Consider the following 112319-nt stretch of genomic DNA (forward strand, 5'->3'; position numbering starts at 1 on the left):
GAAAATTAATCGATTCCGCAGTCTGTCGCCACGACACCAAGACGCCTCAAGACTGACTGCGGTCTTTTGCAGTGCTCAAAAGCAGTCGTTAACGCCGAAGACGAGCAGGACCATAGGAAACCGCCTTGGTTGACCAGTTAAATTTCATGCCGTGCCTCTCGTGATAACAGACAGTCTTGGAAGCGCATCAAACTCTTGCGAAAAGAAGATCAGCGCTCCAGTTCCGTGCCTTATCTCCACGTCTTCCACAGTGGCTGCAAAGTGATGCCCTTCGGGGGTGGCCACCACAACATGAGCGCCAGGTTCTGGCAATTCCGATGCAGACACAAAAGTCCCATCAAGCACGAACCATTTACCTGCACGAAGGTCGATCTTCTCCGCCGAAACATTGAAGCTATCGATGATGGTTAGCGGTTTTTGCATGAGTTTTAACGTTGGCGCTCCGCTCGGGTGCTGGGATGGACTGCCAATCCGGATTCTGACGATTGAGCGAGACCCTGAATATCCCCCGTTCGGGTGAATTTACAAGCGTCTGTTTCCGCGGCCAAGCTGAGGCGCCTGTAGACTGATAGCGGTCACTCAGAGCTGTGACGAGTTGCTGCTAACAATGGGTGCGGAATCCACTGTTCATAGCAATTTGCTTGTGCTGCAAGCCTCCCTTTTCTACATAAGCTTTCGCCCCATAGTGAATACCGCAATCGCCACCAAAGCCTATGTCGGTCAAAGTCAAAGTGGCACGCTTGCGCACTTGCATCAACTTTTTGTCTCGAATCCGCTTCAAGGTTTTTGCGTCAAAAAGCGCCTCTACAAGAGCATCTTCGTTATCAATATGAAACTCGCAATAGAGGTCGCAATTTGAAAGGTGCTGCCAATCGTCACGACGCGGAATCTTTGACCACTCAGACTTGGAAAACAAAAGGTGAGCCATTAGCGTCCCACCTTCACCTAACTCATCTCCTTCAAACCAACCGTAGGAGACGGTGGCACGCACCGAAATACTTCCCTGCATTTCTACATATAAGGGAGTCCCGTCATCGGCCGCCTGAATCAGTTTGACCGAAAGGTTTGGCGTCCTCGGGGAAATAACAATGCGTTCAATCCCAGTCAATTCCTGCGATGACGCCGCTCCGACCATAGCTAGAGTTAAAAAAAGCGCTAACCATTTCATAGCAAAACCTCGCTGATTCTTTTTGGAACTACGCACTTCAAGTAGATTAAACAGTCTGACCGCGGTTCATCGGCAGATTACCGAAAAGGGCCGCTTACTTCACCAAGCAGCGACGCCAACAGACTGATAGCCAACCTCCACACCGCCCTATAGCAGTCGTTTACGTTGGCGCTGACCGGCACGCTGTAAGCGCCGCGCAGCGGCGTTGTCCTGCTGCGTGTCCGGGCCGAGCAACCTGTTAGCCGGCATAGGGGACCTGTGCTTCAAAGCCGACGGCTGCGAGAGCAAGAACTAAGGCTCTGGCTTCTGCCACGGAGGGTACAGAGACCACGGTCGATTGGTTGGCGAGACAGGACTCGACAGCGTTCTTTGCTTGTCCAAGACCAACGGTGGAGTGCTGACGAACGGCCTGAATCGCAGAAACAGACAGAGCACCTTTACGCCATCCCGTAAGGCGAACCTCGGGAACCTCTTGAGCGTTAGGGTTGCCGCAGGCTCGATATGCGGTCATCGATTCCGCCAGCGGACGGTGATAGCTGACGAAGAAAGGGAGCCCATCAGAGCGTGAGACGAAGAGCGGCGCATTGCCAACGACAGACTCGCGAAAATCACCTTTCTCTATAAAGCTAGCGGACTGATAGTAGAAGACCCAGCCGACATCGAATTCCTCGGTTTTGTCTGAGAGTAATTGCAGCGCCACACCGTCACAGCTGCAGGACAAAAGCTGGCGGTCGGCAACTTCTATGGCCTGCGAGAGTGTGAAAGGCATTTGACGGCTAACGTCGGCGCTGTCTGGCACGCAACAAGCGCCGCGAAGCGGCAACCATCGGCCGGGTGTCCGCGACGAGCAACCTGTTAGCCCTCACGCTATTGGCCTTTGACCACATCGATTGGTTTCGGGGGAAGGCGATATAGCTTCACCACCGCCATCGCCTCCGAAGGTTTGAGCGCCTTCAGGTTCGCTCTCTTTAGCGATTCCTGGTCATCGAACATTGATCGAAGCAACAGCAACCGATATACATCCATTCTCTCTTCCTGTGCCTTGCAGCGCGAGGCACAGAAGGACTTGTAACCCTTCACCATCTCTTCCCAGAGCACCAAGTTTCCCTCTGGGTCCAAATCTCGTTTGTAGAGATCGACAGCCTTTTCATACGAAATCCCATCAACAACTTCGAAGGTGTCGGTGGTTGCTTTGATGCGCCTGAGCAAACTCGCCGGAAGTTCTTTGTGGCGATACCCACTGATCTGGATGTCTTTTGGATTTACGGTCATCGTTTGCTGTGCATGAGTTGGCAATGTGCCAACGGCGCAAACGATAAACACAAGCACTGCGAAAGGGTTCATGATTTCTGAAGGCTAACGTTATGTATATGGCAAGAACGGTTGATACATCAGGATGCTGCGGGATAAACTGGACATGAAATTACTCTGAGAACGGCTTTCAGCATTGTTTCGCATGGTTTTCCCTGAAATCGATACAGGTATAAAAATTCCAACAAATCCCGCATGTTGTAAGGAACGGAATGAGCCAAAAATTTCACGATTCTCACGCCTCGGAACCAGCTTGAACATCCCCCTAACCGGGTGAATTTTCCAACGGCTGCTTCCGCCGCAGAGCCGGAGCTTCTACAGACTGATAGCGGCTACACATAGTGCTCTGCGGCAAGCACTACCGTCGGGCTAAAGGGGGACCGAGACGACGCGATGCTGCGTTTGGACGCGCCAGTGTGTAGCGCAGAGTCATGTACTTGGGTTACTTGTCAGCGGTTTGGGAATGCGCACAGTCAATGGATCAGCGGGGTTGAATTTAGAGCCTGACATGACTACCGCGCCATTCTTCATCGCCTCTCGCATTTCCCCCCACACTTCACGCATGGTTATGTATCGCCAAACGACAACCGCAATTGCGGTAAACCAAAAAAGACTCGCTAGGGTCTTAATCGCATCATTTTGGGGGAGTTGATCTGCCACTACCCAAAAAACGAGGGCAACAGCTAAAAAATATAGGAAGTAGGGCTTGTAGATGACAACAATTTCTTTGTCCGTTTCAATACGATCGAAAAAAATATTCATAGGTAATCCTTATGATTATGAACAATAGATATAGGTCGGAAAAGCGGTGAATCCATCTGGGCATTGCCAGAAAAACTGGTGATGAAACTCTTTTAAAGGTTTGCAATATTGCTTTCTGTTGGTTTGCCTGAAATCCATACAGGTCCAAGAATCCCAACACCCACCGCGATCTGCCAGATCCGATTTAGACGACGGAGCTACGCCTTGGATATACGCCGTTTGGGGGAATTCTGGGATGTCGGCTTCCGCCGCATATCGGCTGTCTATCGCGACCGCCTGGCATGCCAGTTCCGAATGTCCGCTACCCGGCAATGAATCTGACGCGACCGACTTCCGCTTCGGCTCGCACGCCTTCATTTCCAGCGATCGAAACTATCCAGTCGTTTCCCGCCACGAAGTTCAGCAGCACATTCAATTTACATGTAAAAAGAGCCGCGGGATCATATAGATAGTGCGCTGGCAGCTCCTAATTTCATAGCGCATTCGCATGCGCCATGCCAACAAAGTAAAAGGTTGACTATGGCTTAGGCCTCGCCGCCGAAGCGTTGGGTCAGGTTGTCGATGTACTGCTCCACCATCTTTTCAAACTCGGCTTCGGCCACGGGGCCGGCCACCATCTTCATGAGGCCGGGCAGGGGCAGGGTCAGTTCGCCCTGAATCTCCAGCTCCAGCTTGGTGGATTTTTTGTTGTCGGTGATCTTCCAGCTGCCCGATACCAGCGCGTTGCCTTCGCCCTTGATCGGCGTCCACACGATGGTGCCCTTGGCCTTGTTGGACACATACTTGGATGCGTACACCGTTTGCAGGCTGATGGAGGCGATGCCGATTTTTTCCATCTCCCAGCGGTAGGCGCCGCCGCCCAGGTCCACCAGTTGGTCGACCTTGGGGAAGTGGCTGGCCGAGGTGGGCACGTCGGACAGGACTTCGAACACGTCGGCCGCCTTGGCCTTCACTTCAAATTCGTAAGCCAGGTTGATCTCTACGGTAACGGCCATGGTGTCTGTCTCCTTATGGTGAATGGTCTGGGCGCATGTTACTGCGCACGGCTGTGGTCGGGCTGGAGCTGGCTGCCTAGAACGTGCAGGCTTATTGCGGGCCGCGCAGGCGTTGCAGGGTGAGCTGCAGCAGGCGTGCATCGGCGCTGGCGCGGTGGCGCTGGGTGCCGCGCTCGCTGGCAATCTGCGCTTTGACCTGGTGCCACCGCTCGGCCTCTGTTTCGGTAAGCAGGCTGCGCAGGTTTTCCAGCTTGAAGCGGGGTGTCATCTCCGCCGCCTCAAACAGGGCTGAGAGCCAGGTGTAGTCATTGGCCCAGCCATCGGAATAGACGGTTTGCCCGGCCAGCTGTTCGTTCAGGCGGCGGGCCACTTCTTTGGCGGGCAGGCCACGGGCCTGCAGCAAGTCGCGCGTGATGCGGTGCAAGGCGGCGGCACTTTCGTCCCAGTGCGTCCAGTCATCTTCTGGCTGCACCAGGGTGCAGTAGGCGTGGCCGTCGGGCAGTACGTAGCCCACTTCAATCGGGTAACTGCTGCGGCCCAAGCCCGAGGCTTCGATGTCGAGCACGGTGGGTGCAGCTGTGGGAGCAGAGGGTGTGGCCAAGGGAGAGGAGTGCATGGGGCGGTCGTGCCTGTTGTGTGCCATTCTCCAGCAAGCTCTGCGCCAAACTTGTACGGGTAAGCACCAAGGCGCATACGCCAAACGGGTGACAATGGGCGCCTCTTTGACTTTCACCTGCACACACCATGGCCAGCAGCCTTCTCGCTCTTCTTGACGACATTGCCACCATCCTCGACGACGTGGCCGTACTCACCAAAGTGGCCGCCAAAAAGACGGCGGGTGTGCTGGGCGACGACCTGGCCCTGAATGCCCAGCAGGTGGCAGGTGTGCGCGCCGACCGCGAGCTGCCTGTGGTGTGGGCCGTGTGCAAGGGCTCCCTGGTCAACAAGCTGATTTTGGTCCCAGCGGCGCTGGCTATCAGTGCGGTGGCTCCTTGGCTGGTGACCCCCTTGTTGATGGTGGGCGGCGCCTTTTTGTGCTTTGAAGGTTTCGAGAAACTGGCGCACAAGTTTTTGCACCGCGCCGAGGACGACCAGGCCCATGAGGCCGAACTGATGCAGGCGCTGGCCAACCCCGAGGTCGACATGCTGACCCTGGAGAAAGACAAGGTGGAGGGCGCCATCCGCACCGACTTCATCCTGTCCGCCGAGATCATTGCCATTACCCTGGGCACCGTGCAAGCCAGCCCGTTTGCCACTCAGTTCACCGTGTTGGCCGGGGTGGCCTTGATCATGACGGTGGGCGTGTATGGCCTGGTGGCTGGCATCGTGAAAATCGACGACGCGGGCCTGTACCTGAGCCGACAATCTGGCAGTGGCACGCAGGCCTTGGGCCGTGGCCTTTTGCGGGCTGCACCGATATTGATGAAGGTGCTGTCAGTGGCGGGCACCGCAGCCATGTTCCTGGTGGGTGGCGGCATTCTGGTGCACGGCCTGCCGTTTTTGCACCACCTGCTCGAAGGCCTGCCGCTGGGCTTTGTGTGGGATGGCCTGGTGGGCGTGGTGGCCGGTGGGCTGGTGCTGGCCGGCGTTGCTCTGGTGCAGCGGGTGCGCCAGATCTTTTGAATGAAATTGACCTTGAGTCCTTATGAAATCTGCGCAAGCAGCTCCTAAATCCATAGCTACGGGTTTGTTTCTGGCGGTCGCGGGAGCGATTGCCTTCAGCGGCAAGGCCATCATCGTCAAGCTGGCCTACCGCTACGGTGTCGATGCCGTCACGCTGATCATGCTGCGCATGTTGATGGCGCTGCCGTTCTTTCTGGCTATTGTGTGGTGGACCGGGCGCAAGGCGCGCCTCTCGGGCGTGGCCTTGCCGCGTCTGACGGCGCACGACAAGTGGGGCATTCTGGGCTTGGGCATCACTGGCTACTACCTCGCCAGCTACCTGGACTTTGCCGGGCTGGCCTACATCTCGGCCTCGCTGGAGCGGCTCATCCTGTACTTGAACCCCACGCTGGTGGTGCTCTTGGGGGTGGCGCTGTATGGCAAACGTGTGACCGTGCCGCAGGCGCTGGGAATGGCCATCAGCTACAGCGGTGTGCTGCTGGTGTTTGGCCACGAGGTCACGCTGGCCGGCGGCGACGTGGCGTTGGGTGCATTGCTGGTATTTGGCAGTGCCATCAGCTACGCGCTCTACCTCTCGTACAGCGGCGAACTGGTCAAGCGCCTGGGCTCGCTGCGCCTGGTCGGGCTGGCGACCAGCGTGGCCTGTGTGCTGTGTATCGCGCAGTTTGTGCTGCTGCGCCCGCTCAACACCGCGTTTGCCGTTGCACCTGAGGTGCTGTGGCTGTCCCTGATCAACGCCACGGCCTGCACCGTGGTGCCGGTGCTGATGGTGATGATGGCGATTGAGCGCATTGGCGCCGGCTTGGCCGCGCAGGTGGGCATGGTGGGCCCCATGTCCACCATCGCCATGGGCGTGCTGCTGTTGGATGAGCCGATGAACGCCTGGGTGGTGGGCGGCACGGTGCTGGTGCTGCTGGGGGTCTATGTGGTGAGCCGCCAGCGCGCGGTACCACCCACTGCCGACTGATTTATTTTTTTGGAGACAAGACCATGGACTTGGGAATCAAAGGCAAATGGGCGCTGGTGTGCGGCGCCAGCAAAGGGCTGGGCCTGGGCTGCGCCCAGGCGCTGGTGGCCGAGGGCGTGAACGTGCTGATCGTCGCGCGGGGTGCCGAGGCGCTGGAACGCAGTGCTATGAATTTGGAAGCTGCTTACGCAGTATCCACGGGGGCTGAGGTGCTGTTTTGTGCACAAGACATCACCACCGAGGCCGGCCGCGCTGCGGTGTTTGCTATGCGCCGTGACTTCGACATCGTGGTGACGAATGCCGGTGGCCCGCCGCCCGGCGACTTCCGCGACTGGGACCGCGAGGCCTGGATCAAGGCGGTGGACGCCAACATGCTCACGCCCATCGAACTCATCAAGGCCACGGTGGACGGCATGGCCGCGCGCGGCTTTGGGCGCATCGTCAACATCACCTCCAGCTCGGTGAAGTCACCCATCGATATCCTGGGCCTGTCCAACGGCGCGCGCAGCGGGCTCACGGGATTTGTGGCCGGCGTAGCGCGCAGCAGCCTGGCGGCCAGGGGGGTGACGATCAACAACCTCTTGCCGGGCAAGTTCGACACGGACCGAATTGCCACTACGGTGAAGGCGGCTGCGGCCAAGACCGGCAAGAGCGTGGACGACATTCGTGCAGCGCAGCAGGCGCAGATTCCGATGGGGCGGTACGGCACGGCGCAGGAATTTGGGCAGGTCTGTGCGTTTTTGTGCAGCCAGCAGGCGGGGTATATGACGGGGCAAAACGTGTTGCTGGATGGAGGGGCTTACCCCGGGACCTACTGAGGGTTCCTGTTGTGGCTCATTTTCTTGTTCGTAGCGTTTTTTTAACACCCACTCCCCCAGCCCCTCGCCGACGGGGGCGAGGGGCTGGGGGAGTGGGTGTCCAAAAAAGCGGTGCAGGCGAAAAAAGCACTATGGCAAAAGAAGTCAAGACACCCCAGCCTGCGCCTGCGCCCGAAACATCTTGGGCGTGAGACCAAACTGTTGCTTGAAACTGCGGATGAAGTAGCTGGCGCTGGCAAAGCCGCAACACCAGGCAATCTCCTTGATGGCCGAGTTGTCCTCCGTCAACAGCCGGGCTGCGCGGGCCAGTCGCTGACGCAGCACCACCTGCCACAGGTGCTCGCCCGTGCTGCGGCTGTACAGGTGCGACAGGTAGTCCGCCGTGCAGCCCAACTCCTCGGCCAAGCTGGCCACCGTCAGGTCCACTTCGCCAAGGCGGTTTTGCACCAGCACGCGCAATTGGCCCAGCAGCGCGGGTTCGCTGGCCACCGTTTTCTGGGGCGCATCCAACAGGCGTGCCACGGCCGACAGCGCAGTCAGTACCAGGGCACGCTGTTGCACCACCCACAGGCCATGGGCGTCTTGTGCAGGGGGCTTGGCGGCGTCGCCCAGCCAAGCCTCAATCCGCACGGCATCCACATGGGGATACACCTCCAGGTAGAGGTTGCCGGGTCGCCCGGGTCTGGCCTCGTTGGCCAAGTGGCAGGACATGCTTTGGTGGTCGGCATAAATCACCAGGTTGGAAAACGGCTGACCATCCGGTCCCCCGGCCACCCATTCGTCGTGCAGCAGCTTGGGCGGCATCACCAGCGCCTCACCGGCCTGCAGGGTGACCTGGCCTTGGGGAAAGCGGAATTCGGTGTGGCCCTGCACCTGCAAAAACAGTTCCGCATTCAGGTGCAGGTGGCCTGCGCCCCGCGTGGTCCAGCCCGGCTGGGGTGGTGGTGAAACCAGGCGCAGGTTGCCCTTGGCTGCTCGCGCAATGAAGTCGCCCAGGTCTTGGCGCATCCGTAGCGCATGGGCGGGCGCAGCAGGGTCATCGGGTGAGATGGCGGCCACGCTGCAGCAGTCAGATTGCTGCGAGGTAGTTAAGAAATTTGCTATTTTTGACATTTTGCTGGTACGGGTTGGCCTTGCATGCCGGGGCGCACGTCCCTACGCTACAGCTATGGATTGAGCGCAATTCTGCGGCCTCTTCCGGTTATTTGTCTATTCCCATGCCACACAAGATAAACCTGATTTTTGTTGCCGGGGGCGCTGCATGAGCGCTGCTGTTCATGGCACCCCCATCCAGATCCGTCAAGCGACCTGGGCTACACGCTCCCTGTTTGCTGTGCTGGGTATCGTCGCCGGCGCTTGGGGCGTGCACATTCCCTCGGTCAAGGAGGTGTATGGCCTGAGCGAAGGCTCTCTGTCTCTGGTGCTGGTGGCCGCGGCTGTCGGTGCCGTGAGTGCTTTGTTCATCGCGGGACGGGCGATTGGCCGTTTGGGCGCACGCAATGCTGTGGCAGTGGCTGGTGTGCTCATGGGGCTCATGCTGATGCTGGTGGTGCACTGGCCCGGCTATGTGCCTTTGCTGCTGGCCATGCTGGTGTTCGGGTCCACCATGAGTGTCTATGACGTGGGTATCAACACCGAGGGCTCGGCGCTCGAAGCCGCTGGAGGACGGCCCATCATGGGTGGGCTGCACGGCATGTTCAGTGTGGGGGCCATGCTGGGTGCCGCACTTACTGCGCTGCTCTTGCGTTGGGAGGTGTCCGTTGCCTTGCAATTGGGCGGTGTGGGCGTGTGTGCCAGTGTGTGGATGGTGCTGGCTTCACGCTGGATGTTGCCTACGGCTCCCGTCACCGAGGCGTCGGCCGAGACGCCGCAGTTCGTCTGGCCGCGTGGCGCCCTGTTGATCATGGGGCTGCTGATTTTTGCCGGCATGAGCGCCGAAGGGGTGATGCAGGATTGGAGCGTGCTCTACCTGAAGCAGGAAGTGCAGATGCCCCAAGACCGCGCAGCCATTGGCTACGCCGCATTTGCCGGGGCCATGGCGGTGATGCGCTTCTTGGCCGATATCTTGCGCACCCGCTTTAGCGAGCGTTTGTTGCTGCGCGGCAGCGGCGTGCTCACCGCAGTGGCCATGGCTGTGGTGCTACTCAGTGGCAATCCGCTCGTCTCCGTCATCGGCTTTGCGTTTGTGGGCGCAGGGCTGGCCATGGTGGTACCCATTCTGTTTGGCGCGGCCAGCCGGGTGCCGGGTACCACGCCCGCTGCGGCCATTGCGGCGGTCTCGTCGATCGGCTACAGCGGGTTCATGATCGGGCCGCCGCTGATCGGTGGCATTGCCCAGCACGCATCCCTTACCGCCGCCATGGGCGTGGTGGTGGTCACCGCCACCATCCTCGCGCTCAGTGCGCATTACGTACCCGAGAAGCAGAACGATGCCACAGCAGGCCAGCCTTCGCTGGCTTGAATCGCATTCGGCGCTGCTCAGGGCGGCAGTACGGCGGACGCTTCTCCAAAGCTGGTGCGATATGCACCGGGCGCCAGCCCGGTGTGGCGCTTGTAACTGCGGTTGAAGTGGGCCTGGTCGGCGTAACCGCAGACAAAACCAATCTCCGCCAGCGACAGCGGGCTTTCCAGCAGCCACCAGGCTGCGGCCCGCAGGCGCACCTCGGCAGCCACTTGCGAAAATCGCAGCCCGTGGTGCTGCAGCTGGCGCTGCAGGCTGCGGGCAGACAGGCCCATCTGCTGCGCAACGGATGCCACCGTATGCGGGTACATCAGGTCGCCCAACATGGTGGCGGCGCACCGCTGCGCCAGATTGGGCCAGTCCAGGGACGCGCAAAGCTCGTGGGGTGCTTGCGCTGGCGGAAGGCTGGTGGAGCTGTGTGGTGCCAGAGTAGAGGGGGGATCTTCAGCCCAGTGCAGGGTCCAGTGTGCGGTACGTCCTTGGGTGGCCAAGTTATGCAGCACCTGGGCATCTGCTTGCGGAAAAACGTCCACGCCTTGCAACTGGGCGCTCACCTGGCGCAGCCCCAAGGCTTGTAGCAAGGCACACAGCAGGCCCAGCACCACCAGGTCTTCGGCCGCTGCAGGGGGCGTGCGGGGCACTAGCGAGATGTGCTGCAACGTGGCCTGTGTGGGGCCCACCTGCAGACACAGGACGCGGTGGCGCGAATGCACATACTTCTCCAGCCGGCACCAGCGCGCCAGCAGGGTGGCGGCATCTGGCGCAGAGGCCAGCGCGCGGTGCAGCGGGGCATCGGCCAGGTCGTGAAAGCCCTGGCCAAGGTGCAGCAGGCTGGCCCAGCCCCCTTGGGCCAGGGCGGTTGCGGCCAGGGTCTGCTTGGCCTGTAGTGGAATGTGGGCGTCCTCTGTGTGGGCCAGGTGCTGCACCGGGCGCGTATCCAGTCCCAGCCGTGCCATGCCTTTGAGCATGACACCCACCATGGCAGTGCTGGCGAAATCACTCATGGGGTGGGCGGGTGGACAGGTGGTGCTGCAGTTCGGTGGTGGACACGGGCAGGGTGGTGGCTCGGTAGGCGGTGGCAGCCGCGATGGCGTTGCCAATGGCGGCTGCGGCACTCACCATGCCGGTCTCTCCTGCCCCGGTGGGCGCTAGGGCGGAGTCTACAAGTTCCACCGTGAGGGCGGGCACTTGTGGCCAGCGGGGAATAGGCGCATCGGCAAAGCTGCTGGCCGCCACGCCAGTGTTGTCCACCGGCAAACCGTCGGTGAGGGCCATGGCAAGGCCCCAGACCAGGGTGCCCTCACACTGGGCGCGCACCTGGTCAGGGTTGATCACACGGCCGCAATCGTGCACGCACCACAGGTGCAGCACGTGCACCTCGCCGCTGGCCGGGTCCACTGCGACATCGGCTACGGTGGCTACATAACTCATAGCCTTGTAGATGCCGCAGGCCACGCCCCGGCCCGTGCGCCAGCCCGCAGGGGCGGCGGCAGGGCCCCGCCCCCAGCGGGCCAGGCTGGCTACCCGCTGCAGCGCCTGCGCAAGGCGCGCGTCGCTGATGTGGGCCAGCCGGAAGGTCACCGGGTCAGCACCTGCAGTATGGGCCAGCATGTCCCACGCGGTTTCCACCGCAAAGCTGTTGGGGCCGGCGCCCAGTCCGCGCCAGGGGCCGGTGAACACGGGCAGGCGCACCAGGTCCATCTCGATGCGTTGCTGCGGCACCTGGTAGGGAATCAGGGCCCCGCGGGCGGACCCAGCATCGCCCACAAAGCTGGAGACCGTCTGCATCCAGGCGGGCATGGCGGCATTGGTGAACAGGATGTGGCTGGTGGCAAAGGCGTGCCACCAGTGCTGCACCTTGCCCTGCTGCAGGCGGGCGCGCAGCCGGTGGTGCGAGGGCGGGCGGTGAAAGCCGTAACGCAGCTCCTGGGTACGCGTCCATTGCACCTTGACCGCGCCCCCCCATTGGCGGGCCAGCACGGCCGCTTCCATTTCCACGGTGCAAATGGTGCGCCCACCAAAAGCTCCGCCCATGCGGCAGGCCTGCACCAGCACCTGCGACGCGTCCAGGTCCAGTTGGCGGGCCACCGCGTCGCGCTGGTAGAACACATCCTGGTTGCCCACCCACAGGCGCAGAAGGGGTTCTGCCCCATTCCACAGCGCTACCGCCGCTCGTGGCTCCAGCGTGGCGTGGGCGGCCAGGGGCACACGGATTTCTACATCCAGGTCCCAGGGCGCATGTTCAGGCAGGGCGTCGTTGCGCAGACGGTGGGCCAGCGGGGCTTTCTTCAGACGGGGCGTGATGTCGATGAGGGCATCTACCGCACCCGGCGCCAAGCTGCCTTCCACGTGCCATTGGATATTGAGTGCCACCTCGATGCGGTCCAGTGCGCCTGGCGTGCGGGCCAGGATGCCCAAGCCCTGGCTGCGGCCCTGCAGCAGGCCGGGGTTTTGCACCAGCGCCACAAAGCCTGGCACCCCACGTGCAGCCGCCTCTTGCCAGGCACGCGGGTGGGAGGCCAGTTCGGGCGAGACCGGTGCGCGCAAAACCCGGCCATACACCATGCCGGGCAGGCGCACGTCGGCGGCATAGACGGGTTCGCCCCGCACAATGGCCAGGCCCTGCTCCAGTGGGGCGGTGCGGCCCACGTGACGGGTTTTCGGGCCGAAGGCGCGCAGGCGTTCCTGGGGCAATGCATCAGCCTCCAGCACGCCTTCTGTGACGCCTCGGGCCAGGGCCTCCCGCAGCGTCGCACAGGCCTGCGCCAGCGGTACCGCAAACTCCCGGATGGAGTCACTGCCCACCGTGGCCTTGACGCGGCGGATGGAGCGGGTGTCCGGCAGGACGGCATCGACCTGGTCCCATGCCACCCCCAGCTCCTCGCAGGCCACTTGCTTGAGGCCGGTGAGCACGTTTTGCCCCATCTCTGCCCGGGGCAGGTAGAAGGTGTAGCGCCCTTGGGCGTAACGCACCCACGACATGGCGTCTTCACCGGAGGGCTGCGGACGCTTGGGAATGACGGGGATGAGGCCGCAGGCGGGCAGCAGGGTGACAGTGAGGCCGGCACTGGCCAGACCCAGAAAGTGGCGGCGCTTCACGCCTTGCCTCCCGTCGTGGGCTGCTGGGCTGCAGTGTGCACGGCCTGGCGGATGCGCTGGTGGGTGCCGCAACGGCACAGGTGGCCGGCCAGGGCGGTGTCAATGTCGGCATCGCTGGGTTTGGGGGTGTGGCGCAGCAGCGCCACGGTGGCCATGATATGGCCCGCCTGACAGTAGCCACACTGGGGCACGCAGTGTGTCAACCAGGCCTGTTGCACCGGGTGCAGGGTGGTTCCTTGGGCCAGTCCTTCAATGGTGGTGATCTGTGCCTGGGCCAAGTCTTTGGGGCGCAGGAGGCAGCTGCGTTGGGCCTGACCGTCTACCAACACGGTGCAGGCACCGCATTGGCCCATGCCGCAGCCGAGCTTGGGGCCTACCAGTCCCAGGCCTTCGCGCAGGGCGAATAGCAGGGTTTCGTCTTCCCACAGGGGGTCCAAGGTGTGCGCTTGTCCGTTGATGTGCAGTTGCATGGTGTGCTCCGAGGTAGAGACGCCATGGTCGTGCGCTAGATGCGCTCTGTATTGAATATTCGCGCCAAGGAGTGGGGCGCGTGATCTGCTCTAGCGGGCTTTGGACGAAGACAGCAGAATGCCCGTGACGATGAGAACAAACGCCACGCCGTGGTACAGGCGTGGCGGCTCTCCCAAAAACAAGGATGAGAGCAGCGCTGTGAACAGCGGTGTAAGGTTGATGAAGAAGCCCGCCACTGCGGGGCCTGCGCGTGACACACCGGCACCCCAGGAGCCATAGGCAATCACGGCCGGGCCCACCGCAATAAAGGCCAGTGCCGCAGCCAGAGGCCAGCTCCAGTCGATATGCGCCGGGGTTAGCGCCCACTCGCCCGCGGTGAACAGCGCCGACCACCCCAAACCAAAGACCATTTGCCCCAGTAGAAACTGCGCCCAATCGGCGCGGATGGTGGCCGACTCCGGTGTCGGGTGCGCCAGCAGCCAGCTGTAGAAAGCCCAAGCCACCGAGGCCAGCAGCACATACAGGTCACCCGGCACCAGGCGCAGCTGGGTGATCACTTCCCAGTCGCCCCGGCCCAGCACCAGCACCACCCCGGCCATCGACAGGGCGGCCCCCAGCAACTGGCGGCGCGTCACTGCCACCTTGAAAAACAGGCGCCCAATCAGCAACATCCATACCGGTGTGCTGGCGCCCACCAGCGTCACATTGATGGCGGTGGAGGTATTGAGCGCCAGGTACAGCAGCGCGTTGTAGCCGCCTATGCTGAACAGGCTGAGCCAGGCAAAGCGCCGCCACTGGGGCCACAGGCTACTTCCGGGGCGTAGCACCGCACCTGCCAGCGGTAACAGCAAGAGCAGGGCAATGCTCCAGCGCAGCAGGTTCAGTGTCATGGGCGACACCATGGGCGCCACCAGCCGCCCCACTACTGCATTGCCTGACCACATGAGGGGTGGAATGACGAGCAGGGCAATCGCGGTGGGGGTAAGGCCTTTGTGCATGCGGGCGACTGTAGCAAGCCGCGCATGGCCACGCTTGCGAGCGGCTGACGCGGCTTTCTGGCACCATCAGCGCCCACACATTCACCATTTCTTTGGAGATCCTCCCATGACCGCCATTGCCTCCCGCGCCATCCACATCGCCAAGCACGGCGGCCCCGAACAATTGCAGCTTGTCCAGGTGACCGTGGGCGAGCCTGGCCCCGGCGAGGTGCGTATCCGCCAGCATGCGGTGGGCCTGAACTTTATTGATGTGTACCAGCGCACGGGCCTGTACCCGCAGCAGCTGCCTGTGCAACTGGGCATGGAAGCTGCGGGCGTGATTGAGGCGGTGGGCGAGGGCGTGACACACTTGAAAGTGGGCGACCGTGCGGCCTATGCCAGCAACCCGCCCGGCGCCTACTGCGAGGTGCGGGTGCTGCCGGCCAAGTGTGTGTGCAAACTGCCCGACGCCATCGGCTTTGAGACCGGCGCGGCCATGATGCTCAAGGGCCTGACCGCGCAGTATCTGCTCAAGCGCACGCTGCCCCAAGGCGGCCTCAATCCGGGTGACTTTGTGTTGTTCCACGCTGCGGCCGGCGGGGTCGGCCTGATTGCCTGCCAGTGGGCCAAGGCCCTGGGCTTGCGCTTGATTGGCACCGCAGGATCGGATGCCAAATGTGCTCTGGCGCTCGCCAATGGGGCGGAGTTTGCCATCAACTACGCGACAGAAGATTTTGCCGCGCGGGTCAAAGCAATCACTGGTGGCAAGGGCGTGAAGGTGGTGTATGACAGCGTGGGCAAAGACACTTGGGACAAGTCATTGGACTGCTTGGCCCCGTTTGGCCTGATGGCCAGTTTTGGCAACGCCTCGGGCCCGGTGGCACCGTTTGCGCCCGGCATGCTGGGCGCCAAAGGCTCTCTCTACGTCACACGCCAGACCTTGTTCACCCACATCGCCACCCGCGAGGCCACCCAGGCCATGGCGGATGACCTGTTTGCCGTGGTGCAAAGCGGCGCGGTCAAGATCCATATTGCCCAGCGCTACGCTTTGGAGAATGTGCAGCAGGCGCACAAAGACCTTGAGGCACGTCAAACAACCGGCTCTACCATCCTGACCCTATAGTCAGTAAGGATAAAATTCCTGCATGACTTTGACTTTCCCGGCGCTGCTGCGCAACACCCTTCTTTGCGCAGCGGGCTCGGTGGCCGCAGTTGCGTCTTATGGCCAAACGTCTTCGGTGGTGCTGGCACAGTCCCAGCCCGCGGCAGCCACTCCGGCACCTGCCACTGTTGACAAGACAGCAGCCCAGATCGACGCCGAAAACAGCCGGCGCTGGTCCATTTACTGGGGCTGGAACCGCTCCACCTACTCCAATAGCACCATCCACTTCAAGGGTTCGGACCACGATTTCACCTTGCATGACGTGAAAGCGACCGACCTGCAGACCAACTCCGGTCTGTCCGACATCTTCAAGTACTACCTGAACCCGGCCGAGATCACCATCCCGCAGACCAATCTGCGCGTGGCCTACCAGCTCGATGGTGACACGGCGATTGCGCTGAACCTGGACCACATGAAGTACGTGGTGGCGCAGGACCAGTCGGTGGCGATTGACGGCCAGATCAAGGGCGTCACGCAAAGCGGCCAACAGGTGATCGCCGACAACTGGCTCAACTTCGAGCACACGGATGGCCTGAACATCGTAACTATTGAGTACGAAAAGCAAAAGAAAGTGGACTGGTTTGGTGGTGACCGCGCCAAGGTGTTTGCGCTGGTGGGATTGGGCATCGTGATTCCCAAGACCAACGCCACCATGCACATGGTGAACCAGACCCGCAACGACGAGTTCCACTTGGCCGGTTGGAGCGTGGGCGCTGGTGTCGGCCTCGATGTGGACCTGACCAAGACCATCTTTGTGCGCAGTGCCTACAAGATGGGCTATGTGGACCTTCCCGATGTGTTGACCAGTGCCCGTGGCGACAAAGCCTCGCACCACTTCACCTACAACGAGTTGCTGGTGGCAGTGGGTTACCGCTTCTGAGCACCTCCCTAGGCAACGTTAAAAATGGCCGGTGCATGTGCCGGCCTTTTCTATTTCCCGCTGGACTCCACGTTCATGCGCAAGCGGTTGGGCGCCAGCTCACCTGCCGAGTCGAGGATCGGGTAGGCAATCGAGCAGATGTGCGAGTTGATGCGCTTGAGGTCGCTGATCAGGTCCAGGTGCAGGGAGCTGGTCTCGATGCTGGAGAGTGTGTTGTCCGAGAGGCGCTCAATGTGGGTGGCCGCGTACTGGCGTTCCAGGTCGCGAAAGCGCGTTTTCTCCTCGAGCAGGCGGCGCGCATCGCGCACATTGCCGTTCAAAAACACACTCATGCCCAGGCGCAGGTTGTCCACCAGGCGGGCGTGTAGCTCGCAGATTTCTGCCATGCCGGCGTCTGAAAACTCGCGCCCCTTGTTGATCTTTTTGTCCTCCACGTCCTGGATCACGCGCTCGATGATGTCGCCAATCTGCTCCATGTTGATGGTGAAGCTGATGATGTCGGTCCAGCGCTTGGCTTCGTTTTCGCCCAGCGCTTCGCGCGAAATCTTGGTCAGGTAGTACTTGATGTCACTGTAGAGCTCGTCCACCGTGTCGTCCATGGTGCGCAGCTGTTTGGCCAAGGCCTGGTCGTTGTCGCGCATCACGGCCAGTGTGCCCAGCAGCATGGACTCCACCACATCGGCCTGGTGCATGGCCTCGCGCACCGCGCACGAAATGGCCAACGAGGGCGTGGCCAGGGCAGACGGGTCCAGGTGGCGCTGGCGGCCGGCTACGGTGGTCTTCTGGGGCTTGGGCAACCAGTGCTCTACCCAACGTGCCACCACTTGGGTAAAGCCAATCAGGGCCACCCCAACGCCCAGGTTGAAGGCCAAGTGAAAGCCCACCACCAGGGTGGCTTCGTCGGTCAGGTAGGGGCCGGCATACCGCATCCACACGCCCGAGAACGGCAGCACCGCTACCACGCCCAGCACCTTGAACACCAGATTGCCCAGCGGCACCTGGCGGGTCTCCACATTGGCGTTCATGGTGGTCAGCACGGCCAATGCGCCGCTACCCAGGTTGGCGCCCAGTACCAGGCCCAGCGCCACATCGACCGGAATCACGCCCGAGGTGGCCAGTGTGGCGGTCAGCAGCACAATGGCCAGGCTGGAGTAGGACACCAAGGCCAGTGTGGCGCCCACCACAATTTCCAGCAGCATGTCGCTGGTGAGCGTGGACAGCAGGGCTTTGACGGCTGCGGACTGGGTGAGCACGGTGGCGGACTGCGTGACCAAACGCAGGGCCAGCAGCATCAGGCCCAGGCCAATCAGCACACGGCCTACCCGGCCTACCGTGGTGGACGGGCGTGCGATGAACAGCACTACCCCGATAAAGATGAACAGTGGCGAGAGCCAGGACAAATCGCGCGAGAAGACCACGGCCATCAGGCTGGTGCCAATGTCGGCGCCCAGCATCACGGCCAGGGCCGAAGGCAGGCTCATGAGCCCCTGGCCTACAAAAGCCGACACGATGAGGGCTGTGGCCGTGCTCGACTGCACCACGGCGGTAACACCGATGCCCGAGACTACAGCAGCAAACCGGTTGCCCGTGCTATGCGCGAGGATGCTGCGCAGGTTGGCGCCAAACACGCGCAAGATACCGGTACGGACCAGATGCGTGCCCCACACCAGCAGGGCAATCGCGGCAAACAGATTCAGCAAATGCGTCACAAACTCTTCTTTCTGTGCCGCGCGGTGTGCCGTCCCTGTTTAGCGGGTTTTGCGCACGCGCAGCAGTTCGTCCAGTATGAGGCAAATCGCGCCTATCGAAATCGCGCTGTCTGCCACATTGAAGGCGGGGAAATGCATGCCCCGCCAGTGAAAATCCAAAAAGTCCACCACGTAGCCATAGGCCAGGCGGTCTATTACATTGCCAATGGCACCGCCCAAAATGCAGGCCATGGCAAAACTGAACAGCTTCTGCCCCGGGTGGGACTTCAGCATCCAGATGATGACCGCAGCTGCCACCAGGCCAATCACCGTGAAGAACCAGCGCTGCCAGCCCGAGGCCCCCGCCAGAAACGAGAACGCTGCCCCGGTGTTATGCACCCGCACCACGTTGAAGAAGCTGGTCACATAGGTGCTGTCACCCAGCTGGTAGTAGCCCAGAATCAGGATCTTGGTGAACTGGTCTGCCAGTAGCAAGATGAAGGCCAGGCCCAACCATTGCCACAGGCCGCTGCCGGAGCCGCCACCCGAGGATTTGCCAGCGCGTGCCATCAGGCGAACACCCGTTGTTCACCTGCACCATAGAGGTTGCTGGTGCAGCGGCCGCACAAGGTGGGGTGCGCGGCATCCGCGCCAATGTCGCTGCGGTAGTGCCAGCAACGCTCGCACTTCTGTTCCTCAGTAGCTTTAACACGGACCGTGAGGCCCGCTCCAGAAACTTGGTTTAGCGTTACTTTCGATGTAATGAACGCAAACTTGAGGTCCTCGCCTAGGCTCAAAAGCGCGTCGTAGAAGGTGCCATCGCAGTCAATTTCCAGTTCGGCTTGAAGCGACGCACCGATATGTCCCGCTGCGCGTTCCACTTCAATTTTCTTGTTGGCGATCTCTCGCACTTGGGCGATATCTGCCCACTTGGCCAGCAAAGCCTCGTCGGGCGCGGCGAACTGCACATAGCCGTCCATGAAGATGGACAGCTTGGTGGCGGCCGGCGTCTTGCCTTCTGCGCCCAGCACCGCCCACGCTTCCTCGGCGGTGAAGCTCAGGAACGGCGCCATCCAGCGCAGCATCGCTTGGGTGATCTGCCACAGTGCGGTTTGCGCGGAGCGGCGGGCCAGGCTGTTGGCGCCGGTGGTGTAGAGGCGGTCCTTCAGGATGTCCAGGTAGAACGCGCCCAAGTCTTCGCTGCAGTAGACCTGCAGCTTGGACACCACGGGGTGGAACTCGTAGACCTTGTAGTGCGCCAGGATGTCGGCTTGCAGCTGGGCCGCGCGGCTCAAGGCGTAGCGGTCGATTTCCAGCAGCTGGTCGACCGGCACGGCGTCCTTGGTCGGGTCAAAGTCGGAGACGTTGGCCAGCAAAAACTTCAGCGTGTTGCGCACGCGGCGGTAGGTATCCACCACGCGGGCCAGAATCTTGTCGTCGATGTTCAGGTCGCCCGAATAGTCGGTGCTGGCCACCCACAGGCGGGCAATTTCGGCGCCCAGCTTGCTGGTCACGGTTTGCGGGTCCACGGTGTTGCCCAAACTCTTGCTCATCTTGCGGCCTTGGCCGTCGGTGGCAAAGCCGTGGGTCAGCAGGCCGCTGTAGGGCGCACGGTCGTAGAGCGCGCAGCCCAGCAGCAGCGAGCTGTGGAACCAGCCCCGGTGCTGGTCGTGGCCTTCCAGGTACAGATCAGCCTCGGGACCTTCGGTGTGGAAGGGCGGGCGGGCGTAGGCGTACTTGTGGCTGCCGCGCAGCACGTGCTGGAAGGTCGAGCCCGAGTCGAACCACACTTCCAGGATATCGGTGCTCTTGGTGTAGCTCGGTGCATCAGTCGCACCCAAGATGTCCTCTACGGTCACGCGGCTCCAGGCTTCGATGCCGCCCTTCTCCACAATGTCCGCCGCCTGGTCCAGGATCTCCATGGTGCGCGGGTGCAGCTCGCCGCTGTCCTTGTGCATGAAGAAGGGGATGGGCACGCCCCAGCTGCGCTGGCGCGAGATGCACCAGTCGGGCCGGTTGGCGATCATGTCGCGCAGGCGGGTGCGGCCGTTTTCGGGGTAGAAGCTGGTGTGCTCAATGGCGTCCAGCGCCAGCTGGCGCAGGGTCTTGGGGGCCTTGTCCTTGGTGAACACGCCTTCGCCCGCATCCATGCGCACAAACCACTGAGCGGCCGCGCGGTAGATCACTGGTGTCTTGTGGCGCCAGCAGTGCGGGTAGCTGTGGGTGATGCCCACGGTCGCCATCAGGCGGTGGTTGTCGCGCAGCGTGTTGATCACGTTGGCGCAGGCCTTCCAGATGTGCTGGCCGCCGAACAGGGGCAGCTCTTCGGCATACACGCCATTACCCAGCACGGGGTTGAGAATCTGGTCGTACTTCAGGCCGTTGGCGATGCAGCTGTTGAAGTCGTCCACGCCGTAAGCGGGCGAGGAGTGCACGATGCCAGTACCGTCGCCATCGCTCACATAGTCAGCCAGGTACAGCGGCGACAGGCGCTTGTAGCTATATTCATTGCCCGCCACGTTCACATCTGCGGGCAGGTCGTACAGCGGGTGGCGGAACACTTGGCCGCGCAGGGCTTCGCCCTTGGCCGTCGCCAGCACGGTGCCGGTCAAACCAAAGCGCTCCAGGCACTTCTCGACCAGGTTGGCACCCAGCAACAGCACGCCCTTGGGCGTGTCCACCAGCGCGTACTCCAGCTCGGGGTGGGCATTGAGCGCCTGGTTGGCGGGGATGGTCCATGCGGTGGTGGTCCAGATCACGGCAAAAGCTTGCTTGCTCGCGGGCAGGGCACTCAGGCCAAAGGCCTTGGCCAGGCCAGCCGCGTCGTTGGACTCAAACGCCACGTCCAGCGTATCGCTCTTCTTGTCGGCGTATTCGATCTCAAACTCGGCCAAGGACGAGCCGCAGTCGAAGCACCAGTACACGGGCTTGAGGCCACGGTAGACAAAGCCGCGTTCGATCACGCGCTTGAAGGCGCGGATTTCGCCCGCCTCGTTGGCCGGGTTCATGGTTTTGTAGGGGCGCTCCCAGTCACCCAGCACGCCCAGGCGCTTGAAGTCTTCGCGCTGCTGGTCGATCTGCTCGGTGGCAAAGGCGCGGCTCTTGGCCTGCATGTCGTCGCGGCTCAGGTTGCGGCCGTGCAGTTTTTCGATCGCGTTCTCGATCGGCAGGCCGTGGCAATCCCAGCCAGGGATGTACTGCGCGTCAAAGCCGGCGAGCTGCTTGCTCTTGACGATCATGTCCTTGAGGACTTTGTTCAGGGCGTGGCCGATGTGCAGCTTGCCGTTGGCGTAGGGCGGACCATCATGCAGCACAAACAAGGGCTGTCCGACGCGGGCATCGCGCAGCTTCTTGTACAGACCCTGCTCGTTCCAGTCTTTCACCCAGGCCGGTTCACGCTTGGGCAGGTCGCCACGCATGGGGAAGGGGCTGTCGGGCAAATTCAGGGTGCTGCGGTAATCAACTTTGTCAGTCATGGCAAATCTCAATGGGAGTGGGACGGCCCGCGGTGGTCAGCACGGCAGGCGATGGGGCAAGACGCGGGGCAAGGTGCGTCGGGCGGCCCCGTCAAATTCGGGTGCTGGTGTGCGACTGAAGCCAGGCGCGCGCGTCGTCGCGGTCTTTCTGTATGCCCTGGGTGAGGGCGTCCAGACCGTCGTACTTGAGTTCGTCGTGCAGTTTGTGCAGCAGTTCCACGCGGATGATTTTACCGTAGGCCCCCTCGGGCCCCAGTTCTGCCGGCCAGTCCAGGCAATGGGTCTCCAGCAGCACGCGCCCGCCGTTCACATCGCTCGGGTCCAGCGAGGGGCGCACGCCCAGGTTGGCCACGCCCTGCAGGGGTTTGGCGGCCAGGCCATGCACCAGCACCACAAAGATGCCGCTGGCGGCCGGTTTCCAGTGCGCAAAGCGCAGGTTTAGCGTCTTGAAGCCCAGCGTGCGGCCCAGCTTGCGCCCGTGCACCACGTGCCCGCTGATGCAGTAGGGCCGGCCCAGCAGGCGGGCGGCGGCAGCCATGTCGCCCCGGCCCAGCGCATCGCGCACCGCAGAGCTGGAGACGCGCAGGCCGTGCACTTCATACGAATTCATGCGCGCCACGTCAAAGCCTTGGGCGTCGCCTGCGGCATCCAGCACGGCGTAGTCACCCGCACGGGCCTTGCCAAAACGGAAATCGTCGCCCACCAGCACATAGCGCGCGCCCAGGCCGCCGCGCAGCACCTGGTCGATAAATTCCTGGGGGCTCTGGTTGGCCAACCGGGCGTCGAACGGCAGCACCACGGTCTGGTCCACCCCGGCCTTGGCCAGATCTTCCAGCTTGTCGCGCAGGGTGCCCACGCGGGCGGGGGCCAGCTCGGGTTTTTTGTGCAGTTCGGCAAAGTAGTCGCGCGGGTGGGGCTCGAAGGTCAGCACGCAGCTGGGCACACCCCGCTGCTGCGCCTCGCCCTTGAGCAGGGCGAGCATGGCCTGGTGGCCCCGGTGGACGCCATCAAAGTTGCCAATCGTGACTGCACTGGCGCTGGCAACGCCAGGGTGCTTGAAACCGCGGAAAACCTTCATGGATTTGTTATCTTTTTGATAGCAGGCTGCGCAAACGCTGCCGGGGCCTGAAGCCAATTTGTCATGGAAACACGGTATATTGTCACCTAGCAGGGCCCAGACGTCTGTCTGGCGCGCACTTGCAGACCTTTGCAGTCCGTGTTGGTGGTAGGTTTTACCGTTGATGGAGGCGTTGCGTGAAAGTCTTGAAGTTGTCGGCCCAGGGGCTTCCCCAATCCTGGATCTCGCTCGAACAGGCGGTGATCCACTACGCGTCGGGCGAGGTGCGCTGGGAGTCGGGTGGTGAGGTGGCGGTGTTCCACGGTGGGCACAATGCCGTCACCGGCCAGCAGTCCATCATCAAGGTCAACAGCATCATCGGCACGCGCGGGGTGCCCAACATCAACCCCTTCAACCTGCGCCCCGGCCTGACCAACGCCAAGCTTTTTATCCGCGACCGTAATGTGTGCGCCTACTGCGGTGGCCATTTCCACGAGAACGAGCTCACCCGCGAGCACATCATCCCCTTTGCCCAGCACGGCATCGACACCTGGATGAACGTGGTGACCGCCTGCAAACCCTGCAACCACCGCAAGAGCCACCGCACCCCCGAGCAGGCGAACATGCCACTGCTCTACACGCCCTATGTGCCCAGCCTGTGGGAAGACTTCATCTTGCGCAACCGCCGCATCCTGGCCGACCAGATGGAGTTCTTGATGGCGCACGTGCCCAAGTCGTCCCGCCTGCTGGATTAGCATTGCGGGCATGCTCAACGCCCCCACCCCGTCAGACCGCCCGCGCATCGCGCTGATTGCGCACGACCGCAAGAAAGACACCATGGTCGAACTGGCAAAGGAGTTCGCGCCCTACCTGCAGCGCTGCAGGCTGATGGCCACCGGCACGACGGGCGGGCGCTTGGTGGATGAGTTGGGATTGGATGTCGAGCGCATGCTCAGTGGCCCTTGGGGCGGCGACCTGCAAATTGGCGCGCGCCTGGCCGTGGGTGAGGTGGATGCGGTCATCTTCCTGCGCGACCCCATGACCCCGCAGCCGCACGAACCCGACATCAACGCCCTGGTGCGGGCCTGCGACGTGCACGATGTGCCCTGCGCCACCAACCTGTCCAGCGCGCGCCTGGTACTGGCGCAGTTGCTACAAAAATAGTAACTGTTCGCGCAGTATCCATGAGAGCCAAGGGCCTAAAACACCGCTAAACGCCGCGCAGGTCAAAGCCGCCGAGTGCCTGCGCCCGGCCGTTCAGGATGGCATCCACCCTGTGGTGGCCGGGGTAGTGTTTGCGGGTGGTCATGTCGGCCAGCGAGATGGTTTTGCCCACACGTTGGGTCTCGTGTGCAGCCAGGTCCAGCGTCTTGAGCTTGAACACCTTGGCCCGCGCCTGGCCATTGGCCTTGACGTAGTGCACCGCAAAATCCACCAGCACCTGCTGGGGCTGGTCCGTGGTGTTGGTCACGTCAAAGGCCACCTGTAGCGATCCGCCCACCACGGCCCGCGTTGGCGTGATGGCGGGCTGGCCCAGCACCACGTTGGCCGTTTCACCAAAGCCCAGTACCTCCAGCGCGCCCGCTTCGCCACGTTTCACCGCGCTGCGTAGCGCGTGCTGCACGATCCAGCGCCGATCGGGCGTGGCACCTTGCAGCCAGGCCTGGGCCGTGTGGGCCAGCAGGGTGGGGTGGTCCTTGCCAATATCGTTGAGGTTGTTGGCCACCGAGCGGCGCACGTACAGCGCCGGGTCGTCCTTCAGCTTTTCCAGCAGTGCCAGCACCGGCGCCGGGTCACGCTGGAAGGCAGGCAGGCGTGATGCCCAGGGCAGCCGTGGCCGTGTGCCCTCCGACACCAGGCGGCGCACATGCTCGCTCTCGTCTTGCGTCCAAGTCATCAGCCGCTCCAGCGTGGCATCCTGGTGCTGCTGCAGGTAGGGGCGAATGCTGAACTCTGCGGTAAAGCGCTGCGTGAGCGCGTGCTGCGCCTGCATCGACAACGCAAAATGCCCCAGCCCAAACTCCGCCACAAACACCGTGTGCGGCAGGTACAAAAAAGACGCCAGAGAGAGGTTCGGGTCGCGCCCATGCGGCTGCTCGGCCGATGCCAGCACAATGGGCAGCGCCTGCGCATAGTCTTGCGGCAAATGCCGCTGCAGCGCCCGCGCGATGTGTTTGCCACGCGGCATCAGCGCCAGCGCATCGTAGCCGTTCAGCGCATCGTGCAAAAAGGCATCGGTGTCAAAGCGCCGGTGCACCGCGGCCACCATGCGCGCAATGGCGCGGGGCACATCGGGGCCATATTGGGCAACCAGCGGCTCTGCCATGGCGGTGGTTTTAGCCGCGTTCCAGGTCGCGGATCAGCGTCTTCACCTTGGTGGTGATGATGTCCACCGCCGGGTCGTTGGCGCCGTGCGGCAAGATCACGTGGGCGTGCCGCTTGGTGGGCTCGATGAACTGCTTGTGCATGGGGCGCACCGTTTCCAGGTACTGCGCAATCACGCTCTCGGCGCTGCGCCCGCGCTCCGAGATGTCGCGCTGCAGGCGGCGGATAAAGCGCACATCCGGCGCCGTATCCACATAAATCTTCAGCGACATCATCTTGCGCAGCTCGGGGTCGAACAGCGCAAACAAACCCTCCACCACGATCACCGGCGCCGGGTTCACCACCACGGTGGTGGGCGCGCGGTTGTGCTTCACAAAGTCGTAGGTCGGCATGTCGATGGCCTCGCCACGGCGCAGGGCCTGCACCTGCTGCACCATCAGCGGCCAGTCGAAGGCATCGGGGTGGTCGTAATTGGTCTTGACGCGCTCTTCCGGCGAAAGGTGGGTCTGGTCCAGGTAGTAGTCGTCCTGGTAGACCACCGACGCCATCTCTGGCCCGATGGAGGCCAGCACCTCCCGCGTCACCGTGGACTTGCCGCTGCCGCTGCCGCCTGCGACGCCGATCACGAAAGGCTTGTTCTGAGATTTAGGGGGCATGATGTTTCGGCTTCCAGACGACAAAACCCCTTATTTTAAGAGCCGCGTGGTTTCCGGGCTGTCGGTGGCGTGCTGAAACCGTTTGCACAACTTCGCAGGTGGCGCTTTGGCGTGTGCCTCCGTAGAATGATTTGAAGAAGCTGACAACCAGCCGCCAGACAACCCTACCTACCCCGCCCATGCAAGCCCCCTCCAAGCCCGCGCCCAGTGACCGCGCGGTGATTGACCAGACCGGTTTCGCCTTGTGGGTCGCATCCTTCCGCCAAACTTTGCACACCACGCCGGTGGGCTGGTTTGTGGGCGCCTGGATGGCATGGGGCCATACGCCCGAGCGCAACCTGATTCTCTGGTTGGTGGTGTTTTTGGCCGTGTGGATGATGGGCTTGCTCTCCATCCACCGCGCACTGGCAGGCCAGTGCGAGTTGGCCGTACACGGGCTGCGCATGCGGGCCATGGCTACGCTGGACGGCTTCGCCTGGGGGCTGGTAGGCTGGCTGTTGGCCGGGCACGATGTGCTGTTGGATGCCATCCTCGTAGCCCTGCTGTGCGGGGTGAGCGCGGTCAACGCGCAGGTCTATGTGTCTTATATCCGCGGCTACTACCTGCAAAGCGGGGTCATGTGGCTGGTGGCTGTGGTGGGGCTGGCCCGCTACGCCAACCCGCAATACGGTTGGGATTTGATCGTGGCCTTCAGCATCTTCCAGGTGCTCATGTTCTATCACTCCACCCGCATCGCCAGTCGGGTGCTGGAGGGCATCAGCTTGCAGTTGGCCAACGCAGCCCTGGCGCAGCAACTACGCAGCTTGCTCACCAAAGTGCGCACCGATGCAGCCACCGACGCGCTCACCGGCCAAGGCAACCGCCGCGCGCTGGACGAGCTGCTCAAGCAACAACTCGAATTCGCTGCCAGCACCGGCCAGCCTTTCTCTATCCTCATGCTGGATATCGACTATTTCAAGAAGATCAACGACATCCACGGCCACCTTGTGGGTGACGAGGCGTTGCGCACCTTTGCACAACGGGTGCGCGACGGCCTGCGCCAAGGCGATGTGTGCACCCGCTACGGGGGCGAAGAATTCTTGATCGTGTTGCCCCTCACCACACTCGACACCGCACTGGAAGTTGCCGAGCGCCTGCGCCGGGCCGTAGCCGCCGAGCCGCTGCCCACCAGCCCGCCCTTGGCGGTAACGGTGTCCATCGGTGCAGCCACGTACGAGCCCGGCCAATCCGTTGAGGCACTCATGGCGGCTGCCGATGCGGCGGTCTACCGCGCCAAGCGCGGCGGGCGCAACCAGGTCAGAAGCTAGCCCCGGCCGAGCAGGCGGGCACTGACCGCTTCGGCATCGGGTGTTTGAAACTGCACATTGTGCTGGTGGGTGAGAGGCCCGCCGCCGGGCTCCACGGCGCCCGTTGCGTCATAGCCCACGGCCTTGAACTTCCAGACCGCGCCAATTTTCTTGAGCGAACCCAGGTGCGCGCCATCAGCCGTGTGCACGGCCAGCACATCGGCATTCACCGGCAGCAGCTGCAAAGGGCCGGCAACGGGGCCGTCGGGCAGGTGGATGTATGTGGGGACTAGTGGCATGGTGAGAGGCAATTATGAATAAAAAGCACGGCTAGCCCTTGTGGAATGTACGCAAGAAGCTACTAAAAGCGTAGCAATTTGAGGCTAATGCCCTAAGCTTGCCACACCCCAAACCCGGCAGACCGCAGGTCGATGCCCACCTCGATCTCCTTGTCCACCGCGTCTTGGTAGTGCATGGGGTTGAAGCCTTCGTACAGGTCGGGCAGCAGACGCAGGCCGTAGTGCTGGGCGAAGCGGTTGGCCTGAATGCCGGCCTTGTGCTTGTCAAAGCGCACATCCGGGTCCAGCCCGGTCATGCCCACGTACACACAGGGCTTGCCGTCCACATAGCCCGGGTTGTTTTTGCGAAAGCGCGGCTCCAGCAGCACATCTTTGTGCAGCTCAATCACATAAACGTGGTGGTGTTTGCGGCGCGCCATGGGGCATATTTTGAATGAAATTGGCCTCTAGCCCGCTTAAATTCTGCGCAAGCAGCTCCTAAAAGCGTAGCAACCATACGGCCATGCGCCTTACAGCAAAGCAGCACCGCCCAACAGGCCCAAGCCAAACAGCGTCCAGTCGTTGATGATGTGGGCGCCGGTAGAGACCCACAGGTTCTTGGTCATGATCCACGGCAGCGTCAGCACCAGCCGGGCGGTGCCGATGATGGCCAGGCACTGCACCACATTCCAGCCATAGGTGGGCAAGTGCGCTAGGCCGAACAACGCGGCGGATACCAGCCATGCACCCACGATAGCCGTCTTGCGGCTGGCGCCAAAGCGCTTGGTGAACAGCGCCATCAGCGCCAGAAAGGGCAGGATGGTGATCAGCTCCTCGCCCAGCAGCTGCGGCGCCATGCTCGCGAAGATGAATAGGCGATCCAGCGTATCGCCCGTCTTCAGCGCCGCAGAAGCGGGGTTTGACACTTCGGCCATGAACTGCATGAGCACCAAGCCCACACCCAAAGTCACCACGATGTTGAGCAGGGCAAACACAAACATCCACAGCACGTCACGCGCCGAGACCTTGGCAAACAAACTCTTCCAATGCCCTGGGGCGACCCAATGCAAACCCCACAGCGGAATCACAACAATCAGCAGCGCCGGTACCAGCCTGCCCAAGGCCCCCAACGGCCAGTGAATGGGAAGCGCCACCGCCAATAGCCCGGCGACCACCATCGCCATCACCAGCAGCCATTGCGGCCCGGAGATGCGTTCGGGCTGGTCGTTGAAGAAGGGGAACTCGCGGCCCGGCCGCTCGATCCAGTTGAAACGGTCTGGTGCCATCCGCAGAAGCCTAGAACGAAGAGCCCGGCTCGCTCAGGAAGGCCAGCTCTTCGGCGGTGGAGGTGCGGCCCAGAATGGCGTTGCGGTGGGGGTAGCGGCCAAAGCGGTCGATGATGGCTTTGTGGCGCAGCTCGAAGTTCAGGTTGTCTTGTATGCCTAGTTGCGTAAACAGCGCCACCGCCTGCGCATGCACCAGCGCGGACTCGCTGTGCATATAGGGCATGTAGGCAAACACGCGCTGCGCTTCGGGCAGGCTGCGGTCATGAGTGCTAGCCACCAGCTCCTGCGCCAACACCAGCGCCAGTGCGTCCTGCGCAAAGGCGCGAGGCGTGTCTCGGTAGGCGTTACGCGAGAACTGGTCCAACACGATGATCTCCGCCAGCCGCCCCTCCGCCGTCGCACGCCAAGCAAACAGCTCACACCGCGCCGCCGCCTCCAGCGTGTTGCCAAACCGCGCACGAATGGTTTCGTCCAGCGCGGCGTCTTTGACGAAGTGCTGCTTGGCAGTTAGCTCTTCGAACCAGAAGTGGAGGATGGATTGGGGTTGCATTGGCAGAGGATAACGCGATGTACGATGTTGCAAAACTCAGGGAGAAAAGCCATGGCCATAAACGCAAATCAGAAACTTGCGGTTCTGATCGACGCCGACAATGACACGTCAAAAATAGTCACAGAGCTATTTGAGGAAGTCTCTCGATATGGAACTGCGACCATAAAGCGCGCCTATGGAAATTGGACTACGCCCCAGCTAGGAGGCTGGAAGGATGTCTTGCACACGCAAGCCATACAACCTATTCAACAGTTCAGTTACACCACCGGAAAAAACGCTACTGATTCCGCTTTGATCATCGACGCCATGGATGTACTTCATACAGGTCGTGTCGATGGCTTTTGTTTGGTGTCGTCCGACAGCGACTTCACCAGACTTGCCACACGAATTCGAGAGGCCGGCCTTATCGTTTATGGCTTCGGAAAGCGTTCAACTCCAGCCGCCTTTCAAGCAGCTTGTGACAAGTTCATCTATACAGAAATCTTGCGCACTGAACCAGAGGAATCCAAAACTGACCAGGAACCAGTGGCTGAGTGGCCCAAACTCAAACCGATATTGCTCAACGCGTTGAACGCAACTGCCCGCGAAGACGGTTGGACCACGCTGGCTGTCTTGGGCGGGCAGATTAACCGCAGCCACCCATCGTTTGATCCGCGCAACTACGGCGTAGCGAAGCTGGGTGAGTTGATTCGCCAGCAAGCGGCATATCTGGAAGTGAAAGAAGTGAGGTCGGGTGAGGGCGACTCCGTACAGACGCACTTACACGTCCGGCGGAAGACGACTACACAGCAAAAAACCTAGGTACTTGGTTGACCTTGGATGTCGGCGATGAGGGCTTGAATTGCGCCATGTCGTAATACTCGCTCGCGTTTGTTATTCACAGCCTCTTTAGCAGCAAGAGAGTAGTCTTGTGGAACCTGTTTCTCAAACAACTCAAGCGCTGCCTTCAATTTCTTCGCATCAACTTCCGCAACTTTTCGTGATTCAAATACGGCGACAAAGAGCGAGAAAGCGTTCGCTTTGTTCATCCAGTATGAATTTTCCTTCAGCTTTAGTTTCAACAAGTACTTCGCAGTCTCCTCAAGATTTTTTAAAACCACATTTTTGTCGGGAAACTCTTGAGAATATTGATTCAGGTATTCCTCAGAAAGTTCATTTCGATTGAAGAAGCCAGACATTGTTGAGCTCATCAAGTTGAGGGTGAACATTAGATGAACTTTACGTGATAGCTCATAGTCGGTGAATAGGCCCGTGGTCGTGAGCCATTTTTGAAATGAGCTAACTTTTTGATTTGCGGCCCATTCGTAGATTGCTGGCGGAACATTCGGATCCCTCATCATGGGTTCCAGCTCTTCATCACTCAGTGATAGCTGATTAGCAAGAAGTTTTGCGACCAACATGTACTCCGAAGGAGAGTATTCAGTCGCAAGTCTCTCGATCTTTGACAATGAATAGAAGGTTCGGTTCAGTCGCTTGAATAGTTCTTTTATTTGTGGATCGCTCTCAATCAGATCGAGATCAATTATTGGTACTTGGTACTTAAGAAAGTCTTCTTTTGCCGAAGACTCGAGTTCACTGAAGCGTTTTCCATCGACGGGAAAAACATCGCCCACATACTCGATGATGCTGTTCAATCGCTGCTGACCATCAACAACGCATGAAGTGGCTGTCATACTTTCTACGTCGATTTTCCCGCGCGAAATGAATATCTGTGGGAACGGATATCCGCTCAGAATCGTTTTTATGAAATCAACCTTATGTAGCTCCCGCCAAACCAGATCGCGTTGAAAGTAAGGAGAAATAATAAGACGGCGATTTCGGTATTCGTTTACCAGGTCTAAGAGTTCTTTTGAGCGAATTTGATACTTAATCATTGGAATCCTTATTTGACCAATCTAACTGTTTCCGCCTGCTTACGCTCAAAGCTTTGAAGCGTCGAGTACACAGACCCACTGATTGAGGTGAACTTGCCAACATATTGCTTAGTTAGCGAACTAAATAGGTCGCTAATTTTTCTCTTTTCTTCACAACTTGGTAGGGTGAAAGTGTGAATGAACCCGCGACAGTAGTTGTTCTTATACAAACTGGGAACGTCGTCGATACCAGTGAGTTTTGGAAAGCTGGTCAAGTCTTGGAAGTCCTTGGTCTTCGTTTGTGCAACTAAGCCAAGATAGATAAATAAATTCTTATCAACGACTGCTATGTCGAGATCTGATCTGGCTGCATCGAATGGCTTTCCAGCGTGGATACTTTCTCCAATTTGTGCAGAACCACAAATTAAGACACTCGTTATCGCTACATTCAATTCGTCTGCGATACGGCGTTTAATTTCAAACTCGATGTCGTATCCATGCAGCTTTTCAAACGCTCTAGCTGGATAAGTTTCATACACACGAGACACGATCTTTTCTGGCGACTCACCTTGCTTTAGGTGGTGCCTAATTGAATGAGTCCAAGTGTGCATATGGCTGGACTACTTTCCCCAACTATCCTTCAACCCCACCGCCAAGTTAAACACCGGCTTGGCTAGCGGCACGTGATCCACCCGATCCGCCACAAAGTACCCATGCCGCTCAAACTGAAACTTCTGGTCCGGCGCAGCATTGGCCAATGAAGGCTCAACAATCGCGGTCACCACCTTCAGGCTGTTTGGGTTCAGGCTCTCGATGAAGTCTTTGCCGCCTGCGTCGGGCTGTGCATCCAAGAACAGGCGGTCGTACATGCGCACTTCGGCGTTCACGCCGTTGGCCACGCCCACCCAGGTGATGGCGGCTTTCACCTTCACCAGGTCGCTGCCGGGCGTGCCGCTCTTGGTGTCGGGCACCACGGTGGCCAGCACTTCGGTGATGGTGCCGTTCGCATCTTTGGTGCAGCCGGTGCATTCGATCACGTAGCCGCCCTTCAGGCGCACCTTGTTGCCGGGGAACAGGCGCTTGTAGCCCTTGGGGGGGACTTCTTCAAAGTCTTCGCGCTCTATCCACACTTCTTTGCCAATGGTGAAGTGGCGCGTGGGCGATTCCACACCTTCGGGCGGGTGGGGCAGGGCGGGCTGGGTGCAGGGCTCCAGGTGGCCGGCGCCCATCAGGTCGTCCCAGTTGGTCAGCACCAGTTTCACGGGGTTGATGACGGCCATGCCGCGGTGGGCCTTGGCCTCCAGGTCTTCGCGCAGGCAGCCTTCCAGCGTGCTGTAGTCAATCCAGCTGTCGCTCTTGGTGACGCCAATGCGGTCGGCAAACATTTGCAGGCTCTCGGGCGTGTAGCCGCGGCGGCGCAGGCCCACGATGGTGGGCATGCGAGGGTCGTCCCAGCCGCTCACCTTGTGGTCGTACACCAACTGCGCGAGCTTGCGTTTGCTGGTGATGACGTAGGTGAGGTTCAGGCGGGCAAATTCATACTGGCGCGGTGCGGGGGCAGCCAGCAGGCCGCCCTCGCTCAGGCGCTCCAGCAGCCAGTCGTAAAACGGGCGCTGGTCTTCAAACTCCAGCGTGCACAGGCTGTGGGTGATTTGTTCCAGCGCGTCTTCAATGGGGTGCGCGTAGGTGTACATCGGGTAGATGCACCAGGTGTCGCCCGTGTTGTGGTGCGTGGCGCGGCGGATTCGGTAGATGGCCGGGTCGCGCATGTTGATGTTGGGGCTGGCCATGTCGATCTTGGCGCGCAGCACCATCGATCCATCTTCATGCTTGCCATCGCGCATTTCGCGAAAGCGGGCCAGGTTTTCGGCAGGTGTGCGGGCGCGGAAGGGGCTGTCCACACCGGGCTTGCTGAAGTCGCCGCGGTTCACGCGCATTTGTTCGGCGGTTTGCTCGTCCACATAGGCGTAGCCCGCTTCAATCAGATATTCCGCGGCGCGGTACATAAAGCCAAAGTAGTCGCTGGCCTGGTAGGGCGCGGCGTCGGCCGATCCGTTCCAGTCAAAGCCCAGCCACTTCACCGCGTCGATGATGGAGTTGACGTATTCGGTGTCTTCCTTCTCGGGGTTGGTGTCGTCAAAGCGCAGGTGGCACACGCCGCCGTAGTCGCGCGCCAGGCCGAAGTTGATGCAGATGCTCTTGGCGTGGCCGATGTGCAGGTAGCCGTTGGGCTCGGGGGGGAAACGGGTGCGGATTTTTGCGGGGTCAGGCTGGCCCGCGGCGTGGTGGGCGGCGTCGCCGGGGGTGCCGGCCCAGCGGCGCTGGGCGTAGGTGCCTTTGTCCAGATCGGATTCGATGATCTGGCGCAGGAAGTTGCTGATCTTGGGTGTTTCGGGTGTGTTGGCGGCGTTAGCGGCGGAAGAGGGGGTGTTGGCGCTCATGCGTTGGATTTTAGACGGCGCTTTGCTTTGTGCAGGGCCGCCCGTACACTGGGGCACAGCAGTTTCCACACTATTTGAACCAGCAGCTGTTTATGGCCTCGTCACCCATTGTGTCCAACGCCCAGGCGCTCCAGATGGCGCGGTTGTACGAGCAGTCGCCGCTGTTTGTGTCGCTGTTTGATGTGACGGACACCATGCGGTATGCCAATCCGGCGTTTCGGAAGGCGTTTGACGTGGCCCCGGGGGCCGAGCCCACTTGGACCGACTTGATGCGCTGCAGCCACACCTCGGGTGTGGGCGCGGCCATCAAAACGGATGACTTTGAGGCCTGGCTCACGTCCACCCGCTCGCGCCGGGGCAAGCTGCCGTTTCGCACCTTTGAGGCCGACCTGACCGATGGCCGCTGGATTTACATGACCGAGACGGTGGACGAGCAGGGCTGGATGCTGTGTGTGGCGTTTGATATTTCGTCCATGCGGGTGGGGGAGCGTTCGCTGCGCCTGGCGCGCGACGGGGCGCTGCGGGCCGCGCAGGTGGATGCGCTCACCGGCATCAGCAACCGCGCGCATGTGATGCAGCAGCTGGACAAGCGCCTAGACCAGCTGCGCGAGCGCCAGCAGCCTTGCGGCCTGGTGATGCTGGACCTGGACCATTTCAAGCGGGTGAACGACACCTATGGCCACCATGCGGGCGATGCGGTGCTGGTGCACTTTGCCCGGCTGGTAGAGGCCACGCTGCGCCGTGAAGACGGTTTTGGCCGCCTGGGGGGCGAGGAGTTCATGCTGTTGGTGCCCAACATTAGCCACGATGCACTGGAGCAGATGGTGGGCCGGGTGCTGGAGAAGGTGCGCAGCGCCCGCCCGTTGCCCGAGGTGTCGGACTTTGCCTACACCTGCTCGGCCGGGCTCACCATGCTGGACCCCAGCCAGGACGCGGCCCACAACATGCGCCGCGCCGACTACGCGCTCTACGCGGCCAAGGGGCGGGGGCGGGACCGCCTGGTCTGGGCCGAGGCGTGAGCCAGGCGTTTATTTGGGCAGGTTGTTGACGTCCAGCCACAGCGCCTTGCGCGACAGGGGCGTTTCGGCGGGTAGCAGGGGGTTGTTCAGCGCAATGGTCACGCGGCCGCGCAGGTTGGCGCGTTTTATGACATCGCCAAAGCGTTCGTAAAACAGCGCATCAAAGCTGCCATCGGCCATGGCTTTGTAGAGGCCGTTTTCAATGGCTTGGGCCAGGGCCACATCTTTCTTGTTCAAAAAAAAGTAGATGGCTGCGGGGTAGTAAAGCAGCACCTTGTCTTCCACCACCAGTTGCTGCTTGCTGGCCAGCGCGGTTTCGTCCCATATCTCCAATATGGAGCGCGGAAAGTAGTCGAACCGGCCTGCCTGCAGCATGGCAAACAGGCCTTCGTAAGCAGTGCTGGTGGTGACGCGCAGGCCGTTGCCTTGCAGGATGTCGGTGTCGGGCCAGTCGTGGCCCTGGCCGGCCGAGAAGGCGCGCAAGTCTCCCAGCCCTTTGACGCTGGAAATGATGCCCTTGTTTTGTTCCCGCACAAACGCAATGCGGTAACCAAACAGGCCTTTGTCGATGGGGATGCGGATGGGCAGCAGCTGCGCTTCGCGGTCTTTGGAGGTCATGCTCCACGCCAAGTTGATTCCCGCGCCGGTGGCCAGCCGACCGAGTGCGGCACCTTGTGGCATAGGGCGGGGGTAGGAGCGGATGTCGTAGTGGGTGCCGGATTTTTTCAGGGCCAGCTCCAGCAGGCGCACGGGGTACTCGAGCCGACTGTCGGTCTCGGCGATTTCGCGGGCATACACAACGGAAAGTGTTTCCGCTTGCACGGGCCACGTAGCCAGTGCCAGCAGACACGCTAGGCTGGTACGCAGCGTTTTGAGCCAAATGGGCATGGCGCCCTTTCCAACGTCTGCAGAGGCTCCCTGGTTTTTTTGTTATGGGGTGTGGTTCCAGGCGGTCAGTTGCACCAGCCGTTCCAGGGCAAAGGCGCCGAGCACCGAGTTGCCCTTGGCGTCCAGCTCCGGGGCCCACACGGCAATGGTACCCACGCCCGGTGCAATTGCAACAATGCCGCCACCCACCCCCGTTTTGACGGGCAGGCCGATGCGGTAGGCAAAGTCGCCCGCAGCGTCGTAGGCGCCGCAGGTGAGCATGAGGGCGTTGACGCGGCGGGCGTCATCTGCACTCAAGAACTGTTCATCGGGTTGGCCATCGCGCCCTAGGTCGCGCCCGCCATTGGCCAGGAACATGGTGGCCTGGGCGAGCTGGGCGCAGCTCATTTCGGTGGCGCACTGGCGGCAGTAGTTGTCCAGCACCAGCTCGGGGTCGTTCATGAAGTTGCCATAGCTTTTCATGAAGTAGGCCAGCGCCATGTTGCGGTGGGCGGTGTCGCGCTCGGACTTGGCGATTCGCGCGTTCCAGCTCAGCTCGGGGTCATCGGTCAGGCGGCGCAGGGCGCCCAGGAGCGCGTAGTCCAGGTGGGCGTAGCGGGTGGTCAATATGTCGGTGATGACCAAGGCCCCTGCGTTGATGAAGGGGTTGCGCGGAATGCCTTTTTCAGTTTCCAGCTGCACCATGGAGTTGAAGGCGGCACCAGACGGCTCGCGGCCTACGCGCTTCCACAGGTCGTCGCCCACGGTCTTGAGCGCCAGCACAAAGGTGAAGAGTTTGGTGATGCTTTGTAGCGAAAACGGCGTGTGCGCATCCCCCACTTGGTAGGTGCTGCCATCCACCAGCGCTACCGCCATGCCGAACTGCTGCGGCGCTACTTCGGCCAGTGCCGGGATGTAGCTGGCCACCCGGCCTTGGCCAAACAGGGCCTGGGCTTCGGTATGGATCTGCTGCAGGATGGCGGGCAGGTCTGCGGCCAGGGCGGTTTGCGTGGGGCTGTGCATGGGCGGATTCTAGGAGCCCGCCTGTGGTACATATGCGGCAAAACCACAGCAGGTATGCACCATGCACATCAAAGACTTTACGGACACTGCCAATCTGGTGGTGGAGCTGCGTTTGCAGGATTTGAAGGAGGCTGCGCGTGATGGCGTGGTGACCGAAGCGCAGGCCCAGAGCCTGTGGCAACGCTGGAGCCATGGCGCCCCGGCACACACGCAGCCGCCCGTGCAGGTGCATGCAGCACCGGCCTTTGGGTTTGTGAATGTGTTGTATTACTTTGGCGGCTTGGTTGCCATTGGCGCCATGAGCCTGTTCATGACGCTGGGATTTGAGTCATTGGGCGCGGGGGCGCTGCTGGCGATTGCGCTGGGCTACATGGTGGCGTGCCTGTTGGTGGCTGACCATTTCAAAACGCGTGGCCTGCGTGTGCCTGCGGGCTTGCTGGCCACGCTGGCGGTGGTTCTGGTGCCGCTGGCAGTCTGGAGTGCGCAGAGCCTGGCTGGGCTGTGGCCGCCCGGTGGGCCTGAGGCGTTTTCGAGCTACCACACGCGCATTGACTGGCGCTGGATCACGCTTGAATTTGCCACGCTGGCTGCAGGCGTGGTGATGCTGTGGCGCTACCGCTTGCCTTTCATGGTGATGCCGCTGGCGCTGACGCTTTGGTACATGAGCATGGATGTGGCCAATGCCCTGCTCAACGACCATGGCTGGGAGTGGGCGTTCATGCGCGATGTGTCGCTGGTGTTCGGCATCGGCACGGTGGCCATGGCGATGTGGGTGGATGTGCGCAGCCGTTTGTCCAAGACCACAGAGTGGCGGCAGGACTTCGCGTTTTGGCTCTATATCTTTGGCACGCTGATGTTTTGGTGTGGCCTGAGCCTGCGCGAGTCGGACTCGGAGTTGGGCAAGTTGGTGTATGCGCTGATCAATCTGGTGCTGGTGATGGCGGGCGCAGCGATTGGGCGGCGCGTGTTCACGGTGTTTGGTGCGTTGGGTGTGGCGCTGTACTTGGGCCATTTGTCGCACGAGGTGTTCAAGGACAGCCTGCTGTTCCCGCTGGCGCTGACGCTGCTGGGCTTGGGTGTGGTGGCCCTCGGCGTATGGTGGCAGCGGCATGAATCCGCCATTGCCGCGCGGCTGGCGCGGTATGTGCCGGTGGGCTTGCAGCCACGCGGCTGATACGGCCAAGCGGCCATAAAAAAAAGCGCACCAAGAGGTGCGCTTTTTTGTGCGTGTCCAGGCAGCTCGCGCTGCCAGGAACCGCATCGCTATTAGCGAATGACGGAGACCTTCTCCAGCTTGCCGCCCTTGACGGTCTTCAGGGTCAGTGCGCCGTTCAGGATGTCGCCCTTGTTGTCAAAGGAGATGTTGCCTGTCACGCCCTTGAAGTCTTTGGTAGCTGCCAACACGGGCAGGTACTTGGCGGGGTCAGAGGAACCAGCCTTGACCATGGCGGCAACCATGACCTTCACGCCGTCGTACACGTAGGGTGCGTACACTTGAACGTCAGCATTGAACTTGGCCTTGAACTTCTTGTCGAAATCAGCACGTGCTTTTTCGAAGGGGCTGCCAGCTTCGATACCACCGGCTTCAGCGCAGTAGACTTGGTTGTCAGCCACGGCGTCGCCAGCCAACTTCACCAGTTCGGTGGAGCAGATGCCGTCGCCACCCATGAACTTGGCGTTGATGCCCAGGGACTTCATCTGGCGCAGCATGGGGCCGGCAACAGCGTCCATACCGCCGAAGAACACGACGTCAGCCTTCTTGCCCTTGATGGTGGTCAGGATGGCGTTGAAGTCGGTAGCCTTGTCGGTGGTGAATTCAGTAGCAACCACGTTGCCGCCAGCGGCCTTCACAGCCTTGGTGAACTCTTGTGCCACGCCTTGGCCGTAAGCGGTACGGTCGTCGATCACAGCAATGGCCTTGCCCTTGAGGGTGGACACAGCGTACTTGCCCAGTGTGCCGCCCAGTTGAGCGTCGTCAGCCACCAAGCGGAAGGCTGTCTTGAAGCCTTGGCGTGTGTACTTGGGGTTGGCAGCGGAGGGAGAGATTTGGGGGATACCAGCTTCGCTGTAAATGCTGGAAGCGGGAATGGTGGTACCGGAGTTCAGGTGACCAACCACGCCAACAACCTTGGCATCAGCCAGCTTTTGGGCGACTGCAGTGCCTTGCTTGGGGTCAGCAGCGTCGTCTTCGGTCATCAGCTTCAGGGTGACCTTCTTGCCGCCGATGGTCACGCCAGCAGCGTTCAGTTCTTCAACGGCCAAGATGGCGCCGTTTTCGTTGTCTTTACCCAAGTGGGCAATCGCACCGCTGGTGGGGCCGACGTGGGCGATGGTAACGACCGCGTTTTGGGCAAAGGCCATGCCGGTAGACAGTGCCAGGGCAGCAGCAGCAACGATTTTCATCTTCATCATAAGAACTCCAGGTTAAAAAAGCGTGAATGTATCTCCACGGGATTGAACGTTAGCGCAAGTCCAGAGCACTGGACATCAGGCTTGTACTAAGGTCTGCGTACTATTCAAAGATCTAATGATGCATGAATTCCATTACTCCCAAAAGCGGGATTCGTAGGTGAAAACCCGTATTCATTTGGTGCCTCGCTGGCAGGTACGCACCGCCACAGTGCATGCTCAGGCAAGCAGGGTTTGGGCAAAGGTGTTGATGGCTTCGACGTCGGGTTTGAGCGCCGTGTAGTGCAAGCCCTCGCGGACAAGGGTGGCGCGCAGGCCCCGGTCCACCTCGCGGGCCTGGTCTTCGTCCTGGAAACGGCCGGTGTGCACGTATTTTTTGTCGCCGCGCTCCACAAACACATTGATGTTGTTGTGCTGGCGGTACCACTCCAGGATTTGCGCGCGGGTTTTGGCCACGTCGCAAATGTTTTCGGGGTAGTGCTCGTTGTAGTAAAGCACTTGGGGCAGGGAGCACTCGGTGATGAGGAACTGCACCTGGCCATCAAGCAGGTTGAGCATCTCGTACTGGCGCTGGGCGATGAAGTACTGGTTCTTCAGCACCTCGAAGTTTTGCTGCCAGACCAGGGACTTGGCGTAGTCGGGGATGGTTTCTACCGTGCGGTTGTGCAGGTGCAGGTAGAGGATGATGGCCGAGGAGATGAGCGATTTGTCACACCCCGGCCCGCCGATGACGTTGATGACCTTGGTGGGGTACAGGCGCATCTTGCTCTCTGGCAAGGTGTTGGGCACTGTGGTGTAACGCAAGGTCATGGGTGGTCTCCTGCTGACGGTGGGGGCTTACCAGTTGTCTGAGCGCATCTGCGATTCCCACAGACCGCCGTTGGCACTGTACACCCCAATCACGCCATAGCGTTGCTCGCCCTGGGCGTCCCACTTCATGGAGCCGGTGACGGGCGCGTAGCCGTCGATCTTTTTCAGGGTGGTGGTAATGTCCTGGGGTTTGGCCGACTCGGCGCGGCGGATGGCCGCAGAGATGACGTACATCGCGTCATAGGTGTAGTGGCCTGCGTAGGCGGGATCGATTTTGTACTTGGCGCGGTATTTGTCGAGGAAGGCGCTACCAGCGGTGAATTCGCGCGCTTCGAGGATGGGGGAGGTGGCAAACAGGCCGTTGGCCACACCGGCGCCCTTGAGCATCAGGGTGGTCTTGATGGTGTCGCCACCCAGCACCTTGATGTTGGTGTAGCTGATGGCTTTGAGTGCGTCGAGCAGGGCCACGATCTGGAAATCGTTGAGTGTGGAGACCACCACTTCCACACCCGTCTCCTTGATCTTGGCGGCCAGCTCGTCAAATTTGGTGGTCTTGTCGTCGAACGACTGCTGCAGTACCACCTCTTTCTTGGCAGCTTTCAACTGGGCCCCAGCTCCAGCGGCGAGGTCTTTGCCGTAGGGTGTGCCATCGTCCAGCAGGGCGAACTTGGTGCCAGAGAACTGCGACGCCGAGTAGCTGCCAATGGCCTTGGCTTGCAGATTGTCGTTGGCGACCAGGCGGAAGGTGGTGTCCAGGCCCAGTTCTGTGAACTTGGGGTTGGTGGAGATGGCCAGTTGCGGGATGCCCTTGGCGGCATAAATGGGGGCGGCGGCAATACTTACGCCCGAGTTCAGATGGCCGATCACGGCCACCACACCAGCGTCTACCAATTGCTGGGCCACTTCTTTGCCGGTGTCGGCGCTGGCGCGGTCATCTACCGCGACCACTTCAAAAGTCACGGCCTTGCCCTTGACCTTGAAGCCTTCCTTGTTGAGCTCTTCCACGGCAAGGTTCACGCCATTGAGCAAATCCTGGCCTAGCGCCGAGAGGTTGCCGGTGAGTGGCTGCGCCACCCCAATTTTGATGACCGAAGGGACGGAGTCGCAGCCCTGGAGCAGGGCACTGGACAGAACGGCGGACAGGGTCAGCAGGCGCACAGCGCCGCGGCGCGAGAGATTCAGTTGCATCATGGGGTTCCAGGTAGGAGAAGGGGCACATTGTAGGGAGGGAGCCTGTTCTCGCAACCACCGTGCCACGCAGGTTTGCTTGTGGTAAACCCCTAGGGCGCAGTCAGTCACACTGCGACCGATACTCCTTGAGCGCCTGGGCCTGTACTTTCTTGATGGTGCCGTCCGCCGCCATGCGCCGCAACACCGCGGTGACTTTGGGGATCAGGGCTGCGTGGCGCATGTGCAGGAAGTGATAACCCGGCGCAGTCTCCAGCGATGGCTGCAGCAACTGCACCTTGCGCAGCCCCAGAGTCTTGATGAGGCAGCTGTTGAAGCGTGAGTCCACCACCACATCGGTGCGGCCCAGTTCCAGCTTGCGGAACAGGCTTTCCACACTGCTGGCAGTGTCGGTGCGCATGCCTTGCAGCTTGGTCTCCAAATAGCCTATGCCTGCAATGTGGCCAATCACATAGGGCCGCAACGACGCATAACCCTGGGGAACGATGTCGCCCCGGGTGGCATAGACCGCGGCTTCTTCATAGGAGATCGGTACCTCAATGCGCACTTGGGTAATTGCGATGTCGGGCGTGACACCCAAGCCCACTCCATCGACCTCGTCGGCTTGTGCGTAACCGCGACGCACTGGCAGTTTGGTGTACTGCACTTCCACGCCCAGTTCCTGGTAGGCGAGGGCCAACACACGCTGGGCCATGGTCACGCTCAGGCGGTCTTCGGGCGGAATGGCAAATACCAGCGGCGCTGCCGTGCTGCCTGCAGCAGCACCTGCCAAGGTGAGCAGGGCTGCACACCGGCGCAAGTGATGGCCGGTGCGGTGGGTTAGACAGTCAGTGCGCTTGCGCATGGGCATTATTTAACCGCACAGGGCTTGGTGCTCCCGCAAGGCGGCGGCATGGATTTTCTTGATGCTTCCTTCCGTTTCCATTTTGCGCAGTACCGCGGTGATGCGGGGTAGCAGCGCGGCATGTTTGGTGTGCAGAAAGTGGTAGCCCGGCAGCACTTCCAACGAAGGTTGGAGCATCACCACTTTGTTGAGCCCCAGCTGTTTGATCAGGCAGCCGTTAAAGCGGGATTCGGTCACCAGGTCGGTGCGGCCTAGCTCCAGTTTGCGAAACAGGGCTTCCAGGTTGGGCGCAGGGTCGGTGCGCAGGCCTTGCAAGCGTTGCTCGAAGTAGCGCACGCCGGCAATGTGTCCCACCAAATAGGGTTGCAGCGATGCGAAGCCATTGGGCGCGAAGTCTCGCCGCGTGGCCCACACCACCGTTTCTTCGTAGGCGATGGGAACGTCGACCCGCAGCAGGCTGGGGGCTAGCTCCAGTGACACGGTCATGCCCAGCCCATCGACTTCGCCGATCTCTGCCTGCGCGTAGCCGCGCCGGATCGGCAAGGGGGTGAACGTCAGCTCGATCCCCAGTTCTTTGTAGGCGGCACTCAGCACGCGTTGTGCCAGAGTTTTGCTAAAGCGTTCGTCACTGGTGACGGCAAAGTTCAGCGTGTTGCCCAGTGGCTGGGCCATGGCGATACCGCTCAGCGCGACCAGCGCGCAGATGCACAACCGTGCACCACGGAGCAATGCCATGGGTCTCCTCCTTCTTTTTGCGCCGGCGCCTACATCGCCTTGAAGCGATGGGCATACAGCCGACTGACCGGGAGTTTTTCACTTCTGTGGTGCAAGGTCAAGCTCAGGCGCCCGGCCTCATCACGGCTCACGCTGCGGATGCCCTGCACCCGCACGACGGTACCCCGGTGGACCTGCCAAAAGGTCTGGGCATCCAGCTGGGGCAGCAGCTCTTTGAGTGGGGTGCGCAGCAGGTACTCCTGGGTGGCGGTGAGTACACGCAGGTACTTGTCGGCAGCCTCCAGGTAGAGGACGTCTTCCACCGGAATGAGGTGGATGTGGTTGCCCACGCTGGCTTGCAGCACCTGCAAAGGGGCGAGGCCTGGCGCCGCAATGGGGGCCAGCAAGCCGCGCAGCTGCGCCAGTGCCGCCTCCAGTGGCTCACTGATTGCGCCTGTTTCAGGAGCTGGATGCGCAGTATTGGCGAGGGTTTTCTGCAGTTTTGACACCGTTTTTTGCAGGCGGACGGCCTGTACGGGCTTGAGCAGGTAGTCCACCGCCTGGGCTTCAAAGGCCTGCACTGCGTACTGGTCATAGGCGGTCACGAACACCAGCGCCGGGAAGGGCTTGGCCTGCGTATCTGCGGTAGGCCAGGTGTCGGCCAATTCGGCTGCCGCCTCCAGCCCGCCCAGACCAGGCATGCGGATGTCGAAGAACAAGACGTCGGGCTGCAGTGCGAGTGCTGCTTCGACAGCGGATGCACCGTCGCCCACCGTGCGCAGCACCTGCAAGGCGGGCCATGCGCGGGCCAGTTCAGCCTGCAGGGCCTGCGCCAATAGCGGCTCGTCTTCGGCGATCAGGGCAGTAGCTTGGCTCATGTTTCTAAGGGAAAAGTGATGCTAACCAGCGTACCACCTGCGCGAGCAGCTCCTGTTTTGATAGTGCCCAAGGTGCCAAATGTGGTGTGCAGCCGGTCCTGGACCTGCTGCAGGCCAAAGCCCTTGCGCCGCGAGTCGGCCGGTGGCAAGCCCAGGCCCGTGTCTTCCACCTCCAGGCACAGCAGGTCGTCTTGGCGGGTAGCGCTCACGCGCACGCGGCCTCCTTCGACCTTGGGCTCCAGGCCATGTTGGATGCTGTTTTCGACCAGGGGCTGCAACAGCAAGGGGGGGACAGGGTGCTGGCGCAGGGCGTCGGGTAGCTCCAGCGTGAACTGCAGGCGCGCGCCCATGCGGATGGCCATGAGCTCCAGGTAGTCCTGCAGGCGGGCGAATTCGTCGGCGAGTGTGTGCGGCCGGCCGGGGTCGGCGCGCGATGCGCTGAGCGTGGCGCGCAGGTAGTCAATCATGTGGTCGAGCATGGTCTGGGCGCGCGGCGGGTCCAGGGCAATCAGGGCACGCAAGTTGGCCAGGGTGTTGAACAACATGTGGGGGTCGAGCTGGGCTTCCAAGAGGCGCAGCTGGGCTTCGCTGGCCTGGCGGCGCGCGGTTTCCGCTTTCTCGCGCTCAACGGCCAGCACTTCCCGGCTGACAAACTCGTGGGTGAGCACTGTGCCCGCTACCAGGCTCAAGAACAGCATGCCCCAGGCCTTGTGGGGCGAAGTCACCCAGTAGTGAAGCGCGGTTCCGCCCAGAATCAGGTCGGCCACAAAATTGCCGAAGAAAAAGCCCAGCACCACACCAATGGGAACGATTGCCACCAGTCGGCGCATCTGTGTCGACCAGTCGTGCAGGAACAAGAAACGCCCCACATCGATGGCCGCACCAATGCTCAGGCCTATGCATTGGGAGTAGACCAGGTTGTCCCACAAGGAATGCTCGCCAAACAGCGTGATGCCGATCGCAATCACCGTGTTGAGCGTGACGGTTTTCCACAGGCCGTAGCCCACGGTGGTGAAGTTTCTGCGGCTCATGTGGGCAAGTATGCCGCGAGCCACTGCCCCCAAAGCAACTGGCCGAGGTAGCGACCGGGCAGCAGGGTAAACACGCCAGCGCCCACACAGGCGCCCAGGTAGAGCTGCTGCATGGTTTTGCGGTGGCCCGCAATGTTCTTGCGGGCCAGAAACCAGAAGGCTCCGCACAAAGAGAACAGGGTGACTGGTACCAGCAGGTGAATGGGGGTGTAGCCAGCGATATTGGGCAGTGAAAAATCACGGATGAACATGGCCGACACGGCGGTCACCACCATCAGCACCACCCAGGTGTAGCCGGCTACACGGTGCAGGCGTGCCCGCTGGACTGCCCCCTTGCGTGCCCACAAGGCAATGGGCCCGACCGCCAGTGCGGCAAGTGCTGCGCCCATGTGCAGGGCGATCACAGGAGTGAGTTGCATGGAGCCTCCTTGCGGGTTCAGGCCGAGGCGGTGCGGCGCAGGCGGCGGACCACCCACTCGGCCACCAACAAATTGGGTACCCAGCAGAGCCAGGCGATTACGCGGTATGCCTCTTCGAAAGGCAGGCCAGCCACCATGCTGGCGGGAATGTAGATGCGCAGCGTAATGGCAGCCAGGGTGAGGGCGTAGCTACGCAGCATCCAGTCGCGGTGGGCCGTGCGTTGGTTGCGCCGCATGGCCACAAACCCCAGCCCTGTGCTGAGCAACCACAGCACGGCGAGCAGCCCGAACCCCCACTCGGAGACTGGCCCGCCCTGGGCCTGCAGGGCCATTGACAAACCACTGGCGCCACCCAGCAGCACAGCCAGCACATACAGACGCCCCAGCCAGCGGTGCAGAACCAGGTGGCGCGTGCGAATGGCGCGATTGATTTGCAGGGCACCTGCCACCAGTGCCAGTGGGCTGCAAGCGAAATGTACAAATGCTCCCACGGGCTGGCGGGCCAACAGGCTGGCGGCAAAGTCCGGCGGATTGCTGGCCGCGAGCAGCCACAGGGCGTAGGCCGCCACGCCGAGTGCCAGCAGCATCAGGGTGGACCAGCCGGTCCATTGCATCCGGCTGTACGTCGCGGGATGGGAGATAGAGGGGCTTCTCATGGGAGGTGGCTTTCGGTGCTTGGGGGTCAGAAGGCGTAAGACAGTGCCAGCACGGCCGTGGTGGTATTGCTGCTGCGGGACACGGGGCTGTTTTTGGCGGCATCGCCGAGCACGCCGCCGGACACGGCCGCGGTGGCAAACGTGCGTGGGTTGATGGCATAGGTCAGTGATAGGCCCAGTCGTGCATCGCGCAGGCCCGCGTCGGGTGTGTAGAGCACATACCCGCTGCGTGCCGCCTGTTGGGCGTCCACGCCAAAGTAGCTCTGCATGTGTTGGCGGTCTGCCAGCGATATTCCCAGCGAGCCGCCCAGCCGCCAGCGGGGGGCCAGCGCCGCTGAGTAGCCCACACCCAGGTCCACGACGGAGCCATTGCTGCTGTTGCCGGAGCCCCACCGCACCGAGCCTGTGAGGGCCAAGCCATCTGCCGGTGCGTAGGTCACAAAACCACCCAGCTCGGGCTTGGCGTCGATATCGCCCATGCCTTGCAGGGCCGCGGTATCACGACTTTGTCGGCCCGGGTCGGCAGTCAGGCGCAGGCCGTACTGCAGTGCGGGCTTGCGGGAGAAGTTGTAGCCCACCCCATTGTCCAGCCCGGCAAACCAGCCATTGGCCCACTGGTAGCTGAAGACCGGAAAGCCCAGCGTCTTGCGCTGGTCGCTGCCCAGGTACTCCGGGGTGGAGATGGCCGCCAAGCCGACCGAACCACCATCGGTGCCGGGGGGCGCGTGGTGCAGTTGCACGGCGTCAAAAACCTGGGCGCTGGCCGGGAGGGCTGCCACCACCAGGGTGGCCCACAGGATGTGGCGAGGAGTCAAGGCAGGCATGGGCACTCCTCAGGCGGTGGCTTGGGTAACAGTGGGGGTGTGGTGCCACTGGGCGTCGGTTCGGGCGGCCAGCTTCCACAGGCGCAGGCTGCGTCCCAACAAGACGCCGCTGCACAGGCCATACATCCCGGCCACCGCACTGCTTGCCAGGGCGGATTGCAGCTGTGCGGGTGCCAGTGCCTGGCTGGCACCCACAGCGTATTTGGTGAGGAAGATGCCCATCATCAACGCCAGGGGGACTGCGCTGCCCGGCACGGTGAAACGCTGTAGTGCCAGGTCATAGCGGGCGCTGGCGGGCAGGGGGCGACGCAGCACCAGGGCGGCAGCGCCCAGCGCCACCACGACCCACAGCAGCAGGACTGTTGGGTGGCCTGCTGCCACGGACAACGTGCCGTACATCGACAGGCCCACAAGTGCCAGCGGCAGCACAGTGACCCGGGCCCAGCCCATCTGCTGGGTCAGGGTTTGGCGCAGGCCCAGCACCAATAGACCCAGCAACAGCGGCCAGACCCAGACGGGGGTGTTGGAGACAAAGAGATAGAACATGGAAGGACTCCTGAGGGGTTCAACAAGGGATGGGCAGACTGTGCCGGCCCCAGCCATTTGGGGCGAGCCCCTTGCGACGGAATGCTGTTTTGGCGCCGTGAAATGCAAAAACGGGGGCTTTAGGCGGGTGCCACAGGACTGCCATCGGGCCTTTCTAGAATTGGGGCATGAACAGAATATGGATAGGTAGCGCTGCGGTGCTGGTCGCGGTGCTGGGCGGTGGCGCATGGTGGTGGCAGCAGAGCGGGGAAGGCCGCCAGGTGGAGTACCGCACTGCGCCGATTAGCCGCGGCAATTTGCAAGCCACGGTGGCCGCCAGCGGTGCGGTAAGCCCGGTGGCACAAGTCAGTGTGGGCACGCAGGTGAGCGGCCAGATCCGCGAGGTGCTGGTGGACTTCAACAGCGAAGTCAAAGCGGGCCAGCTGATCGCGCAGATTGACCCCGAGACCTTTGAATACCGCGTGCGATCGGCCCAGGCCGATGTGGATGCCGCTGGCGCCGCTGTGCTGACCGCACAGGCCAATGTGGTGGCAGCGCAGACCCAGGTGTCGCGTGCGCAGGTGGACCTGAATGAGGCCCAGCGCGACTTTGAGCGCAAACAAAGCTTGGTGGAGAAGCAGTTCATCGCCCAGAGTGAGGCCGACAAGGCACGTGCCCTGCTCAACACCAGCACGGAGGCTTTGAAGGCGGTGCAAGCCCAGGTGGGTGTGGCGCAGGCCCAGGTCAAGACGGCCCAGGCCAATGTGGTGCAACGCCAGGCGGCGCTGGCGCAGGCACGGATTGACCTGGCGCGCACGCGCATCACCTCGCCGGTGAACGGCATCGTCATCAAGCGCACCATCGAGCGGGGCCAGACTGTGGCCAGCAGTCTGCAGTCGCCCGAGTTGTTTGTGATTGCGCAAAACCTCTCCGACATGCAGGTGGAGGCCGCCATTGACGAAAGTGATGTGGGCCGCCTGCAGCCCGGGCAAAAGGCCAGCTTTAACGTGGATGCCTTCCCGGGCCAGACCTTTGAAGGCGAAATTCGCCAGGTGCGCAAGGCCGCTACCAATGTGGCCAATGTGGTGACCTACGTCGCCATCGTGCGGTTTGCCAATGTGCAAGGCAAGCTGCTGCCCGGCATGACAGCCAATGTGCGGGTGGTGACCGAGCAGCGCGAGAACGTGCTCAAGGTGCCCAACGCGGCCTTGCGCCTGCGTATTGAGGGGGTGGAGCCCGCGGCACCGGCTGCTTCGGCTGCGTCGGCATCCGGTGCACGTGCGCCAACTCCGCGCCCCGAGGGCGGCGCGGCGCGTGGCGCAAACCGCAGCCGGGTGTATGTGATGGGCAGCGATGGCAAACCGTTGGCCTATGCGGTGCGGGTGGGGGTGTCGGATGGCAGCAGCACCGAGCTGATCTTGCCGCCAGATTCTCCTGCAGCTACGGCATTGCGCGAGGGCGTGGAGGTGTTGGTGGGTACCCAGCTGCAAGGCGGCGCTGCGGCACCGCGCAGCAATGGCCCGCGCCCCCCGTTTTGAGGCGGGCACGATGTCACCCACGACCCAAGTGCACGCCCTGATCCAGGCGCGTGACCTGACCAAAAGCTATGCCATGGGCGGCCAGACGGTGCACGCGCTGCGTGGTGTGTCCCTGGACATTGCCGAGGGTGAGATGGTCGCCATCATGGGCGCCTCGGGATCGGGCAAGTCCACCCTCATGAACATCCTGGGCTGCCTGGACCAGCCCAGTGCGGGCAGCTATGTGTTGGCCGGGGAGCCGGTGCAAGACATGGCACCCGATGCGCTGGCCAGTATCCGCAACCGGCGGATTGGTTTTGTGTTCCAGCAGTTCAACCTGCTGCCGCGTACCAGTGCCTTGGAGAACGTGGAGCTGCCCATGGTCTACGCCGGGGTGCCCGCCGTCCAGCGCCGGGAGCGCGCGCGCGCTGCACTAGAGCGGGTGGGCCTGGGACAGCGCACCGGGCACACGCCGGCCGAACTGTCCGGGGGGCAACAACAGCGCGTGGCGATTGCACGTGCCTTGGTGAACCAGCCGCAACTTATCCTGGCCGATGAGCCCACCGGCGCCCTCGACTCGCAGACCAGCGAAGACATCATGCAGCTGCTGACCGAGTTGAACCAGCAGGGCATGACCGTGGTGCTGGTCACGCACGAGGCGGATATCGCTGCTTGGGCGCAGCGCACCTTGGTGTTCAAGGACGGGCACATCGTGGAGGACTCACGACGATGAATACCTTTGCAGCGCTGCGCAGTGCATTGCGTTCGCTGGCGGCCAACACTTTGCGCAGCATCCTCACCATGCTGGGCATCATCATTGGGGTGGCGGCCGTCATCACCATGGTGGCGGTGGGACAAGGCGCTACCAACCGCGTGCAGGAGCAAATGAAGGGCCTGGGTTCCAACATCATGCTGGTGCTGCCCGGCGGTGTGTCGCAGGCTGGCGTGCGCCTGGGCGCGCAAACCCGCCAGCGCCTGACCGAAGAGGATGCCACCGCCATTGCGCTGGAAATTCCAGAGGTGCAGGTGGCGGCCCCCACGTCGCGCACCAGTGGGCAGCTGGTATTTGGCAATACCAACTGGGGCAGCAGCATCATTGGTGTGAACAACGACTACCTGGAAGCGCGCGACTGGCCACTGGCCAGCGGGCGGGTGTTTGATGCAGCGGAATTGTCCGGCTCGGCGAAGGTGGCCTGGATTGGCGCTACCGTGGCGCGCGAGTTGTTTGGTGATCAGGACCCTGTGGACCAGGTGATCCGGGTGCGCAACATTCCCATCACGGTCATCGGTGTGCTGGCGCCCAAGGGGCAGAACTCCATGGGCCAGGACCAGGACGATGTGGTGATGATTCCGCTGGGCACGCTGCGCAATCGCATTTGGGGCGGGGACGCCACCAGCCGCTTGAAGCGCGTAGGTGCCATCAGCGTGAAGGTGCGAGAAGGCCAGGACATGAAGGTGGTGGAGGCCAGCGTCAAGGATTTGTTGCGTCAACGCTTTAAGGTGCAGGAGGGCGCAGATGATCCTTTTGTGGTGCGCAACCTGACTGAAATTCTGCAGGCGCAAGAAGAGTCCAGCCACGTAATGACATTGCTGTTGGCTGCGGTGGCGGGCATCAGCCTGGTGATCGGCGGCATCGGCATCATGAACATCATGCTGGTGAGCGTGACCGAGCGCACGCGAGAGATTGGCTTGCGCATGGCGGTGGGCGCGCGCGGACGCGACATCCTGGCGCAGTTCCTCATCGAGGCGGTGACACTCAGCGTGTTGGGGGGCGCCATTGGCGTGGCGCTTGGCGCGCTGGCCACCTGGGGCGTGGGTCACTTTGCGGGTTGGCAGGTATCCCTCAGTGCTGGCGCGGTGCTGCTGGCGGTGGGTTTCTCCGGGGTGGTGGGCGTGTTTTTTGGCTATTACCCGGCGCGACGCGCCTCCAAACTGTTGCCGATTCAGGCGCTGCGCTATGAATAAGTGAGCTGCTCGCGCAGATAATACGGGGTCTAGAGGCCTATTTTGTTCTTAAATTGGGAGAGAGTTTTGGATATCACATTGCTGATCAAAGCGGCCATCATGGGCGTGGTGGAAGGGTTGACGGAGTTTCTGCCTATCTCCAGCACCGGCCATTTGATTCTGGCGGGCGCGCTGCTGGACTTTTTGGACCACGACAAGCGCCAGGTGTTTGAAATCGCCATCCAGACGGGCGCCATCTTTGCGGTCATCCTGGTCTACTGGCAAAAAATCCGCGATACGCTGGTGGCGCTGCCCACCGAGAAACAGGCGCAGCGCTTTGCCGTGAATGTGGCCATCGGGTTTGTGCCGGCCGTGTTGCTGGGCCTCTTGTTTGGCAAGTTCATCAAGGCGCATTTGTTCACCCCCACTATCGTTGCCACCACCTTCATCGTGGGTGGTTTCATCATCCTGTGGGCCGAGCGCCGCCAGGCCACCAACCCCAAAACCGTTCGTGTGGCCGATGTAGATGCCATGACACCTCTGGACGCGCTCAAAGTCGGACTGGTGCAGTGCCTGGCCATGGTGCCCGGCACCAGCCGCAGCGGCGCCACCATCATCGGCGGCATGCTTTTGGGCCTGTCGCGCAAAGCCGCGACCGATTTCTCATTCTTCCTGGCCATTCCTACCTTGATTGGGGCGGGGGGGTATAGCCTCTACAAGGAGCGGGCGCTGCTGTCCGTGGCGGATGTGCCGCTGTTTGCGGTGGGCTTGTTGGCGTCTTTTGTGAGTGCGTGGTTGTGCGTGCGCTGGCTGCTGAAGTTCATCTCTACCCACAGCTTTGTGGGGTTTGCGTATTACCGCATTGTGTTTGGCGTCATTGTGTTGGTGACGGCTTGGACGGGGGTAGTGACCTGGGCGGCTTGACGGCTTGCATCTTTTGGCGCCTGCACCGTTTTTTTTAACACCCACTCCCCCAGCCCCTCGCCCCGTCGGCGAGGGGAGCCTTTTAACAGCCAATTTGGTGGCTTTGCTCTGGCTACGGTGCTACAGACGCACCGTTGCCACTAGGTGGGTACGCCACGGCCAGAGCGAACGGTTGTGGTGAATGAAGAAATGTGGGTGCGGAGCCACTGGCGGGCGTCGCCGCCAGCGTTGGCATACCAACCTTTCCGAAGTACCCACAACCGCTGGCGCGGGCCGTGGTTTCAACACACGCTGACAACGTCACCCCAGTAGCCACGCATCCGGCGCAACACAACAAGATGTGGCTGTTAAAGGCTCCCCTCGCCGACGGGGCGAGGGGCTGGGGGAGTGGGTGTTAAAAAAGCGGTGCAACGCTTCGAAAAACCTAAGCCCCCCGATACCCCGAAAAACACAAAACCGCCTCCTCCGCCGGTACCGGTTTGCTAAACAGGTAACCCTGAAACTCCTCGCAGTGCAGTCCGCGCAAAAACTCCAATTGCTCCGCCGTCTCCACCCCTTCGGCCACCACCGTCATGCCAAAGCTGTGCGCCATCGCCACGATGGCTTTGGTGATGGCCGCATCGCCGGCGTCCTGGGTGATATTGCGGGTGAAGGCCTGGTCGATCTTCAGGGCGTCCAGTGGGTACTGCTTGAGGTAGGCCAGGCTGGAGTAGCCGGTGCCAAAGTCGTCCATGGCCAGCTTCACGCCCAGCGCCTTGCAGGCATGCAGCGTGGCCAGTGTGGAGGCTACGCTCTGTAGGGCCATGCTCTCGGTCACCTCCAGCTCCAGCATATGCGGGGGCAGGCCGGTGCTTGCTAGCACTTGGGCCACCAGCGCTGGCAGCTCTTGGCCTGCAAACTGGCGTACCGACAGATTCACCGCCATGCGGAAGTTGCTGTGGCCTTGGGCGAGCCACTGCGCAGCCTGGGTGGCGGCGGTGTGCATAACCCACTGGCCCAGCTGAACGATCACGCCACTTTGTTCTGCAATGGGAATGAATTCGGACGGGGGGATCCAGCCCAGGGTGGTGTGGTTCCAGCGCAGCAGGGCTTCAAATCCAACTACGGCGCCGCTGCGGATGTTGACCTGTGGCTGGTAGTAGACCTGAAGGTCCCCCTGTGCCATGGCGCGGTGCAGTTCGTTGTGGATTTGCAGTGAGCGCGCCACTTGGCGGTTCATCGCCGCGTCAAAGTACACATAGCTGCCGGGGCCGGTGGGTTTGGCATGGTGCAGTGCGGATTCGGCGTTCAGCAGCAGGGCGTGGGCGCTGTCGGCTTGTGCGGGGTACAGGCTGGTACCTGCGCTGGCCGTCAGAAACAGGGTGTGGCCGCTGACCTGGTAGGGCTCTGCCAAGCGGCGCAGCAGCTCGGCCGCCCGTGCGTTCAATCGGTCTTCTGAAGTCAGCCCGGCCATGCACACGGCGAACTGGTCGCCACCAATGCGGCCCACCACATCATGGGCCGTCGGTTGCTCCCACTGCGCGGAGTACAGGTTCAGGCGCTTGCCCACTTCACGCAGCACCAGGTCGCCCACACCGGTACCCAGTGACTCGTTGATTTTGGCAAACCCATCCAGACCCAGGCACAACAGGGCCACACCGCTATGGTGCTCCAGCGCGGACTCTAGCTGCTGCTCGAACAGGTCACGCCCGGGCAGGGCCGTGAGTGTATCGATCTGCATGGCGTAGCGGGTTTCATTCTGCAGGCGTTGGGCTGCTTGCTCCAGGCTGCTGCTGCGTTGCAGGCGGGCCTGCACGGCCTCCAGCAACTCGTCACGGCGGCAGGGCTTGGTGAGGTAGTCGTCGGCGCCCAGGTTCATGCCGGCGCGCACATCGGTGCGGTCAGCCTTGGCCGTGAGCATGATGATGGGAACGGTGGCGGTACGGCTGTCTTCCCGCAAGGCGCGGATCAGGCCATACCCATCCAGCAAGGGCATCATCACATCGGTGAGCACCAGGTCGGGCCGCAAGGCCTGTGCCTGGGCATACGCGTCGGCGCCGTCGCAGGCGGCCATGACTTCGTAGCCTTCGAGCTCCAGCATCCACTGCAGGTTTTCCCGCAGCGAGGGTTCGTCTTCGGCGATCAGGATGCGCATGGCCTCAGTCCTCGGCGGTACAGGGGTGGGTGGGCAGGGTGACGGTGAAGGTGCTGCCCTGGCCGACCTGGCTGCGCACCTGGATGCTACCCAGGTGGCAGGTCACCGCCTCTTTCACGATGGAGAGACCCAGCCCAGTGCCCGCGATGGGGCCCACATTGCTGGCGCGGTGAAAGCTCACAAACAGTTGGGCCTGGTCGGCCTCGGGGATGCCAATGCCCTGGTCGGACACGGTGAACACCAGTGCGCCGCCACGGTCTTGCACGGCAAAGCGCACCAGGCCGCCTTGCGGTGAGTACTTGATTGCGTTGGACAGCAGGTTGCCCACGATATTGCGGATCAGGGTGTCGTCCAGCCAGTACAGCTGCTCGGCCGGTGGCAGCTCCAGCTGCAATTGCACGCCGACCAGTTGGCGTGCCATGGCGCTACGCAACTCATCGACCAAACCATGGCAGAAGGTGGTAATGCCCAGAGCGCGGGGTTTGAACTCAAGCCGTCCGGCATCGGTGCGGCCAATCACCAGCACGTTTTCCAGCATATGGGTCATGCGCTCCACCGCGTCGTCAATTTTCTGCAGCGTCTGTTGTTTCTTGTCGGCCGGCATGCGGTCTTCGTAGTGCTGCAACAGCTCCACGGAGCCATGGATGGTGGCCAGTGGTGTACGGAACTCGTGCGAGGCCATGGTGATGAAGCGTGCCTTCAGGTCATTGAGCGCAATCTGTTGCTGCAGCGCCTGACGCTGGCTCTCTTCGGCCTGCATGCGTGCTGTGGCATCCATGACAAACAGCAGAGTGGCATCGCGCTGGCTCCACTCGATCAGCACGGCCGAAAGCTCCAGTGTGCGCACCTGACCATCTGCGGTGATGATGCGGAAGGTGTAGTTCACCTCCACCGTCTCGCCACGCAGGCGGCGTTGGTGTCGCTCCACCACGGTGGGCACGTCGTCGGGATGGATGGTGGCGGTAAAGGGCTGGGACAGCAGGTGGTCCAGCGGATGCCCGACGATGCGCACCATGCTGGGGTTGGCAAACACCATGCGTCCGTCTTGCACCACCACCACACCCACGCCCACGTTCTCGATCACCGAGCGGTAGCGCGCCTCGGAGTTGCGCATGTCTTCGATAGCCTGTTGGCGCTCCAGCGCTGCGCCCACGTGATTGGCCACAAAACTCAGGATGTCTGCATCGGCCCCTGAATAGCGCACGTGGGGTTCGTACCCCTGCACTACCAGTACGCCGCGCACCCGGCCCTGCATTTGCATGGGCACGCCCAGCCAGCTGCTGAAGGTGAGGTCGCCCGAGGCCTCGGTGATTTCGCCACTGGTCTGCAGTTGCACAAAACGAGCGGCATCGATCACCTCGGGCCGGGCTGTGCGCAGCACAAACTCGGTCATGCCACGCTTACGCAGCACGCCGTAGCGTTGCATGGTGTCGCCGTCCTTTTCGTCCTCGTAATAGGGGTAGTCCACCGTGTTCTTGGACGGGTGGCTCAGGCAGACATAGAAATTCTTGGCGTACAGCAGCTCGCCCAGCAGCTTGTGCACAGCCTTCAAAAAATCATAGAGGGTGAGCCCGGCCGTGGCACGCTCAGCAATGCGGTAGAACACGCTTTGCAACGCTTCGGCCTTCTTTTGTTCCAAGGCATCGGCCTGAAGCTCGCGGGTACGCCGCTCCAGCCATTGGCTGGCCAGGATTTGTTGTTCGTCCAGTGCGGCTTGGAGTTGCCGGTTTTTGGACTGCAAGGCCTGAACCTGTTCTTGCAGTCGGTCCAATTGCGCTTGCAGGCTGGTGTCCATGCGGCGTCAGCGCTCCATGTTCCGCAAGGCGGCTTCCAGCGCTGCGGCGGTGGCGAGCGGCTTTTCCATGGGGAAAAGGTGGCTGCCGTCGAGCATCATGATGCGGCCCTTGGTGACCTTTTCGGTCATGGCCATGCCGACCTGTTTCATTTCCTCGGACTGGTCACCGCCAATGAAGGTGACCGGGCACTTCACCGGATGGCGTGCGAGCAAGCGGTCCAGGTTGTTGGGTAGGGTGTTGTAGAAGGCGGTTTCGATGGCCCGGTCAAAGGCCAGGCTGCGTTTGCCGTCTGCGTCTTCACCAAACGCATCTACATAGTCCATCAGCACCTGGGCATCCCATTTGGCAAATGCCTTCTTGTGTTGGAAATGCTCAAATGCGGCCTGCACACTGGGCCAGCTGTTGCGGCGCTGGCGGCTTACCGCGCCGGGCGAGATGGAGCCTACCAGTTGCGTGGTCTTGGCAAGGCCCAGCACCTGGGAGCGCCAGCCGCCCAGAATGGGCGAGTCGATCAGCACCACGCCTTTGGCCAATTCGGGATGGCGGGCCGCCGCCATCAGGCTCAAGAATCCGCCTAGCGAGTGGCCCACCAGCCAAACGGGCTCCCCCACTTTGTCCACCACTTTGGTGGCGTAGTCCACCAGTTGCTGGACCACATGGGGCCAGTTGTCCGTGACGGGGTAGCGGGGATCGTGGCCGTACTTGTCAACAGCTTTGACAGAGTAGCCGCGGGCCTTGAGGCTCTTGAATAGCACCTTGTAGGTGCTTGCGGGGAAGCTGTTGGCGTGGGAGAAAACGATGGTGGACATCAAGATCCGATTCAGATCAGCTTTTCATCTGGGGTGGTGATTTTTTTCAGCGGCAGGCTGCGTGCGGAAGGCACCAGCAATGGCACCTCGGTCTGGCCGCCGTTCCACATGGGGTCTTCGATGCTGTCAAACACCTCGCGCAGCTTCTGGCCCCAGCTGCTGTGCAGCATCTGGAAGTAGGGGTTGTTCTCGTCGATGCACACTACCTTGTCGGTGGCAAAAGTGTTGGCTTCGTAGACCACCATGTCCAGCGGCAGGCCCACCGACAGGTTGGACTTAAGCGTGGAGTCCATTGACACCAGCGCGCACTTGGCGGCTTCGTCCAACGGCGTGTGGGGGGTGATTACCCGGTCCAGCACTGGCTTGCCATACTTGGATTCGCCGACTTGGAAGTAGGGCGTCTCGGGCGTTGCTTCGATGAAATTGCCGGCGGAGTAGACCTGGAACAGGCGCATGCCTTCGCCCTGGATCTGGCCACCGAAGATGAGGGACACGTTGAAGTCCACCCCCGCATTTTTCAGCGCCGCGCCATCACGCTCCTGTACCTTGCGGATAGCCGAACCCAGCACACGGGCGGCGTCGAACATGCTCTTGGCATTCCAGATGGTGATGCCTTCGTCGTCTTCGTGGTCCTTGAGTTTTTCGATCTGCAGGATCTCACGCACCGATTGCGAGATGCTGAGGTTGCCGGCCGAGAGCAGGACCATGAAGCGGTCATTGGGCTTCTCGTACACGATCATCTTGCGGAACGTGCTGATCTGGTCGAGTCCGGCGTTGGTGCGGGAGTCCGAGAGGAACACCAGGCCGGCGTTGAGTTTGAGGGCGACGCAGTAGGTCATTGTTGTCGTTCTGGGAGGCGAAACTTGGATTGTAGAAGGCGGCCGTCACTTGCGTGCGGCCAGTGCCTTCAGCTGATACAGCGCATCCATGGCCTCGCGCGGGCTCATCGTGTCCGGGTTGATGCCTGCCAGCGCGTTTTCCACGGCGCTCACAGGCGCTGCTTCAGGTGCGGGCGGGGCAGCAAACAGGTCCACTTGCAGCTGCTGTTCAGAGGCGTGTGCTTCCAATGCGTCCAGTGTGTGGCGCGCGTGGTTGAGTACGGCGGCGGGCATGCCGGCCAGGCGGGCGACCTGCACGCCGTAGCTCTTGCTGGCGGGGCCGGGTTCGATGGCGTGCAGGAAGACGATGTCGCGTCCGGCTTCGGCCGCGCTCACGTGGACGTTCATGGCCGCGTGGTGCGTGGCGGGGAACTCGGTCAGCTCGAAGTAGTGCGTGGCAAACAGCGTGAAGGCCTGGGTCTTGTCATGCAGCTGCGTGGCAATGGCGCTGGCCAGGGCCAGGCCGTCAAAGGTGCTGGTGCCGCGACCGATTTCGTCCATCAGCACCAGGCTGTGCGGCGTTGCGCTGTGCAGGATCTGCGCAGCCTCGGTCATCTCCAGCATGAAGGTGGACTGGGCGTTGGCCAAATCATCGGCCGCGCCAATGCGGGTGTGGATGGCGTCGATGGGTCCCAGGCGACAGGCACGCGCGGGTATATAGCTGCCCATGCTGGCCAAGAGCACGATGAGGGCGACCTGGCGCATGTAGGTGGACTTGCCGCCCATGTTGGGGCCGGTGATGATCTGCATGCGCTGCTTGGGGCCGAAGCGCGCGTCGTTGGCAATGAAGTTGCCGCTGGAGAGTTCGGCGAGCCGCGCCTGCACTACGGGGTGACGGCCGGCTTCGATGTCGATGCAGGGTTCCGCGACAAACTGCGGGGCGCACCAGTCCAGCGTCAGCGCGCGCTCGGTCAGCGCGCTCAGCGCGTCCAGCGCGGCCAGGGCGCGCGCCACGCGGGTGAGCTGGGGGATGTGGTGTTGCAGCTGGTCCAGCACCTGCTCGAACAGGTACTTCTCGCGGGCCAACGCACGCTCCTGCGCGCTCAGGGCCTTGTCTTCAAAGGCCTTCAGTTCGGGCGTGATGAAGCGCTCGGCGTTCTTCAGGGTTTGGCGGCGGCGGTAGTCGTCGGGCACCTTGTCCACCTGGCCGGTGGTGACCTCGATGTAGAAGCCATGCACCTTGTTGAACTGCACGCGCAGGTTGGCGATGCCGGTGCGGGCCTTTTCGCGCACCTCCAAGTCCAGCAAAAAGGCGTCGCAGTTGGTCTGGATGGCGCGCAGTTCGTCCAGCTCGGCGTCAAAGCCGTTGGCGATCACCCCGCCATCGCGCACCAGGGCGGCGGGTTCGGGGTCAATGGCGCGGGCTAGCAGGACAGTGGCCTGGCTCGGTGGCTGCAATTGCTCTGAGATATGGGCCAAATAGCCCTCTACGCCTTTTAAATGCTGCGCAAGCAGCTCCGTTTTTTGTAGCGTCACTACCAGGGCGACGAGTTCACGCGGGCGCACCTGGCGCAGGGCAGTGCGGGCGGTTATCCGTTCCACATCGGAGCAGCCCTTGAGTTGGCCGCGTAGCGTTTGCCACAGGTGGGCCTTGAGCGTTCCGATGGCGTGCAGCCGGTGCTGTGCCTTGGTGCGGTCGCGTTGGGGTTCCAGCAGCCAGCTCTTGAGCATGCGGCTACCCATGCCGGTCATGCAGGTGTCAATGAGGCTGAACAGGGTGGGGCTGTCTTCGCCGCGCAGGGTTTGCACCAGCTCGAGGTTGCGGCGTGTGGTCGCGGGCAGGTCAATCAGCGCGTCATTGCGCTGCACCTGTACCCTGTGGATGTGGGTGAGAGCGCGGCCCTGGGTGTGCTCGGCATAGCCCAAGAGCGCGGCGCTGGCGGCGTGGGCCAGGGGCAGGTCTTGTGCGTTCCAACTGCTGAGGCTGGCAGCCTGCAGGGCGTCCAGCAGTTTGCGCTGGCCCAGCGCGCTGTCAAATTGCCATTCGGGGCGAGCCGTCAGGTACAAGGCGTTGCTGCTGGAGCGCAGGCGCTTGAGCCGGTCTTCGAAGGCGGTGGTGCATCCGGCGCTGTAGGCCAGCTCGCTGGGGGCGATACGGGTGATCCAGCCGTTCACTTCATCGGGCGCGCACTCAGCCAGAAACACCACGCCCTGGGTGACGGACAGCCAAGCCAGGCCACAGCGGTTGCGCGGGCCCTGGTGCACGGCCATGAGGATGGATTCGGACTTTTCGTTTAAAAGCTCGGCATCGGTCAACGTGCCGGGGGTGACGACGCGCACCACCTTGCGTTCCACCGGCCCTTTGGTCGCACCGACCTCGCCCACCTGTTCACAAATGGCCACCGACTCGCCATGGCGAATCAGTTTGGCCAGGTAGCCCTCCATGGCATGAAAGGGCACGCCGGCCATGATGACCGGCTCGCCGGCCGACTGGCCGCGCTGGGTGAGTGTGATGTCGAGCAGGCGGGCGGCCTTCTCGGCGTCGGCGTAAAACATTTCGTAGAAATCGCCCATGCGGTAAAACAGCAGGGTGCCGGGGTACTGGGCCTTGAGGCCCAGGTACTGCTGCATCATGGGGGTGTGGGAAGGGGCCGATTCGGTCATCCAAAGAAGTCTATCAACTTCGCTGGCCCCAGCGGGGTCACTAGGGGTTGCCTGGCGTGGCGGGCACCGCTTTGAGGCCCTATGATGGGCGTACCGTTCACTCTGGCCAGCCCCCTTTGCCTGTGTCGACCCCACCAGAATCGCCCCTCTCTGTATCCACTGGCGCGCAGCCTGTGGCTGCGGCTGCGTCTTGGGGGGGGGGCGATGCCATGTTCAGGACCATTTTTGACCACAGCCCTGAGGCCATTGCCCTGACGCGGGTACGTGATGGCGTGTTGGTGGAGGTCAACACCGAATGGTTGCACCTGACTGGGTACACCCGTGCCGAAGCCTTGGGACGCACGGCCATTGAGATCGGGCATTGGCTGGATCCAGAGGAGCGCCAACGGGTGTTCGCACCGTTGTATGACGGCGGCCGCGTGGTGGATGCGGATGTCACGCTGGTCATGAAGGACCGCAACCCCCGCGTGGTGCGCATGAATGCTGCGCTGGTCCAGGAGCAGGGTGAGGCGTATATCCTGCTTTACTTGCGCGATGTGACTGCCGAACGCCTGGCCCATGAGGCCCTGCGCGCAGGAGAGCAGGCCTTGGAGCAGGCCAACGACAAACTCAATCGCCAGGTCAAGTTGTATGAGCTGACCGAGTCCCTGGCCAAAGTGGGGCATTGGGTGGCGTACCCCGGAATTCCGGACCTGCAGATTTCTCGCGGTGCAGCGCATATTGCCGGTATGGACGCGCAGGTGTTGCTCAAGCGCGGCGAGTTGATTGAAGGCGTGCACATCGATGACCGTCCCTTGGTAGACCAGGCCCTGCAACGAATGGACGGAGAAGTGATCGAGTACCGCTGGCAGCGTCCCGATGGACAGCTGATTTGGGTGCGTGCCCGCTTTTACCGCCAGTGGAAGGACGGTGTGAGCCAAGCCGAGATGGGCGTGATCCAGGAAGTCACCGACGAACATCAGGTGCGGCAGAACCTGGAAAACCAGCTGGCCTTCATTCGCAAGATCACCAGCCGGGCGCCAGGGCTGGTCTATGAGTACCAGATGTGGCCCGATGGGCGTTATGCCTTTCCTTTTGTGAGTGCCGGCATCCAGCAGATCTATGGACTCACCCCAGAGCAGGCCTATGCGGATCCGGCTGCAGTGTTCCAGCGCATCCATCCTGAAGATACGCGCTTAGTCATCAAGAGCACCTGGACGGCCATGAATGCCATGGAGCCATGGCGGTGTGAATTCCGGGTTGGTACCGCTGGGGGGGCGGACCGCTGGATGCTGGGGCATTCTCTGCCAGAACTGCAGTCCGACGGGTCGGTGCTCTTCTGTGGTTCGATTACTGACATTACGGCCCAGAAAGAAGCTCTGGCTCGATTGCAGGCCAGCGAAGAGCGCTTTCGCAGCTTGTCGGCCCTGTCTTCCGATTGGTACTGGGAGCAGGATGCGGAGTTCCGTTTTGTCCGCATCGATGGCAATGGCCTGAGCGGTGCCAAATTGGCGTCGGACGCGGCCATAGGCAAGACACGCTGGGACTCCGGTGCCCAAGGGGTGAGTCCGGCACAGTGGGAGCAGCACAAGGCCCAACTGTTGGCGCACGAGACATTCCATGACTTTGAGATGCAGCGCATCCTGAAGGATGGGACCTATATGTGGGCGTCTATCAGTGGTACGCCCATTTTTAATGCCGAGGGCGAGTTTTGTGGCTACCGTGGGACAGGCCGCGATGTGTCTGCCCGCAAGCTGGCCGAGGCCGAAATCGAGCGTTTGGCCTTCTTTGATTCGCTGACCGGCCTGCCGAATCGGCGCATGCTGATCGACCGCTTGGAGCACGCCTTGGCGGCCAGCGCGCGCCATGGCCAGCACGGTGCCTTGCTGTTCATTGATTTGGACAACTTCAAGATCCTCAACGACACCTTGGGCCACCACATGGGCGACCTCTTGCTCAAGCAGGTCGCCAGTCGTTTGCAGGCCTGTGTGCGCGATGTGGACACCGTAGCGCGGCTGGGTGGCGATGAATTCGTCGTCATGCTGGAGGAGTTGGGCGCGGTAGCTACCGAGGCCGCTGGCCAGGCCGAGATAGTGTCCAAGAAAATCCTGCAGGCGCTTAACCAGCAGTACGCCTTGGGTAGCCACCAGCTGCACAGTTCGCCCAGCATCGGTGTCACACTGTTTCACCAGCACAGCCAAACGGTGGACGAACTGCTCAAGCGCGCAGACCTGGCCATGTACCAAGCCAAGGCGGCCGGGCGCAACACGCTGCGGTTTTTTGACCCGGATATGCAGGCAGCCGCCTCGGCGCGTGCCGCCATGGAGGCCGATTTGCGCCAGGGCTTGCTGCGCAACGAGTTCATGTTGTATTACCAGCGGGTGGTGGATGACCAAGGACACACCACGGGGGTAGAGGCTCTGCTGCGCTGGAACCACCCCGGGCGGGGTCTGGTGCCGCCGGGCGAATTCATTCCGGTTGCCGAGCAGACCGGGCTGATTCTGCCGCTGGGCCAGTGGGTCCTGGAGGCCGCCTGTGCACAACTGGTGGCCTGGAGCGCCAGACCCCACACCCAGAAGTTGACCATGGCCGTGAACGTGAGCGCACGCCAATTCAAGCACCCTGACTTTTCCAACCACATCCTGAGCTTGCTGCGCCTGTCAGGGGCCAATCCGTATCGGCTCAAGCTGGAGCTGACCGAAAGCCTGCTGCTGTCTGACTTTGATGAGGTCATTGTCAAGATGAGTGAGCTGCGTTCGATTGGTGTGGGCTTCTCGCTGGACGACTTTGGCACCGGCTACTCCAGCCTGGCCTACCTCAAGCGCCTGCCGCTGGACCAGCTCAAGATTGACCAGTCCTTTGTGCGCGATGTGCTGACGGATCCCAACGACGCCGCCATTGCGCGCACCATCCTCAACCTGGCGCGCAGCCTGGACTTGGGGGTGGTGGCTGAGGGGGTAGAAACCGCGGGCCAGCGGGACTTCCTGCTGCGCAATGGTTGCAAGGCCTTCCAAGGCTACTTTTTTGGTCGCCCGGTGCCCGTTGAGCAATTGGAGCTGCCTGCGCCATGAGCGAGGGATTGGACTGGGAGAAACGCTCGGCAGCGGAGTGTGCGCAGGAGATTGCACGGTTGCGGGAAGCGTTGACATCGGTAGAGTCCGGCGCACGGCGCCAGTACGACATGCTCAATGCCCTGTTTGTGCACAGCCCGGCCGCCATCTCCCTGTCCCGTTACAGCGATGGCTGTTTTGTGGATGTGAACGCCCATTGGGAGGCGTTGACAGGCTACAGCTGGGCCGATGCCGTAGGGAAAACTGCGCTTGAGCTGGGTTTTTGGCCTGATGCCGAAGCCCGGGATGCTGCATTTGTTCGCGCAGCGGGGCAGGACGGAAGCCACCACGTCGAGATGCCGTTCACCACGCGCGGTGGACGTCAGGTCTTGTTTCGCGTGGAAGGTACCCGCCTTCAATTGGCGGGGGAGTTGCATATCGTGGTCTACCTGCACGACATCACCCAGCAGCGCCAAGCCGAGGCGGCGGTGCAGGTGAGTGAAGAGGCATTGCAGCAGGCCAACCGCGAGTTGCGCAGGCAACTGGAGTTGTTTGAGCTGACCGAACGACTGGCTCGGGTGGGGCACTGGACGGTGCCGCAGGGGGCCGGGCGCTCGATCTGGTCCAAGGGGCTGTATGCGCTGGGCGATATGCCCTGGCAACCTGACGTGAGCTTCGAGACCGCGCGCCAGTACATCCATCCGGACGACATGCCCGCCTTTTTGCGGGCACGCGAGCGCATGGATGGCAGCGAGCTGGAGTACCGCTGGCTGAACCGTGGCGGGCGTGTGCAATGGCTGCGCACCCGCATGCGCCGACAGCAACACGACGATGGCTCCTATGTGGACTACGGCGTGGTGCAGGATTTTTCTGAAGAAAAACGTGCCAAGGAAGCCTTGCAGGAGCGGCTGGAGATGATCCAGCGCCTTACCAGCCGGCTGCCCGAGATGGTGTTCCAATTTGTGCGCCACGGCCCTAGCCGCGGAGAGTTCACCTTTGTCAGTGACGCCTGTGAGACGCTGTTTGGCATTAGCGCCCAGGCCGCAAAGACTGACCCCAACTCGGTGTTCCGGTGTGTCCATCCGGACGATTTGCCTGCCATGGTGGTTTCCATGAACGACACGGCCGAGCATGGCGCCACCTGGGCCCATGAGTTCCGGGTCTGCCACCCTGACGGTTCCGTGCGTTCGCTGTTTGGAAAGGCCATCACGATTTGGGAGCCCTCGGGCCACCATATCGCCTATGGTTCGGTGACCGACATCACCGCCATCAAGGCTTCGCAGGCCACCTTGACGGAGAGTGAGGCCCGTTTTCGCGCCCTGACCGAGTTGTCATCCGACTGGTATTGGGAGCAGGATGCGGAGTTTCGCTTTGTCCGGTTTGCGGGAAATCTGGCTGGCAAATCACAGGCCTACCGCATGGGCAAGACCCGCTGGGAGCTGGGCGCCCTGAATATGAATGCGGCGGACTGGGAGTCGCATCGTCAGATGCTTTTGGCCCATCAGATTTTCCGCGAGCTGGAGTTGTGTGACACGGACCACCAAGGTCAGCCGTATTGGGTTTCGGTCAGTGGCGCCCCCTTCTTCGATGCCCAAGGCCAGTTCTGCGGTTATCGGGGAGTCGGACGCGATATCACAGCACGCAAACTGGCCGAGGAAAAGATCGAACGCCTGGCGTTTTACGATGTGCTGACCGGCCTGCCCAACCGCCGTCTGCTGATCGATCGACTCCAGCAGGTGCTGGCGCTGGCTGCGCGCGATGGTCACCACGGAGCACTGCTTTTTATTGACCTGGACAACTTCAAGGACCTCAATGACACGCGTGGGCACGACGTCGGTGACCTGCTCTTGCAAGAGGTCGCTCACCGCCTGTTGGCCTGCGTGCGTGGCGCTGACACCGTGGCGCGTCTGGGAGGCGATGAATTCGTGGTGATGTTGCACAGTCTGGACACGGACCCTGCCCGTGCCAGCACCCATGTGGAGCTGGTCGGAAAGAAAATCATCGGCAGTCTGAACCAAACCTACATGTTGGGGGCGGCCGAGCACCACAGCACGCCCAGCATTGGAATCACCTTGTTCGCGCAACAGCACCAGACGGTGGATGAGTTGCTCAAGCAGGCCGATCTGGCGCTGTACGAGGCTAAGGCAGCGGGCCGCAATACCATGCGCTTTTTCGATCCGGCCATGCAAGCGCTGGTGGCACAGCGGACTGCATTGGAGCTGGATTTGCGCCACGGTCTGCAGCGCCAGGAGCTGGTGGTGTACTACCAGCCTGTGGTGGACGCTGCGCGCTGCATCGTGGGCGCCGAAGCGTTGGTGCGCTGGCAGCATCCGCAGCGCGGTCTGGTGTCACCCCTGGAGTTCATTCCGGTGGCGGAGCAGACGGGGCTCATCATCCCACTGGGTGCTTGGGTGCTGGAAATGGCCTGTCGGCAACTGGCCCAATGGGCTGGACAGGTGGAAACCGAGGCGCTGACGGTGGCGGTGAATGTGAGTGCACGCCAATTCCGCCACCCCGACTTTGCCCAGCAGGTGCTGGACTTGCTGTACAAAACCGGGGCCAACCCCCAGCGCTTGAAGCTGGAGCTGACCGAAAGTCTTTTGCTGAGCGACACGCAGGATGCGACACTCAAAATGTCGGCACTGCAGGCTGCCGGTGTGGGCTTCGCGCTGGACGACTTTGGCACCGGCTACTCCTCGCTGTCTTACCTCAAGCTTTTGCCCTTGCAGCAGCTCAAGATCGACCAGTCTTTTGTGCGCGATGTGCTCACCGATCCCAACGACGCTGCCATCGCACGCACCGTGCTGGCGTTGGGCAAGAGCTTGGGTTTCAGCGTGGTGGCCGAGGGGGTGGAGACAGAAGGGCAGCGAGATTTCCTGTTGGTCAACGGCTGCACCCTGTTCCAGGGCTATTTGTTTGGTCGCCCGGTCCCTGTGCAGCAATTGCTGCTATCGCCCGGGACGGCAATATAGCCGTCCTGGTGGGAGAGTCGATTACAGCAGGGCGTCGCCCACGGAACCATCGTCGCCTGTTGTCGCTTCGTCAGGGGCTGCCGCGGCTTGGCGCAAGGCTGCTTTCTCACCTGCCGGCGCAAACTTGCTGTACTTGCTCAGCAGACCCACCAACTGGCCATAGACGCGGGGTGTACCAGCCAGCATTTCCTGTTGGTCCAGAAACTCGGCTTCACCCGTAAAGTTGCCCACCAGGCCACCGGCCTCGGTCACCAGCAGCGAGCCGGCGGCCACATCCCAGGGTTGCAGGCCCAATTCGAAAAAGCCTTCGGTGTAGCCGGCGGCCACGTAAGCCAAGTCGAGTGCGGCGGCACCAGGGCGGCGCAGACCAGCAGTGCGTTGCATGACATCACCCATCATCTTCAGGTACTGGTTGAAGTTGTCGCCCTGGCGGAACGGGAAGCCGGTAGAAATCAGCGACTCCTTGAGTTGCGTGCGCTTGGAGACGCGGATGCGCCGGTCATTCAGGTAGGCACCGCGGCCCTTGGTCGCAGTAAACAGGTCGTTGCGTGTGGGGTCGTAGACCACCGCTTGCTCCACCTTGCCACGCACGGCCAAGGCGATGCTCACGCAGTACACGGGCAGGCCGTGGATGAAGTTGGTGGTGCCGTCCAGCGGATCGATGATCCAGACAAATTCGGAGTCTTTGGCGCCATGTTCCTTGCCAGATTCTTCGGCCCAGATGCCGTGGCCGGGGTAGGCCGTCAGCAGGGTTTCAATGATCGCTTGTTCTGCAGCCTGGTCCACTTCGGTCACGAAGTCATTGGCCTTCTTTTGGGAAACCCGTACGGATTCAATGTCCAGCGCAGCGCGGTTGATGATATTGCCGGCAGTGCGGGCGGCCTTGACGGCCACGTTGACCATGGGATGCAGATTGAGCGTCATAGATTGTGGGGGGAAGAACTGGAGGACCGGCTGGCGATGCAGGCGGCGACAATAGGCGTATTTTAACGGCAGGGCATGGGTTGCGCACCCTAAGACCCTAAAAACGCCCTTCCTCCCGATTCCAGCTGTATGTACACCCGTTTCATTCTGATCAACACCAGCCACGCCGGCAATGTGGGCGCTGCCGCTCGCGCCATGAAGACCATGGGGTTTGACGACTTGGTGCTGGTAGCGCCGCGCTGGGCCAATGTGCTGCGCCGCGAGGAAACCATCCAGCGTGCCAGTGGGGCGCTGGATGTGTTGGCCAAGTGCCGCATCGTCGACACGCTGGACGAGGCGCTGGACGGCATCAGCCACCTGTGCGCCACCGCCATGACGCCGCGCGACTTTGGACCGCCCACGCGCACACCGCGTGAGCACTTCGATTTGCTATCAAAAGGGGAGCTGCTTGCGCAGATTCCCAAAGGGCTAGAGGGTGATTTGACCCCAAATGCTGCTCCAGCGGGGGTGGGGTTCCTGTTCGGCTCCGAACGCTTTGGCATGCGCAATGAGGATGTGTACCGTTGCCATGTCTGCCTCTCCATTCCCAGCAACCCCCAGTTTGGCTCGCTCAATATCGGCGCCGCGCTACAGGTGATTGCCTACGAGTGGCGGCTGGCGCTGGGTGGATTCGGGGTGGAGATGGCCACCGCGCCCAGTGCGCTGGCGGACGCTGCCCAGGTCAGCGGCATGCTCACGCACATCGAGCAATCTTTGGTAGCGCTGGGCTTTCTGGACCCGGCTGCCCCCAAAAAACTTATGCCGCGCCTCAATGGCCTGTTCAACCGCGCCCAGGTCACCCAGGAAGAGATCCACATTCTGCGCGGCATTGCCAAGGCCATCCTCCAACAAAGCGCCCAAGCACCTGGCAGGGGTGCGGATTTGGTGGCGATAGACGGCGATATTGCGCCAAAAGGATAGACTTCTCGCCATGTTTTCCCGTATCCGTTCTGACATCCAGTGCATCCTGGACCGTGATCCCGCCGCCCGTACGACGTGGGAGGTCATCACTTGCTACCCCGGCTTGCATGCCGTGGTGTTGCACCGGGCAGCGCATTGGTGCTGGACCCATGGCCTGAAATGGTTGGGGCGCTTTGTGTCGCACTTGGGCCGGTTTTTCACGGGTATCGAAATCCATCCCGGCGCCAAGCTGGGGCAACGCGTCTTTTTTGACCACGCCATGGGCACCGTGGTGGGCGAGACTGCCGAGATTGGCGACGGTTGCACGATTTATCAGGGCGTCACCTTGGGCGGCACCAGCCTCTACAAGGGCGCCAAGCGCCACCCCACGCTGGGCAAGGACGTGGTGGTCAGCGCCGGTGCCAAAGTGTTGGGCGGCTTTGAGGTGGGCGATGGCGCGAAGATTGGCAGCAATGCCGTGGTCATCAAGCCCGTACCTGCAGGCGCCACGGCCGTGGGCATTCCGGCGCGCATCATTCCCAGCAAAGACGGCGTCAGCGCCGACGTGACCGGCACCGAACGCAAGTTCAGCGCCTATGGCATCACCCAGGACGACGATCCGGTGAGCCAGGCCCTGCGTGGCTTGGTGGATAGCGCCTCGGGCCAGGACCACCAGATTGCCATGCTGTGGAAGGCGGTGGAGCAACTCTCGGCCCGTCTGGCCGACAGCGATTGCGTGCCCAAAGATGCGGCGCGCAAGGAGTGTTTCGAGGCGGAGAAACTCAATCAGCTGATTGGGAAATAAAGCACAGCCCTGTGCCGCCTCCCCCTTGCAGGGCGCAACACCAGTGGCCCGGCGAAGCCGGTTCCTCGGTGTTTCTGGGTTAAGACACGCGCACCGGGCGCGCGGCGCTTTTGGGGCGGAAAGCCTTGCAGACCGTGTCCACGGTCTCCATGTAGGGCCCGCCAATCAGGTCCACGCAGTAAGGCACGGCAGCAAAGATGCCCGGCACGACCTGCTTACCCTCAGCATCCTTCAGGCCTTCCAGTGTCTCGGCAATTGCCTTGGGCTGACCCGGCAGGTTGATGATGAGTGTCTGGTCCCGAATCACTGCCACTTGGCGCGACAGGATGGCGGTGGGCACAAAGTGCAGGCTGATGGCGCGCATTTGTTCGCCAAACCCGGGCATTTCCTTGTGGGCTACAGCCAGCGTGGCCTCGGGTGTCACGTCGCGCAGGGCGGGGCCCGTGCCGCCAGTGGTGAGCACCAAGGCGCACTTTGCATCGGCCAGTGCGATCAGTGTCTCCTCAATGGCCGTCTGCTCGTCCGCAATCAGGCGGGCTTCAAACTGAATGGGGTTGTGCAGCGCACGACTGAGCCAGTCCTGCAGGGCCGGTAGGCCCTTGTCCTCGTAGACGCCGCTGGACGCGCGGTCGCTGATGGAAACTATTCCAATTTTGACCGGCTCACATGGGGCTTTCATCGGCTCGCTCACGCTTCGTCCCCGTCGTAGCCGTCCTCGTCGTCGGAGGTGTCCGCGGAAGGGCCATCCTGGCGGGCCTGCAAGACCTCACGCACCAGTTGGAAGATGTCGCGGTAGGCGCGGCCGTGGCGCAGGGCTTCACCCGGTTTTTCGGGCTTGGCGTCCTTTCGGGCCTGGCGCACCAAGGCACGCAGGTTCTGGCTGTCGGTGTCGGGGCTGAGGTTGAGCCATTGCCCTACGGCATCGTCATCGGCTATCAGGCGGTCGCGCCATTGTTCGGCCTGGTGCAACACCAGGGTTTCCTTGGCCGATGGCATGTGCTGCTCTTCGAGCGCGGCGCGGATTTCGTCCCATTTGGCGCGCTCCAGCTTGCGCATCAACTTGCCGATGAATTGCATCTGGCGGCGTTTGCCTTCGAAGTTGGTGATGCGTTTGGCTTCCGCCACGCCTTCCACCAGTTTGTCGGGCAGGTCCAACTTGGTCATGAGTTCGGCGCGCAACGTCAGCAGGTCTTCGCCGAGCTTTTGCAGCGCGTCGCTTTCCTTTTTGAGATCGGTGCGGGTCGGCTCATCCGTGCCCTTGAGTTCGCGCTTGTACTCCAAGTCCAGTGCGCTGCCTTCGGCGACGAACTGGCCCTTGACGTAATAGCCCTTTTTTAGTTTGCGTGACATAGCCAAGTATCATAGCCGTCGCCATGAAGAAACCCACCTCTGCCTCTGGGCGCACCTCCCCATCTTCCGTTTCCCCAGCCAAACCCGCTGACAGCGGCTTTGCCTATACGCGTGAATTTTTTGAATCGCGCGTCGATACCGCCCTGGCCCAAGCCAAGAAACTGGGTGCAACGGATGCCGGTGCCGAAGTGTCCGAGGGGTGTGGGTTGAGCGTGTCGGTGCGCAATGGCGAGCTGGAAAACGTGGAACGCAACCGCGACAAGTCACTGGGCGTGACCGTCTATGTGGGCAACCGCCGGGGCAATGCCAGTACCTCCGATTTTTCGGATGCCGCCATCGCACAAACCGTGCGTGCAGCCTTTGACATTGCGCGTTTCACGGCCGAAGACCCCTTTGCCAGCTTGCCCGATGCCGATGACATCGTCTCTGCGGCAGACCGCAACCGCGACTTGGATCTGTTCCATCCGTGGGCCATCCACAGTGAAGAGGCTGCCCGGCTTGCGCTGGAATGTGAGGCTGCTGCCTTGGGCGTGAGCAAGCGCATTACCAACAGTGAGGGGGCTGCCGTATCCGCCCAGCAATCCCATTTTTTCAGCGCCCACACGCGCGGTTTTCGTGGGGGCTATGCGTCTTCGCGCCATTCGCTGTCGGTCTCGCCGATTGCGGGCAAGGGCAGGGACATGCAGCGTGATGCTTGGTACAGCTCCATGCGCTCGGCGGACGAACTCGCTTCGCCGCAGGCGGTAGGTCGGTATGCGGCTGAACGTGCGCTGAGTCGTCTCAAGGCACGCAAAATTGCCACTGTGGAGTGTCCGGTGCTGTTTGAATCCCCCCTCGCTGCAGGTTTGCTGGGGGCTTTCGTGCAGGCGGTGAGTGGCGGTGCGCTGTACCGTAAGAGTACTTTTTTGCTGGACTCTCTGGGCAAGCAGGTCTTGCCCAAACATATCGACATTCAGGAAGACCCCTTTGTGCCACGCGGCAAGGGCAGTTCGCCATTCGACGACGAAGGCGTGCGGGTGCAGGCCCGCAAGGTGGTGGAGTCCGGCCGTGTGCAGGGTTACTTCCTGAGCAGCTATTCGGCCCGCAAGCTGGGCATGAAGACCACCGGCAATTCGGGTGGTTCGCACAACCTGACCTTCACCTCGCGCCTGACCAAAGCGGGTGATGATCTGGATGCCATGCTGGAGAAGTTGGGTACTGGGCTGTTTGTCACGGAACTGATGGGGCAGGGCGTCAACTATGTGACGGGTGATTACTCGCGTGGTGCCAGTGGCTTCTGGGTGGAAAAGGGCCGCATTGCCTATCCTGTGCACGAGATCACCATTGCCGGCAATATGAAGGACATGCTCAAGGGCATTGAAGCCGTGGGTGCAGATACGTACAACTACGGTGCCAAGACCGTGGGGTCGGTGTTGATCAACCGGATGAAGGTGGCGGGTAGCTAAAGGGGCACGGATGTACCGGCATGTTTACGGAGTCGTGAGCCTGGTGGTGTGCTCTGCCAGTGCACTGGCGCAGACGCCAGCGCCAGCCGCCGCTCGCGTATTGCACCCGTGGCAAGCGCCCAGCCCAGCTGGCGCCGCAGAGGCTTACTTCACGAATCTGAAGTCGGGGGACCGCATTGAAACTCCGTTTTTGTTGAAGTTTGGCCTCTCGGGCGGCTGGGGCTTGGCGCCCATCACCAAGCCATTGGGCGGTAAAAGTGGTCACCACCACTTGCTGGTGAACCGCGATTTGCCGCTGGATTTCAAGGCGGCCTTGCCCTTTAACGAGCAGTACATTCACTTCGGCAAAGGCCAGATGGAGACCGTGCTCACCTTGGCACCCGGTACCTACACCTTGCGCATGCTGTTGGCGGATGACAAGCACCTCCCGCACTTTGTCTATAGCAAGCCCCTGAAAGTCACCATCACCAAAAAGAACAGCACCGACCCCAAGGCGCTGGTGCGCAAGGGGATTGCGTTGATGGTGGCAGGAGCGGAACAGAAAGCGCCCTTCCGCGTGCAATTCCATGCCTCGGGCCTGAACGTGGCGCATGTCGTGCAGCAGGAAAAAGATACGGGCCACTTCAAGCTGACAGTGACCAGCAAAGGTGGTTCCGTGGCCGAAATGGATTTTGTGGAAGGCCAGACCGAAACGTGGCTTGCGCCACCGGCCGGTGACTACACGCTGAAGCTGGAGTTTGTCGACAACCTGGACGCCAAGTTGGCCTTGGCCGAGCCGGTGACGACCGTGGTGCGCGTGCGGCCTTAGCCGGCCAGTGCGGTTTTGACGGCCGCTGACACGGTGCCCATTTCGGCTTTTCCGGCCAGGCGGGTTTTGACTACGCCCATCACCTTGCCCATGTCACCCGGGCCTGCGGCACCGAGCTCTGTCACGATCGCTTTTACCTCTGCCAAGACTTCGTCAGCCGTCATGCGCTGGGGAAGGTAGGTCTGCAGTACCTTCATCTCGGCGGCTTCCTTGTCGGCCAGCTCCTGGCGGTCGGCCTTGAGGAAGGCTTCAATGGAATCCTTGCGCTGCTTGATCAGCTTGTCCACGATCGCGACCACCATGGCGTCGTCCAGCTCTACACGCTCATCCACTTCCTTTTGCTTGAGGGCAGCGAGCAGCAGGCGGATGGTGCCCAGGCGTTCGCTGTCCTTGGCGCGCATGGCGGTCTTCATGTCTTCGGTGATCTGGTCTTTGAGGGACATTGGTGGCTCCTGAAAAGCGTGTGGAAATAGGGGACTACCGAATGAAAAAAGCTCGCCGGAGCGTCCCCAGGCGAGCTTTTTTCGGCTTGGAAACTCAGTGGAGTCTCGCGGCCTGAAGATCAGTACATCTTCTTGGGAAGTTGCATGCTGCGGATGCGCTTGTAGTTGCGCTTCACGGCTGCAGCCTTCTTGCGCTTGCGCTCTGCAGTGGGCTTCTCGTAGAACTCGCGGGCGCGCAGGTCGGTCAGCAAGCCCAATTTTTCGATGGTGCGCTTGAAGCGACGCAGGGCTACGTCAAAGGGCTCGTTTTCTTTTACACGGATTGTTGTCATTACGTAATGAATTCCAAAATGTGCTGGCGGTAAACCTGAGGGGAAGATCGCGCCCCACACGCATCGCTCAGCGGGTTCCCCATCTATAACTAGTATTGGCCGACGGGGGTTCTGCCAGAAAAGTCCAACATTATAGCGTTTTCAGTCGCGCCGCCAAGCCGTGTGCACAGGCAAACGCGCTGGACCATGCCCACTGGAAGTTGTAACCCCCCAGCCAGCCGGTCACATCGACCACTTCGCCAATGAAAAACAGGCCGGGCTGCTTGCTCTCCAGTGTCTGGCTGGACAGTACTTTGGTGTCCACGCCACCGGCGGTGACCTCGGCCTTGCGGTAGCCCTCGGTGCCTGTGGGTGTCAATTCCCAGCGGCCCAGGTGTTCGGCCAGCGCGTTCAGCGCCTTGTCGCTGGCCTCGTTCACGGGGCGGTTCCAGTCGTGGCCCCAGGCCTTGCCGTGGTCCACCCAGGTGTCGGCCAAGCGGCTGGGGACCAGGCCCGCCAGTTCATTGGCAATGCGCTTGCGCGAGCTGGATTTGGCCTCCATCAAGTGCCGCGCCAAGTCGGTTCCGGGCGCCAGGTTCAGGCGGATGGGTGTGTCTTCGGCCCAGTAGCTCGAAATTTGCAGCACGCCGGGGCCGCTCAAGCCCCGGTGGGTGAACAGCAGGTCCTCGCGGAAGGCCATGCTGGCCTTTTTGGGGCCCGTGGCAATGTCCACCGGCAGCGACAAACCCGAGAGCTGGGCAAAGGGCGCCCAGGTGGCTTCGTCGAAGGTCAGCGGCACCAGCGCGGGGCGAGGGGTGACCAGTGGCAGGTCAAACTGTTTGGCGATGCGGTAGCCCAAGTCAGTGGCGCCAATTTTGGGGATGGACAGGCCGCCCGTGGCGATGACGACGGCACCACAGTGGATAGCTCCACGGTCACTCTCAATTTCATAGCTACTCGCGCAGTTTCCATAAGGGCCAGAGGCCAAAAACCGTATATTTTTGATGCTGCAGGGCTGCCAGCGCTCTACACCGCCTGCGGCGCACTCGGCCAACAGCATGGCGATCAGGTCTTCGGCCGAGCGGTCGCAAAACAGCTGACCCTTGTGTTTTTCGTGGAAGGCGATGCCGTGTTTTTTCACCAGCGCGATGAAGTCAGCCGATGTGTAGCGCGACAAGGCCGACTTGGCAAAGCGCGGGTTCTCGCTGAGGAAGTTGGCAGCGGTGACGTCCATGTTGGTGAAGTTGCTGCGTCCGCCGCCCGAGATGCGGATTTTCTCGGCCACTTTCTCGCTGTGGTCAAGCACCAGCACCTTCAGACCCAACTGGCCTGCCACTCCAGCGCAAAACAAACCGGCAGCCCCGGCACCCACGATCACGACGTCAAAACTGTGCATGGGCGGCAGTGTAGAGGACGGGGCTTGCGCACACGACGTCACAGCGTGCCGGTGCCCGCAGTTCGGCGCGATTTTGCGACTAGCAGGGCGCCATGAGCACCGGGCTGCGGGCACCGGTACGCTGGGTCCCGGCCGGAGAAGAGCAGGCGCACTGCCCCGTGGCGAAGAACGTCAGGCGTGCTGCCGGTTCCGGTCTGCCAGATCAATGGCTTTGCGGGACAGGCCATCAATCTCGGTGCTGATGCCCGAGAGCACCGTGGCCACCACGGCGAACTCGCGGCCTTGCTGGCCTGCACGCGCGGCCATCACCTGGGCATTGAAACTCACCACCTTGGCCTCGCGGGCAATGGTGTGGATGTCGGAGACGATGCCCGTGAGTTCCTTGAACAACAGGTCGGCCTTGGCCTTGGTGACTGCATCGAACACATTGGTGGCGGCATTCAATGCCTCCAGCACGGCATCGGTGCTGTCCACGATCGACTCCAGTACCGCTTGCGCGCGCGGCGAGCGCTGGCTGATCAGATCCAGCACACTGCGCATCAGCTCCAGAAAGGCCTGGATGGTGGCATTCACCCCCTGTGGCCCTTCGTAGACCGCATGCAGGCGTGCTGCACTAGGGGCGTCGTAATGGGACATGGTGCCCAGCAGTCGCGCATGGCTGTCGCCGAACAGCTGAAAGGTGTTGCGCGCGGCCTGGAGTTGCTGGGCATCACCGGCTGCGGCCAGCAGGGTTTGCATGACCATGCGCTGCGAAAGCATACGTTGGCGTGCCGCCAAATTGAGATCGGAAATGGGTGCCGTCACCGTGGCGCTTGCTGGCTTGGCCAAGGTCTGCGTCTGCAGCGCAGTGCGCGGGGGGGAAGGGTTCTGGATGGTGGCGGGCATGATCATGGTGAACTCCTTTCGCGTTGGAGAACACCATGCAAAAACAATGCCGTTACGCCACCTTGCTTGCTACTGGTGCGTGCGATGTTTGCACCACGGCTTGCAGGCCCAACACCACGTCACCCACCACAATCACGCTGGGGCTGACCAGTTGCTCGCGCTGGATAGTGGCTTGCAGGCTTTGCAAGGTGCAGGCTGCGTGTCGTTGGGTGGGCAGGCTGGCGTTCTGGATGATGGCCACCGGCGTGTCGGCACGCAGGCCCTGCAGCAGACCAGCCTGAATGTCTGCAACACCACTCACACCCATGTAAATCACCAGCGTGAGCTTGGCATGCTGCGCAGCGGCAGCCAGCGCGGGCCAGTCAGTGCCGGCATCGCCGGGCTTGGCGTGGCCGGTGACAAACACCACGCCGTGTGCATGCTCACGGTGGGTGAGCGGCACGTTCAGTGAGGTGACCGCGGCCAGCCCCGCGGTGATGCCGTTGATGACCGAGACACGGATGCCAGCGGCCTCCAGGTGTTCCACCTCTTCGCCGCCACGGCCGAAGATGAAGGGGTCTCCGCCTTTTAGACGCACCACGGTTTCGCCCTCTTGCGCGGCGGTGATCATGAGGCGTTCGATGAAGGACTGGGGTGTGGACTTGCAGCCGCCGCGCTTGCCGACATGCACCACGCGGGCCGCGGGGTTGGCGTGCGCCACGATGGTGTCATTCACCAGGTCATCCACCAGCAGCACGGTGGCTTGTTGGATGGCTTTGAGGGCCTTGAGCGTGAGCAACTCCGGGTCACCCGGGCCGGCACCGACCAAGGTGACTTGTCCGCTGGAAGGGGTGCTGGAGAGATCGTGTGTCATAGGCGGTGTCCGGTGCATCAAAGGCGGCTGTGCAACTGCACGATGTGTGCCACTTGCTGGGCAATGGGGGTGGGCAGGGGCTGCTTGCCGGCCAGCACATCCCCAATATAGGCAGCGGTGCTCTCGGCATCAATGGCCGTAGGCAGCTCGGGCAATTCGGTGAGCGAGCCGCCCTGGTGGGCCTGCAGCTCGGTGGCCTGGCCGCGCACAAAGGCTTGCATCTTGGGGGTGCGGCGCGGGTCGGCCACGGCCTCGCCTTCGGTGCCGCGCAGCAGCAAGGCGTTGGCCTGCACCAGGGCGAAGGTCTCGGCCATGGAAATGGCGTACTCGGGGTGGGTGTAGCTGCTCACGATGAGGGCCGGGCCGTCCACCGGGTTCATGAGCTTGACCAGGCTGTGCGCCGGGTTGCGCAGGTTGACCACCCGGCGCACATCCAGCAGGCGCTGCAGGCCGGGGCTCAGCAGGGCCGTGGGCACGAAGGCTACGCTACCGAGCGCTACTGTTTTGATAGCTGTTTGCGCAGGAATTACGAGGGCTTCGAGCACTTTTGATATAAAAACACGGCGATCTTCGGTAGCGGCGCCGTGGATCAGCACGGGCAGGCCCTCGCGCGCCAGCAGCAGCGCCAGCAGCGGTGTGAGCAGGGGCAGCTTGCGTGCGCCGTTGTAGCTGGGGATGACCACCACCGGCTGGCTGCTCGCAGGCAGCAGTGCCATGCGCTGGCGGGTGGCATCCAGAAAACCGGCCATCTCCTCAGCGGTTTCGCCTTTGATCCGCATGGCCAGGCAGAAGGCTCCTACCTCCAGGTCAGTCACGCTGCCGTCCAGCACCTGGCCGAACAGGTCTTCCGCCTGTGCGCGGGTGAGCGCGCGGGCGCCATCCTTGCCGCGCCCAATTTCCTTGATGTAGTTGCCAATAGCCATGGGGCGATTGTCTTTGATGCCAGATAACTTTCGGCTATGTGCTTATGCACCCGCTGAGGCAGGTGCCATGCTGGCACGCACCATGCGCTGCAGTTGCGGCATACAGGAGCCGCAGTTGGTACCGCACTTGAGCCTTCCTTGCAGGCTGGCCAGGCGGTCGGCTGCAAAGCCGGTGCATTCGGCCAGCGTGGCTTCAATGGCGCTGTCGGTCACGTTGAAGCAGGTGCACACCGTTTTGCCGCGTGATTGCACGGGCACTGGCGGGGTGGCACCGGGGGCCAGCAGGGCACGGCCGTAGCTTTGCGCGGGCTGCTCGTCTTGCAGCAGCGTGGTCATCCAGCTCTGGGCGCGGGTGTCGCCGGCCAGCAAAAAACCTTCCAGCGTGGCATCCACGGCACCGCGTTGCAGGCGCACGGCACGGCGTTGGCCGCGTTTCTTGTCGGCGTAGCGCACCACATCGGCACCGCCCAGTTGCAGTAGGCCTTCCAGCTCTTGCAGCAGTTCGTCTGGCGCAGCTTGCGGGTCGGCGGCGCGGAACAGTACACCACTGCGGCCGTGGCCATCGGCCGTGGCACTGCCAAAGGGCACGCAGCTGGCGTAGGCAAAGCGGTCCATCAGGACCTGCAGCTGCCCGCGCACGGCCAGCACGCGGTCTTCGGGCAGCCAGGCAATGGCCAGCAGCGTCCAGGGCATATCTGCCTTGAGCACTTTCACCGCCGTGTGCTTGAACTCGGGCTGTTTGGAGTCGGGACAGTAGGCCGAGGTGGTCAGTGCGTTCACGCCGGCCAGGCGGGTGCCGTTGGCGCTGACTCCGCTGAGGAATTCTTCCCCCCAGTGCATGGCCATGAAGACCTGGCTCAGGCCCAGCTCAGCACTGGACTGCACGGGTACCAGGATGGAGCCACGCTTGCTGGCCACGTGCACCAAGTCGTTGTCGTGGATCTGGCGGCGCGCCATGTCCTGCGGGTGCATCTGAATCACGGGTTCGCGCACGTGGCCAAACAGGCGGCCCAGGGTGCCGGTGCGGCTCATGCCGTGCCACTGGTCACGCAAGCGACCGGTGGTCATGGAGAAGGGGTAGCGCGCCTCGCGCGGCTCGGCCACCGGTTTGTAGACCACATTGGCAAAGCGGGCGCGGCCGTCGGGCGTGGGGAATACGCCGTCTTCGTAGAGGCGCACCTTGCCGCAGCTGGCGCCTTCGGGCAGTGGCCATTGCTGGGGCTGGCCCTCCAACATGGCGTAGCTCATGCCGGTGATGTCGAGGTCGCGGCCCCGGGTGGACTCGCGGTGCTCATTCCACACTGATTCGGCAGTGGGATAGGGGAAGAGGGTGTTGGCACTGCGGCCCAGTGCGCGTTCCAGGCGCTGCGCAAAGTCGGTGGCAATCGCCCAGTCGTGGCGCGGACCATTGTCGGGTGCGCCGGGGGCGGGTACAGCGGCACGTACGCGGGAGATGCGGCGTTCGCTGTTGGTGACTGTGCCTTCCTTCTCGCCCCAGGTGGTGGCTGGCAGCAGCAGGTCGGCATAGCGGGCGGTGGCGGTGGTGGCGAAGGCCTCTTGCACCACCACAAACTCGGCGCGCTCCAGCGCACGGCGTACGGTGGCCTGGTCGGGCATGCTTTGCGCGGGGTTGGTACAGGCAATCCACAAGGCCTTGATCTCGCCATCGGCCGCGGCCTGGAACATCTCCACCGCCGTCTTGCCAGGGGTGGCGGGAACGTCCGATACACCCCACAGCGCGGCCACTTCGGCGCGGTGGGCGGGGTTGGCCAAGTCGCGGTGGGCACTCAGCAAATTGGCCAGACCGCCGACTTCGCGTCCGCCCATGGCGTTGGGCTGGCCGGTGAGTGAGAAGGGGCCGGCGCCGGGCATGCCGATCTGGCCGGTGGCCAGGTGCAGGTTGATCAGGGCGGTGTTCTTGGCGGTGCCGGCGCTGGACTGGTTGAGGCCTTGGCAATACAGGCTCAGCGTGGCCGGGCTTTGCGCAAAGAGGCGTGCGGCCTCCAGCAGGTCTTGCTTGCGGATGTCGCAGGTCTGGGCCACGGCGTCGGGTGTGTAGTCGCGCACCGTGGCCTTGAGGTCGTCAAAGCCCGTGGTGTGCTCGGCGATGAAGGCGGGGTTGGTCCAGCCTTCCCACAGCATGAGGTGCAGCATGCCGTGGAACAGCATCACGTCGGTGCCGGGCTGGATCTGCAGGAACAGGTCGGCCAGCTCCACCGTGTCGGTGCGGCGCACATCGGCCACCACGATCTTCATGCCGGGGTTCTTGCGCTTGGCGTCTTCGATGCGGCGAAACAGGATGGGGTGGGCAAACGCCGTGTTGGAGCCAACGATGAAGATCGTTTGCGCGTGGTTCACATCGTCGTAGCAGGCGGGCGGGGCATCGGCGCCCAGCGTCTTCTTGTAGCCGGCCACGGCGCTGCTCATGCACAGGCGCGAATTGGTGTCGATGTTGTTGGTGCCGATCAGTCCCTTGGCCAGCTTGTTGAAGACGTAGTAGTCCTCGGTAAGCAGCTGGCCGCTCACGTAAAAGCCCACGGCGTCGGGGCCGTGCTCGCGCACGATGCGGGCGAACTGGTCAGTGGCCAGGGTCAGCGCGCTGTCCCAGGACAGCGGCTGGGGCGCGGCACCACGCTGCAAGCGTTGCAACGGCTGCAGCAAGCGGGTTTGCAGCGTGACCGCGGCGGTGGCCGTGTGGTGCAGGGTACTGCCCTTGGAGCACAGGCGGCCAAAATTGGCCGGGTGCTGCGGGTCGCCGCGCACACCGGTGATCTGCGCACCCTGGGACTCGATGATGACGCCACAGCCCACACCGCAGTAAGGGCAGGTAGAGCGGGTTTCGGTCATGCTTGCGGCTCTTTCAGCTGGTCTGTCGGAAATAGGCGGTGTGTTCAGGCAGCAGAACGGCGGCGTGCCGGGCCCGCGATGGGACGCACCAGATCGGTGGCGTGGCCTTGCAGTTCTGCCGTCTTGAGGTAGATCTGGTCGCCATCGAGCTTCACTTCGAAGCGGGGCGTGCAACCTTCATCGGGCGCACTGGCTTGTCCGTCGCACAGCCCAATGGTCCAGTTGTGCAGCGGGCATGCCACGCTGGTGCCAAACACAATGCCTTGCGAGAGCGGGCCGCCCTTGTGCGGGCAGCGGTCCAGCAGGGCAAACACCTCGTTCTCGGTGTTGCGGAACACCGCTACGTCCAGGCCCTGGGCGCGCTCCACACGGCGTGAGCCCAGCACGGGGATGTCGTCAATCTTGCAGATCAGGGTCCATTCGCTCATTTTGTTCTTCCTAGTGCTATTGTTTTAGTAGCTGCTTGCGCATATTTCATATGGGCTAGAGGCCTATTTGGCTTGTATTTACGCCTTCAGGGTCGAGTACAGGCCGGTGACCCGGTCCATGACAGCCAACAGGTTTTCGCTGCTGACGAACACATCAGACATGGGCTTGGGGCGCTGCGCCCCTTCTTGCAGCTGTTTGAGCGCCATGTCAAAGAACACCCACTGCGCGTCGGCCAGCAGCAGTTCGTCCTTGATGCGCAGCGTGGCTTCAGGTGCGTTGCGCAGCAGCTCCATCGCAGCGGTGAATTCAGTGCGGGCCTTGCCGATTTCGATCGTCGCCACGCTGGCGTCCACCGGCAGCGTGGCGGCCAGGTAGAACTTGGCCATGCGTTGCGTCAGCATGCGCTGGCGCCCGGCCACGTTCACCAGTTTGCCCAGCGGTTTGGCCAGGGCGGCTTCGTACTGCTGGGTGCCTTGGTGGGCGAGGGCCAGCACCTTGGCGTCCAGTTGCAGCAGGGTGGCTGCAGCGTCGCGTGCGGGGGCCTTGCCGACCAGGGCAGTTTTGTACTCCGACCAAGCGGCTTCCAGCTTGCTGTATGTGGCTTGCACATCGGGCGTGGGGGCAAAGCCCTTGAGCTCTACCAGCTGGCGGTCAAACAGCGCCATGGACTTGTCCAGCACCAGTTGGGCGCTGGTTTTCTCCACGTTTTGCAGCAGGGCCAGCCAGGCCTTGCCCATGCGCTGGCTCAGCATACGCTGGCGTCCGGCCTTGTTGATGGCATCGCTCAAGTCTGTCACCTGCGCACGGATTGGCAGGGCCAAGCCCAGCCCGCTGGCGGTGGCTGCCGCAATCAGGGTTCTGCGTTGCATGGCGGGGCCCTTCAGGCGTTGACCGGGGTGAACTGGCGCGTGTCCACCTGCGCGTCCTGGAAATCGAACCACGGATCGGGCTCGCCATCCAGCGCGAACAGCAATTCCTCGTTCAAGGCCTTGCGGCCTTCGGCGTCTTCCAGGATGCGCTTCTTCACGTAGTCCAGGCCCACGCGGCTCACGTAGTGCACGGTGCGCTCCAGGTACCAGCCTTCCTTGCGGTAGAGCTGCATGAAGGCGCCGGTGTACTCCAGCACTTCTTCGGCGGTCTTGAGCTTCACAAAGAAGTGGGCTACCTCGGTCTTGATGCCGCCGTTGCCGGCGATGTACATTTCCCAGCCGCTGTCCACGCCGATGATGCCCACGTCCTTGATGCCGGCCTCCGCACAGTTGCGCGGGCAGCCCGATACGGCGTACTTCACCTTGTGCGGGGCGTACATGCGCCAATGGGCGCGCTCCAGGTCTTTGCCCATCTGGGTGCTGTCCTGGGTGCCCATGCGGCACCACTCTGACCCGACGCAGGTCTTTACCGTGCGCAAGGCCTTGGCGTAGGCGTGGCCGCTGGGCATGCCTATGTCTTTCCACACCGCTTGCAGGTCTTCCTTTTTAACTCCGAGCAGGTCGATGCGCTGGCCGCCGGTGACCTTGACGGTGGGGATCTTGAACTTGTCTACCGCGTCCGCAATGCGGCGCAGTTCGTCGGCCGTAGTCTCGCCACCCCACATGCGCGGGATGACAGAGTAGGTGCCGTCCTTCTGGATGTTGGCGTGGCTGCGTTCGTTGATGAAGCGGCTTTGCGGGTCGTCCTTGGCTTCCTTGGGCCAGCTGCTGATGAGGTAGTAGTTCAGCGCGGGGCGGCAGCTGGAGCAGCCGTTGGGGGTCTTCCAGCCCATGCCTTTTTGGACGGCAGCAATAGTGAGGTATTTTTCTTTGAAGATGGCGTCGCGCACTTCCTGGTGGCTGTGGTCGGTGCAGCTGCACATGGCCTTTTTCTTGGGCGTGGCGGAGTAGTCACCACCGGCGGTGAACATGATGATCTGTTCCACCAAGCCGGTGCAGGAGCCACACGATGCGCTGGCCTTGGTGTGCTTTTTCACCTCATCCAGGGTGAAAAGGCCTTTTTCCTTGATGGCCTTGCAGATGGTGCCCTTGGTCACACCGTTGCAGCCGCAGACCTCGTCGCTGTCGGCCATGGCGGCGGCCTTGTTCTGGCCTTGGTGGCCCACGTCACCAATGTTGGAGCCGCTTTCGCCAAACATCAGCTTGTCGCGGATGTCGGCAATGTTGCGGCCTTCGCGCAGCAGCTTGAAGTACCAGCTTCCGTCCACCGTGTCGCCGTACATGCAGGCACCAATCAGTTTGTCGTTCTGGATCACCAGCTTTTTGTAAACGCCACCGAAGGGATCGCTCATCACGATCTCTTCGGTCCCCTCGCCGCCGGTGAAGTTGCCGGCGGAGAACAGGTCGATGCCGGTCACCTTGAGCTTGGTGGAGGTGAGCGAGCCTTGGTAGCGGCCGATACCGTACATGGCCAGGTGGTTGGCGGCCACTTTGGCCTGCTCGAACAGCGGCGCCACCAGCCCATAGGCAATGCCGCGGTGGGCAGCGCATTCGCCCACGCTGTAGATGCGCGCATCGGTCACGGTCTGCATGGTGTCAGTCACCACAATGCCGCGGTCCACATGCAGGCGCATGCTGGCGGCCAGTTCAGTGTTTGGGCGAATGCCCACGGCCATCACGACCAGGTCGGCCGGCACTTCGGTGCCGTCCTTGAACTTGATGGATTTGACGCGGCCATCTTCGCCACCGATGAGTTCCTGGGTTTGTGCACCCATCAGGAAGTTCAGGCCACGCTCTTCCAGCGATTTCTGCAGCAGGCCGCCGGCCATGGTGTCGAGCTGGCGTTCCATGAGTGTGGGTTGCACATGCACCACGGTGACTTGCATGCCGCGCAACATCAGGCCATTGGCCGCTTCCAGACCCAGCAGGCCACCACCGATGACCACGGCGTGCTTGTACTTGGTGGCCGCCTCGATCATGGCGTTAGTGTCCGCAATGTCGCGGTAGGCGATCACACCTTGCAAGTCCTTGCCGGGCACGGGCAGGATGAAGGGGTTGGAGCCGGTGCACAACAGCAGACGGTCGTACTCCGCTTCCGTGCCATCGGCCGCGCGCACGATGCGTTTGACGCGGTCCACTTCGACCACTTTCTTGCCAGCGTGCAGCGTGATCTTGTTTTCGGCGTACCACTCAAAAGAGTTCAGCACGATCTCGTCCAGCGTCTGTTCGCCGGCCAGCACGGGGCTGAGCAAGATGCGGTTGTAGTTGGGGTGGGGCTCGGCGCCAAAGACCGTGATGTCGTACAGATCAGGGGCGACCTTGATCAGTTCTTCAATGGTGCGCACACCGGCCATGCCGTTGCCAATCATTACCAGTTTCGATTTTTTCATAGTCGCCACTCCAAAGAACGAGACGGATAGGGATGTGGCAAGGCCACATGCCAGAAATAAGGGGGTAGAGGAGATCCGCGCCTCATGCGAAGGCGCACCAGCAAGCACTGGCGTTGGACAAGTTGCAACTGCGCGACGTCGTTGTGCGCAGAACTGGTCAACCTGTCATCTCGTTGGGGCGCGTCGTTGCGCCCGACGGAGTTAATGCAAAAGCTGTGCCATATGATCGGCACCTCGCCGCGCACCACCGTCTACACGGGCTGCCTGGTCTGCGAATTGCGTGGCGCCGAATCGCCTGCAAGCCCCGTTGTTCCTTGTAAAACGCTGTTTGTTATGACCTCCGTCTTGTTGTGTGCCACCCGCCCAATGACCGCCCCTACGCTGGCCGCCGACCTGAAGGCGGCCGGCTTTGTAGTGCTGGCCACGGTCGCCGATTGCAGCAATTTGGTGCAGGGTGTGGTGCTACACGCACCAGATGTGGTGGTGTGCGATGTGTCCCTGCCCACCAGTGCGTGGTTCCAGGCGCTGCAGCTAGTAGGGAAGACCGTGCCTCGCCCCCTGGTCATGTTCACCAACGATACTGATGCCGGTCACATCGCGCAGGCCACCGAGTGTGGTGTGCATGTTTATGTGGTGAATGGCTATGGGGCCAACCGGCTTCGCCCACTGATCCAATTGGCCCAGGCGCGCTTTCACAAGGACCTGCACCAGCGCCAAACCTATGTGGAACTGGCCACCCGTTTTGAAGAGCGCAAAGCGGTGGACCGGGCCAAGAGCATTCTCATGAAGGCGCAGAGCCTTTCAGACGATGACGCCTTCCGCGCCCTGCGTTCTGCCGCCATGAGTTCCAACCAGCGCATGGGGCAGCTGTCGCAGCACATCATCCAGTCGGCCCACTTTGCGGAGGCGGTCAATCGTTCGGGCCAGCTGCGCATGCTGTCGCAGCGCCTGGTCAAGTTGCACCTCTTGCAGGCTGCACAGGTACAGGCCGTGCACCACGCCGCCTTGCTGCAAGACTCGGTGCAGTGGGTGGATGGCAACTTTGCGCTGTTGCGCAAAAACCTGTCCCAGCCCACCTATGGCGACCTGCTGGAGCAGGTCGCCAGTACGTGGGAGCAGCTCAAGGTCGCGCTGGCCCAGGACAGCATCGAGGCTATAGAGCAGCAGGCCGAAGCGCTACTGCAGGGCGCTGAGCGGCTGACCACCAGCCTGGAAAGCTCGGGCGCGGCCGCGCCGCTGCATGTGCTGAACCTGGCGGGGCGCCAGCGCATGCTGTCGCAGCGCTTCAGCAAATATGCACTGCTGGCACTGGCGGGCGAAGGAGCGGCCCTGGAGCTGGCCCAGGCCAGCATGCGGGCGGCCCAGCGCGAGTTTGAAGAGGTGCTGACGTACCTGAACGGCATCCCCTTGAGCACGCCTGACATCCACGGCACGTTGGCTGCGGCAGGTGTGGCCTGGTTGCAGATGGTGGCGGCTGCCCAAAACGCCCAGCGCTTGCCCTTCTCCAAACGGCGCGCGCAGTTGGAGGAGCTGGCCACAGGCAGCGAAACCTTGTTGGGCTTGTTTGAACAGCTCTCTACCCACTACGAACGCAGCATGCAGATGCTACTGGGCTAGGGCATAGCCAGGGTCAGTTCGCACGACTTTGGTGCGATGCAACAACGTGCGGCACCAAAATTGCTTATCTTGGTGCATGGCTTTTGACATTGATATTGGCTTTGCCTCGCAAACCGGGCGCAAAACGCTGAACGAAGACTTTTGTGCCGCCATGTTGCCCTCTGCAGGGCAAGAGGGCCATGGCTCTATCGTTGCCATTGCTGACGGTGTGAGCGCTGGGGGCATGGGCCGCGAGGCGGCGCAGACCACGGTCACCAGCTTGGTGCGCGACTACTTTGGTACGCCCGAAACCTGGGACACCACGGTGGCGCTGGACCGTATCATCGCTGCGCAGAACGCCTGGCTGTGCGGCATCAACCGCCGCCGCCAGCCCGCCATGGGCCTGACCACCCTGACCGCGCTGGTGCTGCGCGGCCAGTCCTACACCCTGGCCCATGTGGGCGACACGCGCTGCTACCTGGTGCGGGACGGCCGGGCCACCCAGCTCACGCAAGACCATGTGGTCAACCACCCCGACTTCAAGCACCAGCTGCTGCGCTCGGTGGGGGCCGAGGACCACCTGGTGGTGGACTACCAGCAGGGGGAGCTGCAGGTGGGCGATGTGTTCATCTTGATGACGGACGGCGTGCACGGCGAGGTGTCGGCCCGGCGCTTGCCCGAATTCGCTGCGCTGGCAGACGCCCGCGAGGCCAGCGAGAAGCTGGTGGACCAGGCCCTGGCCAAGGGCAGCAACGACAACGTGTCGGCCATCGTGGTGCGCGTGCGCGGTCTGCAGGAAGCGACCTTGGCCGACGCCAACCGCCTGGCCCAGGCCTTGCCCATTCCGGCCCGCCTGAAAGTGGGCGATACGCTGGACGGCTTCACGGTGACGGCGCCGATTGCGGACAACGGCATCAACGTCCTCTACCAAATCCGTGACCCTGCTAGCCAGGCCTTGTACGCGCTCAAGACCCTGAACACCGCCCGTGCGCATGACCTGGAAGAGCGCGCCATGCTCGCCCACGAGGCATGGCTGGCGCAGCGCATGCAGAGTTCGCGTGCAGCGGACAACCTGGTGGCCGTGCACGAGACCCTGCCCACGGGCCGCGAGCGCAGCGCCTTCTATGTGCTGTACGACTGGCATGGCGGTGAGACCTGGCAACAGTTGCTGGACAAGCAGGGTCGTATGAGCCCTGCGACTGCGCTGGGCTATGCCATGCAGGCCCTGCGCGCGCTGGGCCGCCTGCACCGCCAGGGCGTGGTGCACCGCGACATCAAGCCGGCCAACCTGCACCTGGGCGACGACGGCGTGCTGCGGGTGCTGGACCTGGGCGTGGCCCTGAGCGGGCGCGAGCCCGCGCCCATGCGTGCGCTGCATGCTGGCACGCCCAGCTATGTGAACCCCGAGCAGTGGGGCTTTCGCACCACGGCCGCCAACGGTCAGGGCGATGCGGAAGAGGGTGAAGCCCAGCTGCCCAATGCGCAGAGTGACTTGTTTGCGCTGGGGGTGTCGCTGTACCAACTGCTGACCGGCAAGCTGCCCTACGGCGAGGTGCTGCCTTATCAGGTGGGCCGCTATTACCGCGACCCCACCGCGCCCAGCCGCCACAACCCCGAGGTGCCCATTTGGCTGGACCACGTATTGCAAAAGGCAGTTGCACGTGACCAGCGCCAGCGCTTCGAGACAGCCGAGGAATTTTTGCTGGCGCTGGAGCGTGGTGCCTCGCGCCCGCTCAACGCCCCCCAGGGCACGCCGCTGATGCAACGTGACCCCAGCTTCGTCTGGAAGCTGGCCACTTTCGTGCTGGGGCTTGTCAATTGCTTGCTGGTGTATTGGCTGCTCTTCCTACCCAAGTAGGCAGGAAGCGTGCGGTTTACGCCAGGTCGAAACGGTCCAGGTTCATCACCTTGGTCCAGGCTGCGGCAAAGTCTCGTGCGAAGGACGGCTGGGCATCGCTGGAGGCATAGACCTCGGCCAGCGCACGCAGCTGGGAGTTGGAGCCAAAGACCAGATCGGCCACGCTGGCAGTCCACTTGATCGCGCCGCTGGTGCGATCGCGCCCCTCCAGCAGACCTTCTACGGTCGCGGATTTTCTCCACTGCGTGCCCATGTCGAGCAGGTTGACAAAGAAGTCGTTGCTCAGGGTGCCAGGGCGTTGGGTGAAGACGCCTTGTTGCCCCTGGCTCACGCCCAGGGCACGCAGGCCGCCTACCAGCACCGTCATCTCGGGCGCACTCAGGGTCAGCAGCTGGGCCTTGTCGACCAGCAGCTCGGCCACATGGGCTTCAGAGCCCTTGCGGACGTAGTTGCGGAAACCGTCAGCAGCCGGCTCCAGCACGGCGAAGGAATCCACATCAGTCTGCGCCTGCGAGGCGTCCATGCGGCCTGGGGTGAACGGCACCTGCACCGGGCTGCCTGCCTGCTGGGCGGCCGCTTCCACGGCTGCACCTCCGGCCAGCACAATCAGGTCTGCGAGCGAAATACGCTTGCCGCCGGATTGCGCGGCGTTGAATTCCTTCTGGATAGCTTCCAGCACAGACAGCACCTTGGCCAGCTCGGCAGGGCGGTTGGCTTCCCAGTCCTTTTGCGGGGCCAGGCGAATGCGTGCACCGTTGGCTCCGCCCCGTTTGTCGCTGCCACGGAAGGTCGAGGCCGAGGCCCAGGCCGTGTGCACCAACTGGGCGATGGACAGGTCTGACGCCAGCACCTTGGCCTTCAGTGCCTCTACGTCCTGTGCGTTCACCAGCGGGTGGTTGACGGCGGGAATCGGGTCTTGCCAGAGCAGCACTTCTTGGGGCACCAGCGGGCCGAGGTAGCGCGTCACGGGTCCCATGTCGCGGTGGGTGAGCTTGAACCAGGCGCGTGCAAAAGCGTCGGCAAACTCGGCCGGGTTCTGGTGGAAACGGCGTGAAATTTTCTCGTAGGCCGGGTCAAAGCGCAGCGACAGGTCGGCCGTGGTCATCATGGGTGGGTGCTTTTTGGATGGATCGTGCGCATCGGGAATCATGTGCTCGGGCTTCACGTTTTTGGCCACCCACTGGTGGGCACCGGCGGGGCTCTTGGTGAGCTCCCACTCGTAGCCCAGCAGCATGTCGAAGTAGCCGTTGTCCCAAGTGGTAGGGTTGGGTTTCCAGGCGCCTTCAATGCCGCTAGTCGTGGTGTGTACGCCCTTGCCGGAGCCGAGCTTGTTGATCCAGCCCAGGCCTTGCTCTTCGATGCCGGCGCCTTCGGGTTCGGGGCCCACCAAGGCGGGGTCACCCGCGCCATGCGCCTTACCAAAGGTGTGGCCACCGGCGACCAGGGCTACGGTTTCTTCGTCGTTCATGGCCATGCGGGCAAAGGTCTCGCGCACATCGCGGCCGCTGGCTACAGGGTCGGGCTTGCCATCGGGGCCTTCGGGGTTCACATAGATCAGGCCCATCTGCACGGCGGCCAGCGGCTTGTCGAGCTGGCGCTCGCCGGAGTAGCGGCTATTGGGCTTGTCGCTGGTGGCGAGCCAGGTCTTTTCCGCACCCCAATAAATGTCTTCTTCAGGCTCCCAGATGTCGGGTCGGCCACCGGCAAAACCGAAGGTCTTGAAGCCCATGGATTCGAGGGCCACGTTGCCAGCCAGGATCATCAGGTCGGCCCAGGAAATCTGGCGGCCATACTTTTGCTTGATGGGCCAGAGCAGGCGGCGGGCCTTGTCCAGATTGCCGTTATCGGGCCAGCTGTTCAGGGGCGCAAAGCGCTGGCTGCCGCTGCCCGCACCGCCGCGGCCATCCGCCGTGCGGTAGGTGCCGGCCGAGTGCCAGGCCATACGGATCATCAGGCCGCCGTAGTGGCCCCAGTCAGCCGGCCACCAGTCTTGCGAGTCGGTCATCAGGGCGTGCAGGTCTTTGACGACGGCGTGCAAGTCCAGGCGTTTGAATTCCTCGGCGTAGTTGAAGGACTCTCCCATCGGAGTGGATGCGGCAGAGTGTTGGTGCAGGACGGTGAGCTTGAGTTGGTGCGGCCACCAACTGGTGTTGGACGGGGCGCCCACCGTGGTGTTGGTGCGGGCGGCGTGGGGGAATGGGCACTTGGCTTCTGTCGACATACGTATCTCCTTGGCGGTTGAACATCGGGTTGCGAAGTCAGTGTAGGGTTTGCACACGAAACGCTCAAATAGGATTTCCTAATGCGATTCATAGTGCAGCGATTGCCGCGTTCTGGGGTAAAAGGGGCCGTGTGGAGAGAAGCCCACAGTTCTGCTGCTTTACAAAAAAAAGACTGTCCCGCAAGCCACTGCGTGTCACACCAAGGCGCTACGATGGGTTCACCACGTGAAGGGATCGCCCATGCGGAAAGTTCGGCAGCCTGGTAAAGCGTTGATACCTCCGATGCAGCAGCGTCAACCGCGGCTGACTTCGTTTCAGCGGGAGTTGCAGCGGCACATGAAATGCAGCGCCCAGCACGCGGCGTGGTTCGATGCCCTGCTCAGCAGGGACAGCCCGTCCAAGCTGGACCACTGAGCGGCTCAGGGGGCGGCGCGGTGAAATCGGCGGGTTTTCTCCGGCATGCGCTAAAGTGCTCCCACGCACTTTGGAGTTCTGCATGCACCCTGACACCCTGAAACACAAAGCGAGCCTCTGGTTCGGCGAGTTCGGCACTTCGGTGCACATCACCGATGTGTACTGGGAAGGCGACATCACCCAGGCGGAGTTGATGGCCGTGGCCGACCAGATCTCACCCGACTGGCAAACCATTGACCTGGAGCTGGACCCTCAGCACCCCTGCCACGGGCAGACCTACCGTCTGACCAAGCCGTGGCCCCCACGCGCAGACGAAGAAGAGGCCTTGCGTGCCCTGGAGATGGAAGATGCCCTGGAGGGCCATTACGTCTGGGTGCATTGTTGCCAGATCGTGATGGACCCAGAGGGTGATTTGCTTGATGAAGCAGGGCGCGCTTACCGCCAGAGCTTCAGCACGGTGATGTTTTGCACCGAATTCACATCGTTCGACGACATTGCCCAGCAGTGTGACGAGAACTTTGGCAAAGGCGAGTGGGACGAGTACGAGCTGTACCTGGACGATGCCCTGCCCACACCCGTGGCCTCCTTCGGCTGATACCCGGCGGTGATGGCGGTGCGAGCGTATTGGCGTCTGGCGTCGGTGTGCCTCTGGGTGGGGCTGGTATTGGGCACCCAGGGTGCGCAGGCCCAGCAAAACGCCACCCGTAACTGGGCGACAGCACCACGGCATTCCTCTGGTCAGGCGCCAGACCCCCGAAGGTTTGTGGATCAGGCCGTTGTGCAGGTGTATGCCGCGCCCACCTATGGCTGGCGCGGCAATTTTGCGGTGCACCCCTGGATCATTTACAAGCGTGAAGGCCAGACTGCGTACACGCGCTACGACGTGGTGGGCTGGCGTGCGCCGCAGGTGGTGCAGCGCAACTACGCCATCCCGGATGGCCTGTGGTACGGCTCTCACCCGGAGTTGTTGGTCGACCACCGGGGCTCTGGCGTGGAGGCCATGATTGACCAGATTGAAACGGCGGTGGCCAGCTACCCCTATGTGGACCAGTACCGCAGCTACCCCGGGCCCAATAGCAACACCTTTTTGGCGCACATTGGCCGTGAAGTGCCGGCGCTCCAACTGGATTTGCCACCCAATGCGATTGGCAAGGATTACCGGCCGCTGAGCCGTCCGGTGGGGATGTCTCCGTCAGGCTCCGGTGTGCAAGTGTCCGTGTGGGGGCTGCTGGGGCTGAGTGTGGGTCTGCAGGAAGGCCTGGAACTCAATGTGCTGGGCCTGAACTTTGGTATTGACCTGAATACTCCGGCGCTGCGCTTGCCCTTTTTGGGGCGCGTGGGCATGCGCGATACGCCTGCTCCGCACAGTGACCGCGCAGAGGCAGGCGGTTAGTACCACCGGGCGAGTGCGCTGAGCGAGGCTTACGCGCTACGCGCACGGCCTCCCTTTTCTGCCCAGGTCCGGGTCCAGCGGACTTGCATGGTGCGCATGACGACCAGCATGAGCAGCGAGAAGATGGACAACGCCACAAAGCCGGACATGAAGCTGCCGGTGTGCTGCTTGGATTGGCCCATCAGTGCCGGGATGGTGCCACCACCCAAGGCGCCGATTTCCCCAATCATGGAGCCGGCCACGGCGGTCGAGGTGGGCCAGCGCAAGGGCACCAGCTGAAACAGCGCGCCGTTACCCGCACCCAGCGCCGCAAAGCACAGAATCAGCAGCAGGGTGGTCATGACCAGCGAGCCGGACGACATGCCCACACCGATGAGTGCCAGCGAGACGATGACCAAGACCACCGTCAGCGTGTTCACGCCGCCCCAGTGGTCAGAGATCCAGCCACCGGCCACCCGCACTACCGCCCCCATCAGCGCGGCCAGCATGGTGAGCTGCCCGGCTTGCACCTTGCTCACGCCAAACTGGTCGTAGTAGTAGGTGGGCAAGAAGGTGACGATCCCGATAAAACCACCGAAGGTCACCACATAGATCAGACTGAACACCCAGCCGTCGCTTTCCATCAGGCAGGCCAGGTGCTGGCGCATGCTGGCGTGTTCGTCACGGTCTGGCGGCTCCTTGGCCATGAAGAACACCACGGCCATGGGCACCAAGGAGGCCAGTGCCGCAATGCCGTAGACGCTTTGCCAGCCGTAGGCTTGGGCCAGGGGCGGTGCCAGCAGCGCCGCCAGTGCGGTGCCCGCATTGCCCGCGCCCACCAGGCCCATGGCCAAACCCTTGTACCGGGGTGGGTACCAGCCTGAACCCAGCGACATGGCCACTCCAAAGCTGGCACCTGCCACGCCCAGTAGAAGAGCCATCTTGAGCAGGTCGTCATAGGTGTGCACAAAGAAGTAGCCAAACGACATGGTGAAGGTAATCAGTGCCAACTCAACCATGGTGGCGGTTTTGCGCCCCACGTACTGCGCCAGAAGCCCCAGCGGAAACCGCATGATGGCCCCGGCCACGATGGGGATGGACAGCAGCAGCCCTTTTTGCGACGCCGTCAGCTGAAACTGCTCGCTGATAAAGGGTGCCATGGCGCCATTCATCACCCAGATGACGAACGAGAACATCAGGTAAAAAAACGCGGCAAACAGGGTGGGGGTGTGTCCGCTTTTCAAAAATTGGCGAAATCCGGCCATGGGTGGGCTCCGTAGAGGTTCTGGGGGGGAGAGAGGGGGGCGGAGGCGACGGGTACCGTTTACAGGCACCAGATCCAAATGTGCGCTACCAGAGGGGTAAGCGCTCAACCGCAAGTTCGCCAGACCTTCGTTGGTCGTGCTAAATGATGTGCAAGCATGATTTGTGCCTGATTTGAGTGCGATGCGCGCACAAAAAAAGGGCGCCCGGAGGGCGCCCTAGGTGGCACAGGTGCTGTGCCTGCTCAGGCTGCTTTTTCGACGTGGGCTTGGCGGGTGTACAAAAAGTCGATCACCGCCTTGCGGTAGTGCAGGTACTGCGGGCTGTCGGCCAGGTCTACGCGAGATCTGGGACGCGGCAGATCCACGCTCAGCACTTCACCAATGGTGGCGGCCGGGCCGTTGGTCATCATGACGATCTTGTCGGACAGCAGCACGGCTTCGTCCACATCGTGCGTCACCATGACCACGGTGGCGTGAGTCTTGGCTACGATTTCCAGCAATTCATCCTGCAACTTGGCGCGCGTGAGCGCGTCCAGTGCGCCGAACGGCTCGTCCATCAACAGCACCTTGGGCTCCATGGCCAGTGCACGCGCAATACCCACGCGTTGCTTCATGCCGCCGCTGATCTCGCCAGGGCGCTTTTGCGCCGCGGCGGTCAGGCCAACCAGTGCCAGAGCGGCGTCGGTGCGAGCCTTGAGCTGCGCCTTGTTTTCACTAGGCGCGCCGGTGCTCTTGGAACCTGCACCAAACACGCGCTCTACGCCGAGGTAAATGTTCTCAAAGCAGGTGAGCCAGGGCAGCAGAGAATGGTTCTGGAACACCACAGCACGCTCGGGGCCGGGCCCTGCGATCTCGCGGCTGGCGCATATCAGTGAGCCTGCAGTGGGTGTGGTGAGGCCGGCAATCAGGTTCAGCAGCGTGGACTTGCCGCAGCCGCTGTGGCCGATGAGGGCCACAAACTCGCCTTTGGCCACGGTGAGGTTGATGTCGCGCAGCGCGGGGAACAGGCCCTTCTTGGTTTTGAAGGTTTGCTCGACGCCCTGGATTTCGATGTACTTCGTATTGCTCATGATTTGACTTCCTCGAAGGTAAATGCGGTTGCCAATTTGATGAGGGCGTACTCCAGCAGCAAGCCCACGATGCCAATCACGAAGATCGCGATGATGATGTTTTTGACGTTGAGGTTGTTCCACTCGTCCCACACCCAGAAGCCGATGCCCACGCCGCCAGTCAGCATCTCGGCTGCGACGATCACCAGCCAGGCGGTGCCAACGGCCAGGCGCACGCCGGTCAGCATGTAGGGCAGCACCGAAGGGAAGAGGATCTTGGTGACGATCTTCCACTCGGACAGGTTCAGCACACGCGCCACGTTCATGTAGTCTTGCGGCACGCGCTGCACGCCCACCGCGGTGTTGATCACCATGGGCCAGATGGAACAGATGAAGATGGTCCAAATGGCGGCGGGGTTGGCGCCCTTGAACACCAGCAGACCAATCGGCAGCCAGGCCAGGGGCGAGACGGGGCGCAGCAGGCTGATGAGCGGGTTGAACATGCGGCTCAAAAATTCAAAGCGGCCGATCATGAATCCCGCAGGAATGCCGACCGCTGCCGCCAGGCCAAAGCCCAGTGCGACACGCTCCAGCGAGAACAGAACGTTCCAGCCCACACCCTGGTCATTGGGGCCCTTCCGGTAGAACGGATCGCTGAACAACTCTACCGCCTGCTTCCAGGTTTCTAGCGGGCCGGGGATGCTGGCCGCTGTGCCCACACTTACCAGGGCCCAGATGCCTACCAGCAGCGCCAAGCCCAGCAGCGGTGGCAACACCTGCAGCAGCAGGCCGCGCCAGTCGTAGCCAGGCTTGGCTTGTGTAGGCACGGTCGGTGCCGCAGTTTTGATGCTTTTTGGCATGCTAGCCCCGGTGGAACCTGCATTAGCAGCTTCTTTTTTGATAGCGGACTCCTCGGCTGCAGCAATGGGTGAATGAAATACAGCGCTGACCATGGGTATTCCTTGAAAGTTGCAACGGGGGTGTTGGTTAAGCCTTGACCTTGAAGCTGTCGGCGTACTTCTTGGGATCCTTGCCATCCCAGACCACACCGTCCATCAGCTTGCTGCTGCGCATGTCGCTCTTGGGCAGCGGTGTCTTGCTGGCGGTGGCGGCCTGCTTGTAGATGTCGATCTGGTTGATCTGCTTGGCAACAGCCAGGTAGTCCGGGTGGTCCTTGAGCAAGCCCCAGCGCTTGTGCTGGGTCAGGAACCACATGCCGTCGGACAGGTAGGGGAAGTTGACCGCGCCGTCGTTGTAGAACTTCATGTAGTTGGGGTCGTCCCAGGTCTTGCCCATGCCGTTTTGGTAGCGGCCCAGAATGCGCTGGTTGATCGCATCCACGCTGGTGTTGACATAGCTCTTGTCAGCAATGGTTTCGGCCATCTTGTTCTTGTTGGACAGGCCGGCGTCAATCCAGCGGCCTGCTTCCAAAATGGCCGCGGTCACGGCGCGTGCCGTGTTAGGGTATTTCTTGACGAAATCGCCCGTGGTTCCCAGCACTTTTTCGGGGTGGTCTTTCCAGATGTCCTGGGTGGTGGTGGCGGTCACGCCAATCCCGTCGATGATGGCGCGGTGGTTCCAGGGCTCGCCCACGCAGAAGCCATCCATATTGCCTACGCGCATATTGGCCACCATTTGGGGCGGTGGCACGGTGATGACCTTGGCGTCGCTCATAGGGTTGATGCCATGGGAGGCCAGCCAGTAGTACAGCCACATGGCGTGGGTGCCGGTGGGGAAGGTCTGGGCAAAGGTGTATTCGCGTTTCTCGGCGGCCATCAGCTTGGCCAGGCCCGCGCCGTCCACCGCGCCTTTGTCAGCCAGTTTCTTGGACAGGGTGATGGCCTGGCCGTTGTTATTGAGCGTGGCCAGCACGGCCATGTCTTTCTTGGGGCCGCCCACCCCCAGGTGCACGCCATACACCAGGCCGTACAGCACGTGGGCAAAGTCCAGCTCCCCGTTGACCAGCTTGTCGCGCACGCCGGCCCAGCTGGCTTCCTTGCTAGGGATGATGGTGACGCCGTACTTTTTGTCGATACCCAGTACCGACGCCATGACCACGCTGGCGCAGTCGGTCAAGGGGATGAAACCGATTTTCACCTCGGTCTTTTCGGGAGCGTCGGAGCCTGCGGCATACACCGCAGCGCGCAGCGCGGGGTCGATGCCAATGGCGCCCACGGCGGCGGTTTGCAGCACAGCACGGCGGCTGAGTTTGGCTTTCAGAAGGTCAGTCATACGCAAGCTCCAAAAGTAACAACACAAAACGAACAACAAAAAAGGCGTCCGCACTGGGTTCGCTGCGCGTTGCGCAAGTGAACCCGTGGGGACGCCTTTGTCCTGTTGCATGGAGCCCCGCCCTCCGTTAGGCAGGGTCCAGTGCATGACCGTTGCCGGTCTCGCAGGGACTAATGCAATGTCTGTGCCAGCTTCTTATGGCCGTGCAATGCTATGAATAGAGGAGCTGTTCACGCAGTAAATACGGGCCTTGGAGGCTTGTTTCATCTGAAAATGCGCATGCCGCACTGATTTTGTGCGCTGCACCAAAGTAGGCGGCGGCCTTGTGCTCGGTCGCCTATGCCCTGGTTTTGGGACTGAGTGGGCGGGTGGCGTCCGGCTGAATTAGCCGCGGTGCTCGCTGCGGCGGTCTGCGCGGCCGCGCTGCACCAGAATGTGGACCAACAAAGCCGCGGCAGCGGAGCTGGCAAGCACGGGCGAAGCCATGACAAGCTGGGCCAGTCCGTCCAGCACATGCAGGCTGACCTGCTGCGCATAGTGTGTGAGTGCGATCACATCCTGAGGGGCCACGTTTTTCACGTCCTCGGGCAGCACCTGCACATCAGGCCAGTCATCGCGAAACCGGATTTTGGCGAAGATTCCGTCAGCCACCGCCACCAGGGACAACACCCCCAGCGGCTTCATCAGGTGCAAGACCAGCTTGCTGCGCACCGTGAGCGGCGCGGTTTCGTAGATTGTCCCCACCAGTTGCGACACCATGCGCTCCTGCTCGGCGGCGGGGGCTGCGTCGTAGACCTCGGGGGCCAGTGGTTCCATGGGCGTTTCGTGTGACATGGGGGCCAGCTTAGCCCCATACGGTCCGCAGAATGTGAACGGGAGGTAAGTGTTTGTGAACGGGTTTCAAGACAGCAAGTCGGCCACGTCCAGCATGCGCTGGGCTACCTCCACCATCTTGAGGTTTTTGTCCATGGCGGTTTTGCGCAGTTTGGCGTAGGCCGCTTCTTCGCTGAGCTGCTGGCGTTGCATCAGCAGCGCCTTGGCGCGGTCGATGACCTTGCGGTCTTGCAGCGCGGCGGACAGCTCATGAAGCTCGGTGCGCGTGGCATCCAGCTCTTTGCGCAGGGCCTGTTCGTGCTGGAAGCGGGCCAGTGCCACGTCGAGAATCGGGCGGATACGCTCCGTTTGCAGTCCCGCCACGATATAGGCGGACACCCCGGCGGCCACTGCGGCACGCGCATTGCCCGTGTCGTTGTCGTTGGTGAACATGACAATCGGGCGGCGTTCATCGCGCGTGGCCATCACCACGTGCTCCAGCGCATCGCGCGCGTCGCTCTCGGCGTCCACGATGATCATGTCGGGCTGCAGCTGCGCCAAGCGCTCGGTCAGGTACACATCGGCCGGCAGCGAGGCGACCAGATTAAAGCCGTTTTCCAGCAGACCAATGCGCAGGCTGCGCGAGCGTTCCGCCTGGTGCAAGGCGTGGGTGTCCTGCGGGTCATCGACCTGCAGGTCAGAGTTGATCACGACGATGCGTAGCGGCTCGGTCATACGCCTCTCGTGGCAAGCAAAAGTCGCGCCATATCCCGGTATTTCACAGGCATCCGTCTGCAGCCCTGTGCCAGTAGTGGTACGACCAGGCCGTCACAAAACCTGCACGCCGGTACAGGGCCAGGGCCGTGGTGTTGTCGGCCTCCACCTGCAAAAACGTTTCCGTCAGCCCGCGTCGCAGCGCCTCGTGGGCCAGGCAGGCCATCAGTTGCCGGGCCAGGCCCTGGCCGCGGGCCCGCACCACGGTGCGCAGCCCGTGCAGGCTGGCCCAGCCTTGGCTATAGACCGCTGTGCCGGCGCACAGGGGCTGGCCCTGCTGCACCACGCTGCCATAGACGCTGTGGTGACCGCGGCTCAGTGCCTGTACACGCTGCTGGCCATCCACGGGGTCAAAGCCTGCTGCGGTGTACACGGCCGCCCATTGCGCGGTGGGTGTTGCGGACCACGTGGCTGTGGCTGGGTCTGCCAGGGCCGCGACGGCCGCGGTGGCTGCCACTTGAACCAGCGTCGCTTGGGTGGGCGCAAAGCCCAGTTTGCGCAGTTCGGCCTGCACATTTTCCAGGCCTGCTACATCCGCCAGGCGAAACACGGGTGGCAGGCCACGCTGTGCATAACGCGCACAGATGCCGGGCAGGGTGGCTGTGTCCAGGCTGTGGTGGCGCAGCGGTGCCGCACTCTTGGCGCGCCCAATGGTGGAGCCGTCAAACGACAGCAGCCAGCCGTCCATCGTCTCGTGGGCGGGTGGGGCCACCGCGTCGCGGGTCGATTGTTCCAGCCGGGCAATGGCGTCGTCGGTCAAAGGCAGGTGCATGCGGGCATTGTGCCGGGGCCTCGGGGGGCCATCCTCTAAACTCGGTGGCTCAAAAGGAAACAAGCATGCTGGTGTTGGGAATCGAGTCCTCGTGTGACGAAACAGGCGTGGCGATGGTGCAGTCGCAGGGCAGCGCCGTGCCCACGCTGCTGGCCCATGCGCTGCACAGCCAGATCGAGATGCACCAGGCCTACGGCGGCGTGGTGCCCGAGTTGGCCAGCCGCGACCACATTCGCCGCGTGTTGCCGTTGACCCAGCAAGTGCTGGCAGACAGCGGCCGCAGCCTGCAGAACGTGGATGTGGTGGCCTATACGCGCGGCCCCGGTCTGGCGGGCGCGCTGCTGGTGGGCGCCGGTGTGGCCTGCGCGCTGGGTGCGGCGTTGGACAAGCCGGTGCTGGGCGTGCACCACCTCGAAGGCCATTTGCTTTCCCCATTTCTGAGCGCAGATCCCCCGGAGTTTCCCTTTGTCGCGTTGCTGGTGTCCGGTGGCCACACGCAGCTGATGCGCGTGGACGGCGTGGGCCGCTACGAACTGCTGGGTGAAACGATTGACGATGCGGCGGGCGAGGCCTTTGACAAATCCGCCAAGCTCATGGGCCTGGCCTATCCGGGCGGGCCGCTGCTGTCCAAGCTGGCGGAGGAGGGCGACGCCAAGGCCTACGCGCTGCCGCGTCCGCTGCTGCACAGCGGCAACCTGGACTTTTCATTCGCCGGCCTGAAGACCGCCGTGCTGGTGCAAAGTCAGCGCATGGTGACGGCCGGTGGCGTGGCCACGTTTGACGCCTTGCCGCGTCAGCAGCAGGCCGATTTGGCGGCGTCTACGCAAGCGGCGATTGTGGAGGTGCTGCTGAAGAAGTCGGTGGCGGCGATCAAGCAAACCGGCCTGAAGCGCCTGGTGGTGGCGGGCGGTGTGGGGGCCAACCGCAAGCTGCGTGAGCTGCTCAACGCCGAGTGCGCCAAGCGCGGTGTGCGTGTGCACTACCCCGAGCTGCACCTGTGCACCGATAACGGCGCCATGATTGCCATGGCGGCGGCCATGCGGCTGCAAAGCGGCTTGCAACAGGCCAGCAAGACCTACGCCTTCGACGTCAAGCCGCGCTGGCCTCTGCATTCACTATAAAAACTGCCTCTAGCCCTCGTAGATTGTGCGCCAGCAGCTATGGAAAGCATAGCGTGCCAGTGCCGTCAATTTACTGAATGGTCAGTTCCGTGGCGGTGTCCACGGGTACCTTTTTCACCAGCTTCAGGGTCAGCACGCCGTTTTCCAGTTTGGCTTCGCTCTGGGCGCTGTCCACGTCCTGGGGCAGCTCGTAGGCGGCGCGGTAGCGGCGCGGTGCATCTTCCTTGCTCTGGATGCGGACGACCGCACCATCAATGGAAATGCTGAGCTGTTCTTTGGCAATGCCGGGCATGTCCAGGGTCAGGGTGAAGCTGGTCTCGTCCTGAGTGAAGGCGCTACCGTTTTGGCGTGCTGAGAAGAGGGCGTCTTGCAAGAAACGGTCGACTGAGCGCCCTGTGGGTGCGTACACCGAACGGCGCACAGAAGGCTGGAACACGGAAGGTGCAGAGGCAAAAAACATGGTGTGGACTCCTAGTACACTGCGCGGCTCTCACCGTGAGCGCCGCATGTTCCCAAGCTGTGCGCTTTCCCTCACATTTCAAGAGAAATTCCCCATGTTTATTCTTTCCTCTAAGCCCTTGAAATTGCTGGCCAAGGCGCTATTTGCCGGTGCCCTGACAGCGGCAAGTGCCATCGCACAAACCCCCTCGGCCCTCAAGATCGCCATCATCGAAGGTTTCAGTGGTGCCAACGCCAACGGGGGGGAAGCTGGTTTCCGCAACTTTGTCTGGGCGGTGGAGCGTGTGAACGCACGAGGCGGTGTGAAACTGCTCGCCAGCGCCGGTGGCAACCAGCTGATGCAGCTGGAGCGTTTTGACAGCAAGGGCCAGACCGAAGAGGCGCTTTCCGCGTTGCGCTCGGCCATTGACGGCGGTGCGCGCGTCATCCTGCAGGGCAATTCTTCTGGCGTGGCTGCCTCGCTGATCGACGCCATCAACAAACACAACGAACGCGATCCCGCACGCCGCGTGCTGTTCCTCAACTACGCGGCCGTGCTGCCCGAGCTGACCAACGAGAAATGCAGCTTCTGGCATTTCCGCTTTGATGCCCACTCCGACATGCGCATGGCTGCGCTCATGGATGTGCTCAAGGATGACAAGGCACTCAAAAGCGTTTACATCATTGGCCAAGATTACAGCTTCGGCCAGGCCGTGGGCCGCGAAGCCAAGCGCCAGTTGGCCGTACTGCGCCCCGATGTGCAGGTGGTGGGCGACGAGCTGCACCCGCTGGGCCGTGTGAAAGACTTCTTGCCCTACGCCACCAAGATCAAGGCCAGCGGTGCCGGGGCGGTGATTACCGGCAACTTTGGCAACGACCTGAGTCTGCTCATCAAGGCCGCCAAGGATGTGGGTTTTGACGGCAAGTTCTACACCTTCTACGGCAACGCCCTGGGCGCCCCGGCCGCAATAGGTGACGCGGGCATCGGCAAGGTGGTGGCCGTGGCCGACTGGCTGCCCAATGTGCAGACCGCCGCCAGCGAGGCCTTTTACAAATCCTTCCGCGTGCGCTACCCCAAGGCCGAGGACGACTATGTCCATATGCGCATGCAGCTTCTGATTGAGGCGTTGGCCCAGAGTGTCGAAGCAGCCGGAAAGCAGGGCGGAGTGGGTGCGAATGGGGTGATCGATATGGTGGCTGTTGCGACCCAGCTGGAAAAAGCCAGCGTCACTTTCAGTGGTCAGACTGGCACTATGCGCGCTGCCGACCATCAGTTCCAGCAAACGCTTGTGGTGGGGGTGATGGAGCGCCATGGCTCACCGGGTGTCAAGTTTGATGTGGAGGGCTCGGGGTATGGCTTCCGCGTGGTGAAAACTGTGCCCGCATCAGCAGCCGAGCAGGCTACCAGCTGCAAGATGGTGCGTCCCTGAGCCGCTCAGGCTATAATCGTTAGGCTTTGCATTCGGCAGGGCGCACGCCAGACGCAGTTCCAGCATCTGGCGCAAGTTGTACCAACCGGGGCGGCGCCCAGTGCGCAGTCCCAAAATACCAGGAAAACCCATGATTGCATCTAGCATCAAAGCCGCTGTTGTCAAAGACAACGCCCGTCAAGCTGGCGATACCGGCTCCCCAGAAGTCCAAGTGGCTCTGTTGACTGCCCGTATCAACGAACTGACCCCCCACTTCAAGACCCACGCCAAAGACCACCACGGTCGCCGCGGTCTGTTGCGCATGGTGTCCCGCCGTCGCAAGCTGCTGGACTACCTGAAGTCCAAGGACGCTGACCGCTACGTCGCCCTGATCGCCAAGCTGGGTCTGCGCAAGTAAGCGATTCAACGAATGAGAAGCGCCTGAGTTAGGTCACTAGCTCAGGCGTTTTTTACTTCGGAGGCGACAAAAACAGAACGAAGCTGTGTCATTCCAAAGCAATTCCGCTCGTCGGAGTTCTTCTGGAATGGCATCGTGGACTGTGATGTTGACTCCGGGCTAGTGCGAGGTGGCCTGCACCTTCTACAACTCAACGGAGATAAAACATGAGCATTTTCAACAAAGTTACCAAGACCTTCCAATGGGGCCAACACACGGTCACCATGGAAACCGGCGAAATCGCACGCCAGTCCACCGGCGCTGTGCTGCTGGACATGGACGGCACCGTGGTGCTGGCCACTGTGGTCGCCAAGACCGAAGGCAAGCCCGGCCAGGACTTCTTCCCCCTGACCGTGGACTACCTGGAAAAGTCCTACGCCGCGGGCAAGATCCCCGGTTCCTTCTTCAAGCGCGAAGGCCGACCCAGCGAGTTTGAAACGCTGACCAGCCGCCTGATCGACCGCCCGATCCGCCCCCTGTTCCCCGAAGGCTTCTTCAACGAAGTGCACGTGGTTGTGCACACCGTGTCGCTGAACCCCGAAGTCGACGCCGACATCGCGGCGATGATCGCTGTGTCTGCTGCACTGTCCGTCTCTGGTGTGCCCTTCAACGGCCCCATCGGCGCAGCCCGCGTGGGATATGTCAACGGCGAGTACGTGTTGAACCCGGGTCAAACCGCACGCAAAGACTCCATCATGGATCTGGTCGTTGCAGGTACCGAATCTGCCGTGCTGATGGTGGAATCTGAAGCCCAACAACTGTCTGAAGAAATCATGCTGGGCGCCGTGGTCTACGGTCACCAGCAAGGCAATATCGCCATCAACGCCATCCATGAACTGGTGCGCGATGCTGGCAAGCCCGTGTGGGACTGGAAGCCTGCCGCCAAGGACGAAACCCTGGTTGCCAAAGTGGGCGCTTTGGCCAAACCCAAGCTGGAAGCCGCTTACCAAATCCGCAACAAGCAAGCCCGTACCCAAGCATGTCGCGCTGCCTATGCAGAGGTGTTTGCTGGCCTGAAGGCCGATGGTGTGGAATTTGACAGCGTGGCCGTGGAAGGCCTGTTGTTTGAGATTGAAGCCAAGATCGTGCGTGGCCAAATTCTGGCCGGCGAACCCCGTATCGATGGCCGCGACACCCGCACCGTGCGCGCGATTGAAATCCGCAATAGCGTGCTGCCCCGTACCCACGGGTCTGCTTTGTTTACCCGCGGCGAAACCCAGGCTTTGGTGATCGCCACATTGGGTACCGAGCGCGATGCCCAGCGCATTGACGCTTTGAGCGGTGACTTCGAAGACCGCTTCATGCTGCACTACAACATGCCTCCCTTCGCCACCGGCGAGACCGGCCGTGTGGGCACACCCAAGCGCCGTGAAATCGGCCACGGCCGTCTGGCCAAGCGCGCCCTCGTTGCCGTGCTGCCGACCAAGGAAGAATTCCCCTACACCATGCGTGTGGTCTCGGAAATCACCGAATCCAACGGTTCTTCCTCCATGGCCTCCGTCTGCGGCGGCTGCTTGTCGCTGATGGATGCTGGTGTGCCCTTGAAGGCGCACGTAGCCGGTATCGCCATGGGCCTGATCAAGGAAGACAACCGCTTCGCCGTATTGACCGACATCCTGGGTGACGAAGATCACCTGGGTGATATGGACTTCAAGGTTGCCGGTACTACCAACGGTATTACCGCGCTGCAGATGGACATCAAGATCCAAGGCATCACCAAGGAAATCATGCAAGTTGCTTTGGCCCAAGCCAAGGAAGCACGCATGCACATCCTCGGTGAAATGCAAAAGGCCATGGGCGAAGCCAAGACTGAAGTGTCCAGCTTTGCACCCAAGCTCTACACCATGAAGATCAACCCCGAGAAGATCCGCGACGTGATCGGCAAGGGTGGCGCCGTGATCCGTGCGCTGACCGAGGAAACCGGTTGCCAGATCAACATCGAGGAAGACGGCACCATCACCATTGCCGCCACCGACGGTGCGATGGCAGACGAAGCCAAGAAGCGCATCGAACAGATCACTGCTGAAGTCGAAATTGGCAAGGTTTACGAAGGTCCGATCACCAAGATCTTGGACTTCGGCGCCCTGGTGAACCTGCTGCCCGGCAAGGACGGCTTGCTGCACATCAGCCAGATCGCCCACGAGCGCGTCGAGAAGGTCACGGACTACCTGTCTGAAGGCCAGATCGTCAAAGTCAAGGTACTGGAAACCGATGAAAAGGGCCGCATCAAGCTGTCCATGAAGGCACTGCTGGACCGTCCGGCCCAGAATGGCGAGCAAGCTTAATTTGCTTTGCTATTGAATTGGTAGCTGCTCGCGCAATCAGCGCCAGGGCTACCTGTTGATTTGGCTATGAAAGCTGTCGAAATCTCGTCCTTCGGTCCGCCCGACGTGTTGCGTTGGGTGGATCGTCCTGCGCCTGTCGCAGGCGTGGGGGAGGTGTGCATTCGCGTGACCGCAAGCGGGATCAACCGACCTGACGTCTTGCAGCGTGCCGGACATTACCCGGCGCCCGCAGGCGCTTCTGACCTTCCGGGGCTGGAAGTGGCGGGCACCATTGTGTCGGGCGACGCCGAGGCAATGAAAGCTGCCGGCTTTCAGTTGGGTGACCGTATCTGCGCCTTGGTCGCTGGTGGTGGTTATGCCGAGCTCTGTGTCGCACCCGTGGGCCAGTGTCTTCCGGTGCCGGCGGGCTGGAGTGATGTCGAGGCAGCCAGTCTGCCCGAGACACTGTTTACCGTGTGGAGCAATGTGATTGACCGTGGCCGTCTGCAAGCAGGAGAAACCTTGCTGGTGCAAGGTGGTAGCAGCGGCATTGGTGTCATGGCGATCCAGCTGGCGAAGGCCCTGGGTGCCACGGTGGTTGCGACAGCGGGCAGTGATGAAAAATGTGCAGCTTGCCTGGCGCTGGGTGCTGACCATGCCATCAACTACAAGACCCAGGATTTCCAGGCGGAGGTTTTGCGCCTTACCAAAGGGCGTGGAGTCGATGTGGCGCTGGACATGGTAGCAGGCGCATATGTGGCCAAGGAAGTGCAGTGCCTGGCGGATGATGGGCGCTTGGTCATCATTGCCGTGCAGGGTGGTGTGCAAAGTGAAATCAATGCCGGATTGGTGCTGCGCAAACGACTGACCATCACGGGTTCGACCCTGCGCGCACGGCCCGTGGCCTTCAAAGCGGCAATTGCAGTTGCTTGTCGGCGCGTGGTCTGGCCTTTGCTGGTTGCTGGGCGTATCAAGGCCGTGATTCACAGCGTGTTTGCACCAGTCGATGCGGCGAAAGCCCATGCGCTGATGGAGTCCAACCAGCACGTTGGGAAAATTGTTTTGAAGTGGGATGCAGCATGAAAAAGAAACTGATTGCGGGCAACTGGAAGATGAACGGTTCCACGGCCGCCAATGCCGCGCTGGTGCAGCAACTGCTGGCTGGCGCGGGTGCGGCTGCTTGCGATATCGCCGTATGTGTGCCTGCACCATATTTGGCCGAGGTGGGCGCCTTGGTAAAAGGTTCTGCCATTGCCGTGGGTGCGCAAGATGTGTCGGCACACGACGTCGGTGCGTATACCGGTGAAGTGTCTGCTGGCATGCTGCGCGACTTGTCTGTGCGTTACGCCATCGTTGGCCACTCCGAGCGACGCCAGTACCACGGTGAAACGGATGTGGTGGTGGCCAGCAAAGCCCAAAAGGCGCTTGCAGCCGGAATCACGCCCATCGTGTGCGTGGGTGAGACACTGCAGGAGCGCGAAGCCGGATTGACCGAAGAAGTGGTCAGGCGCCAGCTGGCAGCCGTCATTCATACCAATGGCCACTGCATTAGCGAGATCGTGGTTGCGTATGAGCCGGTGTGGGCCATTGGTACTGGCAAGACCGCCAGTCCTGAGCAGGCGCAGCAGGTGCATGCCGTGCTACGTGCACAGTTGCATGCGGCAACAGAACATTCGGATCGTGTGCAGATTCTGTATGGTGGCAGCATGAATGCAGCCAATGCCGCCCAATTGCTGGGTCAGGCCGATATTGACGGTGGCCTGGTGGGCGGCGCTTCGCTGAAGGCCGCTGATTTTCTGACCATCATCGCCGCAGCCGCCTGAGGCTGCGCAGTTCTTTCAAATTAAGGAGTATTACATGAGCTTTATCGTCACCATCATCCTGACTGTGCAAATGCTGTCGGCCCTCGCCATGATTGGCTTGATTCTGGTGCAACACGGCAAGGGTGCCGACATGGGTGCCGCTTTTGGCAGTGGTGGTTCGGGTAGCCTGTTTGGCGCCAGCGGCAGTGCCAACTTCCTGTCGCGTACCACGGCCATTCTGGCTACCGTGTTTTTCGTCTGCACTCTGGCGCTTGCCTACTTTGGCAACCTGCGTCCCGCCAGCTCTGGTTCTGTGCTCGAAGGTGCTGCCGTCGTGGCCCCCGCTGCTGCGTCCGCAGCGTCTGAGTCGGCTCCTGCTGCGCCAGCGACTGGTGCCGCGCAAATTCCGGCCAAGTAAGCGTTTTTAAATCCCTTGTCCCTGCCGGTGGCAGGGTAAATTCAGGGTAAACTCTAGGGCTGGTGAATAAGCAAATGCCGCAAGGCTCCTCACGCAACTTCACCAGCTGAGAGCCGCCGTCGTGGTGAAATTGGTAGACACGCTATCTTGAGGGGGTAGTGGCGAAAGCTGTGCGAGTTCGAGTCTCGCCGACGGCACCAGAACAATATCCGTTCAGCCAAGGGCCTTCTTGGCTGGGCTGTAACGGTGATCAGAATCTCAAGATGAACCTCGATCAATATCTCCCCGTACTTTTGTTCATCTTGGTCGGTATCGGCGTGGGTGTAGTGCCCCAGGTACTCGGCTATATCCTGGGGCCCAATCGTCCCGATCCTGCCAAAAACTCCCCGTACGAATGCGGCTTCGAGGCCTTCGAAGACGCCCGCATGAAGTTTGATGTTCGCTACTACTTGGTGGCCATCCTTTTCATTTTGTTCGACCTTGAAACAGCCTTTCTGTTTCCGTGGGCCGTGTCCTTGAAAGAAACCGGTATGTTGGGTTTCCTCATTGGTGCAGAGTTTGTGGTGGTGTTGACTATCGGCTTTGTCTATATGTGGAAAAAAGGCGCGCTGGACTGGGAGTGATCCAATGATTGAAGGTGTACTCAAAGAAGGGTTTGTCACCACGAGCTACGACTCGGTGATGAACTGGGCCAAGACGGGCTCCATCTGGCCAATGACGTTCGGCTTGGCTTGCTGTGCGGTAGAGATGATGCACGCAGCAGCGGCGCGCTATGACCTGTCCCGTTTCGGTTCCGAGGTGTTTCGAGCCAGTCCTCGCCAATCTGATCTGATGATCGTTGCCGGCACCCTGTGCAACAAGATGGCGCCTGCTTTACGCAAGGTGTATGACCAGATGTCTGAACCACGCTGGGTGATCAGCATGGGGTCTTGCGCCAATGGTGGCGGGTACTACCACTACAGCTATTCCGTAGTGCGAGGCTGTGACCGCATCGTGCCTGTGGACGTGTATGTGCCAGGCTGTCCTCCCACGGCTGAAGCCTTGGTGTACGGTATTTTGCAGTTGCAGCAAAAAATTCGCCGCACTGAAACCATCGCCCGGGCCTGAGGATTGTTATGACTGTTTATTCCATTCGGCCCGAAGCAACGCTGGAGGCGGTACAGCGCGTGTTGGGAGATAAGGCCAAGCGTTTGACGGTAGCTTTGGGTGAAGTTGAGTTGCTGGTGTCTGCCGCAGACCTGCTGGTGGTGGCCAAGGCATTGCGCGATTCACCCGGTTGCCAATTTGAACAGCTGTTGGATCTCTGTGGTGTGGATTATTCCGACTACAAGTCGGGTACTTACGAAGGTTCGCGTTTTGCCGTGGTCATGCATCTCTTGTCGGTGAGCTTGAATCAGCGTTTGCGGGTCAAGGTGTTTGCCCCCAGTGATGACATGCCCGCTGTGGCGTCGGTCACGGAAGTCTGGAACTCTGCCAATTGGTTTGAGCGTGAAGCCTTTGACCTGTTTGGCATCGTGTTCGAAGGTCACAACGATCTGCGTCGCATCCTTACCGACTATGGCTTTATCGGCCATCCCTTCCGCAAGGACTTCCCGACCACGGGCCATGTGGAGATGCGTTTCGATGCGGAGCAGGGGCGTGTGGTTTACCAGCCGGTCACCATCGAAACCCGCGAGATTACCCCCCGCATCATTCGCGAAGAGAATTACGGAGGCCTGCAGTAAGCAGTTGAATGCATGGCTGAAATCAAGAATTACACCCTGAACTTTGGTCCGCAGCACCCTGCAGCGCACGGCGTATTACGCTTGGTGTTGGAGCTGGACGGCGAGGTTATCCAGCGTGCCGATCCTCACATCGGTTTGCTGCATCGTGCTACCGAAAAGCTCGCAGAAAGCAAAACCTACATCCAGTCCTTGCCCTATATGGACCGATTGGACTACGTGTCCATGATGTGCAACGAGCATGCCTACTGCCTGGCGATAGAGAAGCTCTTGGGCATCGAGGTGCCTGAGCGTGCGCAGTACATCCGTGTGATGTTCTCCGAAATCACGCGCTTGCTGAACCACCTGATGTGGCTGGGGTCGCACGGCAACGACTGTGGCAGCTCAACGATCCTGATCTACACCTTCCGCGAGCGGGAAGATCTGTTCGACATGTACGAAGCGGCCAGCGGCGCGCGCATGCATGCAGCGTATTTCCGACCTGGTGGTGTTTATCGTGATCTGCCGGACACCATGCCCCAGTTCAAGGCTAGCAAGGTGCGCAATGCCAAGGGGATCGAAGAGCTGAACAAAAACCGCAAGGGCTCCTTGCTGGATTTTATTGAGGACTTCACGCAACGTTTCCCCGCATGCTTAGAGGAATACCACACGCTGTTGACCGAGAACCGCATCTGGAAGCAGCGCACCGTGAACATCGGTGTTGTGACGCCAGAGCGCGCGTTGAATATGGGTTTTACGGGGCCGATGTTGCGCGGCTCCGGTATTGCCTGGGACCTGCGTAAGAAGCAGCCCTATGATGCTTATGACAAGCTGGATTTTGATATCCCCGTGGGCAAGACCGGCGACGTTTACGACCGCTATCTTGTTCGCATGGAAGAGATGAAGCAGTCCAACCGCATCATCAAGCAGTGTGTGGACTGGCTCAAGGCCAACCCTGGTCCGGTGATCACGGACAACCACAAGGTGGCTCCCCCTTCGCGCGAATCCATGAAGACCAGCATGGAAGAGTTGATTCACCATTTCAAGCTGTTCACCGAAGGTTTCCGCGTACCGGAAGGCGAAGCCTATGCCGCGGTGGAGCATCCCAAAGGCGAGTTTGGCATCTATATCGTCAGCGATGGCGCCAATAAACCTTACCGTCTCAAAATTCGTCCTCCAGGCTTTGCCCATTTGGCAGGTCTGAACGAGATGGCCACCGGGCACATGATTGCAGACGCGGTGTCCATCATTGGCACCATGGATATTGTTTTTGGAGAGATTGACCGATGATCTCTGACGCCACCAAGGCACGCTTCGCCAAGGAAGTCGCCAAGTACCCTGACAACGATGCTGGGCGCCAGTCTGCAGTGATGGCCTGCTTGTCCATCGTGCAGCAGGAGCTGGGCCATGTCAGTACCGACAGTGAGAAGGTGATTGCCGACTATTTGCACATGGCACCTATGGCCGTGCACGAAGTCACGACCTTCTACAACATGTACAACCAGAAGCCGGTGGGCAAGTTCAAATTGAACGTCTGTACCAACCTCCCGTGCCAGCTGCGCAATGGCCAGCATGCTTTGCACCACTTGGAAAAGAAACTGGGCATTCACATGGGTGAAACCACGCCGGATGGACTGTTCACGCTGCAGCAAAGCGAATGCCTCGGTGCTTGTGCCGATTCGCCGGTGATGCTGGTCAATGACCGCCATATGTGCAGTTTCATGAGTGACGACAAGCTCGACCAGTTGGTCGATGCGTTGCGCGCCGAAGGAGCCCAAGGATGAGCGTCGACACGATCCTTGACCAGTTCAAGGCCACAGGCGTTCAGACCTGTTTCCATGACCGCCACATCAACCCACAAATTTATGCGGGTCTGAATGGTGCCAACTGGAGTCTCAAAGATTACGAGGCACGCGGTGGTTACCAGGCCCTGCGCAAGATCCTGGGCAAGGATGGTGGCGAGGGGCTCACGCAAGACCAAGTGATTGCGACGGTCAAAGAGTCGGCGTTGCGTGGACGCGGCGGTGCGGGCTTTCCCACAGGCCTGAAGTGGAGCTTCATGCCGCGCCAGTTTCCCGGACAGAAGTATCTGGTCTGCAACTCCGACGAGGGTGAGCCAGGTACCTGCAAGGACCGCGACATTTTGCAGTTCAACCCGCATATCGTGATTGAAGGCATGGCCATTGCTGCCTACGCCATGGGCATCAGCGTGGGCTACAACTACATCCACGGAGAAATTTTCTCCGCCTATGAGCGCTTTGAAGAAGCTTTAGAAGAGGCGCGTGCCGCCGGTCTGCTGGGTAACAACATCATGGGCAGCAACTTCAGCTTCCAGCTGCATGCTGCCCACGGCTTTGGTGCCTATATCTGCGGGGAAGAAACTGCGTTGCTCGAATCGTTGGAAGGCAAGAAGGGCCAGCCACGCTTCAAGCCACCGTTCCCAGCCAGTTTTGGTCTCTATGGCAAGCCCACTACGATCAACAACACCGAAACGTTTGCAGCGGTGCCATGGATCATTCGCAATGGTGGTCAGGCCTACCTCGAATGCGGCAAGCCCAATAATGGTGGCACCAAGATCTACTCTGTTAGCGGCGACGTGGAGCGTCCCGGCAACTACGAGATTCCCATGGGAACGCCATTCTCCAAGCTGCTCGAGTTGGCTGGTGGTGTGCGCGGTGGCAAGGCCCTGAAAGCCGTAATCCCTGGTGGTTCTTCCTCGCCGGTGCTGCCTGCATCCATCATGATGGAGTGCACCATGGACTACGATTCCATTGCCAAGGCGGGCTCCATGCTGGGTTCTGGTGCGGTCATAGTGATGGATGAGACGCGTTGCATGGTCAAGGCCTTGCAACGACTATCCTATTTTTACATGCACGAGTCCTGCGGGCAGTGCACCCCTTGCCGTGAAGGCACGGGCTGGCTCTCTCGGATGGTGGACCGCATTGTGGAAGGCCAAGGCCGTCCCAGCGACATGGCATTGCTGGACAACGTTGCCGAGAACATCATGGGTCGCACCATTTGTGCCTTGGGCGATGCGGCTGCGATGCCGGTGCGCGCCATGATCAAACACTATCGGCACGAATTCGAATACCTCGTAGAGCACAAGACCAGCATGGTTGCGGCCCACGTTTGAGCGAGTCATAAGATGATTGAAATCGAACTCGACGGCAAGAAGGTAGAGATCGCTGAGGGCAGCATGGTGATGCATGCGGCTGACAAGGCGGGTACCTACATTCCCCATTTTTGTTACCACAAGAAACTCAGCATTGCGGCAAATTGCCGCATGTGTTTGGTAGACGTGGAGAAGATGCCCAAGCCCATGCCGGCCTGTGCAACGCCGGTGACGCAAGGCATGATCGTCCGGACCAAGAGCGACAAAGCCATCAAGGCCCAGAAGTCGGTCATGGAGTTTTTGCTTATCAACCACCCATTGGATTGCCCCATTTGCGACCAGGGCGGTGAGTGCCAGTTGCAGGACTTGGCCGTGGGCTACGGGGGATCATCTTCGCGCTACGAAGAAGAGAAGCGTGTAGTGCCTGTCAAAGATGTGGGGCCGCTGATTTCCATGCAGGAAATGAGCCGCTGTATCCATTGCACGCGCTGTGTACGTTTTGGTCAGGAGGTTGCTGGTGTGATGGAGTTGGGCATGTCGCATCGTGGCGAACATGCCGAGATCGAGACCTTCATTGGTGAATCAGTGGACTCCGAGCTTTCGGGCAACATGATCGATATTTGCCCGGTAGGGGCACTCACCAGCAAGCCCTTCCGCTACAGCGCTCGTACTTGGGAACTGTCGCGCCGCAAGTCGGTGAGCCCGCATGATTCCACCGGTGCCAACCTGATTGTCCAGGTGAAGAACCACAAAGTGCTGCGCGTCGTCCCGCTGGAGAACGAAGCTGTCAACGAGTGCTGGATTGCTGATCGTGACCGTTTTTCCTACGAAGCCTTGAATAGTGATGAACGGCTTACCACTCCCATGCTCAAGCAGGGCGGTGAGTGGAAGAGCGTGGACTGGCAGACTGCACTGGAGTACGTGGCCAATGGGCTGAAACAGATAAAGGCCAACCACGGTGCCTCCAGCATCGGTGCTTTGGTTAGCCCGCACAGTACGCTGGAAGAATTGCAACTGGCTGGTGCCTTGGTGCGTGGTTTGGGCAGTGACAACATCGACTACCGCCTGCGTAACAGCGAGTTTGTGCCTGCAGCCGGTGTGCGTTATCTGGGCACCTCCATCGTCTCGCTGTCGCAACTGCAACGGGTGCTGGTGGTCGGTTCCAACCTGCGCAAGGACCACCCCCTGTTCGCCCAGCGTATTCGCCAAGCCACCAAGCTTGGCTGCGTGGTCAGCGCCGTGTTATCGGAGTCTGCCGACTGGGCATTGCCCGTGGCACACACCGCGCTGACCCCTGCGGCCGGGTGGGTGCAGGCGCTTGCTGACATTGCAACTGCCATTGCGGCCGAGAAAACGGTTCCCGCGCCCGCAAGCGGCACGGCCACTCCTGTGGCCCAGTCGATTGCGCGTTCCCTCTTGTCGGGCGAACGCAAGGCAGTGTTGCTGGGCAATGCCGCCGCGCACCATGCCAAGGCGTCAAGCCTGCTGGCTTTGGCCAATTGGATTGCTGAACAAACGGGTGCTTCGGTGGGCTATTTGACTGAAGCAGCCAATACCGTGGGGGCTCAGATTGTTGGTGCCTTGCCTCAGGCGGCGGGGCTGAATGCTGCGCAAATGTTGTCTGGTGGTTTGAAAGCAGCCATGCTGCTGAACACGGAGCCGGAATTTGACAGCGCATTAGGGCGTGACGCGCTGCTGGGACTGTCCAAGGCAGAGATGGTTGTGACTTTGAGTCCTTTCAAGGCCAACTTGGACGTCAGCGATGTGATCTTGCCAATTGCGCCGTTCACAGAGACTTCGGGTAGCTTTGTGAATGCGGAAGGCCGAGTGCAGAGCTTTCACGCTGTAGTCAAACCTGCTGGAGATGCCCGTCCCGCGTGGAAGGTCCTCCGTGTGATGGCGAATCTCTTGGGTGTTCCAGGTATGGACTACGAGACTTCGCAAGACGTTCTGAAGACTTTGACGCTGGAGCAGCAGGGTAATGCTTGTTTTGTGCCTGCAGAGCGTCTGAGCAATGCGTGTGATTGTTCGATTGATTTGCTGGCTGCTGAAGTTGCTCCTGTTGCAGCCTCCATCTATCAATTAGATAGTCTGGTGCGCCGTTCGACATCGCTCCAATTAACCGCTGATGCGAAGCAGGGTGCCCAAGC

105 protein-coding genes and 1 tRNA gene (1 of these 106 running past the window's edge) are annotated in these 112319 nt (G+C 61.6%); 41 read left to right on the top strand and 65 right to left on the bottom strand.

All coding sequences use genetic code 11. From position 1 onward, the window contains the following. Window positions 1-144: 144 nt before the first annotated feature. From CHU94_RS19010 to CHU94_RS06090, 7 genes are all read right to left on the bottom strand, one after another. Window positions 145-423, bottom strand: coding sequence for a hypothetical protein (locus CHU94_RS19010; protein ID WP_141211397.1), 279 nt, complete (start codon window positions 421-423; stop codon window positions 145-147). 178 nt (window positions 424-601) lie between these two features. Next, entirely contained in the window at window positions 602-1168 is a 567-nt protein-coding gene (locus CHU94_RS06065) for a hypothetical protein (RefSeq protein WP_141211398.1), read from the bottom strand. A gap of 238 nt (window positions 1169-1406) precedes the next feature. Further along, a complete protein-coding gene (locus tag CHU94_RS06070; protein WP_094477845.1) occupies window positions 1407-1937 on the bottom strand; it encodes a YrhB domain-containing protein in 531 nt (176 codons plus the stop codon). Between the two features lie 98 nt (window positions 1938-2035). Continuing rightward, on the bottom strand, window positions 2036-2512 hold the full coding sequence (locus CHU94_RS06075) for a hypothetical protein (RefSeq protein WP_094477847.1): 477 nt from the start codon (window positions 2510-2512) through the stop codon (window positions 2036-2038). A gap of 396 nt (window positions 2513-2908) precedes the next feature. Further along, window positions 2909-3241, bottom strand: a complete 333-nt coding sequence (locus CHU94_RS06080) for a hypothetical protein (protein WP_094477849.1) — start codon at window positions 3239-3241, stop codon at window positions 2909-2911. Window positions 3242-3765: 524 nt separating this feature from the next. Then, window positions 3766-4236, bottom strand: a complete 471-nt coding sequence (locus CHU94_RS06085) for an SRPBCC family protein (RefSeq protein ID WP_094477851.1) — start codon at window positions 4234-4236, stop codon at window positions 3766-3768. A gap of 91 nt (window positions 4237-4327) precedes the next feature. After that, window positions 4328-4852 (bottom strand): hypothetical protein, encoded by a 525-nt coding sequence (locus CHU94_RS06090; RefSeq protein WP_094479237.1) that lies wholly within the window; start codon window positions 4850-4852, stop codon window positions 4328-4330. 128 nt (window positions 4853-4980) lie between these two features. Between CHU94_RS06090 and CHU94_RS06095 the strand changes: the two genes are divergently transcribed. Genes CHU94_RS06095 through CHU94_RS06105 form a run of 3 tightly spaced genes read left to right on the top strand, consistent with a single transcriptional unit; the run spans window position 4981 to window position 7644 of the window. Next, window positions 4981-5859 carry a DUF808 domain-containing protein gene (locus CHU94_RS06095; protein ID WP_094477853.1) on the top strand — a complete coding sequence of 293 codons (879 nt, stop codon included), beginning with the start codon at window positions 4981-4983 and terminating at the stop codon, window positions 5857-5859. A 22-nt stretch (window positions 5860-5881) separates the two neighbouring features. Further along, on the top strand, window positions 5882-6826 hold the full coding sequence (locus tag CHU94_RS06100; RefSeq protein ID WP_094477855.1) for a DMT family transporter: 945 nt from the start codon (window positions 5882-5884) through the stop codon (window positions 6824-6826). 23 nt (window positions 6827-6849) lie between these two features. Beyond that, window positions 6850-7644, top strand: a complete 795-nt coding sequence (locus CHU94_RS06105; RefSeq protein ID WP_094477857.1) for an SDR family oxidoreductase — start codon at window positions 6850-6852, stop codon at window positions 7642-7644. A 144-nt stretch (window positions 7645-7788) separates the two neighbouring features. Here CHU94_RS06105 and CHU94_RS06110 read toward each other — a convergent pair whose 3' ends face one another. Continuing rightward, window positions 7789-8703: a helix-turn-helix transcriptional regulator gene (locus CHU94_RS06110; protein ID WP_255033864.1), complete on the bottom strand. Its 915-nt coding sequence runs from the start codon at window positions 8701-8703 to the stop codon at window positions 7789-7791. A 202-nt stretch (window positions 8704-8905) separates the two neighbouring features. Here CHU94_RS06110 and CHU94_RS06115 point away from each other — a divergent pair, with 202 nt between their 5' ends. Next, the gene (locus tag CHU94_RS06115; protein WP_094477861.1) at window positions 8906-10105 is read left to right on the top strand and encodes an MFS transporter; all 1200 of its coding nucleotides are present in this window, start codon (window positions 8906-8908) and stop codon (window positions 10103-10105) included. Window positions 10106-10122: 17 nt separating this feature from the next. On the opposite strand, the gene CHU94_RS06120 is transcribed toward CHU94_RS06115, so the two are convergent. The 4 genes from CHU94_RS06120 to CHU94_RS06135 all read right to left on the bottom strand — a co-directional run bounded on the left by CHU94_RS06120 (window position 10123) and on the right by CHU94_RS06135 (window position 14673). Continuing rightward, window positions 10123-11109: a helix-turn-helix transcriptional regulator gene (locus CHU94_RS06120; protein WP_094477863.1), complete on the bottom strand. Its 987-nt coding sequence runs from the start codon at window positions 11107-11109 to the stop codon at window positions 10123-10125. Further along, the gene (locus tag CHU94_RS06125) at window positions 11102-13204 is read right to left on the bottom strand and encodes a xanthine dehydrogenase family protein molybdopterin-binding subunit (RefSeq protein WP_094477865.1); all 2103 of its coding nucleotides are present in this window, start codon (window positions 13202-13204) and stop codon (window positions 11102-11104) included. Before CHU94_RS06125 ends, CHU94_RS06120 begins: the two co-directional genes overlap by 8 nt. Then, a complete protein-coding gene (locus CHU94_RS06130; protein ID WP_094477867.1) occupies window positions 13201-13674 on the bottom strand; it encodes a (2Fe-2S)-binding protein in 474 nt (157 codons plus the stop codon). The genes CHU94_RS06125 and CHU94_RS06130 overlap by 4 nt, the downstream gene beginning before the upstream one ends. A 90-nt stretch (window positions 13675-13764) precedes the next feature. After that, the gene (locus tag CHU94_RS06135) at window positions 13765-14673 is read right to left on the bottom strand and encodes a DMT family transporter (protein ID WP_094477869.1); all 909 of its coding nucleotides are present in this window, start codon (window positions 14671-14673) and stop codon (window positions 13765-13767) included. 106 nt (window positions 14674-14779) lie between these two features. Here CHU94_RS06135 and CHU94_RS06140 point away from each other — a divergent pair, with 106 nt between their 5' ends. Together CHU94_RS06140 and CHU94_RS06145 are read left to right on the top strand one after the other, a co-directional pair. Further along, the gene (locus CHU94_RS06140; RefSeq protein WP_094477871.1) at window positions 14780-15775 is read left to right on the top strand and encodes a quinone oxidoreductase; all 996 of its coding nucleotides are present in this window, start codon (window positions 14780-14782) and stop codon (window positions 15773-15775) included. A 22-nt stretch (window positions 15776-15797) separates the two neighbouring features. After that, window positions 15798-16694 carry an outer membrane protein gene (locus CHU94_RS06145; RefSeq protein WP_094477873.1) on the top strand — a complete coding sequence of 299 codons (897 nt, stop codon included), beginning with the start codon at window positions 15798-15800 and terminating at the stop codon, window positions 16692-16694. Window positions 16695-16744: 50 nt separating this feature from the next. Here the strand turns inward: CHU94_RS06145 and CHU94_RS06150 are convergent, their stop codons facing one another. The 4 genes from CHU94_RS06150 to CHU94_RS06165 all read right to left on the bottom strand — a co-directional run bounded on the left by CHU94_RS06150 (window position 16745) and on the right by CHU94_RS06165 (window position 22936). Next, window positions 16745-18403 (bottom strand): Na/Pi cotransporter family protein, encoded by a 1659-nt coding sequence (locus tag CHU94_RS06150; RefSeq protein ID WP_094477875.1) that lies wholly within the window; start codon window positions 18401-18403, stop codon window positions 16745-16747. 39 nt (window positions 18404-18442) lie between these two features. Then, window positions 18443-18952, bottom strand: coding sequence for a signal peptidase II (gene lspA / locus CHU94_RS06155; RefSeq protein WP_094477877.1), 510 nt, complete (start codon window positions 18950-18952; stop codon window positions 18443-18445). After that, a complete protein-coding gene (gene ileS / locus CHU94_RS06160) occupies window positions 18952-21858 on the bottom strand; it encodes an isoleucine--tRNA ligase (protein ID WP_094477879.1) in 2907 nt (968 codons plus the stop codon). Before ileS ends, lspA begins: the two co-directional genes overlap by 1 nt. A 91-nt stretch (window positions 21859-21949) precedes the next feature. Then, window positions 21950-22936 carry a bifunctional riboflavin kinase/FAD synthetase gene (locus CHU94_RS06165; protein ID WP_094477881.1) on the bottom strand — a complete coding sequence of 329 codons (987 nt, stop codon included), beginning with the start codon at window positions 22934-22936 and terminating at the stop codon, window positions 21950-21952. Window positions 22937-23112: 176 nt separating this feature from the next. Here CHU94_RS06165 and CHU94_RS06170 point away from each other — a divergent pair, with 176 nt between their 5' ends. Next, complete coding sequence (locus CHU94_RS06170) at window positions 23113-23670, top strand: HNH endonuclease (RefSeq protein WP_094477883.1); 558 nt, start codon at window positions 23113-23115, stop codon at window positions 23668-23670. A gap of 10 nt (window positions 23671-23680) precedes the next feature. Then, the gene (locus tag CHU94_RS06175) at window positions 23681-24079 is read left to right on the top strand and encodes a methylglyoxal synthase (protein WP_094477885.1); all 399 of its coding nucleotides are present in this window, start codon (window positions 23681-23683) and stop codon (window positions 24077-24079) included. 46 nt (window positions 24080-24125) lie between these two features. On the opposite strand, the gene CHU94_RS06180 is transcribed toward CHU94_RS06175, so the two are convergent. Further along, the gene (locus CHU94_RS06180) at window positions 24126-25241 is read right to left on the bottom strand and encodes a DNA alkylation repair protein (protein WP_094477887.1); all 1116 of its coding nucleotides are present in this window, start codon (window positions 25239-25241) and stop codon (window positions 24126-24128) included. A gap of 10 nt (window positions 25242-25251) precedes the next feature. Then, the gene (gene udk, locus CHU94_RS06185; protein ID WP_094477889.1) at window positions 25252-25896 is read right to left on the bottom strand and encodes a uridine kinase; all 645 of its coding nucleotides are present in this window, start codon (window positions 25894-25896) and stop codon (window positions 25252-25254) included. 179 nt (window positions 25897-26075) lie between these two features. Here udk and CHU94_RS06190 point away from each other — a divergent pair, with 179 nt between their 5' ends. Further along, window positions 26076-27203, top strand: coding sequence for a diguanylate cyclase (locus CHU94_RS06190; protein WP_141211399.1), 1128 nt, complete (start codon window positions 26076-26078; stop codon window positions 27201-27203). On the opposite strand, the gene CHU94_RS06195 is transcribed toward CHU94_RS06190, so the two are convergent. From CHU94_RS06195 to CHU94_RS06210, 4 genes are all read right to left on the bottom strand, one after another. Beyond that, complete coding sequence (locus CHU94_RS06195; protein ID WP_094477893.1) at window positions 27200-27481, bottom strand: hypothetical protein; 282 nt, start codon at window positions 27479-27481, stop codon at window positions 27200-27202. The genes CHU94_RS06190 and CHU94_RS06195 overlap by 4 nt on opposite strands. Before the next feature lie 92 nt (window positions 27482-27573). Next, the gene (locus CHU94_RS06200) at window positions 27574-27900 is read right to left on the bottom strand and encodes a hypothetical protein (RefSeq protein ID WP_094477895.1); all 327 of its coding nucleotides are present in this window, start codon (window positions 27898-27900) and stop codon (window positions 27574-27576) included. Between the two features lie 90 nt (window positions 27901-27990). Continuing rightward, window positions 27991-28746 (bottom strand): CPBP family intramembrane glutamic endopeptidase, encoded by a 756-nt coding sequence (locus CHU94_RS06205; protein WP_094477897.1) that lies wholly within the window; start codon window positions 28744-28746, stop codon window positions 27991-27993. Between the two features lie 10 nt (window positions 28747-28756). After that, entirely contained in the window at window positions 28757-29296 is a 540-nt protein-coding gene (locus tag CHU94_RS06210) for a DUF924 family protein (protein ID WP_094477899.1), read from the bottom strand. Between the two features lie 51 nt (window positions 29297-29347). Here CHU94_RS06210 and CHU94_RS06215 point away from each other — a divergent pair, with 51 nt between their 5' ends. Beyond that, the gene (locus CHU94_RS06215) at window positions 29348-30097 is read left to right on the top strand and encodes an NYN domain-containing protein (RefSeq protein WP_094479239.1); all 750 of its coding nucleotides are present in this window, start codon (window positions 29348-29350) and stop codon (window positions 30095-30097) included. Here CHU94_RS06215 and CHU94_RS06220 read toward each other — a convergent pair. The 3 genes from CHU94_RS06220 to CHU94_RS06230 form a co-directional block, all read right to left on the bottom strand. After that, complete coding sequence (locus CHU94_RS06220) at window positions 30094-31170, bottom strand: DUF262 domain-containing protein (protein WP_094477901.1); 1077 nt, start codon at window positions 31168-31170, stop codon at window positions 30094-30096. The genes CHU94_RS06215 and CHU94_RS06220 overlap by 4 nt on opposite strands. A gap of 8 nt (window positions 31171-31178) precedes the next feature. Then, a complete protein-coding gene (locus CHU94_RS06225; protein WP_141211400.1) occupies window positions 31179-31697 on the bottom strand; it encodes a hypothetical protein in 519 nt (172 codons plus the stop codon). A gap of 72 nt (window positions 31698-31769) precedes the next feature. Then, window positions 31770-33590: a glutamine--tRNA ligase/YqeY domain fusion protein gene (locus tag CHU94_RS06230; protein WP_094477905.1), complete on the bottom strand. Its 1821-nt coding sequence runs from the start codon at window positions 33588-33590 to the stop codon at window positions 31770-31772. Between the two features lie 92 nt (window positions 33591-33682). On the opposite strand from CHU94_RS06230, the gene CHU94_RS06235 reads away from it, so the two are divergent. Beyond that, the gene (locus CHU94_RS06235; protein WP_094479241.1) at window positions 33683-34609 is read left to right on the top strand and encodes a GGDEF domain-containing protein; all 927 of its coding nucleotides are present in this window, start codon (window positions 33683-33685) and stop codon (window positions 34607-34609) included. A gap of 9 nt (window positions 34610-34618) precedes the next feature. Here CHU94_RS06235 and CHU94_RS06240 read toward each other — a convergent pair whose 3' ends face one another. Together CHU94_RS06240 and CHU94_RS06245 are read right to left on the bottom strand one after the other, a co-directional pair. Next, on the bottom strand, window positions 34619-35497 hold the full coding sequence (locus tag CHU94_RS06240; RefSeq protein WP_094477907.1) for a hypothetical protein: 879 nt from the start codon (window positions 35495-35497) through the stop codon (window positions 34619-34621). A gap of 42 nt (window positions 35498-35539) precedes the next feature. Then, the gene (locus CHU94_RS06245; protein ID WP_094477909.1) at window positions 35540-36499 is read right to left on the bottom strand and encodes a glutaminase; all 960 of its coding nucleotides are present in this window, start codon (window positions 36497-36499) and stop codon (window positions 35540-35542) included. A gap of 61 nt (window positions 36500-36560) precedes the next feature. Here CHU94_RS06245 and CHU94_RS06250 point away from each other — a divergent pair, with 61 nt between their 5' ends. Continuing rightward, window positions 36561-37673 (top strand): DUF2157 domain-containing protein, encoded by a 1113-nt coding sequence (locus CHU94_RS06250; protein WP_176451940.1) that lies wholly within the window; start codon window positions 36561-36563, stop codon window positions 37671-37673. A gap of 92 nt (window positions 37674-37765) precedes the next feature. On the opposite strand, the gene CHU94_RS06255 is transcribed toward CHU94_RS06250, so the two are convergent. The 11 genes from CHU94_RS06255 to CHU94_RS06305 all read right to left on the bottom strand — a co-directional run bounded on the left by CHU94_RS06255 (window position 37766) and on the right by CHU94_RS06305 (window position 46818). Next, a complete protein-coding gene (locus CHU94_RS06255; protein WP_094479245.1) occupies window positions 37766-38908 on the bottom strand; it encodes a branched-chain amino acid ABC transporter substrate-binding protein in 1143 nt (380 codons plus the stop codon). A 219-nt stretch (window positions 38909-39127) separates the two neighbouring features. Then, the gene (locus tag CHU94_RS06260; RefSeq protein ID WP_094477911.1) at window positions 39128-39718 is read right to left on the bottom strand and encodes a hypothetical protein; all 591 of its coding nucleotides are present in this window, start codon (window positions 39716-39718) and stop codon (window positions 39128-39130) included. Window positions 39719-39745: 27 nt separating this feature from the next. Then, a complete protein-coding gene (locus tag CHU94_RS06265; protein WP_094479248.1) occupies window positions 39746-40906 on the bottom strand; it encodes a branched-chain amino acid ABC transporter substrate-binding protein in 1161 nt (386 codons plus the stop codon). 103 nt (window positions 40907-41009) lie between these two features. Then, window positions 41010-41750, bottom strand: coding sequence for an ABC transporter substrate-binding protein (locus CHU94_RS06270; RefSeq protein ID WP_176451941.1), 741 nt, complete (start codon window positions 41748-41750; stop codon window positions 41010-41012). 9 nt (window positions 41751-41759) lie between these two features. Then, window positions 41760-42485 (bottom strand): ABC transporter substrate-binding protein, encoded by a 726-nt coding sequence (locus CHU94_RS06275; RefSeq protein ID WP_094477915.1) that lies wholly within the window; start codon window positions 42483-42485, stop codon window positions 41760-41762. A 29-nt stretch (window positions 42486-42514) separates the two neighbouring features. Further along, complete coding sequence (locus CHU94_RS06280; RefSeq protein WP_094477917.1) at window positions 42515-43342, bottom strand: LytTR family DNA-binding domain-containing protein; 828 nt, start codon at window positions 43340-43342, stop codon at window positions 42515-42517. Next, window positions 43339-44373 (bottom strand): sensor histidine kinase, encoded by a 1035-nt coding sequence (locus CHU94_RS06285; protein ID WP_094477919.1) that lies wholly within the window; start codon window positions 44371-44373, stop codon window positions 43339-43341. Before CHU94_RS06285 ends, CHU94_RS06280 begins: the two co-directional genes overlap by 4 nt. Next, window positions 44370-44792 carry a DUF2306 domain-containing protein gene (locus CHU94_RS06290; protein ID WP_094479250.1) on the bottom strand — a complete coding sequence of 141 codons (423 nt, stop codon included), beginning with the start codon at window positions 44790-44792 and terminating at the stop codon, window positions 44370-44372. Before CHU94_RS06290 ends, CHU94_RS06285 begins: the two co-directional genes overlap by 4 nt. A 17-nt stretch (window positions 44793-44809) precedes the next feature. Next, window positions 44810-45448 carry a DUF2306 domain-containing protein gene (locus CHU94_RS06295; protein WP_094477921.1) on the bottom strand — a complete coding sequence of 213 codons (639 nt, stop codon included), beginning with the start codon at window positions 45446-45448 and terminating at the stop codon, window positions 44810-44812. 26 nt (window positions 45449-45474) lie between these two features. Further along, window positions 45475-46272 (bottom strand): MipA/OmpV family protein, encoded by a 798-nt coding sequence (locus CHU94_RS06300; RefSeq protein ID WP_094477923.1) that lies wholly within the window; start codon window positions 46270-46272, stop codon window positions 45475-45477. Window positions 46273-46281: 9 nt separating this feature from the next. Beyond that, window positions 46282-46818 carry a DUF6622 family protein gene (locus CHU94_RS06305; protein WP_094477924.1) on the bottom strand — a complete coding sequence of 179 codons (537 nt, stop codon included), beginning with the start codon at window positions 46816-46818 and terminating at the stop codon, window positions 46282-46284. A gap of 167 nt (window positions 46819-46985) precedes the next feature. On the opposite strand from CHU94_RS06305, the gene CHU94_RS06310 reads away from it, so the two are divergent. The 4 genes from CHU94_RS06310 to CHU94_RS06325 all read left to right on the top strand — a co-directional run bounded on the left by CHU94_RS06310 (window position 46986) and on the right by CHU94_RS06325 (window position 51182). Then, window positions 46986-48335 carry an efflux RND transporter periplasmic adaptor subunit gene (locus CHU94_RS06310; protein WP_094477926.1) on the top strand — a complete coding sequence of 450 codons (1350 nt, stop codon included), beginning with the start codon at window positions 46986-46988 and terminating at the stop codon, window positions 48333-48335. A gap of 10 nt (window positions 48336-48345) precedes the next feature. Continuing rightward, a complete protein-coding gene (locus CHU94_RS06315; RefSeq protein WP_176451989.1) occupies window positions 48346-49047 on the top strand; it encodes an ABC transporter ATP-binding protein in 702 nt (233 codons plus the stop codon). Then, complete coding sequence (locus tag CHU94_RS06320; RefSeq protein ID WP_094477928.1) at window positions 49044-50279, top strand: ABC transporter permease; 1236 nt, start codon at window positions 49044-49046, stop codon at window positions 50277-50279. The genes CHU94_RS06315 and CHU94_RS06320 overlap by 4 nt, the downstream gene beginning before the upstream one ends. 66 nt (window positions 50280-50345) lie before the next feature. Beyond that, complete coding sequence (locus tag CHU94_RS06325) at window positions 50346-51182, top strand: undecaprenyl-diphosphate phosphatase (RefSeq protein WP_094477930.1); 837 nt, start codon at window positions 50346-50348, stop codon at window positions 51180-51182. 424 nt (window positions 51183-51606) lie between these two features. Here the strand turns inward: CHU94_RS06325 and CHU94_RS06330 are convergent, their stop codons facing one another. The 5 genes from CHU94_RS06330 to mutS are packed head-to-tail and all read right to left on the bottom strand — an operon-like array spanning window position 51607 to window position 59373. After that, on the bottom strand, window positions 51607-53316 hold the full coding sequence (locus tag CHU94_RS06330) for a bifunctional diguanylate cyclase/phosphodiesterase (RefSeq protein WP_094477932.1): 1710 nt from the start codon (window positions 53314-53316) through the stop codon (window positions 51607-51609). Window positions 53317-53320: 4 nt separating this feature from the next. After that, window positions 53321-55111 (bottom strand): ATP-binding protein, encoded by a 1791-nt coding sequence (locus CHU94_RS06335; protein WP_094477934.1) that lies wholly within the window; start codon window positions 55109-55111, stop codon window positions 53321-53323. Between the two features lie 6 nt (window positions 55112-55117). After that, window positions 55118-55921, bottom strand: a complete 804-nt coding sequence (locus tag CHU94_RS06340) for an alpha/beta fold hydrolase (RefSeq protein WP_094477936.1) — start codon at window positions 55919-55921, stop codon at window positions 55118-55120. Window positions 55922-55932: 11 nt separating this feature from the next. Continuing rightward, window positions 55933-56760 carry a proteasome-type protease gene (locus CHU94_RS06345; RefSeq protein WP_094477938.1) on the bottom strand — a complete coding sequence of 276 codons (828 nt, stop codon included), beginning with the start codon at window positions 56758-56760 and terminating at the stop codon, window positions 55933-55935. A gap of 45 nt (window positions 56761-56805) precedes the next feature. Then, on the bottom strand, window positions 56806-59373 hold the full coding sequence (gene mutS / locus CHU94_RS06350; RefSeq protein WP_255033865.1) for a DNA mismatch repair protein MutS: 2568 nt from the start codon (window positions 59371-59373) through the stop codon (window positions 56806-56808). Window positions 59374-59612: 239 nt separating this feature from the next. Between mutS and CHU94_RS06355 the strand changes: the two genes are divergently transcribed. Further along, window positions 59613-62453, top strand: a complete 2841-nt coding sequence (locus CHU94_RS06355) for an EAL domain-containing protein (protein WP_094477942.1) — start codon at window positions 59613-59615, stop codon at window positions 62451-62453. Further along, window positions 62450-65404 carry an EAL domain-containing protein gene (locus tag CHU94_RS06360; protein ID WP_094477944.1) on the top strand — a complete coding sequence of 985 codons (2955 nt, stop codon included), beginning with the start codon at window positions 62450-62452 and terminating at the stop codon, window positions 65402-65404. Before CHU94_RS06355 ends, CHU94_RS06360 begins: the two co-directional genes overlap by 4 nt. A gap of 21 nt (window positions 65405-65425) precedes the next feature. Here CHU94_RS06360 and CHU94_RS06365 read toward each other — a convergent pair whose 3' ends face one another. Beyond that, window positions 65426-66328: an inositol monophosphatase family protein gene (locus CHU94_RS06365; protein ID WP_094477946.1), complete on the bottom strand. Its 903-nt coding sequence runs from the start codon at window positions 66326-66328 to the stop codon at window positions 65426-65428. Between the two features lie 129 nt (window positions 66329-66457). Here CHU94_RS06365 and CHU94_RS06370 point away from each other — a divergent pair, with 129 nt between their 5' ends. Together CHU94_RS06370 and cysE are read left to right on the top strand one after the other, a co-directional pair. Then, on the top strand, window positions 66458-67288 hold the full coding sequence (locus tag CHU94_RS06370) for an RNA methyltransferase (protein WP_094477948.1): 831 nt from the start codon (window positions 66458-66460) through the stop codon (window positions 67286-67288). A gap of 10 nt (window positions 67289-67298) precedes the next feature. Continuing rightward, the gene (cysE, locus tag CHU94_RS06375; protein ID WP_094477950.1) at window positions 67299-68072 is read left to right on the top strand and encodes a serine O-acetyltransferase; all 774 of its coding nucleotides are present in this window, start codon (window positions 67299-67301) and stop codon (window positions 68070-68072) included. A 79-nt stretch (window positions 68073-68151) separates the two neighbouring features. Here cysE and mog read toward each other — a convergent pair whose 3' ends face one another. Both mog and yjgA read right to left on the bottom strand, forming a co-directional pair. Beyond that, window positions 68152-68751 (bottom strand): molybdopterin adenylyltransferase, encoded by a 600-nt coding sequence (mog, locus tag CHU94_RS06380; protein WP_094477952.1) that lies wholly within the window; start codon window positions 68749-68751, stop codon window positions 68152-68154. A gap of 8 nt (window positions 68752-68759) precedes the next feature. Next, window positions 68760-69422 carry a ribosome biogenesis factor YjgA gene (gene yjgA, locus CHU94_RS06385; RefSeq protein WP_094477954.1) on the bottom strand — a complete coding sequence of 221 codons (663 nt, stop codon included), beginning with the start codon at window positions 69420-69422 and terminating at the stop codon, window positions 68760-68762. A 23-nt stretch (window positions 69423-69445) separates the two neighbouring features. Here yjgA and pmbA point away from each other — a divergent pair, with 23 nt between their 5' ends. Further along, entirely contained in the window at window positions 69446-70867 is a 1422-nt protein-coding gene (pmbA, locus tag CHU94_RS06390) for a metalloprotease PmbA (RefSeq protein WP_094477956.1), read from the top strand. A 10-nt stretch (window positions 70868-70877) separates the two neighbouring features. After that, window positions 70878-71675, top strand: coding sequence for a DUF4399 domain-containing protein (locus CHU94_RS06395; RefSeq protein WP_094477958.1), 798 nt, complete (start codon window positions 70878-70880; stop codon window positions 71673-71675). Here CHU94_RS06395 and CHU94_RS06400 read toward each other — a convergent pair. The 10 genes from CHU94_RS06400 to nirB all read right to left on the bottom strand — a co-directional run bounded on the left by CHU94_RS06400 (window position 71672) and on the right by nirB (window position 83081). Further along, on the bottom strand, window positions 71672-72118 hold the full coding sequence (locus CHU94_RS06400; RefSeq protein ID WP_094477960.1) for a GatB/YqeY domain-containing protein: 447 nt from the start codon (window positions 72116-72118) through the stop codon (window positions 71672-71674). The two genes, CHU94_RS06395 and CHU94_RS06400, sit on opposite strands and share 4 nt — an antisense overlap. A 119-nt stretch (window positions 72119-72237) precedes the next feature. Beyond that, window positions 72238-72450, bottom strand: a complete 213-nt coding sequence (gene rpsU / locus CHU94_RS06405; RefSeq protein WP_094477962.1) for a 30S ribosomal protein S21 — start codon at window positions 72448-72450, stop codon at window positions 72238-72240. A gap of 130 nt (window positions 72451-72580) precedes the next feature. Further along, window positions 72581-73825: an NAD(P)/FAD-dependent oxidoreductase gene (locus CHU94_RS06410; RefSeq protein ID WP_094477964.1), complete on the bottom strand. Its 1245-nt coding sequence runs from the start codon at window positions 73823-73825 to the stop codon at window positions 72581-72583. A 171-nt stretch (window positions 73826-73996) separates the two neighbouring features. Continuing rightward, window positions 73997-74716: a methyl-accepting chemotaxis protein gene (locus CHU94_RS06415; RefSeq protein WP_255033866.1), complete on the bottom strand. Its 720-nt coding sequence runs from the start codon at window positions 74714-74716 to the stop codon at window positions 73997-73999. A 46-nt stretch (window positions 74717-74762) separates the two neighbouring features. Next, window positions 74763-75563 (bottom strand): uroporphyrinogen-III C-methyltransferase, encoded by an 801-nt coding sequence (gene cobA, locus CHU94_RS06420; RefSeq protein WP_255033867.1) that lies wholly within the window; start codon window positions 75561-75563, stop codon window positions 74763-74765. Between the two features lie 17 nt (window positions 75564-75580). Further along, window positions 75581-76486, bottom strand: coding sequence for a DNA-binding protein YbiB (gene ybiB / locus CHU94_RS06425; protein ID WP_094477968.1), 906 nt, complete (start codon window positions 76484-76486; stop codon window positions 75581-75583). Between the two features lie 42 nt (window positions 76487-76528). After that, window positions 76529-79333, bottom strand: coding sequence for a nitrate reductase (locus CHU94_RS06430; protein ID WP_094477970.1), 2805 nt, complete (start codon window positions 79331-79333; stop codon window positions 76529-76531). Window positions 79334-79377: 44 nt separating this feature from the next. After that, a complete protein-coding gene (gene nirD / locus CHU94_RS06435; RefSeq protein WP_094477972.1) occupies window positions 79378-79761 on the bottom strand; it encodes a nitrite reductase small subunit NirD in 384 nt (127 codons plus the stop codon). A gap of 78 nt (window positions 79762-79839) precedes the next feature. After that, window positions 79840-80631: a type IV pili methyl-accepting chemotaxis transducer N-terminal domain-containing protein gene (locus CHU94_RS06440; RefSeq protein WP_094477974.1), complete on the bottom strand. Its 792-nt coding sequence runs from the start codon at window positions 80629-80631 to the stop codon at window positions 79840-79842. Between the two features lie 11 nt (window positions 80632-80642). Further along, window positions 80643-83081 (bottom strand): nitrite reductase large subunit NirB, encoded by a 2439-nt coding sequence (gene nirB / locus CHU94_RS06445; protein ID WP_094477976.1) that lies wholly within the window; start codon window positions 83079-83081, stop codon window positions 80643-80645. Between the two features lie 333 nt (window positions 83082-83414). On the opposite strand from nirB, the gene CHU94_RS06450 reads away from it, so the two are divergent. Together CHU94_RS06450 and CHU94_RS06455 are read left to right on the top strand one after the other, a co-directional pair. Next, window positions 83415-84698 (top strand): type IV pili methyl-accepting chemotaxis transducer N-terminal domain-containing protein, encoded by a 1284-nt coding sequence (locus CHU94_RS06450; RefSeq protein WP_094479256.1) that lies wholly within the window; start codon window positions 83415-83417, stop codon window positions 84696-84698. Window positions 84699-84774: 76 nt separating this feature from the next. After that, the gene (locus CHU94_RS06455; protein ID WP_094477978.1) at window positions 84775-86535 is read left to right on the top strand and encodes a bifunctional protein-serine/threonine kinase/phosphatase; all 1761 of its coding nucleotides are present in this window, start codon (window positions 84775-84777) and stop codon (window positions 86533-86535) included. A gap of 16 nt (window positions 86536-86551) precedes the next feature. On the opposite strand, the gene katG is transcribed toward CHU94_RS06455, so the two are convergent. Further along, window positions 86552-88756 carry a catalase/peroxidase HPI gene (katG, locus tag CHU94_RS06460; protein WP_094477980.1) on the bottom strand — a complete coding sequence of 735 codons (2205 nt, stop codon included), beginning with the start codon at window positions 88754-88756 and terminating at the stop codon, window positions 86552-86554. Window positions 88757-89253: 497 nt separating this feature from the next. Between katG and CHU94_RS06465 the strand changes: the two genes are divergently transcribed. Continuing rightward, complete coding sequence (locus tag CHU94_RS06465; protein ID WP_094477982.1) at window positions 89254-89766, top strand: hypothetical protein; 513 nt, start codon at window positions 89254-89256, stop codon at window positions 89764-89766. A 12-nt stretch (window positions 89767-89778) separates the two neighbouring features. Next, window positions 89779-90564, top strand: coding sequence for a DUF3750 domain-containing protein (locus CHU94_RS06470; protein ID WP_094477984.1), 786 nt, complete (start codon window positions 89779-89781; stop codon window positions 90562-90564). A 29-nt stretch (window positions 90565-90593) separates the two neighbouring features. Here CHU94_RS06470 and CHU94_RS06475 read toward each other — a convergent pair whose 3' ends face one another. From CHU94_RS06475 to CHU94_RS06505, 7 genes are all read right to left on the bottom strand, one after another. Then, window positions 90594-91808: a nitrate/nitrite transporter gene (locus CHU94_RS06475; protein WP_094477986.1), complete on the bottom strand. Its 1215-nt coding sequence runs from the start codon at window positions 91806-91808 to the stop codon at window positions 90594-90596. A gap of 242 nt (window positions 91809-92050) precedes the next feature. Further along, window positions 92051-92878, bottom strand: a complete 828-nt coding sequence (locus CHU94_RS06480) for an ABC transporter ATP-binding protein (RefSeq protein WP_094477988.1) — start codon at window positions 92876-92878, stop codon at window positions 92051-92053. Further along, complete coding sequence (gene ntrB / locus CHU94_RS06485; protein WP_094477990.1) at window positions 92875-93810, bottom strand: nitrate ABC transporter permease; 936 nt, start codon at window positions 93808-93810, stop codon at window positions 92875-92877. Before ntrB ends, CHU94_RS06480 begins: the two co-directional genes overlap by 4 nt. 34 nt (window positions 93811-93844) lie before the next feature. Then, window positions 93845-95089: a CmpA/NrtA family ABC transporter substrate-binding protein gene (locus CHU94_RS06490; protein WP_094477992.1), complete on the bottom strand. Its 1245-nt coding sequence runs from the start codon at window positions 95087-95089 to the stop codon at window positions 93845-93847. Between the two features lie 384 nt (window positions 95090-95473). Next, complete coding sequence (locus CHU94_RS06495; RefSeq protein WP_141211401.1) at window positions 95474-95905, bottom strand: hypothetical protein; 432 nt, start codon at window positions 95903-95905, stop codon at window positions 95474-95476. 84 nt (window positions 95906-95989) lie between these two features. After that, window positions 95990-96637, bottom strand: a complete 648-nt coding sequence (locus CHU94_RS06500; RefSeq protein ID WP_094477996.1) for an ANTAR domain-containing response regulator — start codon at window positions 96635-96637, stop codon at window positions 95990-95992. 43 nt (window positions 96638-96680) lie between these two features. Further along, window positions 96681-97448, bottom strand: coding sequence for a GNAT family N-acetyltransferase (locus CHU94_RS06505; protein WP_094477998.1), 768 nt, complete (start codon window positions 97446-97448; stop codon window positions 96681-96683). A 65-nt stretch (window positions 97449-97513) separates the two neighbouring features. Between CHU94_RS06505 and tsaD the strand changes: the two genes are divergently transcribed. After that, window positions 97514-98569 carry a tRNA (adenosine(37)-N6)-threonylcarbamoyltransferase complex transferase subunit TsaD gene (gene tsaD, locus CHU94_RS06510; protein ID WP_094478000.1) on the top strand — a complete coding sequence of 352 codons (1056 nt, stop codon included), beginning with the start codon at window positions 97514-97516 and terminating at the stop codon, window positions 98567-98569. 70 nt (window positions 98570-98639) lie between these two features. Here the strand turns inward: tsaD and CHU94_RS06515 are convergent, their stop codons facing one another. Beyond that, window positions 98640-99029 (bottom strand): Hsp20/alpha crystallin family protein, encoded by a 390-nt coding sequence (locus tag CHU94_RS06515; RefSeq protein WP_094478002.1) that lies wholly within the window; start codon window positions 99027-99029, stop codon window positions 98640-98642. A 94-nt stretch (window positions 99030-99123) separates the two neighbouring features. Here CHU94_RS06515 and CHU94_RS06520 point away from each other — a divergent pair, with 94 nt between their 5' ends. From CHU94_RS06520 to nuoG, 14 genes are all read left to right on the top strand, one after another. Then, window positions 99124-100437, top strand: coding sequence for a branched-chain amino acid ABC transporter substrate-binding protein (locus CHU94_RS06520; protein WP_094478004.1), 1314 nt, complete (start codon window positions 99124-99126; stop codon window positions 100435-100437). 130 nt (window positions 100438-100567) lie between these two features. Beyond that, window positions 100568-100834, top strand: a complete 267-nt coding sequence (gene rpsO, locus CHU94_RS06525; RefSeq protein WP_094478006.1) for a 30S ribosomal protein S15 — start codon at window positions 100568-100570, stop codon at window positions 100832-100834. A gap of 206 nt (window positions 100835-101040) precedes the next feature. Beyond that, the gene (gene pnp / locus CHU94_RS06530) at window positions 101041-103158 is read left to right on the top strand and encodes a polyribonucleotide nucleotidyltransferase (protein ID WP_094478008.1); all 2118 of its coding nucleotides are present in this window, start codon (window positions 101041-101043) and stop codon (window positions 103156-103158) included. Window positions 103159-103224: 66 nt separating this feature from the next. After that, the gene (locus CHU94_RS06535) at window positions 103225-104220 is read left to right on the top strand and encodes an NAD(P)H-quinone oxidoreductase (protein WP_094478010.1); all 996 of its coding nucleotides are present in this window, start codon (window positions 103225-103227) and stop codon (window positions 104218-104220) included. Then, complete coding sequence (gene tpiA / locus CHU94_RS06540; protein WP_094478012.1) at window positions 104217-104960, top strand: triose-phosphate isomerase; 744 nt, start codon at window positions 104217-104219, stop codon at window positions 104958-104960. The genes CHU94_RS06535 and tpiA overlap by 4 nt, the downstream gene beginning before the upstream one ends. A 34-nt stretch (window positions 104961-104994) precedes the next feature. Beyond that, on the top strand, window positions 104995-105357 hold the full coding sequence (gene secG / locus CHU94_RS06545) for a preprotein translocase subunit SecG (protein ID WP_094478014.1): 363 nt from the start codon (window positions 104995-104997) through the stop codon (window positions 105355-105357). Between the two features lie 115 nt (window positions 105358-105472). Further along, a tRNA-Leu gene (locus CHU94_RS06550) sits at window positions 105473-105557 on the top strand. A 63-nt stretch (window positions 105558-105620) separates the two neighbouring features. After that, window positions 105621-105980 carry an NADH-quinone oxidoreductase subunit A gene (locus CHU94_RS06555; protein WP_094478016.1) on the top strand — a complete coding sequence of 120 codons (360 nt, stop codon included), beginning with the start codon at window positions 105621-105623 and terminating at the stop codon, window positions 105978-105980. Window positions 105981-105984: 4 nt separating this feature from the next. Next, window positions 105985-106464: an NADH-quinone oxidoreductase subunit B family protein gene (locus tag CHU94_RS06560; RefSeq protein WP_094478019.1), complete on the top strand. Its 480-nt coding sequence runs from the start codon at window positions 105985-105987 to the stop codon at window positions 106462-106464. Between the two features lie 8 nt (window positions 106465-106472). Next, window positions 106473-107081 carry an NADH-quinone oxidoreductase subunit C gene (locus CHU94_RS06565; RefSeq protein WP_094478021.1) on the top strand — a complete coding sequence of 203 codons (609 nt, stop codon included), beginning with the start codon at window positions 106473-106475 and terminating at the stop codon, window positions 107079-107081. A 12-nt stretch (window positions 107082-107093) separates the two neighbouring features. After that, on the top strand, window positions 107094-108347 hold the full coding sequence (locus CHU94_RS06570; protein WP_094478023.1) for an NADH-quinone oxidoreductase subunit D: 1254 nt from the start codon (window positions 107094-107096) through the stop codon (window positions 108345-108347). Then, a complete protein-coding gene (gene nuoE / locus CHU94_RS06575; RefSeq protein ID WP_094478025.1) occupies window positions 108344-108841 on the top strand; it encodes an NAD(P)H-dependent oxidoreductase subunit E in 498 nt (165 codons plus the stop codon). Before CHU94_RS06570 ends, nuoE begins: the two co-directional genes overlap by 4 nt. Then, entirely contained in the window at window positions 108838-110190 is a 1353-nt protein-coding gene (gene nuoF / locus CHU94_RS06580) for an NADH-quinone oxidoreductase subunit NuoF (RefSeq protein ID WP_094478027.1), read from the top strand. The genes nuoE and nuoF overlap by 4 nt, the downstream gene beginning before the upstream one ends. 12 nt (window positions 110191-110202) lie before the next feature. Next, window positions 110203-112319 carry the 5' portion of an NADH-quinone oxidoreductase subunit NuoG gene (nuoG, locus tag CHU94_RS06585; RefSeq protein ID WP_094478029.1) on the top strand. It continues 22 nt past the right edge of the window, so only the first 2117 of its 2139 coding nucleotides appear in the window; the start codon lies at window positions 110203-110205; its stop codon lies off the right edge, out of view.

The organism is Rhodoferax sp. TH121 (genome assembly GCF_002251855.1).
Lineage (GTDB): Bacteria > Pseudomonadota > Gammaproteobacteria > Burkholderiales > Burkholderiaceae_C > Allorhodoferax.

What these genes read in the sequence shown, in the direction of transcription:
- CHU94_RS19010 (WP_141211397.1), bottom strand. Translation starts at nt 423, where the DNA reads ATGCAAAAACCGCTAACCATCATCGATAGCTTCAATGTTTCGGCGGAG.
- CHU94_RS06065 (WP_141211398.1), bottom strand. Translation starts at nt 1,168, where the DNA reads ATGAAATGGTTAGCGCTTTTTTTAACTCTAGCTATGGTCGGAGCGGCG.
- CHU94_RS06070 (WP_094477845.1), bottom strand. Translation starts at nt 1,937, where the DNA reads ATGCCTTTCACACTCTCGCAGGCCATAGAAGTTGCCGACCGCCAGCTT.
- CHU94_RS06075 (WP_094477847.1), bottom strand. Translation starts at nt 2,512, where the DNA reads ATGAACCCTTTCGCAGTGCTTGTGTTTATCGTTTGCGCCGTTGGCACA.
- CHU94_RS06080 (WP_094477849.1), bottom strand. Translation starts at nt 3,241, where the DNA reads ATGAATATTTTTTTCGATCGTATTGAAACGGACAAAGAAATTGTTGTC.
- CHU94_RS06085 (WP_094477851.1), bottom strand. Translation starts at nt 4,236, where the DNA reads ATGGCCGTTACCGTAGAGATCAACCTGGCTTACGAATTTGAAGTGAAG.
- CHU94_RS06090 (WP_094479237.1), bottom strand. Translation starts at nt 4,852, where the DNA reads ATGCACTCCTCTCCCTTGGCCACACCCTCTGCTCCCACAGCTGCACCC.
- CHU94_RS06095 (WP_094477853.1), top strand. Translation starts at nt 4,981, where the DNA reads ATGGCCAGCAGCCTTCTCGCTCTTCTTGACGACATTGCCACCATCCTC.
- CHU94_RS06100 (WP_094477855.1), top strand. Translation starts at nt 5,882, where the DNA reads ATGAAATCTGCGCAAGCAGCTCCTAAATCCATAGCTACGGGTTTGTTT.
- CHU94_RS06105 (WP_094477857.1), top strand. Translation starts at nt 6,850, where the DNA reads ATGGACTTGGGAATCAAAGGCAAATGGGCGCTGGTGTGCGGCGCCAGC.
- CHU94_RS06115 (WP_094477861.1), top strand. Translation starts at nt 8,906, where the DNA reads ATGAGCGCTGCTGTTCATGGCACCCCCATCCAGATCCGTCAAGCGACC.
- CHU94_RS06120 (WP_094477863.1), bottom strand. Translation starts at nt 11,109, where the DNA reads ATGAGTGATTTCGCCAGCACTGCCATGGTGGGTGTCATGCTCAAAGGC.
- CHU94_RS06130 (WP_094477867.1), bottom strand. Translation starts at nt 13,674, where the DNA reads ATGCAACTGCACATCAACGGACAAGCGCACACCTTGGACCCCCTGTGG.
- CHU94_RS06135 (WP_094477869.1), bottom strand. Translation starts at nt 14,673, where the DNA reads ATGCACAAAGGCCTTACCCCCACCGCGATTGCCCTGCTCGTCATTCCA.
- CHU94_RS06140 (WP_094477871.1), top strand. Translation starts at nt 14,780, where the DNA reads ATGACCGCCATTGCCTCCCGCGCCATCCACATCGCCAAGCACGGCGGC.
- CHU94_RS06145 (WP_094477873.1), top strand. Translation starts at nt 15,798, where the DNA reads ATGACTTTGACTTTCCCGGCGCTGCTGCGCAACACCCTTCTTTGCGCA.
- lspA (WP_094477877.1), bottom strand. Translation starts at nt 18,952, where the DNA reads ATGGCACGCGCTGGCAAATCCTCGGGTGGCGGCTCCGGCAGCGGCCTG.
- ileS (WP_094477879.1), bottom strand. Translation starts at nt 21,858, where the DNA reads ATGACTGACAAAGTTGATTACCGCAGCACCCTGAATTTGCCCGACAGC.
- CHU94_RS06165 (WP_094477881.1), bottom strand. Translation starts at nt 22,936, where the DNA reads ATGAAGGTTTTCCGCGGTTTCAAGCACCCTGGCGTTGCCAGCGCCAGT.
- CHU94_RS06175 (WP_094477885.1), top strand. Translation starts at nt 23,681, where the DNA reads ATGCTCAACGCCCCCACCCCGTCAGACCGCCCGCGCATCGCGCTGATT.
- CHU94_RS06180 (WP_094477887.1), bottom strand. Translation starts at nt 25,241, where the DNA reads ATGGCAGAGCCGCTGGTTGCCCAATATGGCCCCGATGTGCCCCGCGCC.
- udk (WP_094477889.1), bottom strand. Translation starts at nt 25,896, where the DNA reads ATGCCCCCTAAATCTCAGAACAAGCCTTTCGTGATCGGCGTCGCAGGC.
- CHU94_RS06190 (WP_141211399.1), top strand. Translation starts at nt 26,076, where the DNA reads ATGCAAGCCCCCTCCAAGCCCGCGCCCAGTGACCGCGCGGTGATTGAC.
- CHU94_RS06195 (WP_094477893.1), bottom strand. Translation starts at nt 27,481, where the DNA reads ATGCCACTAGTCCCCACATACATCCACCTGCCCGACGGCCCCGTTGCC.
- CHU94_RS06200 (WP_094477895.1), bottom strand. Translation starts at nt 27,900, where the DNA reads ATGGCGCGCCGCAAACACCACCACGTTTATGTGATTGAGCTGCACAAA.
- CHU94_RS06205 (WP_094477897.1), bottom strand. Translation starts at nt 28,746, where the DNA reads ATGGCACCAGACCGTTTCAACTGGATCGAGCGGCCGGGCCGCGAGTTC.
- CHU94_RS06210 (WP_094477899.1), bottom strand. Translation starts at nt 29,296, where the DNA reads ATGCAACCCCAATCCATCCTCCACTTCTGGTTCGAAGAGCTAACTGCC.
- CHU94_RS06215 (WP_094479239.1), top strand. Translation starts at nt 29,348, where the DNA reads ATGGCCATAAACGCAAATCAGAAACTTGCGGTTCTGATCGACGCCGAC.
- CHU94_RS06220 (WP_094477901.1), bottom strand. Translation starts at nt 31,170, where the DNA reads ATGATTAAGTATCAAATTCGCTCAAAAGAACTCTTAGACCTGGTAAAC.
- CHU94_RS06230 (WP_094477905.1), bottom strand. Translation starts at nt 33,590, where the DNA reads ATGAGCGCCAACACCCCCTCTTCCGCCGCTAACGCCGCCAACACACCC.
- CHU94_RS06235 (WP_094479241.1), top strand. Translation starts at nt 33,683, where the DNA reads ATGGCCTCGTCACCCATTGTGTCCAACGCCCAGGCGCTCCAGATGGCG.
- CHU94_RS06240 (WP_094477907.1), bottom strand. Translation starts at nt 35,497, where the DNA reads ATGCCCATTTGGCTCAAAACGCTGCGTACCAGCCTAGCGTGTCTGCTG.
- CHU94_RS06245 (WP_094477909.1), bottom strand. Translation starts at nt 36,499, where the DNA reads ATGCACAGCCCCACGCAAACCGCCCTGGCCGCAGACCTGCCCGCCATC.
- CHU94_RS06250 (WP_176451940.1), top strand. Translation starts at nt 36,561, where the DNA reads ATGCACATCAAAGACTTTACGGACACTGCCAATCTGGTGGTGGAGCTG.
- CHU94_RS06255 (WP_094479245.1), bottom strand. Translation starts at nt 38,908, where the DNA reads ATGAAGATGAAAATCGTTGCTGCTGCTGCCCTGGCACTGTCTACCGGC.
- CHU94_RS06260 (WP_094477911.1), bottom strand. Translation starts at nt 39,718, where the DNA reads ATGACCTTGCGTTACACCACAGTGCCCAACACCTTGCCAGAGAGCAAG.
- CHU94_RS06265 (WP_094479248.1), bottom strand. Translation starts at nt 40,906, where the DNA reads ATGCAACTGAATCTCTCGCGCCGCGGCGCTGTGCGCCTGCTGACCCTG.
- CHU94_RS06270 (WP_176451941.1), bottom strand. Translation starts at nt 41,750, where the DNA reads ATGCGCAAGCGCACTGACTGTCTAACCCACCGCACCGGCCATCACTTG.
- CHU94_RS06275 (WP_094477915.1), bottom strand. Translation starts at nt 42,485, where the DNA reads ATGGCATTGCTCCGTGGTGCACGGTTGTGCATCTGCGCGCTGGTCGCG.
- CHU94_RS06280 (WP_094477917.1), bottom strand. Translation starts at nt 43,342, where the DNA reads ATGAGCCAAGCTACTGCCCTGATCGCCGAAGACGAGCCGCTATTGGCG.
- CHU94_RS06285 (WP_094477919.1), bottom strand. Translation starts at nt 44,373, where the DNA reads ATGAGCCGCAGAAACTTCACCACCGTGGGCTACGGCCTGTGGAAAACC.
- CHU94_RS06290 (WP_094479250.1), bottom strand. Translation starts at nt 44,792, where the DNA reads ATGCAACTCACTCCTGTGATCGCCCTGCACATGGGCGCAGCACTTGCC.
- CHU94_RS06295 (WP_094477921.1), bottom strand. Translation starts at nt 45,448, where the DNA reads ATGAGAAGCCCCTCTATCTCCCATCCCGCGACGTACAGCCGGATGCAA.
- CHU94_RS06300 (WP_094477923.1), bottom strand. Translation starts at nt 46,272, where the DNA reads ATGCCTGCCTTGACTCCTCGCCACATCCTGTGGGCCACCCTGGTGGTG.
- CHU94_RS06305 (WP_094477924.1), bottom strand. Translation starts at nt 46,818, where the DNA reads ATGTTCTATCTCTTTGTCTCCAACACCCCCGTCTGGGTCTGGCCGCTG.
- CHU94_RS06310 (WP_094477926.1), top strand. Translation starts at nt 46,986, where the DNA reads ATGAACAGAATATGGATAGGTAGCGCTGCGGTGCTGGTCGCGGTGCTG.
- CHU94_RS06315 (WP_176451989.1), top strand. Translation starts at nt 48,346, where the DNA reads ATGTCACCCACGACCCAAGTGCACGCCCTGATCCAGGCGCGTGACCTG.
- CHU94_RS06320 (WP_094477928.1), top strand. Translation starts at nt 49,044, where the DNA reads ATGAATACCTTTGCAGCGCTGCGCAGTGCATTGCGTTCGCTGGCGGCC.
- CHU94_RS06330 (WP_094477932.1), bottom strand. Translation starts at nt 53,316, where the DNA reads ATGCGCATCCTGATCGCCGAAGACGAACCCTCGCTGCGGGAAAACCTG.
- CHU94_RS06335 (WP_094477934.1), bottom strand. Translation starts at nt 55,111, where the DNA reads ATGGACACCAGCCTGCAAGCGCAATTGGACCGACTGCAAGAACAGGTT.
- CHU94_RS06340 (WP_094477936.1), bottom strand. Translation starts at nt 55,921, where the DNA reads ATGTCCACCATCGTTTTCTCCCACGCCAACAGCTTCCCCGCAAGCACC.
- CHU94_RS06345 (WP_094477938.1), bottom strand. Translation starts at nt 56,760, where the DNA reads ATGACCTACTGCGTCGCCCTCAAACTCAACGCCGGCCTGGTGTTCCTC.
- mutS (WP_255033865.1), bottom strand. Translation starts at nt 59,373, where the DNA reads ATGATGCAGCAGTACCTGGGCCTCAAGGCCCAGTACCCCGGCACCCTG.
- CHU94_RS06355 (WP_094477942.1), top strand. Translation starts at nt 59,613, where the DNA reads ATGTTCAGGACCATTTTTGACCACAGCCCTGAGGCCATTGCCCTGACG.
- CHU94_RS06360 (WP_094477944.1), top strand. Translation starts at nt 62,450, where the DNA reads ATGAGCGAGGGATTGGACTGGGAGAAACGCTCGGCAGCGGAGTGTGCG.
- CHU94_RS06365 (WP_094477946.1), bottom strand. Translation starts at nt 66,328, where the DNA reads ATGACGCTCAATCTGCATCCCATGGTCAACGTGGCCGTCAAGGCCGCC.
- CHU94_RS06370 (WP_094477948.1), top strand. Translation starts at nt 66,458, where the DNA reads ATGTACACCCGTTTCATTCTGATCAACACCAGCCACGCCGGCAATGTG.
- cysE (WP_094477950.1), top strand. Translation starts at nt 67,299, where the DNA reads ATGTTTTCCCGTATCCGTTCTGACATCCAGTGCATCCTGGACCGTGAT.
- mog (WP_094477952.1), bottom strand. Translation starts at nt 68,751, where the DNA reads ATGAAAGCCCCATGTGAGCCGGTCAAAATTGGAATAGTTTCCATCAGC.
- yjgA (WP_094477954.1), bottom strand. Translation starts at nt 69,422, where the DNA reads ATGTCACGCAAACTAAAAAAGGGCTATTACGTCAAGGGCCAGTTCGTC.
- pmbA (WP_094477956.1), top strand. Translation starts at nt 69,446, where the DNA reads ATGAAGAAACCCACCTCTGCCTCTGGGCGCACCTCCCCATCTTCCGTT.
- CHU94_RS06395 (WP_094477958.1), top strand. Translation starts at nt 70,878, where the DNA reads ATGTACCGGCATGTTTACGGAGTCGTGAGCCTGGTGGTGTGCTCTGCC.
- CHU94_RS06400 (WP_094477960.1), bottom strand. Translation starts at nt 72,118, where the DNA reads ATGTCCCTCAAAGACCAGATCACCGAAGACATGAAGACCGCCATGCGC.
- rpsU (WP_094477962.1), bottom strand. Translation starts at nt 72,450, where the DNA reads ATGACAACAATCCGTGTAAAAGAAAACGAGCCCTTTGACGTAGCCCTG.
- CHU94_RS06410 (WP_094477964.1), bottom strand. Translation starts at nt 73,825, where the DNA reads ATGCACAGTTTTGACGTCGTGATCGTGGGTGCCGGGGCTGCCGGTTTG.
- CHU94_RS06415 (WP_255033866.1), bottom strand. Translation starts at nt 74,716, where the DNA reads ATGATCATGCCCGCCACCATCCAGAACCCTTCCCCCCCGCGCACTGCG.
- cobA (WP_255033867.1), bottom strand. Translation starts at nt 75,563, where the DNA reads ATGACACACGATCTCTCCAGCACCCCTTCCAGCGGACAAGTCACCTTG.
- ybiB (WP_094477968.1), bottom strand. Translation starts at nt 76,486, where the DNA reads ATGGCTATTGGCAACTACATCAAGGAAATTGGGCGCGGCAAGGATGGC.
- CHU94_RS06430 (WP_094477970.1), bottom strand. Translation starts at nt 79,333, where the DNA reads ATGACCGAAACCCGCTCTACCTGCCCTTACTGCGGTGTGGGCTGTGGC.
- nirD (WP_094477972.1), bottom strand. Translation starts at nt 79,761, where the DNA reads ATGAGCGAATGGACCCTGATCTGCAAGATTGACGACATCCCCGTGCTG.
- CHU94_RS06440 (WP_094477974.1), bottom strand. Translation starts at nt 80,631, where the DNA reads ATGCAACGCAGAACCCTGATTGCGGCAGCCACCGCCAGCGGGCTGGGC.
- nirB (WP_094477976.1), bottom strand. Translation starts at nt 83,081, where the DNA reads ATGAAAAAATCGAAACTGGTAATGATTGGCAACGGCATGGCCGGTGTG.
- CHU94_RS06450 (WP_094479256.1), top strand. Translation starts at nt 83,415, where the DNA reads ATGACCTCCGTCTTGTTGTGTGCCACCCGCCCAATGACCGCCCCTACG.
- CHU94_RS06455 (WP_094477978.1), top strand. Translation starts at nt 84,775, where the DNA reads ATGGCTTTTGACATTGATATTGGCTTTGCCTCGCAAACCGGGCGCAAA.
- katG (WP_094477980.1), bottom strand. Translation starts at nt 88,756, where the DNA reads ATGTCGACAGAAGCCAAGTGCCCATTCCCCCACGCCGCCCGCACCAAC.
- CHU94_RS06465 (WP_094477982.1), top strand. Translation starts at nt 89,254, where the DNA reads ATGCACCCTGACACCCTGAAACACAAAGCGAGCCTCTGGTTCGGCGAG.
- CHU94_RS06470 (WP_094477984.1), top strand. Translation starts at nt 89,779, where the DNA reads ATGGCGGTGCGAGCGTATTGGCGTCTGGCGTCGGTGTGCCTCTGGGTG.
- CHU94_RS06475 (WP_094477986.1), bottom strand. Translation starts at nt 91,808, where the DNA reads ATGGCCGGATTTCGCCAATTTTTGAAAAGCGGACACACCCCCACCCTG.
- CHU94_RS06480 (WP_094477988.1), bottom strand. Translation starts at nt 92,878, where the DNA reads ATGAGCAATACGAAGTACATCGAAATCCAGGGCGTCGAGCAAACCTTC.
- ntrB (WP_094477990.1), bottom strand. Translation starts at nt 93,810, where the DNA reads ATGGTCAGCGCTGTATTTCATTCACCCATTGCTGCAGCCGAGGAGTCC.
- CHU94_RS06490 (WP_094477992.1), bottom strand. Translation starts at nt 95,089, where the DNA reads ATGACTGACCTTCTGAAAGCCAAACTCAGCCGCCGTGCTGTGCTGCAA.
- CHU94_RS06495 (WP_141211401.1), bottom strand. Translation starts at nt 95,905, where the DNA reads ATGGAACCACTGGCCCCCGAGGTCTACGACGCAGCCCCCGCCGCCGAG.
- CHU94_RS06500 (WP_094477996.1), bottom strand. Translation starts at nt 96,637, where the DNA reads ATGACCGAGCCGCTACGCATCGTCGTGATCAACTCTGACCTGCAGGTC.
- CHU94_RS06505 (WP_094477998.1), bottom strand. Translation starts at nt 97,448, where the DNA reads ATGCACCTGCCTTTGACCGACGACGCCATTGCCCGGCTGGAACAATCG.
- tsaD (WP_094478000.1), top strand. Translation starts at nt 97,514, where the DNA reads ATGCTGGTGTTGGGAATCGAGTCCTCGTGTGACGAAACAGGCGTGGCG.
- CHU94_RS06515 (WP_094478002.1), bottom strand. Translation starts at nt 99,029, where the DNA reads ATGTTTTTTGCCTCTGCACCTTCCGTGTTCCAGCCTTCTGTGCGCCGT.
- CHU94_RS06520 (WP_094478004.1), top strand. Translation starts at nt 99,124, where the DNA reads ATGTTTATTCTTTCCTCTAAGCCCTTGAAATTGCTGGCCAAGGCGCTA.
- rpsO (WP_094478006.1), top strand. Translation starts at nt 100,568, where the DNA reads ATGATTGCATCTAGCATCAAAGCCGCTGTTGTCAAAGACAACGCCCGT.
- pnp (WP_094478008.1), top strand. Translation starts at nt 101,041, where the DNA reads ATGAGCATTTTCAACAAAGTTACCAAGACCTTCCAATGGGGCCAACAC.
- CHU94_RS06535 (WP_094478010.1), top strand. Translation starts at nt 103,225, where the DNA reads ATGAAAGCTGTCGAAATCTCGTCCTTCGGTCCGCCCGACGTGTTGCGT.
- tpiA (WP_094478012.1), top strand. Translation starts at nt 104,217, where the DNA reads ATGAAAAAGAAACTGATTGCGGGCAACTGGAAGATGAACGGTTCCACG.
- secG (WP_094478014.1), top strand. Translation starts at nt 104,995, where the DNA reads ATGAGCTTTATCGTCACCATCATCCTGACTGTGCAAATGCTGTCGGCC.
- CHU94_RS06555 (WP_094478016.1), top strand. Translation starts at nt 105,621, where the DNA reads ATGAACCTCGATCAATATCTCCCCGTACTTTTGTTCATCTTGGTCGGT.
- CHU94_RS06560 (WP_094478019.1), top strand. Translation starts at nt 105,985, where the DNA reads ATGATTGAAGGTGTACTCAAAGAAGGGTTTGTCACCACGAGCTACGAC.
- CHU94_RS06565 (WP_094478021.1), top strand. Translation starts at nt 106,473, where the DNA reads ATGACTGTTTATTCCATTCGGCCCGAAGCAACGCTGGAGGCGGTACAG.
- CHU94_RS06570 (WP_094478023.1), top strand. Translation starts at nt 107,094, where the DNA reads ATGGCTGAAATCAAGAATTACACCCTGAACTTTGGTCCGCAGCACCCT.
- nuoE (WP_094478025.1), top strand. Translation starts at nt 108,344, where the DNA reads ATGATCTCTGACGCCACCAAGGCACGCTTCGCCAAGGAAGTCGCCAAG.
- nuoF (WP_094478027.1), top strand. Translation starts at nt 108,838, where the DNA reads ATGAGCGTCGACACGATCCTTGACCAGTTCAAGGCCACAGGCGTTCAG.